At 43.3% G+C, this 115,343-nt stretch carries 85 protein-coding genes and 1 tRNA gene (2 of these 86 running past the window's edge); 39 read left to right on the top strand and 47 right to left on the bottom strand.

The genetic code is table 11. The features are described from left to right. The 4 genes from B0I21_RS09615 to B0I21_RS09600 form a co-directional block, all read right to left on the bottom strand. On the bottom strand, positions 1-1,121 hold the 5' portion of the coding sequence (locus B0I21_RS09615; protein ID WP_133640256.1) for a RagB/SusD family nutrient uptake outer membrane protein. It extends 289 nt beyond the left edge of the window; the window shows 1,121 of its 1,410 coding nt (coding positions 1-1,121); it begins with the start codon at positions 1,119-1,121; its stop codon lies beyond the left edge, outside the window. 12 nt (positions 1,122-1,133) lie between these two features. After that, the gene (locus tag B0I21_RS09610; RefSeq protein WP_133640255.1) at positions 1,134-4,202 is read right to left on the bottom strand and encodes a SusC/RagA family TonB-linked outer membrane protein; all 3,069 of its coding nucleotides are present in this window, start codon (positions 4,200-4,202) and stop codon (positions 1,134-1,136) included. Between the two features lie 1,063 nt (positions 4,203-5,265). Continuing rightward, positions 5,266-6,762, bottom strand: a complete 1,497-nt coding sequence (locus B0I21_RS09605) for a RagB/SusD family nutrient uptake outer membrane protein (RefSeq protein WP_208292313.1) — start codon at positions 6,760-6,762, stop codon at positions 5,266-5,268. 3 nt (positions 6,763-6,765) lie between these two features. Continuing rightward, positions 6,766-10,038 (bottom strand): SusC/RagA family TonB-linked outer membrane protein, encoded by a 3,273-nt coding sequence (locus B0I21_RS09600; protein ID WP_133640254.1) that lies wholly within the window; start codon positions 10,036-10,038, stop codon positions 6,766-6,768. Positions 10,039-10,855: 817 nt separating this feature from the next. On the opposite strand from B0I21_RS09600, the gene B0I21_RS09595 reads away from it, so the two are divergent. Then, the gene (locus B0I21_RS09595; RefSeq protein ID WP_133640253.1) at positions 10,856-11,737 is read left to right on the top strand and encodes an alpha/beta hydrolase; all 882 of its coding nucleotides are present in this window, start codon (positions 10,856-10,858) and stop codon (positions 11,735-11,737) included. Positions 11,738-12,060: 323 nt separating this feature from the next. On the opposite strand, the gene B0I21_RS09590 is transcribed toward B0I21_RS09595, so the two are convergent. Next, complete coding sequence (locus tag B0I21_RS09590; RefSeq protein ID WP_133640252.1) at positions 12,061-13,557, bottom strand: RagB/SusD family nutrient uptake outer membrane protein; 1,497 nt, start codon at positions 13,555-13,557, stop codon at positions 12,061-12,063. A 3-nt stretch (positions 13,558-13,560) separates the two neighbouring features. Then, positions 13,561-16,833 (bottom strand): SusC/RagA family TonB-linked outer membrane protein, encoded by a 3,273-nt coding sequence (locus B0I21_RS09585; protein ID WP_133640251.1) that lies wholly within the window; start codon positions 16,831-16,833, stop codon positions 13,561-13,563. Between the two features lie 735 nt (positions 16,834-17,568). Here B0I21_RS09585 and B0I21_RS09580 point away from each other — a divergent pair. After that, positions 17,569-17,856: a hypothetical protein gene (locus B0I21_RS09580; RefSeq protein ID WP_133640250.1), complete on the top strand. Its 288-nt coding sequence runs from the start codon at positions 17,569-17,571 to the stop codon at positions 17,854-17,856. Further along, positions 17,853-18,881: a hypothetical protein gene (locus B0I21_RS09575; protein WP_133640249.1), complete on the top strand. Its 1,029-nt coding sequence runs from the start codon at positions 17,853-17,855 to the stop codon at positions 18,879-18,881. The genes B0I21_RS09580 and B0I21_RS09575 overlap by 4 nt, the downstream gene beginning before the upstream one ends. Before the next feature lie 404 nt (positions 18,882-19,285). Here the strand turns inward: B0I21_RS09575 and B0I21_RS09570 are convergent, their stop codons facing one another. From B0I21_RS09570 to B0I21_RS09555, 4 genes are all read right to left on the bottom strand, one after another. Further along, positions 19,286-20,665 (bottom strand): RagB/SusD family nutrient uptake outer membrane protein, encoded by a 1,380-nt coding sequence (locus B0I21_RS09570; RefSeq protein WP_166637828.1) that lies wholly within the window; start codon positions 20,663-20,665, stop codon positions 19,286-19,288. 10 nt (positions 20,666-20,675) lie between these two features. Next, positions 20,676-23,654 carry a SusC/RagA family TonB-linked outer membrane protein gene (locus B0I21_RS09565; protein ID WP_133640247.1) on the bottom strand — a complete coding sequence of 993 codons (2,979 nt, stop codon included), beginning with the start codon at positions 23,652-23,654 and terminating at the stop codon, positions 20,676-20,678. A 559-nt stretch (positions 23,655-24,213) separates the two neighbouring features. After that, a complete protein-coding gene (locus B0I21_RS09560) occupies positions 24,214-25,716 on the bottom strand; it encodes a RagB/SusD family nutrient uptake outer membrane protein (RefSeq protein WP_133640246.1) in 1,503 nt (500 codons plus the stop codon). 11 nt (positions 25,717-25,727) lie between these two features. After that, the gene (locus B0I21_RS09555) at positions 25,728-28,946 is read right to left on the bottom strand and encodes a SusC/RagA family TonB-linked outer membrane protein (RefSeq protein WP_166637827.1); all 3,219 of its coding nucleotides are present in this window, start codon (positions 28,944-28,946) and stop codon (positions 25,728-25,730) included. Positions 28,947-29,508: 562 nt separating this feature from the next. Between B0I21_RS09555 and trmD the strand changes: the two genes are divergently transcribed. The 5 genes from trmD to trpC all read left to right on the top strand — a co-directional run bounded on the left by trmD (position 29,509) and on the right by trpC (position 33,618). Then, entirely contained in the window at positions 29,509-30,186 is a 678-nt protein-coding gene (gene trmD, locus B0I21_RS09550) for a tRNA (guanosine(37)-N1)-methyltransferase TrmD (protein WP_133640244.1), read from the top strand. 288 nt (positions 30,187-30,474) lie between these two features. Further along, positions 30,475-31,878, top strand: coding sequence for an anthranilate synthase component I family protein (locus tag B0I21_RS09545; protein ID WP_133640243.1), 1,404 nt, complete (start codon positions 30,475-30,477; stop codon positions 31,876-31,878). After that, complete coding sequence (locus B0I21_RS09540; protein ID WP_133640242.1) at positions 31,875-32,096, top strand: hypothetical protein; 222 nt, start codon at positions 31,875-31,877, stop codon at positions 32,094-32,096. Before B0I21_RS09545 ends, B0I21_RS09540 begins: the two co-directional genes overlap by 4 nt. A 29-nt stretch (positions 32,097-32,125) precedes the next feature. Then, a complete protein-coding gene (locus B0I21_RS09535; protein WP_133640241.1) occupies positions 32,126-32,701 on the top strand; it encodes an anthranilate synthase component II in 576 nt (191 codons plus the stop codon). Between the two features lie 131 nt (positions 32,702-32,832). After that, positions 32,833-33,618: an indole-3-glycerol phosphate synthase TrpC gene (gene trpC, locus B0I21_RS09530; protein WP_133640240.1), complete on the top strand. Its 786-nt coding sequence runs from the start codon at positions 32,833-32,835 to the stop codon at positions 33,616-33,618. A gap of 111 nt (positions 33,619-33,729) precedes the next feature. On the opposite strand, the gene B0I21_RS09525 is transcribed toward trpC, so the two are convergent. The 3 genes from B0I21_RS09525 to B0I21_RS09515 all read right to left on the bottom strand — a co-directional run bounded on the left by B0I21_RS09525 (position 33,730) and on the right by B0I21_RS09515 (position 36,884). After that, entirely contained in the window at positions 33,730-34,599 is an 870-nt protein-coding gene (locus B0I21_RS09525; protein WP_133640239.1) for a cupin-like domain-containing protein, read from the bottom strand. Positions 34,600-35,184: 585 nt separating this feature from the next. Beyond that, complete coding sequence (locus tag B0I21_RS09520; protein ID WP_037498738.1) at positions 35,185-35,952, bottom strand: uroporphyrinogen-III synthase; 768 nt, start codon at positions 35,950-35,952, stop codon at positions 35,185-35,187. Positions 35,953-35,963: 11 nt separating this feature from the next. Next, entirely contained in the window at positions 35,964-36,884 is a 921-nt protein-coding gene (locus B0I21_RS09515; RefSeq protein WP_133640238.1) for a DUF4271 domain-containing protein, read from the bottom strand. Positions 36,885-36,945: 61 nt separating this feature from the next. On the opposite strand from B0I21_RS09515, the gene B0I21_RS09510 reads away from it, so the two are divergent. Both B0I21_RS09510 and dusB read left to right on the top strand, forming a co-directional pair. Continuing rightward, positions 36,946-37,518 (top strand): DNA-3-methyladenine glycosylase I, encoded by a 573-nt coding sequence (locus B0I21_RS09510; RefSeq protein ID WP_133640237.1) that lies wholly within the window; start codon positions 36,946-36,948, stop codon positions 37,516-37,518. A gap of 54 nt (positions 37,519-37,572) precedes the next feature. Beyond that, a complete protein-coding gene (gene dusB / locus B0I21_RS09505; protein WP_133640236.1) occupies positions 37,573-38,568 on the top strand; it encodes a tRNA dihydrouridine synthase DusB in 996 nt (331 codons plus the stop codon). A gap of 47 nt (positions 38,569-38,615) precedes the next feature. Here the strand turns inward: dusB and B0I21_RS09500 are convergent, their stop codons facing one another. From B0I21_RS09500 to B0I21_RS09490, 3 genes are read right to left on the bottom strand one after another with little or no spacing between them, the layout of a single operon-like run. After that, complete coding sequence (locus tag B0I21_RS09500) at positions 38,616-40,118, bottom strand: lipopolysaccharide biosynthesis protein (protein ID WP_133640235.1); 1,503 nt, start codon at positions 40,116-40,118, stop codon at positions 38,616-38,618. Positions 40,119-40,125: 7 nt separating this feature from the next. Then, on the bottom strand, positions 40,126-40,404 hold the full coding sequence (locus tag B0I21_RS09495; RefSeq protein ID WP_133640234.1) for an acylphosphatase: 279 nt from the start codon (positions 40,402-40,404) through the stop codon (positions 40,126-40,128). A 33-nt stretch (positions 40,405-40,437) separates the two neighbouring features. Further along, complete coding sequence (locus B0I21_RS09490; protein ID WP_133640233.1) at positions 40,438-41,607, bottom strand: amidohydrolase family protein; 1,170 nt, start codon at positions 41,605-41,607, stop codon at positions 40,438-40,440. A 393-nt stretch (positions 41,608-42,000) separates the two neighbouring features. Here B0I21_RS09490 and B0I21_RS09485 point away from each other — a divergent pair, with 393 nt between their 5' ends. The 3 genes from B0I21_RS09485 to B0I21_RS09475 all read left to right on the top strand — a co-directional run bounded on the left by B0I21_RS09485 (position 42,001) and on the right by B0I21_RS09475 (position 45,475). After that, entirely contained in the window at positions 42,001-44,385 is a 2,385-nt protein-coding gene (locus tag B0I21_RS09485; RefSeq protein WP_133640232.1) for a TonB-dependent receptor, read from the top strand. A 283-nt stretch (positions 44,386-44,668) separates the two neighbouring features. Beyond that, positions 44,669-45,127, top strand: coding sequence for a D-aminoacyl-tRNA deacylase (gene dtd / locus B0I21_RS09480; protein ID WP_133640231.1), 459 nt, complete (start codon positions 44,669-44,671; stop codon positions 45,125-45,127). 18 nt (positions 45,128-45,145) lie between these two features. Then, a complete protein-coding gene (locus B0I21_RS09475) occupies positions 45,146-45,475 on the top strand; it encodes a nucleotide pyrophosphohydrolase (RefSeq protein ID WP_133640230.1) in 330 nt (109 codons plus the stop codon). 30 nt (positions 45,476-45,505) lie between these two features. On the opposite strand, the gene B0I21_RS09470 is transcribed toward B0I21_RS09475, so the two are convergent. Continuing rightward, positions 45,506-46,264, bottom strand: a complete 759-nt coding sequence (locus tag B0I21_RS09470; RefSeq protein WP_133640229.1) for an endonuclease/exonuclease/phosphatase family protein — start codon at positions 46,262-46,264, stop codon at positions 45,506-45,508. Positions 46,265-46,587: 323 nt separating this feature from the next. On the opposite strand from B0I21_RS09470, the gene ggt reads away from it, so the two are divergent. Next, positions 46,588-48,279 carry a gamma-glutamyltransferase gene (ggt, locus tag B0I21_RS09465; RefSeq protein WP_133640228.1) on the top strand — a complete coding sequence of 564 codons (1,692 nt, stop codon included), beginning with the start codon at positions 46,588-46,590 and terminating at the stop codon, positions 48,277-48,279. Between the two features lie 55 nt (positions 48,280-48,334). On the opposite strand, the gene B0I21_RS09460 is transcribed toward ggt, so the two are convergent. The 3 genes from B0I21_RS09460 to B0I21_RS09450 all read right to left on the bottom strand — a co-directional run bounded on the left by B0I21_RS09460 (position 48,335) and on the right by B0I21_RS09450 (position 52,198). After that, positions 48,335-49,651, bottom strand: coding sequence for a DNA recombination protein RmuC (locus tag B0I21_RS09460; protein WP_133640227.1), 1,317 nt, complete (start codon positions 49,649-49,651; stop codon positions 48,335-48,337). 77 nt (positions 49,652-49,728) lie between these two features. Then, positions 49,729-50,916, bottom strand: a complete 1,188-nt coding sequence (locus B0I21_RS09455) for a formimidoylglutamase (protein ID WP_133640226.1) — start codon at positions 50,914-50,916, stop codon at positions 49,729-49,731. A gap of 115 nt (positions 50,917-51,031) precedes the next feature. Then, complete coding sequence (locus tag B0I21_RS09450) at positions 51,032-52,198, bottom strand: retropepsin-like aspartic protease (RefSeq protein WP_166637826.1); 1,167 nt, start codon at positions 52,196-52,198, stop codon at positions 51,032-51,034. 188 nt (positions 52,199-52,386) lie between these two features. On the opposite strand from B0I21_RS09450, the gene B0I21_RS09445 reads away from it, so the two are divergent. Both B0I21_RS09445 and B0I21_RS09440 read left to right on the top strand, forming a co-directional pair. Continuing rightward, entirely contained in the window at positions 52,387-53,367 is a 981-nt protein-coding gene (locus B0I21_RS09445) for an NAD-dependent epimerase/dehydratase family protein (RefSeq protein ID WP_133640224.1), read from the top strand. Between the two features lie 12 nt (positions 53,368-53,379). Then, a complete protein-coding gene (locus B0I21_RS09440) occupies positions 53,380-54,675 on the top strand; it encodes an HAD-IB family phosphatase (protein WP_133640223.1) in 1,296 nt (431 codons plus the stop codon). Between the two features lie 612 nt (positions 54,676-55,287). On the opposite strand, the gene B0I21_RS09435 is transcribed toward B0I21_RS09440, so the two are convergent. From B0I21_RS09435 to B0I21_RS09405, 7 genes are all read right to left on the bottom strand, one after another. Next, positions 55,288-55,860, bottom strand: a complete 573-nt coding sequence (locus tag B0I21_RS09435; RefSeq protein ID WP_133640222.1) for a 5-formyltetrahydrofolate cyclo-ligase — start codon at positions 55,858-55,860, stop codon at positions 55,288-55,290. Between the two features lie 72 nt (positions 55,861-55,932). Continuing rightward, entirely contained in the window at positions 55,933-56,493 is a 561-nt protein-coding gene (gene efp / locus B0I21_RS09430; RefSeq protein ID WP_133640221.1) for an elongation factor P, read from the bottom strand. 63 nt (positions 56,494-56,556) lie between these two features. Next, positions 56,557-57,180, bottom strand: coding sequence for an ABC transporter ATP-binding protein (locus B0I21_RS09425; RefSeq protein ID WP_133640220.1), 624 nt, complete (start codon positions 57,178-57,180; stop codon positions 56,557-56,559). A 13-nt stretch (positions 57,181-57,193) separates the two neighbouring features. After that, positions 57,194-57,991, bottom strand: a complete 798-nt coding sequence (gene lpxA, locus B0I21_RS09420) for an acyl-ACP--UDP-N-acetylglucosamine O-acyltransferase (RefSeq protein ID WP_133640219.1) — start codon at positions 57,989-57,991, stop codon at positions 57,194-57,196. A 1-nt stretch (position 57,992) separates the two neighbouring features. Further along, on the bottom strand, positions 57,993-59,390 hold the full coding sequence (locus tag B0I21_RS09415; RefSeq protein ID WP_208292312.1) for a bifunctional UDP-3-O-[3-hydroxymyristoyl] N-acetylglucosamine deacetylase/3-hydroxyacyl-ACP dehydratase: 1,398 nt from the start codon (positions 59,388-59,390) through the stop codon (positions 57,993-57,995). A 12-nt stretch (positions 59,391-59,402) separates the two neighbouring features. Continuing rightward, positions 59,403-60,455, bottom strand: coding sequence for a UDP-3-O-(3-hydroxymyristoyl)glucosamine N-acyltransferase (gene lpxD, locus B0I21_RS09410; RefSeq protein ID WP_133640217.1), 1,053 nt, complete (start codon positions 60,453-60,455; stop codon positions 59,403-59,405). 43 nt (positions 60,456-60,498) lie between these two features. Further along, positions 60,499-61,743, bottom strand: coding sequence for an HD domain-containing protein (locus tag B0I21_RS09405; protein ID WP_133640216.1), 1,245 nt, complete (start codon positions 61,741-61,743; stop codon positions 60,499-60,501). 214 nt (positions 61,744-61,957) lie between these two features. Between B0I21_RS09405 and porX the strand changes: the two genes are divergently transcribed. The 6 genes from porX (at position 61,958) to B0I21_RS09375 (ending at position 67,583) form a co-directional block, all read left to right on the top strand. After that, positions 61,958-63,514 carry a T9SS response regulator signal transducer PorX gene (gene porX / locus B0I21_RS09400; protein WP_394346350.1) on the top strand — a complete coding sequence of 519 codons (1,557 nt, stop codon included), beginning with the start codon at positions 61,958-61,960 and terminating at the stop codon, positions 63,512-63,514. A gap of 353 nt (positions 63,515-63,867) precedes the next feature. After that, positions 63,868-64,278 (top strand): tRNA (adenosine(37)-N6)-threonylcarbamoyltransferase complex ATPase subunit type 1 TsaE, encoded by a 411-nt coding sequence (tsaE, locus tag B0I21_RS09395; RefSeq protein ID WP_133640215.1) that lies wholly within the window; start codon positions 63,868-63,870, stop codon positions 64,276-64,278. A gap of 67 nt (positions 64,279-64,345) precedes the next feature. Continuing rightward, positions 64,346-64,891 carry an RNA polymerase sigma factor gene (locus B0I21_RS09390; RefSeq protein WP_133640214.1) on the top strand — a complete coding sequence of 182 codons (546 nt, stop codon included), beginning with the start codon at positions 64,346-64,348 and terminating at the stop codon, positions 64,889-64,891. Then, positions 64,888-65,658: a hypothetical protein gene (locus B0I21_RS09385; protein ID WP_133640213.1), complete on the top strand. Its 771-nt coding sequence runs from the start codon at positions 64,888-64,890 to the stop codon at positions 65,656-65,658. The genes B0I21_RS09390 and B0I21_RS09385 overlap by 4 nt, the downstream gene beginning before the upstream one ends. A 5-nt stretch (positions 65,659-65,663) precedes the next feature. After that, positions 65,664-66,455: an outer membrane beta-barrel protein gene (locus B0I21_RS09380; protein ID WP_243836007.1), complete on the top strand. Its 792-nt coding sequence runs from the start codon at positions 65,664-65,666 to the stop codon at positions 66,453-66,455. A gap of 81 nt (positions 66,456-66,536) precedes the next feature. Beyond that, complete coding sequence (locus B0I21_RS09375) at positions 66,537-67,583, top strand: ABC transporter ATP-binding protein (RefSeq protein WP_133640212.1); 1,047 nt, start codon at positions 66,537-66,539, stop codon at positions 67,581-67,583. A 722-nt stretch (positions 67,584-68,305) separates the two neighbouring features. Here B0I21_RS09375 and B0I21_RS09370 read toward each other — a convergent pair. Both B0I21_RS09370 and B0I21_RS09365 read right to left on the bottom strand, forming a co-directional pair. Beyond that, positions 68,306-69,151: an alpha/beta hydrolase gene (locus tag B0I21_RS09370; RefSeq protein ID WP_133640211.1), complete on the bottom strand. Its 846-nt coding sequence runs from the start codon at positions 69,149-69,151 to the stop codon at positions 68,306-68,308. Positions 69,152-69,154: 3 nt separating this feature from the next. Then, on the bottom strand, positions 69,155-70,366 hold the full coding sequence (locus B0I21_RS09365; protein ID WP_133640210.1) for an alanine dehydrogenase: 1,212 nt from the start codon (positions 70,364-70,366) through the stop codon (positions 69,155-69,157). Between the two features lie 119 nt (positions 70,367-70,485). Here B0I21_RS09365 and B0I21_RS09360 point away from each other — a divergent pair, with 119 nt between their 5' ends. The 5 genes from B0I21_RS09360 to ytxJ all read left to right on the top strand — a co-directional run bounded on the left by B0I21_RS09360 (position 70,486) and on the right by ytxJ (position 74,996). Beyond that, entirely contained in the window at positions 70,486-72,408 is a 1,923-nt protein-coding gene (locus tag B0I21_RS09360) for a polysaccharide biosynthesis protein (protein WP_133640209.1), read from the top strand. An 87-nt stretch (positions 72,409-72,495) separates the two neighbouring features. Beyond that, complete coding sequence (locus B0I21_RS09355) at positions 72,496-73,164, top strand: tetratricopeptide repeat protein (protein WP_133640208.1); 669 nt, start codon at positions 72,496-72,498, stop codon at positions 73,162-73,164. Positions 73,165-73,233: 69 nt separating this feature from the next. Next, complete coding sequence (gene ribH / locus B0I21_RS09350; protein WP_133640207.1) at positions 73,234-73,725, top strand: 6,7-dimethyl-8-ribityllumazine synthase; 492 nt, start codon at positions 73,234-73,236, stop codon at positions 73,723-73,725. Between the two features lie 217 nt (positions 73,726-73,942). Further along, complete coding sequence (locus B0I21_RS09345) at positions 73,943-74,659, top strand: hypothetical protein (protein ID WP_133640206.1); 717 nt, start codon at positions 73,943-73,945, stop codon at positions 74,657-74,659. A gap of 4 nt (positions 74,660-74,663) precedes the next feature. Continuing rightward, positions 74,664-74,996, top strand: a complete 333-nt coding sequence (gene ytxJ, locus B0I21_RS09340) for a bacillithiol system redox-active protein YtxJ (RefSeq protein ID WP_133640205.1) — start codon at positions 74,664-74,666, stop codon at positions 74,994-74,996. Here the strand turns inward: ytxJ and B0I21_RS09335 are convergent. Continuing rightward, a complete protein-coding gene (locus B0I21_RS09335; RefSeq protein ID WP_133640204.1) occupies positions 74,983-77,469 on the bottom strand; it encodes a beta-N-acetylhexosaminidase in 2,487 nt (828 codons plus the stop codon). The genes ytxJ and B0I21_RS09335 overlap by 14 nt on opposite strands. 126 nt (positions 77,470-77,595) lie before the next feature. Between B0I21_RS09335 and B0I21_RS09330 the strand changes: the two genes are divergently transcribed. The 5 genes from B0I21_RS09330 (at position 77,596) to B0I21_RS09310 (ending at position 80,818) form a co-directional block, all read left to right on the top strand. Next, positions 77,596-77,667 (top strand) — tRNA-Glu (locus B0I21_RS09330). Between the two features lie 139 nt (positions 77,668-77,806). Further along, complete coding sequence (locus B0I21_RS09325) at positions 77,807-78,001, top strand: hypothetical protein (RefSeq protein ID WP_133640203.1); 195 nt, start codon at positions 77,807-77,809, stop codon at positions 77,999-78,001. Continuing rightward, on the top strand, positions 78,001-78,273 hold the full coding sequence (locus B0I21_RS09320; protein WP_133640202.1) for a type II toxin-antitoxin system YafQ family toxin: 273 nt from the start codon (positions 78,001-78,003) through the stop codon (positions 78,271-78,273). The genes B0I21_RS09325 and B0I21_RS09320 overlap by 1 nt, the downstream gene beginning before the upstream one ends. 387 nt (positions 78,274-78,660) lie before the next feature. Beyond that, on the top strand, positions 78,661-79,401 hold the full coding sequence (locus B0I21_RS09315) for a hypothetical protein (protein WP_133640201.1): 741 nt from the start codon (positions 78,661-78,663) through the stop codon (positions 79,399-79,401). A gap of 229 nt (positions 79,402-79,630) precedes the next feature. Beyond that, complete coding sequence (locus B0I21_RS09310) at positions 79,631-80,818, top strand: carboxypeptidase-like regulatory domain-containing protein (protein ID WP_133640200.1); 1,188 nt, start codon at positions 79,631-79,633, stop codon at positions 80,816-80,818. A 487-nt stretch (positions 80,819-81,305) separates the two neighbouring features. Here B0I21_RS09310 and B0I21_RS09305 read toward each other — a convergent pair whose 3' ends face one another. The 5 genes from B0I21_RS09305 to B0I21_RS09285 form a co-directional block, all read right to left on the bottom strand. After that, entirely contained in the window at positions 81,306-81,962 is a 657-nt protein-coding gene (locus B0I21_RS09305; protein WP_133640199.1) for a hypothetical protein, read from the bottom strand. A 241-nt stretch (positions 81,963-82,203) separates the two neighbouring features. Then, positions 82,204-83,289, bottom strand: coding sequence for a uracil-DNA glycosylase family protein (locus B0I21_RS09300; protein ID WP_133640198.1), 1,086 nt, complete (start codon positions 83,287-83,289; stop codon positions 82,204-82,206). Between the two features lie 221 nt (positions 83,290-83,510). Further along, a complete protein-coding gene (locus B0I21_RS09295) occupies positions 83,511-85,319 on the bottom strand; it encodes a RagB/SusD family nutrient uptake outer membrane protein (RefSeq protein ID WP_133640197.1) in 1,809 nt (602 codons plus the stop codon). Positions 85,320-85,340: 21 nt separating this feature from the next. Then, complete coding sequence (locus B0I21_RS09290) at positions 85,341-88,439, bottom strand: SusC/RagA family TonB-linked outer membrane protein (RefSeq protein WP_243836006.1); 3,099 nt, start codon at positions 88,437-88,439, stop codon at positions 85,341-85,343. Between the two features lie 27 nt (positions 88,440-88,466). Continuing rightward, positions 88,467-89,039 carry a discoidin domain-containing protein gene (locus B0I21_RS09285; protein WP_133640196.1) on the bottom strand — a complete coding sequence of 191 codons (573 nt, stop codon included), beginning with the start codon at positions 89,037-89,039 and terminating at the stop codon, positions 88,467-88,469. Between the two features lie 421 nt (positions 89,040-89,460). On the opposite strand from B0I21_RS09285, the gene B0I21_RS09280 reads away from it, so the two are divergent. From B0I21_RS09280 to B0I21_RS09270, 3 genes are all read left to right on the top strand, one after another. Then, a complete protein-coding gene (locus B0I21_RS09280; RefSeq protein WP_243836004.1) occupies positions 89,461-92,760 on the top strand; it encodes a SusC/RagA family TonB-linked outer membrane protein in 3,300 nt (1,099 codons plus the stop codon). A 167-nt stretch (positions 92,761-92,927) separates the two neighbouring features. Next, positions 92,928-94,700 carry a RagB/SusD family nutrient uptake outer membrane protein gene (locus tag B0I21_RS09275; protein WP_133640195.1) on the top strand — a complete coding sequence of 591 codons (1,773 nt, stop codon included), beginning with the start codon at positions 92,928-92,930 and terminating at the stop codon, positions 94,698-94,700. 27 nt (positions 94,701-94,727) lie between these two features. Continuing rightward, on the top strand, positions 94,728-95,567 hold the full coding sequence (locus B0I21_RS09270; protein WP_133640194.1) for an endonuclease/exonuclease/phosphatase family protein: 840 nt from the start codon (positions 94,728-94,730) through the stop codon (positions 95,565-95,567). A 285-nt stretch (positions 95,568-95,852) separates the two neighbouring features. Here the strand turns inward: B0I21_RS09270 and B0I21_RS09265 are convergent, their stop codons facing one another. Together B0I21_RS09265 and B0I21_RS09260 are read right to left on the bottom strand one after the other, a co-directional pair. Continuing rightward, a complete protein-coding gene (locus B0I21_RS09265; RefSeq protein ID WP_133640193.1) occupies positions 95,853-96,968 on the bottom strand; it encodes a glycosyltransferase family 4 protein in 1,116 nt (371 codons plus the stop codon). A 25-nt stretch (positions 96,969-96,993) separates the two neighbouring features. Beyond that, positions 96,994-97,260 (bottom strand): acyl carrier protein, encoded by a 267-nt coding sequence (locus B0I21_RS09260; protein WP_133640192.1) that lies wholly within the window; start codon positions 97,258-97,260, stop codon positions 96,994-96,996. 260 nt (positions 97,261-97,520) lie between these two features. On the opposite strand from B0I21_RS09260, the gene B0I21_RS09255 reads away from it, so the two are divergent. From B0I21_RS09255 to B0I21_RS09245, 3 genes are read left to right on the top strand one after another with little or no spacing between them, the layout of a single operon-like run. Next, positions 97,521-99,221 (top strand): Coenzyme F420 hydrogenase/dehydrogenase, beta subunit C-terminal domain, encoded by a 1,701-nt coding sequence (locus tag B0I21_RS09255; RefSeq protein WP_133640191.1) that lies wholly within the window; start codon positions 97,521-97,523, stop codon positions 99,219-99,221. A gap of 39 nt (positions 99,222-99,260) precedes the next feature. Then, a complete protein-coding gene (locus B0I21_RS09250; RefSeq protein ID WP_133640190.1) occupies positions 99,261-100,289 on the top strand; it encodes an SGNH/GDSL hydrolase family protein in 1,029 nt (342 codons plus the stop codon). 9 nt (positions 100,290-100,298) lie between these two features. After that, positions 100,299-101,039 carry a sugar-binding protein gene (locus tag B0I21_RS09245; RefSeq protein ID WP_133640189.1) on the top strand — a complete coding sequence of 247 codons (741 nt, stop codon included), beginning with the start codon at positions 100,299-100,301 and terminating at the stop codon, positions 101,037-101,039. 5 nt (positions 101,040-101,044) lie between these two features. Here the strand turns inward: B0I21_RS09245 and B0I21_RS09240 are convergent, their stop codons facing one another. From B0I21_RS09240 to B0I21_RS09225, 4 genes are all read right to left on the bottom strand, one after another. Beyond that, positions 101,045-103,480 (bottom strand): outer membrane beta-barrel protein, encoded by a 2,436-nt coding sequence (locus B0I21_RS09240; RefSeq protein ID WP_133640188.1) that lies wholly within the window; start codon positions 103,478-103,480, stop codon positions 101,045-101,047. A 104-nt stretch (positions 103,481-103,584) separates the two neighbouring features. After that, complete coding sequence (locus B0I21_RS09235; protein ID WP_133640187.1) at positions 103,585-104,775, bottom strand: exo-beta-N-acetylmuramidase NamZ family protein; 1,191 nt, start codon at positions 104,773-104,775, stop codon at positions 103,585-103,587. Positions 104,776-105,040: 265 nt separating this feature from the next. Then, complete coding sequence (locus B0I21_RS09230; RefSeq protein ID WP_133640186.1) at positions 105,041-106,114, bottom strand: polysaccharide pyruvyl transferase family protein; 1,074 nt, start codon at positions 106,112-106,114, stop codon at positions 105,041-105,043. Positions 106,115-106,167: 53 nt separating this feature from the next. Continuing rightward, positions 106,168-107,577, bottom strand: coding sequence for a class I adenylate-forming enzyme family protein (locus B0I21_RS09225; protein WP_133640185.1), 1,410 nt, complete (start codon positions 107,575-107,577; stop codon positions 106,168-106,170). A gap of 307 nt (positions 107,578-107,884) precedes the next feature. On the opposite strand from B0I21_RS09225, the gene B0I21_RS09220 reads away from it, so the two are divergent. Then, a complete protein-coding gene (locus B0I21_RS09220; protein WP_133640184.1) occupies positions 107,885-108,970 on the top strand; it encodes a glycosyltransferase family protein in 1,086 nt (361 codons plus the stop codon). Positions 108,971-109,013: 43 nt separating this feature from the next. Here B0I21_RS09220 and B0I21_RS09215 read toward each other — a convergent pair whose 3' ends face one another. From B0I21_RS09215 to B0I21_RS09190, 6 genes are all read right to left on the bottom strand, one after another. Beyond that, positions 109,014-110,153 (bottom strand): glycosyltransferase, encoded by a 1,140-nt coding sequence (locus B0I21_RS09215; RefSeq protein WP_133640183.1) that lies wholly within the window; start codon positions 110,151-110,153, stop codon positions 109,014-109,016. Further along, the gene (locus tag B0I21_RS09210; RefSeq protein ID WP_166637825.1) at positions 110,153-111,349 is read right to left on the bottom strand and encodes a glycosyltransferase family 4 protein; all 1,197 of its coding nucleotides are present in this window, start codon (positions 111,347-111,349) and stop codon (positions 110,153-110,155) included. The genes B0I21_RS09215 and B0I21_RS09210 overlap by 1 nt, the downstream gene beginning before the upstream one ends. 10 nt (positions 111,350-111,359) lie before the next feature. Further along, positions 111,360-112,880 (bottom strand): murein biosynthesis integral membrane protein MurJ, encoded by a 1,521-nt coding sequence (gene murJ / locus B0I21_RS09205; RefSeq protein WP_133640181.1) that lies wholly within the window; start codon positions 112,878-112,880, stop codon positions 111,360-111,362. A 57-nt stretch (positions 112,881-112,937) separates the two neighbouring features. Continuing rightward, the gene (locus tag B0I21_RS09200) at positions 112,938-113,744 is read right to left on the bottom strand and encodes an ABC transporter permease (RefSeq protein WP_133640180.1); all 807 of its coding nucleotides are present in this window, start codon (positions 113,742-113,744) and stop codon (positions 112,938-112,940) included. Next, positions 113,729-114,496 carry an ABC transporter ATP-binding protein gene (locus B0I21_RS09195; RefSeq protein ID WP_166637824.1) on the bottom strand — a complete coding sequence of 256 codons (768 nt, stop codon included), beginning with the start codon at positions 114,494-114,496 and terminating at the stop codon, positions 113,729-113,731. Before B0I21_RS09195 ends, B0I21_RS09200 begins: the two co-directional genes overlap by 16 nt. Positions 114,497-114,765: 269 nt before the next feature. Then, a protein-coding gene (locus B0I21_RS09190) for a sugar transferase (protein ID WP_133640178.1) crosses the window boundary here: on the bottom strand, positions 114,766-115,343 show its 3' portion. The gene runs 91 nt beyond the window's last position; only the last 578 of its 669 coding nucleotides appear in the window; its start codon lies off the right edge, out of view; it ends in the stop codon at positions 114,766-114,768.

The raw sequence follows: 115,343 nt of genomic DNA, 5'->3' as shown, positions 1-115,343 counted from the left end.
CTAGCCTCCTGCTGCATTCGGTAAGCCGCTTCTGCTGCGATCAAGTATACGTCTGAAATTCTTAATATTTTTTTTGTGCCGTAATTAACCAAATCGGGATATTTATTAACAATGTAAGCGGGGTTCTCGGCATTAGAACGCGTTCCGACGAGAACCAAATTTTTTCTGACATCAGTCTCAGAATAAGAATCATATAATGCTCGTTGCGCTAGACCATCCCCGTAACCTTGTTGGTTAAAAAAATAAGGCAACTCGTCAAACCCGCCGTTGTCAATTTGATCGGATACAATTTCTAAAAGAGTCTCATTTCCGAGTGTTTGAGACCCTACGGCCTGCCAATATGCTCCGTAATTTGCAATTGTCACAAGATTTACACCACTATTATCAATAACCTCATGCGCGTAATCAAAAGCCAACTGATAAGATTCTTGTGTACCTCTGTGTAAATTCACTTTGGCAGCCAGCGCCCTCGCTGCGTATTTTGAGAATCGACCGCTATTTGTCGTTTGGTTCATTAAATTATACGCTTGTTCAAGATCGGATAAAATCTGATTGTAAATATCGGCGACAGATGCGCGCGTGGGCCGCGCGTCGATATCAAAGGTTAGTACTAAAGGAACACCCAAGCCATTCGGATCATCGGTATACGGACGGGCAAAGAATCGTACCAACTCAAAGTAAAGCAAGGCGCGAATGGCATATGCTTCACCTTTGTATTGATTGATGTTTTCTTCATCTCCCGAAGGTGTAGCTGCAATAATATTGTTTACCCTATTGATGACTCTGTATGCATTCTGCCACAACCCCGTAAACCATTGATTGTTTTCTACAAAATTATTATTAAAGATTTCGGTATATCGCCCTGCGTTTCTTGATGAAATCAATACGTTATCAGCCCATAAATCGCCCATCAATGGAATTGTTCTTCCATATAAATGAAAAGAACGCAAACCAGCGTAAGAGCCATTCACAGCCGACAGCGCATCTACCTCGGTGAGCAGAGCCTCATCTGCAGGAATAGAGGTGTACGGAGGGAGGTCTAGAAAATCGGAATTGCAAGCGTTTTGAAAAAGGATGCACCATACCGATAAAAATAAGATATATTTAAATTTACGTTTCATAATGTTCGTTATTTAAAAGCCTACGTTAATACCGAAAGTAAAGGTTTTCGGAATGAATACATCGAAGTTAGTCACGCCTTGCGTCCCCCCGGCGACATCCGAACTACCAGCCTCAGGGTCGAAGGGCAATTTATCATCTTTTACCCATGTCCAAAGGTTTGAACCTCGGAAATATAGCCTTACGCTTGAAAGCTTGGTATATTCTATCCATTGTGGAGATAAGGTATAGCTAAGCGTTAGGTCACGAAGTCGAATGAAATCTCCTTCACGCAAAAGTCTATCGGAAGCGCCAAATGAATTTCTATTCCCCCCGAAGACAGGCCGAGGAACATCTGTGATATCACCTGGATTTTGCCAGCGATCCAGCTCCAAAGCATTTTGATTGAAGCTACCATAGTAAGCCCCTCCGCTATTTTGGTATTGATAAAAATTTTGATAAATATGATTGCCGAAGTTATAATAGAACATGGCATCTAAACCGATCCCCTTGTAGGTTAATGTTGTTCCAAAACTTCCAAATGCTTTTGGCAATGCAGATTTACCCAATAGAACACGTTGCGCATTTCCATATACGTTTGTTGTTTCGGTCCTTGTTTCATCAACATACCACAATGGATCGCCATTTTCTGGATCAGCACCCGCCCACTGAGGCAAATAATACGAAAAATAATCTTCTCCAACTTTTCTAATATATGGGTTTTCAACTTGTTCATCGGCTAACAATCTTGTCGTTGTATTCCTATTCAAAGCAATATTGAAATTTAGATTCCACTGGAAGTTATCTGTTCGCAGCGGTGTTCCGCTTAAGGAGAATTCTACCCCGCGATTTCTGAGACCGGCAAAGTTAGCCGTGTAGTCATCAAAGCCTGTAGAGTATGGAACGGGCACCTCATATAGTAGGCCTTCCGATTGTCTGTTATAGTAATCTACCGTGGCATTCAGACGGTTATCAAAAAGTGAAACGTCCAAACCGAGATCAAAAGCATTTGTTCTTTCCCATGTTAAATTGCGAAGACCATATTGCGTTGGACCACTACCTATCGCTCCATCGTAAACAAAGTTGTATTCAGTTCGTGTGTAACCATAAAGTGTGCGCCAAGCATTATTACCAATCCCGGCATTACCAGTCACGCCGTAAGAAGCACGCAACTTTAAACTGCTGATTGAGGATATATCCTTGATGAAATCTTCCTGCTCCATGTTCCAACTTCCTGCAACAGACCAAAAATTCCCAAACCGATTGTCAACGCCAAATCGAGATGATCCGTCGTTCCTGTAACTTCCTGACACGACGTATTTATTTCTATAGGAAATATCTCCCAATGCTAAAAATGATGCAAACGCGTAATCATCTTGTGTCCCCTCCGCTGTGACAGGAGTAGCACCCACAGATGGAACAGTATAGAAAGTATTTAAGGGAACATTTTGCACGGCGACGGAAGAGGTATAGGACTGCGATTTCTGAGCCTCGTAACCAGCTTTGATATTTGCAATCCAATCCTTATTTGAATCAATATCCCATTTGTATTCTATCAAATTTGTCCACACCCAATTGAAGTACCGCGTATAATCCCTGTAACTTCGGCCACCAACATTACGTCCATCACCATAAGTTGGACTATTATAATAATCTTCCTCGATGTTAGTGTAGTCTATTCCATACTTTGATGACAACTTTAGATTGGGAAGTATTTTGTATTCTGCATACACTGTCGTCAGTGCCTTTTGTGTATTATTACTCCTTCGATCCCTTTCCAAAATCTCCAACGGATTGTATAATCCGGATCCTGGACTTAACGCACCCTCGATATAGTTGCTCCCGTCTGGATTCCGAGCAGGTAAATTTGGCATCAAGAAAAAACTGGATAGTACGGGGTTGCCGAAAGCTCCGCCATTGAGAAGCCCTCTAAGGTTTGCTGTTGAGAGAATTGCACTTGTCCCAACAGTCAACCTATCATTCACATCATGCTTTAAACTGACTTTACCACTATATCGTGTAAAATCAGAGTTGGGTATTGTCCCTTGCTGTTTAAAGTAGCCTCCTCCTATGTTAAATATCGTTTTTTCATTCCCCCCATCGACAGATAGATTATATTGCTGCTGATTCCCCGTTCGGGTAACTTCATCATACCAATTGGTGTTAATATTGGGATCAATGCCAAAGTTATTAATAGCGTACTCCCGAATATTTTCGGGAGATAAACTATTATTCATAACCACGGTTGGATTATTTAACAATGCTTCCCCTAACAATAAAATGTTCTCCTCCGTTGTTAGTGGCCGTGTCCTATCATTGTAAACGCCCGGACGAACCGATCCAAAATCAGCATCTAGACGAATTTTTGTCTTTCCTGCTTTACCTGATTTCGTCGTTATCAGGATTACGCCATTAGCACCGCGAGAACCGTAGATAGCTGTAGAAGCCGCATCTTTCAGGACAGTCATGTTTTCAATGTCGTTTGGATTTAAGGATGCTAATACGTTTGCTGTAGGTGTTGCTCGAGATAGATCGCCAGCATTTATAGGTATTCCGTCAATTACATACAATGGCGACGAGGAGCCGGAAATTGATCCAACACCACGAATTCGCACTTGCTGCATGGAACCGGGTTGGCCTGAACTTCCTGTGGATTGCAACCCTGGTACTTTGCCTTGCAAAGCACGGTCGACAGAAGGAAATGGCGTTTGCTCAACATCTTTCGCCTCAACAACGCTTGCTGAACCCGTTGAGCGGAGCCGCGTGGTTGTTCCATATCCCGTCACTAGCACCTCTTCCAACGAAGCCTGATCATCAACCAATTCAACATTCACAACCGTCTGCTCTGCAATGGCAATCCGTTGCGCAATATAGCCGATGTAGGAGAACGACAGGGTTCCCCGAGGTGGAGCTGAAATAGAATACTGCCCATCCGGTCCAGTCTGCGTTGCAGAACTGGTACCAGCTACGGTGATCGAAACACCACTTATTGGCGTCCCGTCTTTCGCGGAAGTCACCTTTCCGGTCACCTCGCGATTCTGCGCGAACGACACCCCGAGCAGGCTAGTCAGCACGAAAAGAATACTAAATAATTTTTGTTTCATTTTGTTTATCGTTGTTTAGTTAGTTATCGCACGAAGGGTCACAGCGATCAGTACCCTATAAAATGAATATGGGTTTATTTCATTCCCTAAAGCTTAAAGAAGCAAGGTTACACTGCCCAAGTTAAGTAAACCCTCAGTAGGTTTCACATAGACTAATAGCGGGAATATGCACAAATCCCAAAGGCTAGCGACACTCAAAATCTAGCAGCTGATTATAAAATACGGGGCTGGGCTAAAAATGAATAACTGCATCGTGTATGTGGTTCTGTTGTTGCATAATTATGTTTGTTTAGTTTATTGTTGTTTTTCGCAATAGGGAGCTACGTAATTTAATTGAAATAAGCACCAGCTCAATTACATATCTACAAGAGCCAATATACTTGTAAAAAAATTAATATTAAAAACAAAAAAGACACAATAAAACACAAGAACAGATAAAAATAAATATTATTTCAATTTTTATTAATTTATATAAACTTTTAAAACACGCGTTAACATTAATTACAACATTGTGTCACAACCTTCTATATAAGTACTATATATTTTAATTACATAAAGTGCTAAATCACTCTTTTTTTTATGGAATAGAGGTTATATGTCACAAAGAGCGAGAAGCTAAGTCATAAAATTGCGAGCCTTAAAAGTGAAAAAGCTATACCCGAGAGAAACTTGAGATTTAGCAGGGCAATAATGCATCCACCTCGGCAATAAGAAAAACACAGCGCACTATTAATAAGCTAAAAATTCTCTTAGCAAAACGTGCAAGTGAAATAAACATTCGTAAAAGCAAGTAAAACAAATGAGAACGCTAATGCTCACAATCCTCCTTACGCTCCCCTTTACCGTATCAAGAGGTCAGGATACGCAAAACCTGATTCATCTTTATAATTTAATGTCACTAAACATCTTTTAAGAAGATAAGATATCATACTACAAAACTCGATAACCGTAAAAATAGGAATCCATCGTAACAACATGGGACACAAGCGATAGTGGTATGAACAAAAAAGGGGCTGCCTACGTATAGACAACCCCTTTCTTACTTTCAAAGATAGACACTTTGCTATAATGGATTTTGTTTTACGACACCGAGTGTTCTATCGATCTCGCCACGAGGAATTAAGAATTCCCAATCTGTCCCTCCTGCTGGTACGCTCATGGTCACCGCGAGCGATGTATTATGATTCGCACCATTTCTATCCAACGGAAGGTTCAATCGTTTTAGATCGTAAAAACGAAATCCTTCTCCCCAAAGTTCAATACGTCGCTGTGTTAAGATTTCATCAACTAATGTGGTGCCCGAATTTGTAGAAACCGCATAACTGGCATCTCTAGTCCGCACTAATTCAAATAGTACTTGTCTTGCTTCCGCTTCTCTTCCACCTAATTTAGCTAATGATTCTGCTTCAATCAAATACATCTCTGCTGCACGCATAAACATCAAGTCGCCGTTACTATTTGCCGGGTTCGGTAAAGTAAACTTCCGTGTCATATACGGGCGTCTCACACCACTTGCAGCCACAGGAAATCCTGCTGTGGCTCCTGACGGATCCCACAATCGCTTGCGCACATCCGTCGTTGGGATCTTCGCGTATAAGGCCGAGTTGATCGCTTTCGGATTTCCACGGGTATTGGTTGAACTAAAGTTACCGACGTATGCGTAGAAGGAAGAGAAATAATTGGGTTGATCTTCCCGGTGTTCGATCCCCCATATCCATTCCGGATTGGCAAAACTGACAAAGGAATTGAAATACTGATCGGATGTCATCAGCGTAAAACCGGCTCTAGCCGCTCTTGCTTCGGTAATAGCGATATCGTAGTTTTGCTGCGTTAATGCAACGCGCGCTTTTACGCCATGTGCTACATTCACATTTAAGTGAGAAATATTTGGCCGAGCCACAGCAGTAGCAAACAAGCCTATTGCCGCATCCAAATCCGTATTGATCTGTGTATACACTTCTTCTACCGTATTTCGAGGCACGGCGCCCACTGTCCTTTCCAAAATTAGCGACATCCCCATCGACGAGTTGTCGCCACCCTTTACGTAGCGCTTACCATACAGCTGCACCATTTGGTAATACGACCAGGCACGATAGGTCAGGGCCTGTGCTTTTAAGAAGTCCTTATCTGCCTGCGGGCCTTCAGCACCATCAATGTTGCCTATAATTTCATTCGCATTCGCGATCAGCGCATAGTAAAATCCATAATTGAACGTAAGGATGCTTGCCGCCTCGTTACGATGCGAAAGCCAGCGGTACTCGCTATTGAACCAGCCGTTGGCGGCCCCGGTCATCACGAAGTCTTCACCCAGCACCTCCATGTAGAGCATATTTCCACTCTGCCCGCCGGCAGCCTGGTTGCTGTACCAAGCCGAGTACATATAGCGGTGCATACCATTGATCGCCGCATACGCATTCTGCGTTGTCGCGAAGACAATTGAAGGAGCGATTCGATTAGTAGGCTCCAATTGCAATTTTTTGTTACATCCTGATAAAAGTAGTACCCACAGCGCTACTGTAGCGAGGGTAAATTTTATTGATAGTTTATTGAAAATTCTCATGTTTTAAAATCCGACGTTAATACCAAAGTTAATTGTTCTTGCGTGGTTGTAACCCGATGCTGCAGACGGTCTGTATATATCGCCAATCGGATTGAAGCCTTTCCGTGCGGACCAGAAATAAAGGTTTTCTGCACTAGCAAATACGCGAGCACGTTGCACCCCAATTTGGCTAGTCAGACTTTTCGGCAAGGTGTAGCTTGTTGTGATGGCTGATAGATTCAAATAAGAGGCTTTCTCAAGAAATCGTGTTGACGTGGCATTATTTTGCGCTGTTCTGTTTAAGTCCATCAATGGAATATCGGTTTGGTCTCCTGGGTTTTTCCACGCACCAAACAAATCGCGGTGCAGGTTGGCACCATTTGCTGGTCCAGAGCTCATCAAACTTGCGTACTGACCATTGTAAAAATAACCGCCTAAGCTATACGTTACGACAAAACCAAAGTCAAATCCTTTATAAGAGAAGCTGTTTACGATACTTCCATACACCGGCGGCAAGGCAGACTTATTGATCCAGTCTTGCTTAGCCGAATTATGGTTAAACGTCACCGTATCCACAACGCCATTACCTTTATCGATTAATTTGTGATCTGCATTGTTTGGATCGTAAGCAACGCCATCCATCAATCCCAAATACATCGCACGCCCCGTTTCTGGGTCTACACCATAATAGGTTCTGGTGAAGAAGTCATACCGAGACCTTCCCTCGACTTGCTTAAATGGCACATCCACAATTTCAGGGGTTTCCAACGGCATTTTGGTAATCTTGTTTTTGATGGTCGTTAGATTCAATGTCAAGTTCCAATTGAAATCCTCCTTACGGATAATATTACCCGTCAACGAAAGTTCGACACCTTTATTCGTCATCGACCCGACATTGCGTGGTATAGAAAAAGAACCCGACGTTGATCCGCCATTGTGGTAAGGTTGCGGTACATCGAATAGTAAACCGTCGGAATATCTAATATAATACTCCAATGAACCTGTGATTCTTCCGTTCATAAAGGAGAAGTCTACACCAGCATCCCATGGCCTTTGCGATTCCCATGTTATTCGATCTGATCCCAATGATGTAAATGCCGCACCCGATGCGGATGCATTATTAAATCCAACGCTATAGCCCGGTTGGTATGGATAGTAGTTTTGTGCTCCAGAGCTTAATAATAGCTGCGAGTTACCCAGTCTACCCACGGACGCACGTAACTTCAACAAATCGGTAAAATCATTCTTAAAGAATGGCTCCTGATCCAAACGCCAAGCGGCGCCAACAGACCAAAAATTCTCCCATCTCAAATGTGCAGGAAACCTCGAGTTACCATCACGCCTTACCATTACATCCAAGTAGTAACGACTATCGTAGTTGTAGTTTACACGCCCGAAATAACTTTCAATAGCCTCTTCATTCAAGCCGGATGTAAGCGAGCTGATGTCCGTAAAATTGGAAAACACATACAGGCCGTCAAAACCTTGTCCGGTCCGCATACCATCGATGTCTTCGATCTTGAATTTATAGTACTCATGTCCGAGCAATGATTCCAAGCTATGCTTACCAAAAGCATTATTTGCACGTAAAAGTTGGTTAAACGTGTAGCTTTCCTGTCTGTACCAGTTTTGGCTGTAACGACCGGCCGGAGCACCATCCCCTACCTCGGTATTTTCATAGCCTTCTTCTCGTGCGCTTTGAATGTCAGGATTAAATGTAGTCGAAAATGTCAACCAAGGCAAGATATTGACATCAATATACGCTCGTGCCGATACAAAATCACGATCCGCTTTGCTCGTATTCATCAGGGTTTCCGCTATGGCATGGCGCCCGCCATTGTACGGACGCGACAGGCCGAACTCCGAAACTAGGTTACCATAGTCATAACGCTTGTTTCCTTGCAAATCCCTTAGAATTTCGCCTGTTGCTGGATCATGTACATAAACCGGGTAGATTGGCGCAATACCTCTGGAAAACCCGAAAGGATTATTGATCGCACTTGCTCCGGTATAAGCGTAGTCATATTTATTGCTTGTACCGCTAATATTTAGACCTGCTTTCAACCAGTCCGTAATTTTGCTATTTACATTTAAACGGCCCTGAAAACGATCCATGGAGGAACGCAATCCCCACCCATCTTCGCTTAGGTAGTTCATTGAGGCATACACATCTGTATTTTTAATCCCAGTTGAATAGTTGACGCTGTACTCATCACGCTTACCGTTACGCGTTGCTTCATCTTCCCATGACCGAAAACCCTTGTACTTAATCTGTGCATTCGGGTTTAGCTTCCCTGTTGCATCAATAAGCTCGTTGTTAGCGACATTATAGGAGTTGTATCCACCCAGGTATTGAACGATGTCCTGAAATGTTTGACCGTTATATATCTGTTGCCCTGCTGCATTTCTTGTAAGCAGACCTGAACCAATCTGACGCGCGATATCCAATGGAACACGATTTGTTGTACGATAAGCTAAACTATTGGTATAGGCTTGCCACATCAACTCGTAGTACTCACCAGCCGATACGGTATTATAGTTAGGTACCGCATTTTGGTTGATACCTTTTTGAACCTTTGCATCGAATGTGCTTTTTCCTTCTTTACCGCGCTTTGTGGTCACCGTCACTACACCATTGGCACCACGAGAACCATACATAGCAATTGTGGCCGCATCTTTAAGCACCGTAATCGTCTCTACGTCATCCGGGTTAATATTTGACATCCCACCATCAAACGGAACACCGTCCACGACGATTAGTGGATTGTTGCCCGCAGAAAAGGATCCTACTCCGCGGATACGGATTGTCGGTGAAGAGCCTGGCGCTCCTCCTGGAGCAGCTGTCTGAACACCTGGACCAGCACCTTGAAGCGCCCCCAATGGGTTGGACAACGGACGTTTGTCGAGCTCTTTGGCACCGATCTGCGTTGCTGAACCCGTGAAGTCAGATTTCTTTACCGTTCCGTAGGCTACGACAATGACCTCATCCAAATCGCTAGAGGCTTCGCCCAACGCGACATCAATAGATGTGCGTCCGCCGATAGCTTGTGTGTTTTCTGCATAACCGATCAAGGTAAAGACAAGCTTGGACGTAGAGGCGTTCACAGACAGGCTGTACCGGCCATCACCGTCTGTCTGCGTAGCGCGGTTGGTGCCGCCCTCGCGAACAGTAACCCCTGTTAGCGTTTCACCCGTTACCGCCGACGTTACCCGTCCAGTCACCTGTCGGCTTTGCGCGAACGAAACGCCGATTAGGCAGGTCAGCACAAAAAGAATACTGAGTAATTTTTGTTTCATTTTATTTATTGTTGTTAGTTAGATATTGTAAAAAAATGTCTTTTACGATCTGTTGTGTATCTGGGATTCCGACACGTATCCATTGAGCTTTAACGCATTATTGACGGGGTTATAGCCTAAAATTTTGGCATACACTACCCGCTGAGAGCCGGCTTGGCTTCCATGGGAGATCTCCTCCTTTTTTGCTTAGCTAAATACGATAGATAGGCTTTCGCTCCTATGGAGCAGCACGGCAGTGCTTGTGTGATCCTTTTGTTGCATAATTACATTTGTTTAGTTAATAACCACTCCCTCCTGGTTTGTAAAAAGAAGCGATCCCATTACAAGCGACATAAACATAGACGAATATGTAGCCCTTCTGCAGGCAAATATAATCGCAAAAAGAACAATAAGCAAAATAAAAAAGAAAGCTAAAATACTTTAAAACAATATTATTAATTTTATTTCTATTTTTATAAACTAATTATAATATCAAAAACCTCATTAGAAATAAAGTCAAATCAGTACAGCTATAAGTCCTTTATTTTTTAAATATGATGTTGAAAAATAGCTGAAGTTTGGCACAAAAAAATGGTATGCCGCTGCTCTTATTTACATTTAGCGGCTTTGATATGTATTAAAAAGGTGGAAATCTGTTTTAGCCAGCTCATTTAGGTTGGCATATACCGACAATTGAAGGAATATGAATGGTTTTACAAGGTCAGGAGAAGATATTGATGAACAAGCAAAACAATTTTATATGGAAATTTATGTCACTAAATTTAATGACATGTCACCTTTAAACTATAATTTAGTTAAGAAATGTAAATAAATAGTCATGAACACAAAAACAAAAGCTTACAAATTATTATTATTTCTAATAATAATTTGTGTACAAAATGGATTACAGGCGCAGCAAAGGATTGTTATTCCTGTTAAGGGAGGCTCGACGAGTGATGTCAAGCCTCAGGAAAAATCTTTTACCTTCGAACCTATATCAACAAGCCGGATGTTGTACAACGTAACGGCTCCGAGCTTGGAAATTTTTGAACCTACAGGCTCGGAGATTAAAGACATTGCCGTATTGGTCATACCCGGGGGCGCTTTTCAAATACTGGCTTATGAAGACGAGGGGGTGAAGATAGCGAAAACTTTCGCAGAAAGAGGCTATACCGCAGCAGCACTGAAATACCGATTGGTACAATTGGAAGATGAAAACCCGATGGAGCAATTGATGCGAAACATAAAGGATTTTGCTACCCTCGAAGAAATTATGGCCCCGATGGTACCGCTGGCAATTGCAGACGGCAAGGAAGCCATGAAATACCTTAAAGCAAACGCGTCCGTCCTGGGTTTCGATGCCGATAAGGTTGGGGTTATTGGTTTTTCCGCAGGCGGTACTATTTCCGCGGCCATCGCACTTGATAAAGAAGTAGACCCCCTGTTCAGTGCACTTATTTATCCCTATTTGAACCCTGTTCTCGAAGCTGAGGTACCCGCATCCCCTTCACCACTTTTCATAGCAGTGACACAGGATGACGAGTATAGCTTTGACATCAATTCCTTGAAACTATATGAAAGATGGAAATCGAAAAACGGACTTGTGGATTTGCGTGTCTTTTCTAGGGGGCAACACGGGTTTGCCAGCAAAAAACAGGATCTCCCGGTTGATCATTGGCTGGATAGTGTTTTCGAATGGCTTTCATTTTTACGTTACTGATTTATATGATCTTTTTGTGGTAGACGTAGCTCTGAGCAGGAACTCAACATAAAAATCCGCTCCATTGATAATGCTTCAGAAATATGAATAATGTCATATATATAACCGGCAACGAAATGCATACGAAGATTCATGTATTGAACAGAAATAAGTATCCTATTAACGTCTCTTCAGGGCTTAAGGGACAGAAGGCAAAAGGTGACTATCTTTGCGCGAACTGAGAATCCACAGCAACAAAAATGCGACACAGGTGATAGTGGTATGGACGAAAAAAAGGGGCTGCCTATGACAACCCCTTTCTATTTTCAAAGGTAGATGGTTTGTTATAATGGATTTTGTTGTACGACACCGAGGGTTCTATCGATCTCGCCACGAGGAATTAAGAATTCCCAATCTTTGCTGCCTGCAGGCACATCCATCGTAACAGCAAGTGATGTATTGTGGTTTGCACCATTTCTGTTCAACGGAAGGTTCAATCGTTTTAGATCGTAAAAACGGAATCCTTCACCCCAAAGTTCAATACGACGCTGTGTTAAGATTTCATCAACCAATGCGGTGCCCGAGTTTGTAGAAACCGCGTAACTGGCATCTCTGGTCCGTACTAATTCAAATAGTACTTGTCTTGCTTCCGCTTCTCTTCCGCCTAGTTTAGCCAAAGATTCCGCTTCGATCAAGTACATCTCCGCTGCACGCATAAACATCAAGTCACCGTTACTGTTCGCCGGATTTGGCATGGTAAACTTCCGTGTCATATACGGGCGTCTCACGCCACTTGCAGCCACAGGAAACCCCGCTGTGGTTCCTGTTGGATCCCACAATCCCTTGCGCACATCCGTCGTCGGGATTTTGGCATATAAGGCCGAGTTGATCGCTTTCGGATTTCCGCGGGTATTGGTTGAGCTAAAGTTACCGACATACGCGTAGAACGAATAGAAATACGTAGGTTGATCTTCGCGGTGTTCGATTCCCCAGATCCATTCTGGATTGGCAAAACTAACAAAAGAATTGAAATACTGATCTCGGTTCATCAACGTAAAACCGGCTCTAGCCGCTCTGGCTTCGGCAACTGCGATATCGTAGTTTTGCTGGGTTAATGCAACGCGCGCCTTTACACCATGCGCTACATTCGCATTTAGGTGAGAAATATTCGGCCGAGCCACAGCAGTAGCAAACAAACCTATTGCCGCATCCAAATCCGTGTTGATCTGCGAATAGACCTCTTCTACCGTATTCCGAGGCACCGCCCCCACTGTTCTTTCCAAGACTAGAGAGAGTCCTAGGGAAGAGTTGTCTCCGCCTTTCACATACCGTTTGCCAAACAGCTGTACCATTTGGTAATATGACCAGGCACGATAGGTCAAGGCCTGTGCTTTTAAGAAGTCTTTATCTGCCTGCGGGCCTTCCGCGCCATCGATGTTGGCTATAATTTCATTCGCATTCGCGATCAGCGCATAGTAAAAGCCATAGTTGAACGTAAGGATGCCTGCCGTCTCGTTACGATGAGAAAGCCAGCGGTGCTCACTGTTGAACCAGCCGTTGGCGGCTCCGGTCATCACGAAATCTTCACCCAGCACCTCCATATAGAGCATATTTCCACTCTGCCCGCCGGCAGCCTGGTTGCTATACCATTGCGAGTACATATACCGGTGCATACCATTGATCGCCGCATACGCATTCTGTGTTGTCGCGAAGACAATTGAAGGAGCAATACGACCAGTTGGTTCCAATTGCAAATCCTTATTACATCCCGACAAAAGCAAGGCTGATAGCGCTAGCGTAGCGAGGGTAGATTTTATAGATAGTTTATTAAAAATTCTCATGTTTTAAAAGCCGAAGTTAATACCAAAGTTAATTGTTCTTGCGTGGTTGTAACCCGATGCACCTGTTGCGCTGGAGATACCGCCAATTGGATTGAAGCCTTTCCGTGCGGACCAGAAATAAAGGTTTTCTGCACTAGCAAATACACGCGCACGTTGCACCCCAATTTGGTTGGTCAAACTTCTTGGCAAGGTGTAGCTTGTCGTGATCGCCGATAGATTTAGCGAAGAAGCCTTTTCCAAGAAACGCGTTGACGTGGCACCATTTTGCGCTGTTCTGTTTAAGTCCATCAATGGGATATCGGTTTGGTCACCTGGGTTTTTCCACGCACCAAACAAATCGCGGTGTAGGTTGGCACCATTGGCTGGTCCAGAGCTCATTAAACTTGCGTATTGACCGTTGTAGAAGTAACCACCCAAGCTGTACGTTACGACAAAACCAAAGTCAAATCCTTTGTACGAGAAACTGTTTACGATACTTCCATACACCGGCGGCAAGGCAGACTTATTGATCCAGTCTTGCTTAGCCGAGTTATGGTTAAACGTTACCGTATCCACGATGCCATTGCCTTTATCGATTAATTTATGATCTGCATTGTTTGGATCGTAAGCAACACCATCCGCCAATCCTAAATACATCGCACGACCTGTTTCTGAGTCTACACCATAATAGGTTCTGGTGAAGAAGTCATACATCGACCGACCTTCAACGTACTTATAAGGGATATCGACAATTTCAGGGGTTTCCACCGGCATTTTCGTTATTTTGTTTTTGATCGTCGTCATATTCAATGTCAGGTTCCAATTGAAATCTTGCTTACGGATAATATTACCTGTCAACGAGAGCTCGACACCTTTATTTGTCATCGCCCCAACATTCCGTGGAATGGAAAAAGAACCCGAGGTTGAACCTCCATTGTGGTAAGGTTGCTGAACATCAAATAACAAACCATCTGACACCCTATTGTAGTACTCAAATGTACCACTAATTCTTCCGTTCATAAACGAGAAGTCTACACCTAGATCCAAAGGTTTTTGGGATTCCCATGTGATATCGTTTGACCCCAATGATGTAAATACAGCTCCCGATGCGGATCCATTGTTAAAGCCAATGCTATAACCTGGCTGATATGGATAACGGTTTTGAGCGCCTGTACTTGTTAATAAACTTGAGTTCCCTAGCCTACCGTATGATGCGCGTAGCTTAAACAAGTCGGTAAAATCATTCTTAAAGAATGGTTCCTGATCCAAACGCCATGCCGCACCCACCGACCAAAATTCTTCCCATCTCAAATGCGCAGGGAATCTGGAGTTGCCATCGTAACGGACCATTGCACTTAAATAATAGCGGCTGTCGTAGTTATAGTTTGCGCGTCCGAAATAACTCTCAATAGCCTCTTCACCTAGGCCAGATGTAAGTGAGCTGATGTCTGCAAAGTTGGAAAACACATACAAACCGTCGAAACCTTGTCCAGTCCGCATCCCATCAATTGTTTCAAGCTTAAACTTGTAATACTCATGTCCTAATAAAGACTCTAAATTATGCTTACCAAACGAATTATTCGCACGCAAGATCTGGTTGAATGTATAAGTTTCCTGTCTGTACCAGTTTTGGCTGTAACGACCGGCTGGCGCACCGTCCCCAACTTCGGTATTTTCGTACCCTTCTTCCCTTAAGCTTTGGATGTCAGGATTAAATGTAGTCGAGAATGTCAACCAAGGCAAGATATTGACATCAATATACGCTCGTGCGGATACAAAATCACGGTCCGCTTTGCTGGTATTCATCAGCGTTTCCGCTATGGCGTGACGACCGCTGTTGTACGGACGGGACAAACCAAACTCTGATACCAGGTTACCGTAATCGTAACGCTTGTTTCCTTGCAAATCTCTTATAATCTCACCCGTTGCTGGGTCATGTACATAAACCGGGTAGATCGGCGCAATACCTCTGGAAAAACCAAAAGGGTTGTTTATCGCTCCTGATCCTGTGTATGCGTAATCATATTTATTACTTGAAGCATTGATATTTATTCCTGTTTTTAACCAGTCTGTAATTTTGCTATTCACATTTAAACGGCCCTGGAAACGATCCATCGATGAACGCAATCCCCACCCCTCTTCGCTCAAATAGTTCATTGAGGCATACACATCTGTATTCTTGATACCCGTCGAATAGTTGATGCTGTACTCGTCACGTTTCCCGTTACGCGTTGCCTCGTCTTCCCATGAGCTGAAATCTTTGTATTTGATCTGCGCATTCGGGTTTAGCTTCCCTGTGGCATCAATAAGCTCGTTGTTAGCGACATTATATGAGTTGTATCCACCCAGGTATTGAACAATATCTTGGAATGTTTGTCCGTTATAAATCTGTTGCCCTGCTGCATTTCTTGTAAGCAGGCCTGAACCGATCTGACGTGCAATATCCAATGGAACCGGATTTGCTGTACGATAAGCCAAACTATTGGTATAGGCTTGCCACATTAATTCGTAGTATTCTCCAGCCGATACCGTGTTATAATTTGGCACCGCATTTTGGTTGATAGCTTTTTGAACCTTCGCATCGAATGTGCTTTTTCCTTCTTTACCACGTTTCGTGGTCACCATCACCACGCCGTTTGCACCACGAGAACCATACATAGCGATCGTCGCCGCATCTTTGAGTACCGTAATCGTCTCTACATCGTCCGGGTTGATGTTTGACATCCCTCCATCAAATGGCACCCCATCTACAACAAATAGCGGATCATTTCCGGCGGAGTAAGAACCCACCCCGCGAATACGGATGGTTGGAGAGGAACCGGGTGCTCCGCCTGGGGTCGCAGTCTGAATACCCGGGCCAGCTCCTTGAAGCGCGCCCAATGGGTTGGACAACGGGCGTTTATCGAGCTCTTTGGCACCGATCTGCGTTGCAGACCCCGTGAAGTCAGATTTCTTTACCGTTCCGTAGGCTACGACAATGACCTCATCCAAATCGCTGGACGCTTCGCCCAAAGCGACATTAATAGATGCGCGGGAGCCGATGGCTTGTGTGCTTTCTGCATAGCCGATCAAGGTAAAGACAAGCTCGGACGTAGAGGCGTTCACAGACAGGCTATACCGGCCATCACCATCTGTCTGCGTAGCGCGGTTGGTGCCGCCCTCGCGAACAGTAACGCCTGCCAGCGTCTCACCTGTAGCTGCTGAGGTTACCCGTCCACTCACTTGCCGATTCTGTGCGAACGAAACACCGACTAGGCAGGTCAGCACAAAAAGAATACTGAGTAATTTTTGTTTCATGTGTTTATTGTTGTTTAGTTAATTAATTCCCGAGTGGGGATCTGTTAGTTTTTGATTTGGGTAGGTACAGCCGATCTAGGCACTACAGTTTTGCTTTAACGTAGGCGCAAGAAATAGCTGGCCTATTTAAAGGATATAGAAAGAGTAGGACAATAGTGATTGATGCATAAGGAAAACCCCTATCAAGCAATAAATTCTATTGTGAAATCAGAAATCGGACTTGAAAACCAAGTATGTACCTAGTGCAGAAATGCACAGATTTGAGTTAGTAAAATTTGTTTCATCGTTGTTTGTTGTTTAGTTAATAAATACTTCTACCTATAGAAGCACACGTCAATTTCTAGTTAGTAATCAGGAAATGTTAACATATGTTAACACTTACTTTTGCTAATATAAATGCAAAAACAACAACATCAAAATAAAAAGCAAAAAATGACCTATTTTTTTGAAAAATAATTTTCATTTATCACTCAAAATAGTTTGAAAAAGCGGTAAATAAGGTATTTCAACCCTCATTTTGTCAAAAAAAAGGAATTTATAGATGCATCAAAAAATAATCGGAGAAATTAGTTGTTTGTAATATGCAATATAACGTTTGACTGGCTGAATTTTCAACAGGATGAAACAAAAGTTAAGATGTAGTGACCCATTTGGAAATAAATTTTGAATTCAAAAATATTTGCAAATAAAAAAGCCGTTTGTTATCTTTAAGTACTAATTTAATTAAACGATGTTATGAAGAAGAACCTGTTATTGACGCTTGCCATAGGCATGGCTTTCGTCGCTTGCAAAAAAGCTCCAGAAATTTCTACAGATCCAGTATTTGACAAAGAAAAATATGTTGTAGTAAATGATTCGACATATGATGTAAGCATTTTGAAGGCAAAATTTGCAAAATTTTTTAGCCGACCAGTTAATGAAATTGGATATAATTCAGCGTTACAATATCTCTATATTATCGATCACACCGGAGAATTCCCCGTTGACAAGATGATATCAACATTAAATACCATCGACTTATGAGATCCAAAGTAATTGTTAATTTGATGGTTGTCATTACGTTTCTTTCGTTGCAAGTAGCGAATGCTCAATCCAACCACATTTCAGTATTTGGGGTTGTCTTTCCTAATTCTGCGTTAGAAGGAGGCAAAATCAAATATACTAATCTAGATCAAGTTACTGCTGTAAGTGGAAGCTTAACTTTTATTAAAAACATACCAGACTCATTGGAGTGCAACGTGCAAGCTATATTTATGCTTAGAAATCCAGCCGGCGTAGAAAGTGCTATATCTGACTCTATCAAAGTAAACAATCTAGAGTTTCGATCACAGGTTAGCATCCCAAAAAATTACACATTTCGCCTACAGCCTAATAATAAAGCAGGAACAGTTTATCTACGATTCAGATATTATAGAAAAAACTACCCGGCTTCGTCGAATGGTTGGACCGGGATGAACAGTGGAGGATCATGGGAGACAGTAGATGCAAATATACCACCTCCCACTACCTTTTCCGGTCCTGATCAAATTTGCGCAGAAGGCATTTACACGCTTACAAATCCTGGTACAATTACATTAGAAAATGCAAACGGAATAGCTACTTTAACTGCATTAGGGAATAACCAATGGAAGGTTACTCGGATAGGGACGGCCAATGGGCTTGTTACATTAAAGTCTACTAATCAACAAAATACAGTAACATCTAAACCTATCGAAATAGGTATTTTAGCACCCACTACAATCTTTGGACCAAATTCTGTTACTTATAACAGTACATATACCTTCAGTTCAGGAGATTTAGATCCGAATATTACATATTATTGGACAGTGACCAACGCTCCAGCAGGAACTAATGTTATTGGAGGAACAAGTAATAAATCATTTACTATTAGTTTACCTCCTAAAACAAGTTCTTTACCGGAAAACGGAACCTTACTAATTAGTGTTAGGCGTAGCGGGGCATGCTCAGGCTCTTCAGATTCTTTTGTAAAACAAATTCCATATACTACGTCCTCAGGGGGAGGCAAGCCACCAATCCAGATCCCTTAAAGGAATTTTATTAATGATATATAAAAACAAAAGTGTATTTACTTGAAAGAGGCTGTCTAAAAAAAATAGACACCTCCTTCTTGTTTTACCTTTGCGCATAATAATCGACAAGTCGAAAGCCACCTTTGGTTGGAAAAAGCTTGCTTGATGAAATCCTTTCGATTCCTATTTCACGCAGCATATAAAAAGCATCTAAATTGCCAGGAATTCGGGATGAAGAAAACATAAAAAAGGCACACTCGAAGCACTAAAACACGCTACTGAAAATAATTAGCCATTAGTGAAATCGACAAATTTTAAAATGAGTTGTAATACCATAGAAAATATTGAGTGTTGCTGTCAAAATAAAAGGAGCCGTACCAACTATTTTGATACAGCTCCTTCAGCTATTGAATATTTATAATTTAATAACCTTCATTCTGTTGTCCTCTCAATCCAGAATTGTTGTCAATTTCGCGTTGGGGAATTGGAAGGATCGTTTTCGGTGCTCCGAAAGCAGCATTAGCTTGGTTCGATCGCAAATTTCTTCTGTTGCGCAATAAATCCATACGACTATGACCTTCAAACGCTAACTCTTTATTTCTTTCAACTAAAATAAGATCTATAAGTTCATTTTTCGAAGTTACTGATTTAGCTGCCAAAGACGATTTGGATCGTATAGCATTCAAAATAGTTACTGCCTCGTCACTTATTCCCGATGAAGCTTTGGCAAGTGCTTCTGCTTTATTAAGGTAAAGTTCCGCTGTTCTCAGTACCGGGGAATTATCGGAGTTGGTTACCGCATCTGGATACTTAGTAGTAAAAAAATGTGATAAGCCATCTGCAGCAACTCCTGTGATCTTCGCAGCAAACCTTGTATCCGTCGGTTCTTGTTGAAACAGAGCTAATAGTTCAGCTGAAAAAGGAGCATCGCCACGCCCTCCGAGTGCTGCCGGATTATAATAGGCCGCCCAACCGCCAGATCCTGTCCGACCATTATCGATAGCGCTATTTACAATCGTAAATACATCTACAGATGAAGTCAATGGATATCCTAGATCTATCGCAGATTGCGCCGCGGAAGTAGCTAAATCATTTTGATCACGGTAGAGATGAAGTCTAGATAATAAGCCGAAGGCAGCACCTTTTGTTGCTCGCCCTATATTGTCCTCTGGGCTCGAATATCCTTCTGGCAGCAGATTAGTGGCATCATTTAGATCGGACTCGATCGCTGCATGCACATCATTTAACGTTGCACGAGATGGGTAAGTCACTTCTCCACTAAATTCTTCTAATACCAATGGAACACATAAGTTGCTTCCATTGCTCACTTGAAATGGTTGAGAAAAAAGGTTAGCAAGCTGGAAATATGCTAATGCACGCATAAACTTGGCTTCTCCTGTAAATTGATCTATTTGCTCTTGTGTAATACCAGGAACACCGGGCGCCTTAGCGATCATCCTATTTGCTTGCAATATTACTTCATAATGCACTTGCCAAATCGTTTGAACATTCGAATTAATAGAAACCGCAGAAAAATTATTTAGATCTTGTAGCGTAGGAAATGTACCTACAAAATCTACAGTATTCCCCATATAGTCATTTATCAACTGCGGTAAGGAACCGTAAAAATCTAACTCTTGAGCCGTACTATATATTCCTCTAAGAGCACTTTCCGTGGTACCCACGTTATTGAATACAATTTCGTCAGATAAATCTTGTTCAGGTAATAGTTCCAACTTATTACCACATGCAGCTAGCGCGAGCGATAGCACAGAAACATAAAATATATTTTTAAATCTCATCTCGTTATTTTTAAAAACCAAAATTAACACCAAATGTAAAAGTCTTAGGCTGCGGCAGCGCAAAAAACGTTTGTCCGATAATAAGATTGCTAGCACCATTCGCCGAAATCTCCGGATCACCTCTAAAATCTTTAGCTTTTACCGTCCATATATTTTGTGCTAAGAAGTACACTCTTGCAGACGAGAAAAAATTCGTTCTTGACAGCAACTCAGTAGGGAATGTATAACCAAATTGAACTGTCTTAAGGCGTAGGTAAGAACCGTCGAAAAGATTTTTTGTAGATGTTTGCGCAAAGGTAGCCCGTGTGTCACTATTCAGAGCGGGAGCATAAGCGTTGTCTCCCGGTTGCCTCCAGTAATCCAATAGCATCCTGCTTTTGTTATATGAACCTGAAGCAAAATTATCGGTAAACTCAATACCATCTAGATACACGTCATTGCCGTAAGAAAAATTGAAAAAGGCAGAAAAATCTAAATTTTTATATCGAAGTGTATTCGTTATACCCCCTTGAAAATTAGGATCTGCTTTACCAACGATTACTCTGTCTGCCGCAGTTGGCGCAGTTGTAGTGCTTCCATCTTTAGCGAACCATTCGGCTTCACCGGTCTGTTGATTTATTCCTTTGTATCGGATTAAATAAAAACTGTTTCTGGAATACCCTTCAATAGCACGCTGTTCAGTATTGCCTGCTAAAAAGTTTCTCCCATCCTCATCCGGGTTAACAGGGAGCGATAATACAGTATTTTTATTGAAACCTATGTTAAAACTGGTAGTCCATGAGAAATTTTCCCTTTTAATATTCTCAGAATTTATCGCAAATTCGAAGCCGCGGTTTCTCATTTCGCCCACATTTTGGGATGCCGAAGGAAATCCAGTTGTGTATGGATAGGGAACATCTGACAGAAGACCGGTTGTGTTTTTATTATAGAAATTGAATTGGAAGTCTATTCTATTAAACAATCTTGCAGATAGCCCGAGATCGAATTGTGCCGTTTCTTCCCAACTCAAATTGCGATTAGCTACTCTAAATGGAACTAAACCTGCGCCCCCCATGTAATCATTACCTCCTGCAAAAGTACCATAGTAATTATAAAAGCCTATACCATCGTTGCCCGACGTACCGTAGCTCGCAGTTAGCTTTAGACTTTGGATATATGCATTATCCTTATTAAAGAAGTTTTCATTGGAAATTACCCAGCCTCCGGACACAGCAAAAAAGTTTCCATATTTCCTATTCGGTCCAAATCGTGAGGAGCCATCCCTACGAAAACTACCTTCAACGAGATATTTATCTGCATATCCATAATTTGCCCGAGCGAACATAGATTGTAAAGCCCATTCGTAAACTTCTTCGCTCGTTGTAATTGGTGTTGAGGCTGATCCAACATTAGGTAAATCATCACTGGCAAAACCCGATCCTTCCAACAAAAGCTGTGTCAACTTTGCAGTTTCGTAGCTATAACCTAAAAGCGCCCCTACATTATGTAAGTCGTTAATTCTTTTGTTATAGTTTAAAGTCGATGTATTTAACCATTTATTATCGGTATTATGCGTACGATATGCATATCCGCCCGGTGTTAAAATATCTGCCTCACGGTACTTTTCATCAATACCGTAGTTATCAATTCCAAAATCTGTTTTTGCTTTAAGACCTTCAAAAATTTCCCATTCTGCATAGGCATTCCCAATCTGTCTATTGGAATAATTCTTATTAATACCTGTCGCATCAATAGCAAGGAAGTTACCAATAAATCCTGTATTCACAAATTCACCATTTTCATCATAGGGCGTAACATAGGGAAGAAACAGATAAGCCGCCGTTAATGGTGCGTATGTTGAATTTTCAGAGTTGATACGATCCATGTCAACTCTGGATAGATTGTAGTTAACACCTACTTTAAATTTATCAGATACGTTGTGATCCAAACTAATTTTCCCGGCAAGTCTATCCATAGCGTTACTTATGGTAAAACCTGTTTCTTTAGAATAGTTACCTCCTAAATAAAATCTCGTTTTTTCATCTCCACCTTGTGCGTTCACCGCAATATTATTGACTTTCCCTGTACGGACAGCTGCATCCAGCCAATCAAAGCTTGTTGTCGGAAAATTAGGAACTGTTGCACCATTTGCACGTAAGTAGTCCGACCGAAATTGGATCCACTCTTGTGCATTCATCATGTCATCAATATCTGCGGTAGGATGGGAGAAACCGTTGAAATAATCTACATTAATCTTGGTCTTTCCAGAAGCGCCAGACTTTGTTTTAATTAAAATAACACCATTAGATCCCCTTGAGCCATAAATTGCAACAGCGGCAGCATCCTTCAGTACTGTAACAGACTCTATATCGCTGGAATTAATATTCAGTAATGGATTCAGTCCCGAAGAACCACCTTGCGTTTGCGTGTATTCGGCGCCTGCAGAATTTAACGGGACCCCATCGATGACATACAAAGGTCTTCCTCCTGCACTCAAAGACGAACCACCTCTGACTGTAATTTGCGCTTCAGCACCTAATACACCGGACGAATTAACCATATTCACACCTGCTGCCTGCCCTTGCAGGATCTGCTGAGGGGTCTGAATAGGCGTATTTTTAAAGGATTCGGCCTTAATTGTGGATACAGACTGCGTCGAAAGTGTACGATTTTGCTCGCCATATCCTACTACAATGACCTCGTCCAGCGTTGATTGATCAGGCACCAATTGAGCATTAACAATGTTTCGATTAAATGTCTCAATATTTTGAGAAACAAACCCGATAGAGGTGAAAGACAAAGTTACTTGGCCAGAGATCGATAAGGAGTAATTACCTTCTTGATCGGTCTGCGTAGCCGAGGATGTACCTTGTATAGCAACGGAAACACCACTAATTGGAGAACCATCTGTAGCGGAGGTGACCTTACCAGTCACTTGCCGATTTTGCGCGTACGTTACCCCTATCAGGCAAGTCAACACAAAAATAAAACTGAGTAATTTTTGTTTCATATGTAGATTTGTTAGTAAAAAATTCAAAACTAGGGTATTCGTATTTTATTGATTTCAACAGTTACTTATGGAAAAATTCAAATTAAGTTGGTGGTAGTACTTTTTTGTTAAATAATGTTAAATCACAATATCGACGCTAATGTAGATCATTTAATGCTTACTTACAACACATTTAACAAAAAAGTTGCAAAAACATATTCCGCTAATTAAGCGACATTATTAAAGTGTATTGGTTGAAATATGGAGTGGTCTATAAAACAAAAAACACAAAATATTGAATTTCAATAAAAAGTGAAATTACAGGTCGGCACTCATTGGTTTGAGTTGCCTCCCTATTTTGTACCTATCAAATCTTTTTGAGCGGGGCGGCGAAATGTCAAAAAACCTTAACTTGTCCCCAGAGGAAACTAAAAACGTCGAAAAATTAAAGATGCTAGTCATCATGCAGCGCAATAGTGCGTCTAAAAGGAGGTTCAGTTGCTGATGCAACAAAGAAAAGGGGCTGATGCCAAATAGCATCAACCCCTTTTTGAGAAACTTGAAATATTTATTTCACCGACTAGTCTGACGGGTTTTGGTCAGCGACAGTCAATGCTTTGTTTGCATTCAGCTCATCTTGCGGAATAGCGAACAACCATTTGTTCGATGTTGCAGGCAACGTGGTGAAGCCCGGTGAGAAATTACTTCCGCCATCACCGTTAAGATTCGCGCCGCCGTGGTTACCATCACCTGTAGGACGGTTCAGCCCTTTTCCAAGGCGTTTGATATCCAAAATGCTGAAGCCTTCACCCCACAATTCGATTTTGCGTTGCAATAAGATCTCGTTTAACAAAGCGTCTCCAGCTAAACCTGTCGCAGCATATGCCGGATAGCGTGTGCTCACAAGGCTTGTCAACGTCTGCACAGCTGCAGCAGCTTGTCCTAAGCGAGCCTCAGACTCCGCTTTCACAAGGTAAAGCTCCGCTACGCGCATAAATAAATAGTCAGAAGCCCAGTTACCCGATTGTCTCAACTGAAATTTCAGCTGCGAATAGATTGGAATATCTTCGTTTTGCTCGGCTTGGAAAAGCGTCTTTCTAACATCTCCAGCAGGAATCTTATCGTATAAAAACTTTGTGATTTTCTTTTGTCCACCAAGTGCAGCATAACCGCCAGTAGCAGGTCTGTTATCCATGTGTGAGTAGAAAGAAGCGAATATCGTAGCCTGCTCGACATTAACTTCACCACCCCAAAGCCATTCCGACGCGCTTAAGGTATTAAAACCAGAAGCTGTATATTCCGACGTCGTGAATAAGGATGCGCCGCTGTTTTGGATCGCTTTATCAGCCATCTCCACAGCCTTCGCATAGTCACCATGCTGCAACGCAACACGCGCGTAGATACCTTGAGCCGTAGCAAGATCCACGTGTGAAAGATGCGCACGTGATTTTCCTGCTAACAATGTTTCCGCTTGTGTAAGATCGGCATAGATTTGATCATACACCTCTTTCACTGTACCACGCGCCTTTCCTTCCGTTGTTGGTTCTGTGTAAAGTGGCACGCCTGGATTTTGATCGCCGTACTTCGCGAAGAAATTTACCAAGTAAAAATAGGAGTGCGCTCGCAACGCTAAAGATTGACCCATAATAAGATCCTTCTCTTCCTGCGATCCCGTAGCATTCGGCACCTGCGCAATAATTCTATTCGCATTGTTAATAATGCGGTAATAGTAAAACCAAGTACGGTCAGGTCTTTGGCTTGGATTTGCATTACTAAACGCCGCGTAATTATATTCGCCCGTGAAATAATTATATCCTTGCGTATGTAAGATCATATCCTCACCCATCATATCCGATGTCAAATCGTATGATTTCTGTCCGAAATTACTATGGTTAGTTAAAGAGCTGTACATGGTACGGATAGTACCGTTCAATGCCACCATTGCTCCATCCGTAGTCGTGAAAACTAAATCCGCGCTCACTTCATCCGTCGGATTTGTTTCCAGATAATCCTTTTTACAACTTGTAGCTAAGACCGATAAGGCTAACGCAGCTACAGCTAATTGTCTATATATTCTATTCATCGTATTTTCTATTATAAACCTATCGTTACACCAAAAGTGAAGTTACGCATAGTTGGGTATGTATAATCCGCCGTACCAGTGAAAGCACGTTGTGGATCCATCCCTTTTCTGCTGGTAAAGATCACCGCATTGTCTACGTTCGCAAATACACGTAATCCTGACAAACCTGCTCTCGAAATCCATGTTTTATCGAAATTGTACCCTAAGGTGATGTTTTTGACATTCAAGTAAGAAGCATCAAACAAGAAGCGTGACGACGCTGCATTTGGTGCACCGGCACCTGGGATATTATTTTGTAAACGTGGAACGTCAGTTTGATCACCCGGTTGCTTCCAAGCATTTAAGATATCCGTATGCCAGTGTGTACCATAATTTCCAGCATGCATCAACGATGCGTAGTTTCCGTCATAAAATTTACCACCTAATTGGTAAGTCAACAACACGGAAAGATCGAATTGCTTGTAGCGGAACGAGTTCGTCATACCACCTACTAGATCAGGAATAGCAGACCCGTGGTAGTAGTAAGTAGCTTGGTTTACGTTGTTTGTCGTGGTACGACCTGTAACATTACCTTGCGCATCCACCTCATCTCTATACCAAAGCGCGTCTCCGTTATTTGCATCTACACCCGCGTAGTCTCTCAACCAGAACTGATACAGATCCTCACCTTCCATCAACTTCTTCGTACCACTGATGATACCGTTTTCGCGGCTTTCTGCCGGCAACTTGGTAATTCTGTTTTTGTAATGACTGAAATTCAGATCGATTCTCCAGTCAAAATTTGTATTCCGAATGGCGTTGTAACCGATTTGTACATCAATACCACGGTTATACATGGTTCCTACGTTTCTCCAGATTGAAGTAATACCTGTAGACATTGGAAGTGGAACTTGGAACAACAAGTTAGTCGATTCACGGTTATACCACTCGATAGTACCATCGATTTTTCTATCGAACAATGTAAAATCTAAACCAACGTTAACCGCTTTGTTTTTCTCCCAGCTCAAGCCTTCGTTCGGCAGTGATCCGATGATTGCACCTGGCATGTTCACGTTGTTCCAGCCATAGCCGTATAAACTCTGCCAGCCGTAAAAATTATCAATATTGGTGTTTGTTGGATCTTCCTGATCGGTTTCGTCGGTTCCGCGCGCCTGTACAACGCCCTCGTTACCTTGCTCACCATAACTAGCACGCAATTTCAACTCATTCACCCAACTTACATCTTTCAAGAAGCTTTCTTCGCTTATACGCCAGCCTGCACCTAGGGAGTAGAAATTACCCCATTGGTTGCCATCTTGACCATCTCTTCCTGGGAAGAAACGTGATGTACCATCGCGACGGAAACTACCCGATAACAAGTACTTATCTTCGTAGCTATAGTTTACACGGCTAAAGTAACCCTCAATGCGGTGGAAATTAGCATAAGATGTCGCATCTTCCAACGTAGCACCAGGTGCTAACTCCGAGTTGCCCGGGAACGGAAAACCAGAACGTGTAGCCGATAGGAAATTACGCTCTAGACGGTAGTTCTCATGCCCCACCAATGCATTGATATTGTGCACTTCGTTAAAGGTCTTATCCCATGACAATACTTGGTTGAACGTAAATGACAACTGTCTATTTTGAATTTTTGTTGAACGTCCACGAACATTCTGCGCATCCCCGAATTCAGGGTTTTGGAATGTTGTGGTGTATCTGTTGTAATAGTTACCACCTAAAGTTGTGCGGAATGTGAAGTCTTTAAGGAACTTCGCCTCTAAATAGGTATTAAAGTTCACGTTACCGATTTTACCAGAGCGCTCATCTAAATCTAATGAACCCAACAGGTTGGAGTTACCAGCGTAAGGTCTAGCACCCATCTGCGAGTTTACACCCCAATCCAAAACACGACCACCAGTCAACGGATCAACGGTGAATGCACCTTCTCTATCACGTTGCCAAACAGGATAAATAGGTCCCATCATACGTGTGTAATAGAATGGATTCGTTGTTGCCGTTCCACCGCTGGATGAAACGTTATCTTGATAAGCCAAAGCACCATCTAAATTAATACCTGATGATAACCAGTCTTTGATTTTCGTATCTACGTTTACACGTGCATTGAAGCGCTCATAGCCAGAAAATTTAACATAACCCGGCTCGTTAAGGTATCCAAATGAAACATAGCTTGTGGATTTATTCGATCCGCCAGAGTAGTTTAGGTTGTAATCTTGTCTAAAAGGCGTGCGGAATAAAACATCCTGCCAGTCATCCGCATATAAAATTTCTGCCTCTGGGTTGAATTGACCATTGGGCAAAACAACCTGATTGTTCGCTGCATTCGTCACATTGTAACGCAAGCCGGTAATCAACTGATTTGATGCGTTTTGGTTAATAGCATCAGTAATGTTAGCGGGGTTACCACCTGCTAATCTGTTTCTCGTTGCGTGCCACATTCCTTCGTAATAATCAGGTATGCTTACGCGGTCGTACTCTGGAATAGCACGGTTTAAAAAGCCTAATCTAGCCGTAAAATTCAACCGTGGTTCGCTAGAACGACCTTTTTTCGTGGTGATCATGATCACACCATTCGCCGCACGTGAACCGTAAAGCGCTGTTGCCGCTGCATCTTTCAATACGGTCGTGCTTTCGATATCATCTGTGGAAATTGCTACGTTAGATCCTGAATAAGGAACACCATCGATAACATACAATGGTGATGAGCTCGCATTAACAGAACCAATACCACGGATGCGGATATCGGCGCTCGTACCCGGCGCACCGCCACCGCTGCTCGCTTGGATACCCGATACGGTTCCTTCTAATGCTTTCGTAAACGAAGCAACCTGCTGCTTTTCAAACGTTTTAGCCGTAATGGTTGACTCTGATCCTGTAAAAGCTGTTTTCTTTACCGTACCGTAAGGAACCTGCACGACAACTTCTTCCAACATTTCTTGATCGCTAACAAGTTGTACATTAACCGTAGATTGATTTCCAACGGTCACCCGTTGTGATTGGTACCCTACATACGTAAATGTAAGTACGGCATTGGAAGATACGGTCAACGAATAGTTACCGGTTCCATCGGTTTGCGTGGCGTTGGAGGTGCCTACAACGGCAACCGAAACCCCTCCAAGAGCTGATCCATCCGTTGAGGATGTTACTCGACCACTCACTTGACGATTTTGTGCGAACGCTAAGCCGATTAAGCTCGTCCACACAAAAATAAAACTGAGTAATTTTTGTTTCATATAAATTTGTTGTTTAATTATTTTGCTTATCAAGATGCTCCTTCTCAAAAGAAGGTATTTACCATGCCCCAACAAATAAATGTTAAAACATGTTAAGAAAGCGGAGGGCAAATATAGAGGCATAAAGTTGTTATTGCAAGTTTTGAAACAAAAAATAGTTATTTCAATAAAAACACCAATAAGAGTCTCACTTGATTGTAAAAATTACAAAGTTATTTGATAACAAATCTTTTAGCATAGGTTTTAAAAACAGAATATAATTCGGATTAAAGCAATAACTATAAAACAAAAGACATATCTAGCGAATATGCAACGTCATATATTGTATCACCAATATTACAATTCAACGAAAAATGAACGTAACAACAAGCCTCAATCGGTTATCGAGATTAGGTGTGCGTTTTTGAAATTTATAAAAATAAAAAAGATAATCAACACATTTTCATAAGCTAAACAACTGATTATGAAAGTTTGCAATCCTGCTGTCGGATGCCTCTTTTGCTTGGTATCGTTCCTGTGAAATACCTACGCGAGGTAATGATTAACTTCTTATCTTTGCACTATGCGTTTTGATATTATCACTGTATTACCGGGGTTGTTGGAAAGTCCATTTGCCCACTCGATCTTGCAACGGGCACAAAAGAAAGATCTTGTAGAGATCCATGTGCACAACTTGCGAGAATACGCAAACAACAAACACAAGTCTGTTGATGACTATCCCTATGGTGGTGGTTCTGGGATGGTGATGCAGATCGAGCCATTCGCTGCTTGTATTGAGAAGCTACAACGTGAACGCCAATATGATGATATCATTTACATGACACCAGATGGCGTCACGCTTAATCAGCAATTGGCCAACGAACTTTCCAGCGTGCAGCACATCATGATCCTATGTGGGCATTATAAAGGAATAGATCAACGCATCCGGGATATTTATGTAACCAAGGAGATATCCGTGGGCGATTATGTTTTGTCTGGCGGGGAACTGCCTGCAGCGATTGTTGTCGATGCCATAGCCCGGTTAATCCCCGGTGTGCTGTCCGATGAGACTTCCGCTTTGTCCGACTCTTTCCAAGATGGTCTTCTGGATGCGCCGCTTTACACACGGCCCGCTGATTGGCGAGGGCACAAAGTCCCCGAGATTTTACTCAGTGGGCATGAAGGAAAAATTGCAGCCTGGCGGGATGAGCAGCAGCTGCTACGTACGAAGGAACGTCGACCTGATTTATTGAATGACTAATATTAAGTAACGTTTATTGTTTTTTTGTTAAAAAAAATTTGATAAACAAAAAATAATGATAAATTTGCGCTATACAATGAAGACGATAACATTACATACGAATTGGTGGTGGCCCAAAGCAAATAGCGCGGGGACAGCATTTGGTATGGTATAAATATTCATAATCAACCAAAACTATTGTGAAGATCAGCCCGACGCTTAAAATGTCGGGCTTTTTGTATTTTGGTAGATTGCGAAACAGCGCTACAACATTTTTAACGATAAAACATTTATTTTTGATCGCTCCATATGGAATACAAACTCAATACCAACCATAGAAAGATACTGGCAGACACCACGACGCCGGTTAGCATCTATTTGCGTATGCGGGACATCTTCCCGAATAGCCTTTTGCTGGAAAGCTCGGAATACCATAGCCGATACAATAACGTCAGCTATATTTGTTGTGATCCTATAGCGGGAATTGTTTTGACCGATGAACAGCTCCGAATCGCCTATCCGAATAAAGAGCCGATTTATAAAGCAGCGTCACAAATAAAGCTTCGCGAAGAGGTATCTCATTTCCGGCAGCAATTTACCCAGCCGGAACTTCCGGAAGTAAATGTGCTCTCTTCAGGATTGTTCGGTTATTTCACTTTCGATGCTGTTGCCCATTTTGAGGACATTACACTAACACGAGAAGCTGCTATAGGCCGCAATATTCCTTACATGCAATACCATGTTTACCGTTATGTCATTGCCATTGATCATTTCAGAAACCAACTCTATATTTTCGAAAATCTTTTGGAAGATGAACCCTCCGAGCTCGATCGCATGGAATACCTCATTCAAAACAAAAACTTCCCCGAATATCAGTTTTCCCGCGTAGGTGACGAGACTTCCAATATGGCCGACGATGACTTTAAACAGCTCGTCGAAAAAATGAAACAACATATTCAACGGGGCGATGTATTTCAGATCGTACCGTCACGAGCCTTTGCAACCCCCTTTTCCGGCGATGAGTTTAATGTTTACCGCGCGTTACGCTCGGTAAACCCATCCCCTTACCTATTTTACTTTGATTATGGCGATTTCAAACTCTTCGGTTCCTCGCCGGAAGCGCAGCTGACGATCAAGAAAAAAGAGGCTACGATCTATCCGATAGCGGGCACCTTTAAGCGTACCGGCGATATGGAGAAAGATGAAAAGATCGCCGAAGAGTTAAAGAATGACCCGAAAGAGTCGGCCGAGCACGTTATGCTGGTTGATCTTGCACGCAATGATCTGAGCAGACACTGCACCAATGTGCAGGTAAAATCTTACAAAGAGGCGCAATACTATTCACATATCATCCACTTGGTTTCCAAGGTGTCTGGAACGCTCAATCCAGAAGCAAACCCTTTCGATGTGGTGGGCGATACGTATCCGGCAGGAACCCTTTCCGGTGCGCCTAAGCATATGGCGCTCACGCTAATCGACCGGTATGAGGGTTTGCAACGCTCCTTTTACTCCGGCGCATTGGGTTACATGGGATTCAACGGAGATTTTAACCACGCCATTATGATCCGTTCGTTCTTGAGTAAAGAAAATACCTTGCATTACCAGGCTGGCGCCGGCATCGTACTCGACTCCGACCCAGAAAAAGAACTTCAAGAAGTAAACAACAAAATTGCGGCTCTTCGCCGTGCACTAGAAATCGCTGAAACGTTATGATTAGACCGTTAGCCTATTGCGAAAGCATCCAACATTTCGAGCTTTCGATCGACAGCATTGATAACCGCATCCAAGAGCTATTGGAGCTACGCAAGCAGTATGTCGCGGGATGTAAAGCTTTAGAAGAAGACAAAGCAGCCGAGAACCGCTTATCAATGCAGGAAACTGGCGATGCGCTGCGTATTGACATCATGAATAAGATATTTTTGCAACAATAGCCATCACTTACAACGTACAAAACACTGCCATGAGCAACAATAAAATATTGGTAATTGATAATTACGATTCGTTCACTTACAATTTGGTGCATTTGCTCCAAGAACTCCAGCAGAGCTACACCGTCTTGAGAAATGATAAATTCACACTGGATGAAGTAGCCAGCTATGACAAAATTTTGCTATCGCCGGGTCCCGGAATTCCAGAAGAGGCGGGTTTGTTACTAGACGTTATACGCACGTATGGAGCATCGAAAAGCATTTTGGGCATATGTCTGGGTCAGCAGGCCATTGCTGAAGTGTATGGTGGCGTGCTTTATAATATGCCGAAGCCATTGCACGGCGTAGCTACAGGCATCGTCATTACAGACGACAGTGAAAAATTGTTTCAAGACTTTCCGAAAGACTCCCTCATTGGGCGATACCATTCTTGGGCGGTAGAACGAGATTCTTTACCGGCATGCCTGAAGGTAACAGCGCTGGACAACGACGGTGTAATTATGGCACTGGCCCATACGGAGTATGACGTGCGAGGGATGCAGTTTCACCCGGAATCTATCTTGACTACAAACGGCAAAAAACTGATTGCTAACTGGTTAAAAAAATAAAAAAATGGTTTTTATCTACGTTGCACTGCGCAAACGTTACAGCAGAAGAGGGAAAACGACCCATTTTCACGTCTGCTATGACATTCTTGGGCACGCTTAGAGAACCTCGTATTTTACTACACAATTTAAACATGACAATTCTTGACACTATAGTTGAAAAAAAGAAGCTTGAAGTAGCCGATGCGAAGGCAAAGGTGACTATCGAGACACTACAGTCGTACCCCATGTTCGCGCGAACCTGTTATTCCTTAAAAGAATCGGTGCGCGAGCGAGGAACGAATGGCATAATTGCCGAATTCAAACGTGCATCACCATCCAAAGGATTAATTAATGGCGAAGCAAGCGTAGAAGAGGTCGTGCGGGGCTACCAGCAAGCTGGTGCGTCCGCGGTGTCTGTATTGACAGATGGCGATTTTTTTCAGGGCAGTCTGGACGATCTTGTTATCGCGCGTCAGCACCTCAGCATACCGCTGCTACGCAAAGAATTTATCGTCGATACCTACCAGATCGCCGAAGCTAAAGCCTATGGTGCCGATATCATCTTACTCATAGCGGCTTGTTTGACGCCCAAAGAGGTTAACGATTTCGCCGACTATGCCAAAACGCTCGGATTAAATGTCCTATTGGAAGTACACCATGAAGAAGAGCTTCAGCAAAACTTGATTGAAAGTGTAGACGCTATTGGTGTAAACAATAGAAATTTGAAAGACTTCACGGTAGACTTACAACATTCGTATGATTTGGTCAATAAAATTCCGGATCGTTACATCAAGGTATCGGAAAGCGGCATCGCTGATCCTCACACCATCAATGCATTGAAAGCGGCAGGATTTAACGGTTTCCTCATCGGTGAGAACTTTATGAAAACCAACGACCCCGCTGCGGCAATCAAAGAATTTGCGGAAACGATGGGATAAACGAGAAGCGAAGAATGCGTAATGCGTTGGCGCAGGCCAAGCCTATCGCGCACGCCATACACGATTCTCCCTATCATTCATAAAAAAAGGAATCGCATTGGATTCCTTTTTTTATGAACTTCTTCTACGGATGCCGCGCTGCGCTCGTTTCTTTGCGACATCGATCTTATAATCCAACCATTTCTGCTTAAAAAGCTTACGCATGGTATCATCGAAATGTCTTGTGATAAACAAATTTCGCGCACCCTTTATTTTCTCGCTAAGCGAATTGGCAAGCGCTCGAACCGAAATGGAGTAACCTTCCGTTTCGTACTGTATATAATGCCACCAGCCCGCAGGCATATACAAAGTATCGCCGGGATGAATAAGAGCCTCATACCCATCTAACAATTTTAGCCCCGGATATTTTTCCGGATCACTGGTTTTGAGGTTTGCTATGCTGTGGAAATTATACGGCAACTTGTACATCAAGTCTGACTGATCATTAGGGAAAACCCAGATTCTTTTCGTGCCCTGAAATTGCGATATAAAGACATGCGACATGTCGATATCGAAATGGTTGCGTGTCGCAGAACCTTCGCCCCCAAAAAACATGTAGGGCAACCATTGTAATACCTTTCCGCCGGTCACGTCATTATATATGACGTCTTTTTTTAATTCCGGTCGAATCTTCAGAAGATTGAAAAGAAACAATCGAAGTTCGGTAGGTTCAGCACTAATCTTATCAAGGTATTCACCAAAGCTCATGCGACCTATCGGCGGACTGGCAGCATGATTTTGTGACTCTTCCTCGCGGCCATATATATCCACTTGCTCGTTACCAGCTATTTCCTTGAAATAGTCGTAACTCCATTTTTGCCAACACGCACTATCTTTGCTTATAAAATCTTTGATAATGACGGGTTGACCTTTGCTGAGATAATCCCTAACAAAGTCTTTCGGAGCAACTCCTGATATACTATCTACTGGTTTTAGTTTCACTCGTTATTTTACTTATCGTCTACGCACAAACTTAAAAAAAAAAAGTTCTTTTGGAAGCACAATACAAGACTATTTTTAATGCTTCTAAATAAGCTGCTTCACACGGCTTTTTACTCTTGCCATACGCTCGTATTGCTCTCCCTGAGCTTGCCTATGTTACGGATAGCTCAGGACCAAACTCCTATCCAAAAAGCATTCCCATAGGCTTTTGCAGCGCATTGTCAAACATAAGTCTTCTGGATAGAAAGCCTTTATCCTGTAGCGGGCAAATATTTATTTACTAGCCCTCTTTCATCTGCTTGACCAACGATGTTTCGGCAGCATACAAAGGCCAATACGATCTACCATTGGCTTGACAATATACAGGTTAAATTTCAATATTTTATATTTAGCGTCAAACTTGAGCGGGGAAAGAAAAATGGATAACAATGTAGGTATACTATCTTCTGGCTCATCGCTATCTAAATAATAGGATGCGCAGTAGGAAGCCGAAACGTGTATCACGCAGCGAGAGGACAAGTTGTGTACAACAAGAAAGAGAGCTACCTCTGTAACTCTCTTTCCTTATCGTTCTTTATAGAAACTCTATTTATTGACTTGTTTTATGTATTGCTCTACGGCCATAGTCATACTGGGTGCTTCAGGCGTAGGTGCTGGAATGTCTAATATCAGATCATGCTTCAACAACTCCTGTTGTGTCGTCGCACCAAAGGCGGCTACGCGAGTATTATTTTGTTTAAAGTCTGGAAAATTCTCGTAAAGCGATTGCACGCTAGATGGACTAAAAAACACGATGACATCATAAAAGACATTTTCAAGATCTTGGATGTCACTGATCACGGTACGAAAAAGAACGGCCGGTGTAAAGTCGTAGCCGTTGTCCTGCAACCATTTTTGTGTTTCTTCATTTGCCACATCCGAACAAGGGAACAAGAACTTCTCCTTGCTGTGCTTTTTCAGCACCTCTTCAAGATCTTTTGCGGTCTGTTTGCCAAAGAAGATCTTACGCTTGCGGTATTGAATATATTTTTGAAGATAAAGGGCAATGGTTTCCGATATACAGAAATACTTCATTTCGGATGATACCTCGTAACGCATCTCTTCGCAAACACGGAAAAAATGGTCTACGGCATTTTTACTCGTAAAGATAACGGCAGAGAAATCAGCAAAATTTACCTTCTCCTTGCGGACATCTTTCGCTGGTACACCTTCTACATGGATAAAACCTCTAAAATCGAGCTTTAGGTTGTATTTTTCAGCCAATGTGAAATATGGAGACTTATCATTTTCGGGTTTTGGCAACGTAACTAAAATGCTTTTTACCTTCTTGGCTCTTGCTACATCTACTTGCATATTCAATTTTTTTAATTGCTCAGTGTTTTAACCAATATCAAAATCGGTGCTACTTCGAGTGCGCAAAGATACAGAATTAAATAAAAAATCGAAAACTTAAGATTTCCAAAAAGACGAAGCGCCGTTCTCAAGAACCTGTAAACAAATAAGATAGACGCCACAACACTAAACAAAATTAACACAAATTTAAAATAGTTTGCGGGAATAAGCGTTACCGCCAAGAGTATGGGCATTAAAAATAACATGCTATTGAAATATACCAAGTACAAGACCGTGACATATTCTCTTACTAAACGACCGATTTCAAATACAAAGGATATAAAGCGAATCAATACGATCTTCAAGACGAACAAGACAGCCACGACAGCGGTGGTTCGGAGGTAATTCGACCAATTTAACGCATCATGGTGCAAAAAGGAAGATTCAACAAGCAAAATAAACAACCCTAGGGCCAAGCTAAAGATTAAATACAGCAGGATATAAGGCCAAGAAGTCAGCATATTATCTTCCTTGCTGATTTGTTGCAGGGTACGTTCATTGTAATAGGCTTGCACAATCATTGCGAAATCTCCGGGGAAGAGGATTCTAACCAGCCCTACGGCAAGAAAAAGGACAAAGACACTTCCCAGAATCCAGGTAGGTCGGCTGATTTTTCGCGTTCCCATCGCAGTTGGCACGTCGTTATTTTCGCCCCGCATATAGGCCAAACTTTTTTCAAGATTAGTACTACGCTCCTCAATACCAGCCAAGAGTTGCTCCAAAAGCTGATGCGGCCGATCGGCAGGTGGATAGATATAATTAAAGGCATCTACTTCCTGAACCTCTACGCTGTCTGCGCCGCTGGTTGAACGTAGCGAATCCACCTGACAAATGCCCGGCAAAACGGACAGCAAAAATAGACCAGTGATTAAAATGCGATTCAACCAATACATGCAGAAAAATTACTTACTTTGGCGTAAAGTTAGGATAATATTGTTAAGCAAAAAAGAAAACATGAAGCAGGCCGATGTAACACGCTGTCCTTGGTGCGGCACCGATGATCTCTATGTCAAATACCACGATGAAGAATGGGGTAAACCCATTACTTCCGATCAGCTGTTATTTGAATTTCTGGTGCTAGAATCTGCACAGGCAGGCTTAAGTTGGATTACCATCTTGCGGAGAAGAGAGGGCTACAGAAACGCTTTTAGCCATTTCGACTATAAAAAAGTGGCACAATACGACCAGAAAAAAATAGATGAATTGGTACAGGATGCTAGCATCATTCGGCATCGCGGTAAAATTGAGGCCACGGTAAAAAACGCGCAGGTCTTTATGTCCATTCAAGAGGAATTCGGATCATTTTATCAATACCTTTACAGCTTTATGCCCAACAATAAACGGGTAGTGAATAGCCTCCCTGACATGAAATCAGCCGCCACCCACAGCGCAGAGTCAGATGCCATAGCCAAAGATCTTAAAAAACGTGGAATCAAATTTTTCGGAACGACCATATGTTACGCTTATATGCAAGCAGTAGGCATGGTCGATGATCACCTAAACGACTGTAGCTTCAAACAAGGATAATCCCCACCTCCACTCGTTTTCAATTTTTTAGTACCTTTGTAAAAAATGAATGAGATGGCTGTTAAGATTGGTGAACATATTGATTTAGGTGAGTTTCCACTGTTATTGGCTCCTATGGAGGATGTAAGTGATCCGCCATTCCGTTACGTATGTAAGCAAAACGGAGTCGATATGATGTACACAGAATTCATTTCTTCTGAAGGGCTTATCCGTGATGCCGCAAAATCTCGACAAAAGTTGGATATCTTCGAGTACGAGCGTCCTATCGGTATCCAGATCTTTGGTTCTGATATTGAACATATGCGACAGTCTGCCGAAATATGCACGCTAGCTAATCCGGATCTCATCGATATTAACTATGGCTGCCCTGTTAAGAATGTGGTCTGTAAAGGGGCTGGCTCTTCCTTATTGCAAGATATTGACAAGATGGTCGCTATGACCAAGGCTGTCGTGGAAGCCACACACCTGCCCGTAACGGTAAAAACCCGACTGGGCTGGGATGACAACACCAAGAATATATATGAAGTTGCAGAGCGGCTACAAGATATCGGCATTCAGGCACTCGCTATTCATGGGCGAACACGCGCACAAATGTACAAAGGGCAAGCCGACTGGAGCATGATTCGGGACGTCAAACAGAACCCGCGTGTGAAAATACCCATATTTGGCAATGGCGATGTCGATTCGGTAGAGAAAGCGGCTGCGTGGCGACAAGAGTTTGAAGTGGATGGTATCATGATCGGACGTGCTTCAATCGGGTATCCATGGATATTTCGGGAGATCAAACATTTCTTCCAAACAGGTGAACGTCTGGAAGGTCCAACCATAGCGGAACGTGTGGATGTTTGTAAAACACACCTTAACAAATCTATCGAATGGAAGGGCGATAAGACCGGAATCTTTGAAATGCGCAGGCACTATGCTAATTATTTCAAGGGTATCCCGAACTTTAAAGAGTACCGCATGCAGCTCGTTGGTCTACAAAACCAGCAAGATATTTTAGCGGTGCTGGAAGAGATCGGCGATAAATTCGCGGAAGAGGTCGTATAATAAAACCCAGTATACTTTTCATAGCGCCGCAGCGCACTGTGCTCCCCCTAGGATCGAATAACGCGACGGATAAATTTTTGTTCAGTAAAAAGGATAAGTACCAGGTACAGCCCCAACAGTGCATTACCCCACCATACACTTCGATCTAGCCATGTATAATGTATGGTAACCAATGTCGCACCAACGACCAAGTGTGTTAAAATCTTCCGGACATTGTATGGAATGACATAGTTTTTTTGCCCCCAGAAATAAGACAGCGCAACCATAAGGATATAGGTTACGGTGGTGACGAGAATAGCGCCTATATAACTCCAGCGAGGTATGGCATAGTAACAGAGCACCATCGTCGTCACAGCCCCTATTCCAGAGATGTAGAGTCCGTAGCGTGTTTGATCCGATAGCTTGTACCATACCGAGAGATTCATGTATATGCCCAATAGCACATAATTAAAAAGAATGATAGGGATATACGTTAGCCCCGACCAGTATTGGGCAATTGCGGCTTCACTCCCGCCCTTGATAAAATATTTCAGCCATTCTATGTTTATGGATAAAGCCACCATGACGAACATCATCGCGATCACGAAATATTCCATAATAAGTGCATAGGTTTTACGGGCGTTTTCATGTTTCGCGTAGGAGAAGAAAAATGGCTCGGCACCTAAACGGAACGCCTGCACAAAGATGCTCAGAAAAACCGCTATTTTAGCAATAGCACCATAAATACCCAGATCCCGCTCGCCTATCTGCTCAGGCAGCAATGTGGGCATCAGGATTTTATCGAGATGTTCGTTGATAATGAACGAAATATTGGCAACAAAAATAGGAAAGCTATACGACAACATGGATTTCAACATCGGACGATCGCACTGCAGTCGAAATCCTTTCATCTCCGGAATAAGCATGATTAAGGTGACCGCACTCGCTATCAAATTTGAAAGAAAGACGTAGCCCAACCAACTTTCGCGAAACCAAGCTAACCGTACTTGTGGTATGCTATTGCCCTGCAGAAGTTCAGGGATAATCACCAAAAACAAGAGATTGAAGAAAACGAATACCAGAATATTGCACAGCTTAAGCACAGCATACCGAATTGGTCGATTCTGCGATCGCAACTTGGCAAAGGGAACGACGGCCAAAGCATCCGCGGCGAGCGTGAGCCCCATAAGCAAAATGTATACCTTGTAGTCTGCAATGGACTGTAAGCCTTTCCTTCCAAACCAAGCGGCAATGGCCCCACTGGAAAAAATAAGGCACCCTATAAACACAAATGCGGTAACAAGGGTGACAAGAAACGTATTGTTGAACACTTTAGGACGATCTTCGGGCTCGACCTTCTGCAAGTAGCGGAAATAGGTAGTTTCCATGCCGAAGGCCAAAAACGTGTTTAGCAAGGCCGCCCAGGAATAGACATTCGTAAAAATTCCGTACACGGATGCAGGAAATTTTTTGATAAGTAACGGAGTTAATACAAAGTTGAGTAAACGCGAGACGATTGTCGACAGGCCGTAGATAGCGGTATCACCCAAAAATCTTTTTACTACTGACACCCTAACGTTATTTGATTTTTTTTAGAACCTCAAAATTTTTGAATCCGCGAAGAGGCCCCTCTTCCTGCGTCAGCGATTTTACTTCCGCACGATCTGGTCCCTCCTGACAAAATTCCAGCAACTCCTCTAATGTCGATGAATCACCTTCGGCTTCGATATAGACGCTTCCATCAGGCCGGTTCACAACAAATCCTTTAATACCCAACTGATCGGCAACAGCTTTGCAAGTCAAGCGATAATAAACGCCCTGCACCTCACCGTAAACTTCTATATTTAAATGCTTCATCAAGCACAAATGTACAGAAGAAAATCCAACAAATTAAGCGATTCTTTGCATTGTAACGCGATCATGGATGCGTAAATTGTTCATTCCTTTTAAAAGCAGCAGCCCTGGTCGTTTATTTAATTCTATAGAGCCTATGGTGTCCTCCAACCCGAGGGCTTTCGCACCATTGATTGTCGCCCATTGCAAAAGTTGTAGAAAGTCCAGGTGATCAAAATGCGTAGCCAATACTTTGATTTCATCCAAAATGCTTAAGGTATCGTTGGATGCCAAGCTATCGGTCCCTAAAATCATCTTCGTCTTATCCGGGATAAAATTCAATATCTTAGGCAATTTGCCTTCGATGTAGAGGTTAGCTTTCGGACAGATGCAGTAATACACATCCCTATCTTGTCGATTGATAAAGTCGATATCCTTTAATGAAGTAAAGGTGTTATGCACTAAAATGAGGCGGTTATTTTTCGGTAAGTGTGGCAAATAAGACTGCACAGAGTTTCTCGCTTGTGCTTTAAATCCTTCAGCATCAAAACCCATCTCTTTATAGAAGTCGAGAAATTCACCTTCTCGATACCGAAACAACTTATTTTCCTCGTCACTCTCCTGATTATGCACACTGAAAATGTTGTCTTCGTTTACGGTGCGTTTAAACGCCTTAAAAAGTTCCTTAGAACAAGAGTAAGGTGCGTGCGGGGTTATCGAAGCATGGTTTGCATCAAAGTAAAACTCCGTATCTCGTGCACTGTCTATCCGCGGCTGCAACTCATCCTTATTCAAGCCCATCACTTCAACAAAGGTGTGATATCTTATTCTGCTATGCGCTTTGACTTCTGCAGAATGGGATGTATTGACATGATCGCCAACAGCCTGGATACCATTTTTCCACATCAATTCATCAGCAAATGTAATTTTCTCTAAAATCTCGCGCTCATCAGCTGCCCTCCTTTTCATCACGGCAGAAAGAAACCGAGGTAATCCTACGCCCTTCTCCGTCTTATCGAGCATATGCGATAGCTCAATATGGCAATGTGCATTGACAAAAGCAGGAATCAAAACACCATCATAGAGCTCTTTCTCTTTATCGAGAATCGCGACATCATTGTTTTCGTAAATTCCTTTAACGATCCCGGACTCATCTATCGCGACCACGCCATTCTTCAAAAAGTTCCCAACTACCGGAACAACAATACTCGCTGAAATATACCTCATCGATTTACAAAACTTAATTTTTGTGTATAAAAAGAAATCATTGATGCGTACCAATGTCTTTTCTTACCATTCATAAAGAAAATACATTTGCTAATTTATAAATTTTATTCGAAAAACAACATGTTGAGATAATTAAAAATTACAATTAGCCCCTTTGAAAAAAAAGATTAACAATTTGTGTTTCTAAAATTAATGTTTACTTTTGTTGCCATCGAAAGGGGTGCCTTGTTTTTTCAACACGAATAAAGGCTGAGATTATACCCAGTTTTGCATGATAGCGAAACGCACCTGATCCAGGTAATGCTGGCGGAGGGAAAAGGTTAGTTAAATGATAACAGCTATTAATAGCCCCTGATAATAGTCCGTTTAACTTTTTTATTAATATCACTTTTTATGGTAAAGAATGGATTGGTCACCCTTGCACTACTTGTGTGCACAGTGATAACTTTTGCACAAACACAGTTGCGTGTTATCGTCCAAACGCTCGAGCAAGAACCTCTTCGCGGTGCATCCGTGGAGTTTCAGGGCATCACAAAATCTGCCGATCAACACGGAATTGTTACATTTACCGAAATTAAATCACAAGCGGCCATCTTGCAGGTTCGACACATAGGCTTTGGTTCGTTTTCAAAGCACCTTAATCCCTCGCAGGAAAGTACTATCCGTGTGTTGCTGCAACCCGACCAACGATTGACCGGCGAAGTGCAGGTCATGGCCACACGCGCCGCAGAAAATTCCGCCACGACCTACAAGAACATTTCTAAGGAAGAGCTCAAGCGATTAAATCTTGGACAAGATATTCCTTATTTACTTGATCAAACACCTTCTGTCGTTGTCGGATCGGATGCTGGTGCGGGTATTGGCTACACAAACATGACCATCCGCGGATCGAACAGCCAGCGTATAAACGTGACATTAAACGGGATTCCGTTGAACGATGCGGAAAGCATGGGTTCATTTTTCGTCAACCTACCCGATTTTGCTTCAAGCACGCAGAGCATTCAGATCCAACGAGGCATTGGCACATCGACGAATGGTGCTGGCGCCTTTGGCGCATCGCTAAACATGCAGTCTGACGCGCTAGAGACAGCACCTTATGCCGAACTGAACAATACCTTTGGCTCTTACAATACCTGGAAAAACACGGTTAAGCTGGGGTCAGGACTAATACGTGATAAGTTTGCTTTCAATGCCCGTCTATCCCGAATAAGCTCCGATGGCTATATCGATAGAGCAACCTCCGACCTAAAATCGTTTTACGTAGATGCCGGCTATTACGGGGCCAAACACCAGCTCAAGGCAACCATCTTCTCCGGAAAAGAAAAAACCTTCCAGGCCTGGGACGGGGTGCCCGAAGAATTACTAGAAACTAATCGCCGCTATAATGGATTCGATTACGAAAATCAAACCGATAATTATACACAGACGCATCATCATCTTCATTATAATTATTTCGCATCGACTAACACAACGCTGAATGTTGCGCTACACTACACGCGTGGCCGAGGGTATTATGAAGAATATCGAAGGGATGACAACTTCAGCACATACAACTTAAAGCCTATTATCCATAGCGACACCGTCATCAATACGACCGATCTGATCCGCCAACGCTGGTTGGATAACTACTTCTACGGAACGGTTTTTTCGATAAACCATAAGCTGAATGAAAACCACAGCTTTATTTTTGGAGGTGGTGCCAATCAATACCGCGGCGACCATTATGGTAAAGTGATCTGGGCGCAGTATGCATCGGATAGTCAATTGGGTGATAAGTATTATTTCAACGACGCTGAGAAAAACGACGTCAATTTTTACGGGAAGTGGAATGGCAAGTTTGGCGCATTCAATCTGTACGCGGATTTACAATACCGGTTTGTGGATTACACCTTCGAAGGATTCGACCATAACAGAATATTGTCGGACGTGAACGTGAAACATCACTTTTTCAACCCGAAGCTAGGAGCCACTTATATGCTTTCGCCCAGTGCCTCCTTGTATAGCTCCTATGCTTATGGCAGTAAAGAACCGGTTCGCGACGACTACGTCGCGTCTTCAGCAAATGCACGACCACGAGCGGAAAAGATGCATAACATCGAAGCGGGCTATCGCCTGAGAAAAGAAAACATCAATATTGGCGCCAACCTGTACGGTATGTTTTACAACGATCAACTTGTGCTGACTGGAGAAATCAACGACGTGGGTGGATCGATTCGCGAAAATGTTCCTGATAGCTACCGCATAGGCTTTGAATTTGACGGCGCCTGGAGAATTTCAAAGCAATTTCAATGGAAAGCGACTGCCGGTATCAGCGAAAATAAAATCAAAAACTATACGGAGTACCTAAGCATACTTGATGAAAATTGGGATCCTACGGATGCACCACAAGTGACCAATGCATATCGGTCAACGAACATCTCCTTCTCCCCTGCCGTCATTCTATCCAATGAATTGTCTTACACGCCCATCGCGCCAGTGGAGTTTAGCTTAGCCAGCAAGTATGTATCGCGCCAATATCTTGATAACACGAGCAGCAGAGCACGCAGCGTAGATCCGTTTTTCGTAAACAACCTACGGTTACGGTATAGCTTTTCGTTGTGGAATATTGAAAACATTGACGCCAACCTCGCGGTAAACAATCTGTTTAATGAGAAATATGAATCGCACGGATATACCTACGGCGGCATAGCGCAAGCAGATGGAGCCAGAATCTTTGGTAACGCGTACTACCCGCAAGCAGAAACAAATTTCCTCTTCGGCTTAAATGTTAGGTTTTAAATATTTGTTTTGACGTATCACGTGTAGATTTTGGTTTATCAATTTTTACTTTTTAACTTGTTACTTTTGAACCGAGCGTAGCGAGCTCATCGAAGATAATTATCACTTTTGAATTTTGACTTGTCACTTTTGACTTTTTAATTTTTACTTTTGAATTTTGACTTCTAACTTGTCACTTTTGATTTATCACTTTTAACTTTTCAATTTTGACTTGTCACTTGTCACTTTTTACTTTTTACTTTTGACTTATCACTTTTTACTTTTTACTTTTTAATTTGCCAAAATGAGAGCAGTAGTACAGAGGGTCACGCAAGCAAGTTGTACGGTAGACGGTGTCTGCACCGGCAACATTGGCAATGGGCTATTGGTATTATTGGGCGTTGAAGAAGATGATAGCCAAGATGATTTGGAATGGCTTGGGCAAAAGTTAGTTAACCTTCGCATTTTTTCGGACGAAAACGGCCTGATGAATCGATCTGTTAAAGACATTCATGGACAAATTCTGCTGATTTCACAATTTACGCTGTTCGCACAGACGAAAAAGGGAAATCGCCCATCCTTTATCCGCGCTGCCCGCCCTGATCAAGCACAGCCACTATACCAGCAGATGGGTGCGTATTTGAAAGGATTACTGGGCAAAGAAACGCAGATGGGGGTTTTTGGCACAGATATGAAAATCGACCTCCGAAACGATGGTCCCGTTACGATTATCATGAATACAAAAGACAAAGAGAATTTTTAACAAAAATAGAAGCATATCATGACCATCAAGGAAGCGCAGGAAATAGTCGACAAATGGATCAATAGTACCGGTATTCGTTATTTCAACGAACTAACCAATACAGCTATATTGATGGAAGAAGTAGGCGAAGTAGCGCGTATTATGGCGCGTCAGTATGGTGAGCAATCGTTTAAAAAGTCAGATGAAGCCGTGAACCTGGCCGATGAGATGGCCGATGTTTTTTTCGTCCTGATTTGCTTAGCCAACCAGACAGGCATTGATCTTAACGAAGCCCTCATTAAAAATTTGGAAAAGAAATCTATTCGGGATGCTGACCGGCATAAAAACAACGAAAAATTAAATCCATAAATCGCCGCAACAGGCAGGTGATCGGTCGTGCTATTTGAATTCTACTTCTGCGCAAACCGGAAGATGATCAGATGCATCTGTCGCTATGGTTTTATAGCTTTTCCAAGAAAAGTTACCATGCTTACCAACCATAATATAATCGATTTCCGTTGTGGGATTTTGGTTGGGATGGGTAGCAGCATTCGCTGTTGTATTGCGTGAGAAATACGTCTCCAAAACATTCATAGGCTCACTGCCAGGTTCGGTATTAAAATCGCCCACCAAGATTAGCGGCCTGTCGTACCAATCGCCAACCTCCGTGATATGAGCCGCCTGTGCAAGCTTGTTCTCCGCTTTTAAATCCAAATGCGTATTCGCGAAAGAAAGTACCTGCCCGCTGGGCAACAGCACATCCACAATCGCTAAAGATCTTTGCTCACTGGGAACCGGCATCGGAAGTTCGTAGCGCCTATTGCCTATAATTTTATACTTCGACAATATCAGTGTCCCGTATTCGCCTCCATCTAGGTCTATTCCTTTCGAGAAGAAATAGTACATTCCGGTGAGTTCCGCGAGCTCAAGCGCTTGATCGATACCTTGCGAGCGTGGCACCCGCACATCCACTTCCTGAAGCCCGACCAGCTCCGCTCCTGAGTCATTGATAACCTTGGCTATCTGTTCAAGATCGATAACACCATCTTTGCCCGGTGGGTTGCCATGGTGTATATTATAAGACATGATCTGCACACGTTGCGCAAAACTGGCAGTAAAGCTTAATAAGAGGGTAATGGTCAAGAGTATGCTTCTCATATCACGTCGTTTAATTTTACCTGTCCATAATGCCTCTGTGAGCAAGACACATGGTTTACGCTGTCAAATGTCTTCTGCCATGCGGCGATGGTTTTCACGCGTATTTTTTGAAGCCGATCGCTCATCATTTACCATAAGACAAGTTAAAGGTAATAAACTTCTGCCGAGAAACCATTGTTTTAAACGATACAGCGCAATTTGTGTGTGCCATATGGCAAAACAGTTTACGACCGATTTTCAAGAACAACAGTTTTAGGCTATATTTACGTGACAACGCACCGATGTTTGCCAATAACACATAAAACAACCACATGTATATACATATGAAGCTATTTTACCCATTTCTATTTATTCTTTTTGTAAGCTCCTGCCAGGTTCGGCAAAGCAATCAGCATACAAAAAAAAGCCAAGAGTTTTCGCAGGGAGCTGTTGTTACAGCCCATCCTCTAGCTTCGCAAATTGGGGTGGACATCTTACAACAAAATGGAAATGTCGTTGATGCGGCCGTAGCTGTTCAGTTTGCGTTAGCTGTTGTCTATCCCAATGCTGGAAACATTGGGGGAGGCGGCTTTATGGTGTATCGTGACCACAGCGGTGAAACGACTTCATTAGATTTTCGGGAAAAAGCGCCAGGCAAAGCCCATCGCGACATGTATCTGGATAAAGCGGGTGAGCCGATCACAGACTTGAGCCTTGATGGACAGCTTGCGGCGGGTGTTCCGGGTTCCGTGGCGGGTATGGAAGAAGCGCACAAAAAGTTTGGCTCGCTAGCTTGGACCACACTGCTTGCTCCTGCCATAGCGCTTGCCGAGCAAGGCTTCGCGTTGACTGCACGACAAGCGAAAGAATTTAACGCGCATCAAGAGCGTTTTAAAAGGCTCAACAAAAATGGAGCAGAAATCATTCGCGAGCGGCCCTGGAGAGCGGGTGATATATTCATCCAAAAGCAACTGGCCAACACCCTGAAAAGAATTGCGGAAAAAGGAAGTGCTGGATTTTACACCGGTGAAACCGCCGATCTGATCGTTGCGGAAATGAAAAGGGGTAACGGTATCATCTCTCACGCTGACCTCAAAAACTACCGTGCAGTTTGGAGGCAGCCCATCGTAGGCAGCTACAAAAATTATAGCATTATATCCATGCCTCCGCCATCGAGCGGTGGCATTGCGCTACTTGCTCTTTTGCAATCTGTAGAGAAATATCCTTTACAAGAGTGGGGATTTCAATCAGATAGTACGGTCCGCGCGATGGTCGAAGCCGAACGACGCGTCTACGCCGATCGAGCAACACACCTTGGAGATCCGGATTTTTATAATGTACCCGTAGCATACCTTACCAATAAAGCGTTTAACCAGGAACGCATGAAGCAGGTAAGCCTGAAGAAAGCTACCCCAAGTGATCAGGTAAAGGCGGCAAAATTTCCAGGCTATGAGTCGGAAGAAACTACCCATTTTTGTATTGTAGACAACAAAGGGAACGCGGTATCCCTCACAACAACGTTAAACGGATCGTACGGCGCCGGCGTCTGGGTAGATGGAGCTGGCTTCCTATTAAACAACGAGATGGATGATTTCTCCGTAAAGCCGGGAACACCAAATTTGTATGGATTGTTAGGGGGTAAAGCCAATGCTATCCAGCCAGAAAAACGGATGCTCAGCGCCATGTCTCCGACAATTGTAGAAGAAAATGGTAAACTTAAAATGGTCATTGGCACACCCGGCGGATCAACCATTATTACCTCCGTTTTTCAAGGGATCTTAAACGTTCTCGAATTTGATATGGATGCACAGGCCTCGGTGTCTGCACCGCGGTTTCACCATCAATGGAAGCCTGATAGGATTGATGTCGAAGAGGGCGCCATTGCAACCGACATTCGGCAGCGTTTGGAGAAGGACGGGTATACACAGTATAAACGCGGAAACATCGGTAGAATGGAAAATATTATTGTTTTACCGAACGGCAAGTTGCAAGTTGGCGCTGATCCGCGAGGCGACGACTTTGCCGCCGGCTATTAATGCTACGCCACAGCCTGATACTAAACTAGGTTTTGGGCCATTGACAATTGCTTTCCTAATCCAGAAAGCGATTGTCAATTTGCTTATTTGCCTTTGCGCCGAGCACTTTCAAATTTTCTATTTTCCGGACTACGTTGCCGGGCCCCGTCGAGAGTTTTTTCATAGCTTCCAAATGTTTTTCGCTGGCGCGTTGCAAGTGCACATCAATTTGCTGCATATCGCCTAGAAAGCCCACAAATTTATCATACAGCGCACCGGCCTCTTTCGCAATCTCTAACACGTTTCTAGTTTGGCGTTCCTGCACCCAAATGCTCGCTATGGTGCGCAACGTAGCCAATAAGGTAGAAGGACTCACAATAACGACCCTGCGATCCCACGCTTCGGAAAACAGATCAGGCTTTTCGCGTACCGCAACACTCAACGCTGATTCAATAGGCATAAACAACAGCACAAAGTCCGGCGAATGTATACCGTAGAGATCTTGGTAGTTTTTGGCCGACAAATCCCGTACATGGCTCTCAATAGACTGCACATGTTGTTTCAAAGATTTTGCTTGCTCCACCTCATCTTCTGTATTGATCCATCGCTCGTAGGCAACCAGCGAAATTTTCGAATCTACGACTAAATGCTTTTCGTCAGGCAGCATAATAATGGCATCTGGGATCTTACGGATCTCTTCGGCTTTAAACACCGACTGTAAGACATACTCCTGATCTTTGACGAGTCCGGAACGCTCCAAGACACGTTCCAAAATGATCTCACCCCAGTTTCCCTGTTTCTTGGTATCTCCTTTTAAGGCTCTTGTTAAGTTGTTCGCCTCATTTTTTATAAGCAAACTTTGCTGCATCAATTGCTCAACAACACCTTTTAGGACATTTCTTTCCGCCGCTTCTTGTTGATAGGTTCGTTCGACCTTCTCTTCGAAGGTTTTTATTTTCTCTTTCAGCGGCGTGAGAATCTGGTCCATTTGCTGTTGGTTCACTGCGGTAAATTTCTGCGTTTTTTCTTCCAGAATGGCGTTTGCCATGTGCTGGAATTGCAGATTAAATTCTTCCCGTAAGCTTGTCATCTCTGCTTGCTGCGCCTGAAACTTTTCTTGCTGGGCCTGCAGGTAGGCATTTGTCGCCTCCAATGTTCTTTCCAAAGCTGCCCGCTCATTTCGCTCACGCTGCAGCGCATCATCTTGCTGTGTGCTGCGCTCAGCCAGCATGCGTTCTCTTTCCTGCAGTTTGGCGAAATCTAAGCGCGTAACATTGTGGGTTTCAACCAGTCTTTCATACTCGCTTTTGCTGACGTTGCGGGCATTTGCACGCACCAAAGCGAGCATGAAAATCACTAAAACGCAGATAACCACAATCAATAATATTTCCATAAAAAATAGCTAAAGAAAATGATAAGCTCTGGGCAAGCTTCACATGCCCGAAAGTTTAAATATCAATGGACGCGAGTTTACTGTAATTTCTGGTGAGTTTTCCACCAAAGGTCGGGCATATCCCCCGCGACGGCCTGCTGATAATCTTCATATCGACAAGGAACCCAATAGTAGCGTTCGTTAACGGATTTCGACCCGAAATAAGGAACTTGCATCCACCAACGGTCAGATTTTTTGCTTTTTACAAAGACTAATTCATAGTCATCATTCTCCAATGTTGTGCGGTAAACGATATATGCGGACTTCGGGATCAGTGGGGCGTCGTTTTTGCGGTTATAGAATCCATCGATAAAACACCAGATCATTTGCGCGACTAGACTCCCGGTATGCCCCATAGGGTCGAATGTGGGGTTGTATTCATAAAACCCAATGGACGAGCATTTATCCGACATTCCCGCATAACGCGTTAACTGGCAGGCTTCGTCGCCATATAAACCGTTGGGCATGGCATTTGCATTTCCCGGTGCCTCGGATGCGCGTATGGCGCCGATGTCAAAACTCAATATGTCTGCCGCACGTATCAGCGGCTCCGCCTGATCCAGCTTCCCGGTGATCATGCCCATACGCATGGTGCTAAAAAACAATTTATCATACATATTCAGCGATTCTTTACTAACCAAATAGGTTTGATAAGCCAAGTTACTAAGGTTAAAAAGATAGTCCGGCTGATGTAGGATAATATGATTCAGGTAGGTATTGGAATTTAAGGACGTGTTTTCTGCATTATCCTGATCAAGATCAAACTTCGCATCAATGATTGCTAATTCTACACGTTGCTCCAAGCCTTCGTAGGCCGTATATTGGGCATATGTCAAATCTTGTCCACCCCCGATAATAATCGGTAAGATATTGTGTTTAACAAGTTCTTCCACCACGGTCTTTAGGGCGACATAGGTGTCGCGAATAGTCGCGCCAGCCTGGATATTACCCAGATCGGCTATGCGTACATTATAATCGCCCTGATACAAATTGTAAAAGTGCTTCCGGATAGCATCCGCTGATTTCTTCGTCCCCGCGTTATTGACAGCGCCCCGTTCTTCTTCGACACCAATGATCACGATATGTGGCTTACTCTCTAGAGCTTCAAGATCTGGAAAGCTGTGTTCATAAGCTTGGATAATCTTCCCAAACTGCGAATTATAAAAATCAGCCCCTGCACAAAATTCACGTGTAGAGATTGGCGAAAAGAAATCAGCTAAAGACATAGAATATGTTGGTATTAATTTTATCGTAATGGTGAGGGATAAAGATAGGAATAATTATTTCCGTGAAAATTCCTATTTTTACGATAGTTCACATCCGCTGCAAAAAACGTTACACTTAACTTTTCAGGTATACCTTTTTTGTTAATTTCACATCCAGAACTTCTCCACTTCTCCTTATTTTTATATCAATAACATCCGCATCTTGCTCTGCCCTGTTAAAAAAATAATGACACGCAGCGTCTTTATCAAGATGTTCTAGATCAACATTATTGATACTGATAATGGAGTCTCCTACTTGTAAAGGAAGACTTTCGTCTTGAAAGATGTAAACAACTACAGGCTTGTTCTCTACAAAGCGGTATCCAAAACCAAAGGAACTAAATTCATAGGAAGCATTTCTGATTTGCTTCATATAAATTTTACGATTCGTCCAATCTAAAACCATTACAAAATTTTGAAAGAATCCATTTCCAATAAGATTCGAACCTCCCGTCGTCACCATTTCGTCGGTAAAGCTTTTATTTCCCAGTGATAGGTTTGGAGCCTTAAAAAGATATCCAGATGCAGGATTTCCTGCACCAAAAGCGCCGATACTGCTGTTTCCAAAGATTGCCACTTTCTCCACTATTTCTTTTGGATTATAATTTCTGTCCGTAATTTTCAGATTTCTTGAAAACCCGGTATCGAACGTAAAGTCTATCTTTTTACCAATTATCTGCGCTTCCACAATAGGCGTCTTTTGATTCTTCGTGGTGAATGGAATCACGAAATCAAATTCGTTCAGATCAAATTGGGACAGATCCTGCGTAACCTCCATTGTGTTTTCAGCATAGTTTACTTTCCAGAACAACTTAGCCATTTGGTTAGCGCCCAGAATGCCATCGACTTGCAGGCATTCAAATTCAGTTGCCTTAAGGTCCATAACGACAACACCGATGTTCTTAAAAGTCACTTGGTCTACAATCATTTCAGGTAATATGGAGAAAATCTGACTTTGCTTATTTCTTTGCGAATCCTTTGCCTTACTCTTATGCTTTTTTTCAAGTCCTAATTCCGTATAGATCGCTGTAGAAATAACGGTAGGAGCTCCAGTATCAAACAGGAAGTTGTAGGTCTTCCCGTTAATATTAACGTTTACAAAAGGCAAATCGGCTACATATTGTAAATTAAGTTTTTCGACCGTTGACTGTAGCTGAACGCTCCCCCCATCAAAGAATTTCTTCCCTTGGGCAATAAGACTAAAATTAGAGAAAAGGAAAATAATGTAAAGAATGGCTTTCATAAGTTCGTTTTTTATAAAAATAGGAATTTTGCGAGTTGAAGCAAAGCGTCCGTTGATGTGAAACAAAAGACTATCCGCTATCCGGACGGGTTGCTCAAACAGCCGGCTTCGTAAGACCGAAACGATTTGGATAGCAGATGACAATAATCTATCTTTGGGAATAACAACGTTCAACAATTTAGTCAGCAGTGGTATTTGTAACAGGCGGAACTGGTTTTCTGGGATCAACATTGATCAAATTATTAACCGATCAAGGGGTAGCTGTTTTGGCAATAAAACGGGAAAATTCGGTGATCCCTGAAACGTTAATTTCCTCGTCTTTGATACAGTGGGTAGATGCTGATATTACGGATTATTTTGCCCTATCCGATATCTTCGGGGGAATCACACAGGTGTATCATTGTTCAGCCATGATATCCTACCAGCCGCAAGACTATGCCGCTATGCTGCATACCAATATCGAAGGCACCAAGCACATTGTCAACCTTTGCTTGGAACACAACGCTCGCCTTGTGCACGTAAGCTCCATTGCGACGCTAGGTGTCAGTAAAAAAGGAGAACTGCTGACCGAAGATAGCAAATGGGACGATGGGGCAGATAATTCCAAGTACGCGGTCTCCAAATACGAAAGTGAAATGGAGGTTTGGCGCGGCATCGTGGAGGGGCTAGACGCTGTTATTGTGAATCCATCGGTGATCATGGGGATCGGAGCAGGCACGAAAGGGTCCGGCGTTATCTTCAAGATGGTGCAGCAGGGATTGAAAATTTATCCGCCTGGCACGGTCGGCATTGTGGACGTAGACGATGTAGCCAAAATCATGATCGTGCTGATGAACTTGGTCGATATCTCGGGTGAACGCTTTATTTTGAACAGTGAAAACCTTACGAACAAAGACCTTTTAGAACGCATTGCTACGCTTTTAAACAAACCATTTCCCACGGTCGAGGCAAAACCTTTTATGCTGAGCGTTGCCTGGCGTGCTGCTAAGCTTGTCGCGTTGATAAAACGCGAACGCCCGTCCTTAACCCGCGATGCAGCAAAAGCTGCCGCTTCAAAGCTGGCCTATTCAAATAAAAAAGTAACCGACACCACAGGATACACGTTTAAAGCTGTTGACGTAACTTTGCAGGAAATCAGCCTTAAACTTAATCCTAAAACCATACATTAAAACTGGAACACTGTGAAAAATTACTATATCATCGATTTCGATAGCACTTTTACACAAGTCGAAGCGCTGGATGAACTCGCTCGTATATCGTTAAAAAATCATCCCGATAGAGAGGCAATCTATCAAAAGATCGAAGATTATACAAACCTCGCCATGGAAGGCAAAATCTCCTTTCGGGAAAGCCTAACCGGTCGCGTGCAATTGCTCAATGCAAACCGATCACACCTCAATAAATTAGTTTCACATTTAAAAAGGAAGGTATCACTGTCCTTCGGCCGGAACAAAGAATTCTTCAAAAAAAATGAAGACACGGCATGGATTGTTTCTGGCGGATTCAAAGAGTTTATCACGCCTGTCGTCACACCCTACCACATAAAAAAAGAAAACATCTATGCCAATACCTTTCTGTTTGATGCAGACGATAATATCATTGGCTACGATGAGAGCAATCCGCTCTCTGACGAGGGCGGTAAGGTAAAGCTGCTTAGGGAACTCCGTATCGATGGTCGTATCTTCGGAATTGGTGATGGTTACTCCGATTTCCAGTTGAAGGAGTCTGGTCTTATCGAGAAATTCTTCGCCTTTACGGAAAACATCTCCAGACAAAGCGTAACCGAGAAAGCGGACCATATCACGCCGAGCTTTGATGAATTTCTGTACGTAAACGATTTGCCACGGGCCATTTCCTATCCAAAAAACCGTATACTCTGTTTGATTATTGGCAATGTACCAGAGATAGCTGTACATATCCTTAAACGGGATGGTTTTTCTGTGCGCACAAAAGATAGCTTTGAAGAGAAATATGTCAAAGATGTAGGCATGCTACTCGTTGCAGAGGGCGTGAAGATAGAGGACGAGCAGCTTGCACGAGCAGACAAGCTCAAGACAATTGGCTATCTGGGCGATGTAAAAGGAAACATCAGTAAAGAAATTTGCACCGAAAAAGGCATTGTGGTATTTGATGATAAAAAGAACAAAAAGCGTAACTCGGAATTTATTCCACGCCGGATGGCTGACTTTATCAATAACGGAGACACCTACATGAGTCGTAACTTCCCGAATTTAACGTTACCACGCCTTATGCAAGCGCACCGCCTTCTCCACATCCATCAAAATGTACCCGGCATTATGGCGCAGATCAATAATGTCTATGCCGAAAATGATATCAATATTATTTCACAATTTTTGATGACAAAGGGCGACATTGGCTATGCCGTGACTGATATCCATGCTGCGTATGATAAGAATTTGCTCAAGCAGCTGAAGCAGATTGATAATACCATAAAGTTTAGAATTTTATATAAGTAGTTTAAAATCCCTTTTGAAAAAAAGGGATTTTATGTTTTTAAACGGATTGCCCCTCGCTTAAATCCTACCGCCACATGCCGCGGCAGGGCACTACTTTTGATGACCAAAAGGTAGCAAAAGTCAGTCGCTTGAAACCTTTGCAGGGATGGTTTGTGCATTACCAAATGTATACATATTGCAAAGCTTTCGATGCGACATATCGTCTAAGAAAGGGAAGAAGCAATAAAGCAAAGAATAACCTAACTCTTCTCATTACCCACTCACTACGCATTACCCAATACCCAATCTACATACTAAATACTATCTACTAAAGTCTAATTCGCATTACTCAATACTCGCAATCCGAAAGATTGCCGCGCCATCGTTCCGCTGGCTCGCAATGACGCTCATTTTCGCACTACACATTACCCACTACGCACTACTCGATACCCCCGATCCGAAAGATTGCCGCGCCATCGTTCCGCTGGCTCGCAAGGACGCTCATTTTCGCACTACACATTACCCACTACACACTACTCGATACCCCCGATCCGAAAGATTGCCGCGCCATCGTTCCGCTGGCTCGCAAGGACGCTCATTTTCGCACTACGCATTACCCACTACGCATTACCGTTAAAAAAACGGATAGGTGTTGTCCGGCGTAAGCAGTATATCTAAAGGAACATCGAAAGGGCCTACATCAGTAATTTCTGGAATGGGTTCGAAATAGGAAAGCCCGATTTTAACACAGTCTGGACGGCACTTGGCAAGAAACCGATCGTAAAAACCTTTGCCATATCCTACCCTATTACCCTTCATATCGGCCACCAGCAAAGGAATAATAACGGCGTCCAACAAGCTTTCGTCTACCGATTCCCCGGAGATAGGCTCTATTATACCCCAAGCACTTTCTTCCATCAACATTTTATCCGTAAACAGAAAATTCTCCATGCTGTAGTTGGCTATATTGGCTCTGCTAACCACGATGTTGTTGTCTGGAAATTGCTGTTGCAGATAATCGATAAAACGCCACATATCAGGTTCCCGCTGTTGGGCGATAGGTAGGAATGTATGGACGTATCTCTTGTTTGACCACGATAGGGTTTGCAGACGCAGCAGCAGCGCATCGTTGAAGCTATTGATAGCATCGTTCGAAAGATGTTTCCTACGCTCCTTATACGTTTGTCGCAATGTAGCTTTTATCATCCGCTATAAACAAAAACGGTCTTGCGCTGAAGCAGCAAACAAGACCGAATAGTAAATCTAGTATCTCAATCCTTACTTTACACGCTCGATATAGTCACCGGTACGTGTATCCACTTTAACCTTATCACCTTGGTTGATAAATAAAGGCACGCGAATCTCTACGCCAGTTTCTACCGTTGCGCTTTTAAGGGCATTGGTCGACGTATCACCTTTTACGGCCGGTTCAGTGTAGGTGATTTCGAGCTCCACAGTAGCCGGTGCCTGCGCCATAATAGGCTCATCACTTTCGAAAGCAATGATAACGTTCATTCCTTCTTTTAGAAAGCGGGCTGTATCCCCGAAAAGATTCTTAGGAATATTGAATTGCTCATACGTGTTATTATCCATCACCACAAAAAAGTCGCCTTCGTCATACAGATATTGATAATCATTGGTTTCCACGCGTGCGATTTCAACGTCTTCGTCGGTTCTGAAACGATATTCCACTAATTTACCGCTCCGGATGTTACGCATACGCGCTTGGTAAAACGCGCGTAGGTTTCCTGGTGTGCGGTGAATAAACTCCTCGACAGCTACTAACTCGCCGTTAAAACGTAGTATATTTCCTGATTTTACTTCAGATGCTTTTGACATAACAATATCTTTGAATTTTGATTACAAAACTACAAAATATAAGGTTTAAAAAAAATCTGCTGACTATTTATACGCGAGGATGTTAAGCGATTCATCACAAAAGGCATACTCCCGTTCCTGATTGGAACCGATAATCAACATTCTTTCCGACCCCATAGTTTCCTGTATAAGATTTAGATACCACGCTTCGCCGGCAGCATCCAAGTTGCTGGTTGGTTCATCGAGAAGAACAAGGGGGTTGCCGGCACAGCAAGCTAATGCCAGCTTGACACGTTGCTTCATGCCTGAGGAAAAATAACGAATTTCTTTATCTATAGCCTTCCCTAGTTGTAGGAAGTCGATGACGCGATCTGCCGTAAAGCCCTGCAGAAACGGTTTGAATTTGAAATGAAAAGCAATCATTTCACGTAGGGTAAACTCCTCGAGCAGCTCTACATAGGGCGCAGCTATCGTAATGTCTTGAAAAACCTTATCGATCTCTATGGCTGCTCCATCCCTGTTTTTGTATAGGATTTGGCCTTCACTTGGCGAGAGGCTTGACGCTATAATTTTCAACAGGGTTGATTTCCCAGAGCCATTTGGCCCAAGGACAGCATATTTCTTCCCAAATGATAAGGTATAATCAATATGGCGGAATATCCACTCCCTGTTATACCGTCTGCCTAAGTCTTGTAAAGTTATACTCAATAAACGTGAAGTATTAAAGTGTGGATATACGACCTTGATTAAATCCTTTGATCACCCCGCGGTTGGAATTTCGCACAAACGACAAAATTTCATCGCGTAGCTCTGTTGGCGCAAACTCCGCTTCGATAAGATCTAACGCCTTCGTGAGGTTACGGTTCTGTACGAAAAGAACCCGATAGATATCTTGAATTTCGGTTATCTGCTCGGCCGTGAAGCCCCGTCGGCGAAGTCCAACCGAGTTGATCCCCGCGTAAGAGATGGGCTCACGTGCTGCCTTGATAAAAGGCGGAACATCTTTTCGAACCAATGTACCTCCGGTTACAAAGGCATGAGAGCCTATCTGACAAAACTGGTGAACGGCAACCATGCCCGCCAACACCACATAATCACCTACCGTAATATGGCCCGCCAGCGTGCTGGAGTTAGAGAAAATACAATTGTCACCCACAAAACAGTCATGCGCGATATGGCTGTAGGCCTGTATCAGGCAATTTTTTCCGATCACGGTTTTATACCGGTCTTTGGTTCCTCTGTTGATCGTGACACACTCACGAATGGTTGTATTATCGCCAATTTCCACGGTCGTCACTTCCCCCTCGAACTTCAGATCTTGCGGTTCACCGGAAATCACTGCTCCTGGGAATATGCGGCAATTTTTCCCTATTCGCGCACCATTCATTATCGTTACATTGGACCCTATCCACGTACCTTCTCCAATCTCAACGTCCTTGTAGATGGTTGTGAATGGTTCGACAACCACATTCTGAGCTATTTTAGCTTCAGGATGTATATATGATAACGGTTGTATCATGTTAATTACCTTTTACTTTTACAATTTGAGCCATCAGTTCGGCCTCACTCACTACCTTATCGCCCACCATACTGACAGTTTTCATACGGGCTATACCCCGGCGGATGGGTTCCAACAATTCACAGTTGAAAATGATCGTATCGCCCGGTGTCACCTGATTTTTAAAACGAGCGTTTTCTATTTTTAGGAACAATGTCAACCAATTTTCTGGATCAGGAACGGTGTTTAGCACTAAGATCCCGCCTGTTTGGGCCATCGCTTCAATCTGCAGCACGCCCGGAAAAACGGGAGAACCAGGAAAGTGACCGGTAAAGAAATCCTCATTCATGGTCACATTCTTCAAGCCCACAACATGGGTGTCCGACAGTTCCAATATCTTATCGATCATTAGGAATGGCGGACGGTGTGGCAAAATATTCATAATCTGTACCGTATCGTACACCGGCGTCGTATTCGGATCGTACACCTTCATATTTTTGCGGTTCTTATCTCTCCTCATTTGCGCTTTGATCTTTTTCGCAAAAGCAGCATTTGCTGCGTGACCTGGCCGTGCAGCCATAATATGCCCCTTCAATGGACGACCGACTAAGGCTAAATCGCCGATCATGTCTAGCAATTTATGTCGTGCCGGCTCGTTTTGATAGCGTAATTGGATGTTGTTCAGAATACCTTCATTCGCCACTTCAACTGTCTTATTGAATAAACCAGATAGCTTATCCAGCTCATCCTTGCTTACCTCTTTATCCACGATCACAATGGCATTGGATAGATCGCCACCCTTTATCAAGTTGTGATTCAGCAAGCTTTCCAACTCGTGCAGAAAACAAAATGTGCGTGAGGAAGCAATTTCCGCGCGAAACTCGGAAATATTACTGATCGATGCGTGCTGACTTCCTAAGACCGATGAGTTGAAGTCGATCATACACGTTAATCTATACCCATCCAAGGGCATGGCAATGATCTCGACCTTACGGTCTTTCTCCACGTAAGCTACATTATCTTTGATCTCATAATAATCGCGGTCAGCTTCCTGATCGACGAAGCCAATCTCCAGCAGCTTCTCCACATAGATCCTCGAGCTGCCATCCAATATAGGAACCTCAGGACCATCGATTTCGATAAGCACATTATCGATTTGCAAGCCCACAAACGCGGCCATCAAATGTTCTATGGTGCTTACAGTAGCTCCATTTTGTGAAATGGTGGTACCTCTGGAGGTATCTGATACGTTATCCGCATCGACCGCCACAACAGGTTGCCCATCCAAATCCACCCTTTTAAACTTATACCAATGGAATTCTGCAGCAGGTTTGATAGTCATATTCACGATTTCACCCGTGTGTAGTCCTATTCCTGATATAGCTATTTCGGACTGAATTGTCCTTTGTTTCACATTCATATCTAACATAAACTATTTAGCAAAATTATCGCCGTCGTCCAGCGTCTTTAGTCTTGCCTCCAACTCCGCTAAGCGGCGTTCCAGCGCGGGTAATTTACTGTACAAAACTTGCGAGCGTAAATTACTGTTGTAGGGCATAGCTGGTGAACCGCCCCATTTTTTATTTTCTTGATCAATGGATCGATTGATTCCCGATTGTGCTTGTACTTGAGAGCCTGCTGCAATGTGTATATGCCCGACAATGCCAACTTGCCCGCCTAGCACCACTTTTTCGCCCACCTTTGTACTGCCGGAAATACCAGTTTGCGCTGCCACTACTGTATTCGTTCCGATCTCTACGTTATGTGCCACCTGTATTAAATTATCAAGCTTAACTCCTTGCCGAATGACCGTAGATCCTAGCGTCGCTCGGTCGATAACCGTGTTGGCACCGATTTCCACATCATCGTGGATAATCACGTTGCCTATCTGCGGCACTTTATTATACGTACCATCTTTTTGAGGAGCAAAACCAAAGCCGTCGCTGCCGACCACCACACCGCTGTGTAGCACTACGTTTTGCCCTATCCGACAATCGTAATAGATTTTTACGCCCGGAAATATCACGGTATAATCACCAATGGTAACACCATCACCGATATAAACCTGTGGATAGATCTTCACACCATCGCCAATCTTTACATCACGCCCTATGTAGGAAAATGCACCCAGATAAAAATCAGCACCGGTAGTAACCGTTTCATGCACGTAAGATGGTTCTTCTACGCCGTTTCGTTCGTTGCGAAGTTTATGATAGATTTTCAATAACTCGGAAAAAGCTAAGTAAGCATCTTTCACGCGAATCAACGTCGTGTTTACATCCTTTTGAAGTTGCAAGTCTTCATTAACGATCACCGCTGAGGCGCTCGTCTCGTACAGAAATTGCTCGTATTTCGGATTGGATAGAAAAGCTAAGGAACCAACAGTGCCTTCCTCGATCTTAGCCAACTGATTTACAGTAACATCAGGATTCCCTTCTACGTACCCGCCTAGTAATGTTGCTATTTGATTTGCAGTAAATTGCATCTTACAAATGTATACTTTTTCTTAATTAATTTTTACCCTTTTGTTAACCTTCATACCCTGGGAAACCTATTTCCTTCGGATACGAAATGGCATATTTCTCCACGCGCTTTGCCAACGCTTCTAAATTGGAAAGGTCAGATGCTTCAGTAATATCCTGAACACTACCCATTTTGTTCAGAATTTTTATGTTATTGTAACGCGCATCGTAGGCGCTATTCTGAATGGTTTGTTCGTAAACGAAGTAATCCACCTCTGTGTCATTTAATTCAAAATGGGCTTTGACTTTTTCTTTCAACAGTGAAATTTCCTCCCGAGAATAGGGCATGCTTCGCAATTCGGTGCGCAGGAGGTCTCTGTTCATTAGCTTTCGGCAAAGCGTTTGCAGTATTTTATCATCCGCATACACCCAATCTTTCACTGCAGACATAATATCGGTATCGTCCAGCCGCGTAAACCAGATCAAATGATCCGGTATATCCAAAAAGTTATGGATATCAATTTTATTTTGCAGAAAATGCCGAAGGGCCTTTGTTGCAAACAAAGGCTCGCCCTGCATGCTAAGTTCTTTGGCCCGATACAGAATCTTAATGAGCATCTGCTCGGCGCCGATTACTGTTTTATGCAGATAGACCTGCCAGTACATCAACCTCCGCGCAATCAAGAACTTCTCCACGGAATAGATCCCCTTCACTTCGACCACCAAATTTTCATCCTTGACGTTCAACATTTTGATGATTCGATCAAAAGAAATCACGCCTTCCGAAACACCTGTAAAGAAACTATCCCGATTGAGGTAATCCATTCTATCGGTATCCAGCTGGCTGGATATCAATTGGTGAAAGAACTGTCGTGGATATTCGTTGTTGAAAATCGTAATGGCCAAGCTCAAGCGACCTTTAAATTGGTCGTTAAGTTTGTCCATCAGCAGTGCAGAAATCATTTCGTGGGAAACACCTTCGATAAGTGTATGTTCCAGCGAGTGTGAAAACGGGCCGTGGCCAACGTCGTGCAGCAGAATCGCTGCTAACGTAGCTTCCTCCTCCTCGGCACTGATATAAACATCTTTGGTACGAAGCGTATCGATAGCCAAACAGGTTAGGTGCATGGCACCGACGACATGTTGGAAGCGCGTGTGCAGCGCACCTGGATAGACCAAATGCGTCATGCTGACTTGTTTAATATAACGTAATCGCTGTAAAAAAGGATGTTGAATAAGATCGAAAATAAACGCCGACGGAATTGAAACAAATCCGTAGACTGGGTCGTTAATTATTTTTTTCTTATTCAATTTTATGCAACTTTTTACTATAATTACTGTTGATAGCGCTAAATTCCTCTTTATTCTTCGCCTAAATTAGCGCAAAGATAAGCAGAATGAAGTTAATTAATGTTAAAATAAAAGCTGTGGTGCCATATTTGGCTATTTTGTGAACGGTTCATTAAACAGGTTGTGGGCGCATCGCCATCGGCAAATTCCTCCTTTACATTTTAAAAAGACATACATGATCAATAAAATACATATACTCTGGGCTGATGATGAAATCGAGTTCTTAAGACCGCACGTCATGCTTTTGGAAGCAAAGGGTTACCGGGTCAGAACGGTAAACAATGGGAATGATGCCGTGGAAGCCTTCCAAAGCGAGCCTTTTGATCTTGTGTTTTTAGATGAGAATATGCCCGGAAAGACGGGTCTCGAGACCCTAGCGATTCTCAAAACCATCAATCCGACCATCCCCACGGTGCTGGTTACGAAAAACGAAGAAGAACATTTGATGGAAGATGCTATCGGATCTAAGATTGACGACTACTTGATCAAGCCGGTGAATCCAAAACAAATCCTCCTGACAATTAAAAAGTTCACAGAAATCAAAAGGCTAGTCAGCGAGAAAACATCCATGGCTTACCAACAAGAGTTCAGAAATTTAGGGATGACCATAAACGATGACCTCGATCATAGACAATGGACGGACGCTTATCGGAAACTGATCTACTGGGAGCTATCGCTACAAAAGCTGGAAGACGCCGGCATGCACGAAATACTCACCATGCAAAAGTCGGATGCGAATAGCTTGTTTTCGAAATTTGTAGAGAAAAACTACCTCAATTGGATCCAAAATAAAGAAGATGGACCTATCCAATCGCATCAGCTATTTAAAAAGAAGGTCTTTCCTGCATTGGAAGCAGATAAGCCTACGTTTTTCTTCTTGATCGACAACCTTCGCTATGATCAGTGGAAGATTATAAATGATGTCATTACCGACTATTACAGGCTCGAAGAGGAGGACGCCTATTTCAGCATCCTTCCTACTGCCACGCAGTATGCGCGAAATGCGATCTTCAGCGGACTAACGCCTTTGGAGATGGAGCGCCGTTTTCCGGACCTTTGGCAAAATGACGATGAAGAAGGCGGAAAAAACCTTAACGAGGATAAATTTTTAGCGGATCAGATCACGCGCCTCTATCGCCGGGAAATTAAGCATTCCTACCACAAAATCTTAACGCTCGACCAAGGGCGGGATATTGTGGACTCGCTAAACAATCTGATGCAGAATGACTTGAATGTCTTGGTTTATAACTTTGTCGATATGTTATCTCATGCACGCACCGACATGGCCATGATACGAGAACTGGCCAACGATGAAAGCGCTTATCGCTCACTAACGCTTTCTTGGTTTGAACATTCTCCCCTACTGGACACCCTTAAATGGCTTGCCCAACGCAATGTTAAAGTTATTATCACCACCGATCATGGGACGATCCGCGTGAAACGCCCAAGCAAAATAATTGGCGACAGGAATACCAACACAAATCTGCGTTATAAGCAGGGAAAAAACCTCAATTACAATAACAAAGAAGTGTTTGTCATCAAAAATCCGAATGATGCGCAACTCCCAAAATTACACGTCAGCTCTTCATTTGTCTTTTCAAAGGATGACTACTTCTTCGTGTATCCCAATAATTACAATCATTTTTCGAACTATTATAACGGCACCTTTCAACATGGCGGCATATCCATGGAAGAAATGATTATCCCCTATGCGGTCTATACGCCAAAATAAAGTACTGCGTAATGCGAATAGATTTTAGTAGATAGTACTTAGTAGATAGTACTTAGTAGATAGTACTTAGTAGATAGTACTTAGTAGATAGTACTTAGTAGATAGATATTAGTATATAGTAGGACGTATTGGGTAATGCATAGTGAGATATTACATGTGATAAAGTGGGCGTCATTGCGAGCCGGAGGAACGATGGCGCGGCAATCTTTCGGATTGGGGGTATTGAGGAATGCGTATGGCGTAGTGAGATATATGTGTCAAATAGATTTTAGTAGATAGTACTTAGTATATAGATAGTATAGCATCGAAACGAAAGTATTCGCTTAATAAATGATATAATCCTACATTTGGTTATGGAAATCCTTGTACATAGCTTAGCCGAATTACGTACCGTTGCCGAAAAGATCCTATCATCTTTCCCCGATGACAGAATTTTCCTCTTTCACGGCGAGATGGGTGCCGGCAAAACAACGTTAATCAATGCGTTATGTAAATCCTTGGGTGTGCAGGAAGCCACGTCAAGCCCTACTTTTTCGATTGTCAATGAGTACCGGTTTGCCTCCGGCACTGTTTTCCATTTTGATTTTTATAGACTGAAGAATGAAGAGGAAGCTTTAGATTTAGGCTATGAAGAATATTTCTATTCCGGCAACTATTGTTTTGTAGAGTGGCCGGAAAAAATTGCAAATCTCCTTCCCTCGGATGCCGTAAATATATACATCGAAACGCTCTCGCCTGAGCAGCGAAAAATTAGTATCGCATAATTTTTTTTGCGGCCATGCAACCATCCCATCTTTTTTCCCGTCTTCCCTATAAAGACTAATCAAAAACTTGGAAAAGCAACCGTTGGATATACTGTGGGCCAAATGCCTAAAAGGCGAACGCAAGGCGCAATTTGAGCTTTACCAACTCTTTTCCGAGAAAATGTTAGCCGTCTGCCTCCGCTATGCTTCGGACGAACAGCTGGCTAAAGACATTTTACAGGTTGGATTTATCAAGGTATTTCAGAAGGCCGAGCATTTTGAAAGCAAAGGTTCATTAGAAGGGTGGATTAGAAAGATTATGGTACATACGGCAATAGAACATTACAGAAGGAACAGCATCGCCATGGTCGAGTCTGTTGACGAACGGCATGAAGAGATTGCTGGGCCAATAGAAAGCGGCGACGCGATGCAATACAAGGATTTGCTGGCTTTGATACAGCTGCTGCCGGCAGGATACCGAACAGTATTCAATCTCTATGCTATTGACGGTTATTCGCATCGTGAAATAGCCGAGAAGCTTTCCATCAGCGAAGGCAATTCAAAATCGCAATTATCTCGGGCCAGACAATGGCTTAAAGAACGACTACTTAACATGGAGGGACAGGCATCATGAAAGACGATCAATTAGATAAGCTTTTCCGTGATCGGTTAAACGATCTGAAAGTACCGCCGAGCGAAGATATCTGGGCGCGTATCGATGCCGAGTTAGGAACGACGCACCAAGCGCTACCATTCTGGAAGCAAAGCTGGCTTCGCTACGCTGCCGCTGCTGTCTTGGCTCTTAGTTTCGCAGCACTTTTCTACAACAGCTCGGACAATGAGATTGAAAACACGGTAGCGACACCCATTGCGGAAATGCAGCAACCAAACTCCGTTCAACCGATAGAAAAGCAGACTCCTAAGCAGCCATTAACACAACAGGACGATAAATTGGCGTATATGGAAAAAGCCGATACAGCGCCTGAAACGGCAGTGAAAAAGAAACCATCGCGTTTGACAGAAGTGGCATTAGCAAAGGCGGATGAATCGAGAGAATCGGAAAAACTCGCGGTGGAATTACCCAATGTCAAAGTAGCTATGGTGGAGGTTGCTCCAATCGACAGTTTAAAGAGCGCTACGCTGATGAGCCATAAAGTGGTGGAAATAGAACCTATACAGCCGCTTATCGACAATCCGGAGGAAGAGGAGTCGATGTTTGCCAGCGCGCCGGCTACCCCCGTAGCACAGAAGGGACTAGTAGCAGGACTGCTCAATAAAATATCAGAGGTGGTAAACCCGGATGATAGCAAAACTATACACTTCAGCAACGACGAAGAAGGATCCCTTCGCGTTGACATCTTCAATTCACTGGTAAAAACCCGAAAAAAACATAGAAAATAACCATTATGAAAAATACATTCACACGCTACATGCTATCCAGCTTTATGGTAGCTTTACTCTCTATCACCTTGGTATCGGCACAAGAAGATACAAGCGACAGCACAGAAAATAGACACATGGACTTTGAGCCGACGATCGGAAAAAAAGACTATGACGATCGTGGAAAAGTGATTCAATACCCAAGGTTTTTCGGCGGGCTTACTTTCACGCGTATTGACTGGGGATTTTCTAGACTTATCGACAATGGTAGCTTTACCTTATCTCCAGAAAACCAACCGCTAGATTATGGAAGAGCCTCTAATTTTGGCTTTGATGTTGCACAGGTAGGGCTTCGATTCACCGATATGTTCAAGGTGTATGTGTCGACGGGTTTTGAGTGGAACTACCTCCGACTAAAGAACGACGTTATTCTAGATACTGATGCCGTGCCGTTGACTTTCGTGGAGTCGGAAACGGACTACAAGAGAAACGTATTCACGTCGACGTACCTACGTCTACCGCTGACATTTGAGTTTAGAAGCCGCAAAAACCGCCATGGCGATCGAGCAAAAATAGCGGTAGGCGCAATGACGGGCATATTGCTAAAAGGCACGCAACGGTTGCGAAGTGATGAATTCGGAAAACAGAAGTTTCGTGACAACTACAATTTAGCGAGCTTTCAATATGGTGCGTTTGCGCGAGTGGGTTACGGATCGATGGGGCTTTTTGCCAAGTACTACCTAAACGACATGTTTGAAAACAGCCCCAATCAACAATCGCTAAATAATTTCACATTTGGATTAACCCTTGGTTTTTAAAAGGAGAGCTATCCTTTGACAGGCTTTATATTTAAATGCTTACTTTTGTGCCGGACGAAATAGTTTCCGGCACTTTTGTTTATGGCTCAAAAATCCTCTTCTTGTCAATACATTCCGAATGACGTACAACGGCTTGATGTTCCGCTTATTTTCGGGCAGCAACTATCGCATACCTTTTTTGCTAAAGAGCCTGTCACGGCTGTAAACCAGGTAGACTTTAGCATCGCTGAAGGCAAGATAACGGCGATCATTGGCGAGTCTGGAAGTGGAAAAAGCACCTTATTAAAACTGATCTACGGCCTTTTGGAACCATCTACGGGCGAAGTACGCTACAAGGGATGGCTCGTCCCGACCAGAAAGGACAAGCTTATCCCGGGGCATGATGCTATGCGGTTGGTGTCACAGGGTTTTGAGGACCTTAATCTGTATGCGAAAGTATGGGATAATATCGCTTCCCAACTGCCCAATACCAACCTTGCCCGCAAGGAGTCGAAAACACGTGAAACCTTGCACCGATTGAAAATTGATCATCTTGCACAGCAGCGCGTGGCCGATCTTAGCGGCGGTGAAAAGCAACGTGTCGCGATCGCTCGTGCGCTCATCAACGAACCGGAGGTTTTGTTGATGGACGAGCCTTTTAATCAGGTGGATGCCGCCTTTCGGGACGCCTTGCAGCAGGATATTCGTAATATCGTAGAAGAAAGCGGACTGACCATCATATTGGTTTCCCATGATCCTACAGAAGTTCTTGCTATGGCAGACGAACTTATCGTGATGAAGAACGCCAAGATCCTGGAACAGGGCAATCCAGAGATGCTATATTACAACCCTCGCCATGCCTACACGGCACAACTCCTGGCAAAGAGTAATATTTTAGCCCCCGAAGAGGCCTCCATATTGCATATCAACACAGATACACGGGTCGGTATACATCAAGAAGATATCCGCTACACAGCAGATCCTGACGGAACGTTTATGATCAAAGACATTCGCTTTCGCGGATTTTTTAAAGAGCTTATTCTTAGCAACGGCTCGCTGACATTGCACGCTATATACTACCCGACGACGGATCTTTCCATAGGTGCATCCGTTAATGTAGAGATTGTAAGGTTTGTGGTATTTGAATAAGGGTTAGTTCGGCAGGACAGGGGGATCCTTTTGTAAGGTGCACCTGCTTTTTAAACGAAGTGTCCGTCGCTCAGACCCTTCCGCCGCATGCCGCGGCAGGGCACTACTTTTGATGACCAAAAGCAAAAGTCTGTCGCTGATTTTTGTTGCAGCCCTGTTAGATCGTGCAGAAGCAAATGACTACAGACGCAACAAAAATGATGCGACATATTGTTTAATTATATAAGCTGCATTTGAAAAATTAAAAAGTAAAAAAATGCACCCCTTACCAAACCCTACATACGACGTATTAAAATCTATATACTGACTACTATCTACTAAAGTCCAATTCGCATTACCCAATCTAAATACTAAGTACTATATACTAACATCTATCCTCATTACGCACTACCTCAAATCCGAAAGATTGCCGCGCCATCGTTCCTCTGGCTCGCAATGACGTACACTTTATCACATCTCATATCGCACTACGCATTACCCGTTACCCAATAACCCCTACTATCTACAAAAATCTATGTACTAAGTACTATCTACTAAAGTCTATATACCCATTACGCACTACCTCAAATCCGAAAGATTGCCGCGCCCTCGTTCCTCTGGCTCGCAATGACGTACACTTCATCACATCTCATATCGCACTACACATTACCCAATAACCCCTACTATCTACAAAAATCTATGTACTAAGTACTATCTACTAAAGTCTATATACCCATTACACATTACTGACCTCCATCTTTCAACCACAAAAACAGGCTATCTGACCAGCTACGCGCATCTGTTTTGTTATGTAGGCCAAAGCCGTGCCCGCCCGTTTTGTAGAAAAACAGGCTGTTGGGTATGCCTTCGCGATCAAGCGCCTGTTTATAGTTATTTGAATTTTGGATAACCACGACCTTATCATCTTCGGCATGCACCAGAAATGTGGGTGGTGTATTTTTTGTGACCCGTTCGTCCATCGAAAAATAAGCAACGTCCTTCTCGCCTGCATCCGCGCCAATCAGACTTTTTTTCGATCCTTTATGTGTTATGCTATCCCGCATGGAAATAACCGGATAGACAAGTACGGAAAAGTCTGGCCGCAAATTTTGCGCTTGCGGATTATCGATTTTTGCATCCTTAAAGTGATTGGAGAGCGAGGCGGCAAGGTGTCCGCCAGCCGAAAACCCCAGCACGCCCACTTTTTTAAATGCATAATGTTCCCGGATGTATTGCATACCGCGCTGTGCATCCTGCAGCGGGCCAATTTTCCGTTGTTGCATATTTTCGTCTTTGGGCAGTCGATAGTATAATACAAACGCACTGTATCCCTGTTTATTGAATTCTTGCGCGACCTGATGGCCTTCGTGGTCAATGGCTACATGCGAGTAGCCACCTCCAGGAATAATAAGTACCGCTTGATCGGCTCCCTCTACCTCATAGCGGTATAAAACAGGAATATTTTCCTCGCCCAGCATCACCTCACTTTTGGCCGTGTTCGGGATTACATCATAAAGCTTTGCTTTTTCTTGCGCCAGGGTAAAGTAGTTTAATAATACCACAAAAAGAACCGTATATAAAAATTTCATGTTTTATTGATTAGCAACAATAAGTAGGTCCAAATCTTTCGAAGGAAGGTTGAATTTCTCCGCGATATCTTTGTTGGTCAGCATACCTTGATAGAGGTAGATGGCACTTCGAATGCATTTATCCGACCAGATCATGTTGTTCATCCCGCCGTTTTCACCAATCTGTAACAGCAGCGGCGTAAAAATATTGGTAAGCGCATACGTTGCTGTACGGGCCACCCGGGAAGCGATATTCGGAACGCAGTAGTGGATGACATCATACTTACGGAAAACGGGCTTATCGTGTGTAGTAACTTCGGATGTTTCGAAACAGCCGCCTTGATCGATACTGATATCGATTAACACGGAGTTGGGTTTCATTCTGGATACGGTCTCTTCGGTAATAATACAGGGCGAACGACCGTTGTTTGCGCGAACGGCGCCGATGACCACATCACAGGATTTTACGGCTTTATTCAATACCATTGGTTGGATAACCGATGTAAACACCCGGCTGCCCACATTGTTTTGCAGTCGCCGTAAACGATAGATGGAGCTGTCAAAAACTTTTACCTGTGCCCCCAGCGCAATTGCTGTACGCGCGGCATATTCGCCTACGGTACCGGCCCCAATGATAACCATCTCGGTAGGTGGCACGCCCGTCACGCCGCCCAACATCAAGCCTTTCCCATCGAAAATATTGCTTAAATATTCAGCAGCTATCAATACGGATGTGGCGCCCACGATCTCGCTCATGGCACGAACCACCGTCAAATGCCCGCCTTCATCTTTCAGGTATTCGTAAGAGAGCGCCGTGATTTGTTTCCGCATTAACCCTTGCAGTACCTTTATATCCATCAAAGAAGGTTGATGCGAAGAGAGCAATACCTGTTTGTTTCGCATCATTCCAACTTCCTCTGGCGTTGGACTCGCTATTTTAATGATAATATCGCACTGAAAAACCTCTTGCTTATCATGGCTGATACGTGCTCCCTGCTCGCTGTAATGTTGGTCTAGAAAGTTCGAAGCATCGCCCGCGCCCGATTCGATAATCACCTCATGGCCATACTCCACCAGCAACGCTACGGACAATGGGGTCAACGGTATTCGTTTCTCCTGAAATGATATCTCTTTGGGAACACCTATTTTCAATGAGTTACGGCTCCTTCCCACACTGGCGAACGCTTCTTGCGTTTGGAATATAGCTTTTTGGGCAATTTTTGACATATCATTCATAAGAGCAATTGCTTCTTTTTTTACAACTAGTGAAATTAAATATTATTATTCATAATCAGCAGCAAAGAATATTAAATCCATTTTTTTTTCTACTTTTACCGTGGTGTAACATCATGTTAATGCAAAAACTACCTATTTTCAATCAAATCGGCATTGTCCCGAGGTGGACCATATTTCTATTCGATTTGTTCATAGCGGCTATCGCTTTTATTTTCGCGTATGCGCTTTATTATTCCTTTAATCTAAATGCCTACGCTCGCGCGCAATTTGCTGTCGACATCATCTATTGTTTAGCTACGACCTCGTTTTCCTTTCTGGTGTTTAAGCTCTATTCTGGGATCGTTCGTTACACCAGTGCGGTAGATTCCATACGTATCCTATCCACCCTTTTATTCAATATTATCATTCTGTTCGCCATAAAATTGGTGTTGATCGCGCTTCGTATACCCTCTTTGCTGCCGACCAATATTATTATAATCTACAGTTTGTTTGCATTCACGGGGCTTACGACATACAGAACGCTTATCAAAATTGTTTTTCAATACAATAAGACCAAAACCTCGGAAAAGAAGAATATTGTGGTCTATGGAGCGGGTGATTTGGGTATTGCGGTTAAGCGCACCTTTGATCACGATTTAAAATCAAATAAGTTTATTGTTGCTTATATTGATGACAATGACACCAAGATTGGGAAATATATTGACGGTGTTAAAATTTTCAATTCCAAAGATCTGGCTAGGTTGATAGAAAAGCTGGGCATTGAGGAACTCATCTTTGCTTCGCACAAGGTTGATCCAGAGAAAAAAGACGCGGTTACCGATATTTGTCTAGAAAACAATGTAAACGTGCTAACGCTGCCGCCGGTGAGCGAGATCATCAATGGCACATTGTCGCCCAACCAGATTAAAAAAGTAAAGATTGAAGACTTGCTCGAGCGGGCGCCGATCATCTTATCGCACGAGAACATCCGTGATCAACTGGCTGGAAAACGTATTTTGGTTACGGGAGCAGCGGGTTCTATTGGGAGTGAAATAGCAAAACAGCTAGGCCGTTTCAATCCACAGCTCATCATCCTCTGTGATCAAGCAGAGTCTCCATTACATAATTTACATTTGGATCTGCAGGAACGTTTTAAAAACCAAGCCTACCAGTCGTTCATCGCCGATGTGAAAAATGAAGAGCGGATGCGCACCTTATTCGAAACGTTCAAACCGCAATATGTATACCACGCGGCGGCTTACAAGCATGTGCCGATGATGGAGAACCACCCCATAGAAGGCGTGCGCACGAACGTATTGGGGACCTACACGGTAGCAAATCTGGCCGTAGAATTTAATGTCTCGAAATTCGTCTTTGTCTCCACAGATAAGGCCGTAAACCCCACCAACGTGATGGGCGCCACGAAACGCATCGCGGAAATGTATGTCCAGGCGCTAAACAACAACATCTTGGAGAAGCATGAGCACATTAACACTAGATTTATTACGACTCGATTCGGTAATGTATTGGGTTCTAACGGATCGGTTATCCCGCGCTTTAAGGAGCAAATTGAGAAGGGTGGTCCGCTAACAGTCACTCACCCCGACATCACCCGTTACTTTATGACCATTCCCGAAGCTTGCCAATTGGTTATTGAAGCAGGATGCATGGGTAACGGCGGCGAAATATTTGTTTTCGACATGGGTAAATCTGTGAAGATCGTAGACCTTGCCGAGAAAATGATAAAGCTGTCCGGCTTCGTTCCGTATAAGGAAATTGACATCAAGTTTACTGGCCTCAGACCGGGAGAAAAGTTATACGAAGAGCTGCTGAACGATTTAGAAAACACACTCCCCACCCACCACCAAAAAATTATGATCGCAAAAGTGCGTGAGAATAATTACGATTTTGTGGATGCGCAGATCGCTATGCTGTTTAGCCAAACGAAAACAAACGATAACCTAAACGTGGTGCGACAAATGAAAGTAATCGTTCCGGAATTCAAGAGCCAGAATTCGATCTACGAACAACTGGATAAAGAGACTTCACGCTCAACTAATTGATATAAAGCCGAGATTTTATATTAATACTTGCAATAAACTTTTAAAAGTGTAATTTTGCGTTCCATATTTATTATACGATACTAGCAGATGTCAAACACAAATGTAAATCCAATAGAGCCTAAAAAGTCAACAGGTTCTTTTTTTCAGGACAACCAAAAAAGTATAGCCTTTATTGTCGGCGGTATCATCGTTTTGATATTGTTGTATTTGGGTTACCAAAAGTTATATCTGGCTCCTCGTGCAGAAAAAGCCGCCAATCAAATTTATAAAGCAGAAGAATATGCTATGATTGACTCGCTACAGGCAAAAGCTATTAATGGAGATGGGTCGTTCTTGGGGTTCAAGGAAATTGCTGATGAATATTCTAACACAAAGTCTGCTAACATCGCCAATGCCTATCTAGGAGGCTTGTACCTTCGTCAAGGTAATTTTCAGGATGCCATAAAGTATCTACAAAAATATTCAGATACGGGTAGTGAAGTTTTAGATCCGTTGGTAACGGGTTTAATTGGTGATGCCTATTCAGAATCCAAAGACTACAAATCTGCAGCAGACTACTATAAAAAAGCAGCAGATAAAGCAAGCAATACATACACCACACCTTTGTTCCTTAAAAAGCTGGGTTTGGTTTACGAGGCGTTGGAAGATTTCAAAAATGCGGAAAAAGCATATCAGTCGATCAAATCAGACTATCCGGAAAGCCCGGAAGCCAATATGATCGATGGACCACTCGCTCGCGTACAAGCGAAACAGTAGTGTAACATATAAAGAGACGAAGAGGCTGCTTATTTTATTAAGTAGCCTTTTTTATTTACCTTTGCGTCTATGTCAAGCAGCTTGAAAAATCTCTCAGACTTCTCACACCTAGAAGTTGGAAATGCAGATGGGTTAAAATTTGCGATCGTGGTATCGCAGTGGAATGCCCAAGTTACGGGCGCTCTATTGGACGGTGCCGTGAGCGGTCTATTGAAACATGGTGCTCTCGAAAGAGACATTGAAGTCGTTCAGGTACCGGGAAGCTATGAATTGATATCCGGTGCAGATATCGTGCTGCGCAACCAAGCGATCGACGCTGTCATTTGTCTGGGTTGTGTGATACAGGGCGAAACGAGGCATTTTGATTTCATCTGCGACGCCGTAGGACACGGTGTTGCGCATGTTGCGCTTAAATACAACAAGCCCGTAATTTTCGGCGTATTGACAACCGACAACTTGCAACAGGCACTGGATCGCTCTGGTGGCATACATGGCAATAAAGGCGAAGAAGCGGCAATTACGGCTATTCAAATGGCTCGCCTTAGCAAGCAATATAGCTAAACTTCAATCCAAGCTTTTCAGATATGAAGCGCTATTTTATCCTCCTCATCAACTTACTCTTCTCCTGCTTAGGCATCTATTCTTCAGGTCATGCGTCAGGTACGTGCATTGCTTATGGCACTTATCCAATGACAAGGCGCAAGCTAAGATAACAGGTAACAGCAGTTCCTTGCTTAAAATTGGCATGTCTGCTATCTCTTTAATAAAAAACAACGCAATGAAAACATTTTTAAAGGCTGCAATTATTGGTCTTCTCGTGTACACAGGAGGACAGCTCATGGCCCAAGCTAGCCAAGAATCTGTTTCGCTATTATGGAAAGGCATTGGCGGCAAAGCCAAATGGGATAATACCAACTACATCCTCTTCACGGCACATGGAAATGAATCGAGGTATTTACAGAGTGGAAGGAAGTTTTTGATCAACAAACAATCTGGTCAGGTGCGTTTTGAAGGCAAATCTAGCGAAGGTGATACCTGGATCGCACTGTTCAATTTCAAAACCGATAAGCTTGCTAAGCTAGCGCACAATGGCGTCGAAAGCAAGTCGATATCCGCGGAAGGCGAAGAAATTTTTTCAAAAATTAATGAGCAATTCAATAAGGATGCTTCTTTGCTTTTCTTACCGACCTTGGTTGATAAAACAGGGAAAGCTGCTTCAAAAATTGTAAACGCGGAGAAGCTCCTTTACATTCCCTTTCAGCTAAAAGAGAACAATCTATCCGGCGAGCTCTATTTTAATAGCGAGAATGGCATCATCAAACAGATTGTGGATAAAGATGGCAATGAGTTTTACGTGGACGGATACAAAGATATCGGTGGCGGCTTAATGTTGCCTACATCCTTTAAAAGCATGAATAATCAAGATAGAAGTACGTCATTCACCACCGTAGCCGCATTTACGGAAATGGAAGATACAAAATTTTCAAATCTTTAATTAAATGAGCTGGAAACCACTTACATCAATAGCGCAACTGGAAGAATTAAGTACGACAGGTAGCGCATTTATAGTCTTTAAACATAGCACACGCTGCTCGGTAAGTAGCATGGCTAAACGCAATTTGGAATACGATTTCAAACAGTTACCGGCAGATATGCCTATTTATTATTTGGACTTGATCGCTCAACGGGATGTATCCAATTACATTGCGGAGAAATGGTCGATAAGACACGAATCTCCTCAGCTATTGGTGCTAAAAGGAGACTCTTGTCTTTACCATGCATCACACCAGGATATAGAACTTCCTGATGCCCTTAGCGCTATTTCCGAATAACGGAAACTGTACCCTGCCTGCCCTGCTCGTCGATAACCACAAAGCGGGCTGTTTGTCCAGCTTTGATAGCTATTGGCGCACGATAATGATCGCTTGTTGCCGTAGGTGCTGTTCCATCTACGGTGTAATATATGCTGTAGCCAGGATATTCTGTATTGGCGTGCAACTTGCCAGCGATTTCTTTTACACCAACAGCGGGCAGCCTATAAGCCACCTGCGAAGACAGTTTAGGTAGTTCGTCTTTACTCACCTTATTCAAAAATTCACTGTAATCTTTGTTAAAATTTTTGATAGCAAACTTGGTATCGTCTTCATAGGCTCTACGCGGCGCCCAAGCGCGCTCCGCTAGGGAAAACAACCTGGGGAATATCATATAATCCAATCGGTCAGCTGACGCTACCGTCTCGGCCCATAGCCCACCTTTTATGCCTATCAAGTTCGATCGGCCTTTTTCATTTAGCCTTTTCTTGTCGTTGAAATGCCCAGCCTTAAACTTTGCTCCATTCACACTATGGTCAATGGATGCAAAAAAGTTTTCCGGCAAGAAGGTGTACGATTGATAGAGATCGGCATAGGAGGCCCATTTTAAGCCTGGCTCCTCGAAGTTTGTATCCCAAGCCATATCAAAATAGTTATTATTCGCGCTGATGTATACCGTGGGGTAGCCTGCATTTGCCAGACGGTAAGCCAGATCCTCTTGCCCGCCGCCAATCAGATTGTTCCACACATCCAATTGTATGTTGGCAGACGCCAGCTCTTGGTTTACTTCCATTCCCTGACCTTTGTTTACCATCCCCATTTCTTCCCATCCAGCAAGCTGAAGACCTTTATCCTGACACAGTTTATTGATATTTTTAATGTAGTAGGGCCACACCTCGTAGACAGATTTCATACCGCTGCTATCCATCAGCTGCTTAATTTTTGGCGATTTTTCCCATGCACCATTTGGCACCTCGTCACCACCTAAGGACACTTTTTTCAGTTCTACACCAGCTTCGCTATACATGGCTTTGAATTCATCCAGCACAACAGATATAAACGAATAGACGGACGGTAAAGCCACATTCATCACATTATCATTCCAGTATTGCGCCGAACTATAAACCGACTTATCCTCGAAATCATGCAGTAGGTACCGCTCTGCTTCCACGCGGTTTCCAGCTTTCAAATATTTGTGGTAACGCGCTTCCATGGCCTTGATAGAGGCACGCGCGTGCCCAGGTGTTTCAATCTCCGGCACTACGGTAATATGCCGCTGCTTGGCATAACGCAGGATTTCTATAAAATCTTCCCGGCTTAGGAAATCAGCAGGTGTGGATTGCGCGCCTGAGCCATAAGCTGGCTGAATACCCTTCTGCTCCGCATACGCCGGTGATCTGTTCGCTCCAATTTCCGTGAGCTCCGGTAACGCCGCAATCGCGATTCGCCATCCTTCATCATCAATAAAGTGTAGATGAAACGTGTTGAGCTTATAATACGAGAGCAGGTCAATGTATTTCAACAATGTCGCCTTATCTTTAAAATTACGCGCGATGTCCATCATAAAGCCGCGGTAAGCGAATCGGGGTTCATCCTGAATGTCGACAAGTGGCAGTGTAAGCTTGCCGCTATCCCATGCGCTAGCGTCCGATAGCGAGCGTAGCGATTGTATCGCGTAGAAGACACCGGCTTCGGTGCTCGCTTCGATTTGAATACCGCGTTTAGTGATCTTCAAGGCGTAGGCCTCGGGGCCATACCCTGCCTTCTTGTGAATCGTCACGGCGGCATCTTTTTCTGTTTTCTCCACGAAAGTTAACGACGCAAACGTAGCCGAAAAAAGCGCTAAATTCGGCATCTCAGACTGGAAAGCCGGATCTACCCAATAGGAAACCTCTTTGTCAAAAACAAGCGTACCGTTTTGTTTTTTTAGCGACTTGGGGCTCGGCAACATTGGCTTTGCCGCAGCAGACACCTGTCTCGCCTTGTTCTTCTCATAAAGAGCTGCCCAGTAGCTGGTCTGATCGGCGGGGCTAGCCTGTATGGGTTGCACGGTTAGCGAGACGGGATTGACAACCGTCGGGTTGGCCCTGCTTTGTAGGTAAAATCCATTCGGGATGTTGGAGGTATTTAGAATCGGATATTTTGAGGTGTACTGTAGCAGTAAAGAATCCTGAGGAGCTATACGAAGGTCGTCAGCAAAGCGAATCTTAAACAGGTTACCATTTTTACCCGAAATCTCGTAGTTCGACTTTTTGGCTTCTTCAATGGGGTAGATCGCATTGAACCAAAGGTCTGCATCGGCTAAGGCATAGTCGCTGGAACTGGTATTCTTGACCACAAGTGTCAATTCGAGGTTGTCCTTTCCATTATAGGCATCTGCCGTGCGCCAGTGTAGCGAGATCGGTGCTCCATTAACCTGTGCAAAAGCAGGTGAGCATAAGCTTGCCAGGCACGCTGATGTTAGTATAGTTAATATTCCTTTTTTAAGTTTCATGCTTTACCGTGTGTCAAGGTCGTGAAAGAGCCTAAAAATAACGCATTTTTTCAAATTATACTTTTTTAAAAAAATATTTTGGATAATTAATAATCCTTTCTATATTTGCACACCGAAACACAAAAAGGCCCGTTCGTCTAGGGGTTAGGACGCAAGATTTTCATTCTTGAAACAGGGGTTCGATTCCCCTACGGGCTACAAAAAAAGCGATTCCATTGGAGTCGCTTTTTGTTTTTACGGAGTGTCGGTTTTTTAGAAATCTTCTTTCGTTCCCTACCCAACAGCGAACAATCTTATTTTTTTGTAATTTTGAGAAGTATCATTAAAATTTGCGAATATGGAAATCACAATAAAGATAGATAAGCGAAGCAAGCAGGCTAAAGCATTCTATGAATACCTTAAAACACTACCTTTTGTAGAGCTTGAAGAAACCCGTTATAATAAAGATACTGAGAAAGCAATAAAAGAAGCTAAATCGGGCAAGGCGACCAAAACAACTCTTGAAGATTTCAGAAAAGAACTCTACTCGTAATGTATCAGCTTGAACAGACCGGGAGGTTCAAAAAAGATATTAAACTTGCCAAAAAGCGTGGTTTGGATATGCGACTACTCGATGAAGTCGTTACCCAATTGGTTGAAAAAGGCTCGCTCCCATTAAAAAACAAACCGCATAAGTTGACGGGTAATTATAAAAGATTTTGGGAGTGCCATATCCAACCCGATTGGCTGTTGGTTTGGGAACAGGACGACACAATAAAACTTGTTACTTTAATAAGAACAGGTACACACAGCGACTTATTTTAGGATTCGCTTTGATTGCCTTTAAAGAATTCCCGGAATTTAAAGATCGCCTGTTTGAACACGTTAAAGCAATATTCTAATATCCCTACGGGCTACAAAAAAAAGCGATTCCATTGGAGTCGCTTTTTGTTTTTACGGAGTGTCGGTTTTTTAGAAATCTTCTTTCGTTCTCCGCCCAACAGCCAACAATCTTTATTTTTAATAAATTAGGGGGAGTATTATTAAAATTTGCGGATATGGAAATCACAATAAAGATAGATAACCAAAGCAGACTAAAGAATTCTACGAATATCTTAAAACACCAGCTTTTCTATTAGACTTTTGCACCAAAAATCCCGTCTTCGGGAAGCTCGGGACCGCTATAGCTTGCACCCAAAACTGACACAGCGAATGACACCACGACTAATAACAATATTGACGCTCCTAATCGGACTTGGACTTTTTTCATACTCCTTGACTTTACCGTATTACAAAGGCCAAAGATCGGCAGACGATTTAGTTGGTAAATATTACGATATAGAGAAGTCTGACTATAACAAAAAAGAAGCGGAACGCAGAACAAGCAAAGTGATATTAATGGATTTAGGTTCAGGACTCGCGATTGCTTCAGCTACAATTTTGTTGTTTTTAATTTTTACAAAAGTCAAGACATTTAACGACTTTAAAAACAACAGGACACCCACTAAAACCGCAATTTTCATTTCTGCAAACATTGTTTGGCTTCTACTTTTGCCAGGCACATATTGGTATTACGTATTTCGTGGCGTACGCGGTGACTATCCTCCATTTGGAAACAGTATAGGAATTCCGTTAATGACACAAATACCATTCTATTTACTTTTACTTGTTCCGCTAAACATATTCATTCTCTTGACCACTATAAAAACAAATTTGCCGACCAAACTTTTCATTACACCAGACCAATACAGCAGGACAAAAATTTTTTGGGAAATATTCTTTTGGTTTTGGCTTTTAATAAACCTATTATTCTTGGTCGGTTTTGTGGCAGACGGTGATCATTTTTCAATTCCTGTAAGTTTGTTTTTTACCTATATACTGTTGGCTTTGCGAGCGGGACAAATGAGTAGAGATGAACAGACGATTTTGGCAGAGAAGGTGCAACATCCATAAAAATAAATCTTTTAAAATTGATATATTTGCAAGCGATTCGTCGTGCAAAAACGAATCTCCAGCCTGATACGATGTAAGCTGATTATGCTTGATCGTCTGCGATAATACGTGAAACCGTCTATCTACTATATGAACGTCGCCGCAGAGCGACGGCGTTTTTGCTACTTCACCAGTCAATGGATCGGCAGTGGAAAGCGCAGGCTATACAAACTATATGTACCTATAAGCAATGAAAAAAATAAAGTTTACCGTACTCCACCTATTTGCTCTTGTGTTGACCTCGCCTACTCTCTTTGCGCAGTCGTTTAAATTATCGGGTACCCTCATAGATTCGGTTAGCAATAGACCTTTGGAATACGTTACTATTTCGCTCTGTAACCGTTCAATAGGAACTGCTAGTAATCCAGATGGCAAGTTTACACTGATTGTTGATGCGCCTCATATTAGTGATAGTATTCGCTTTAGTCACGTGGGTTTCGAAACAAAAACTATTGCTTTATCGAAGTCCCTATATTCCCAAGGCGACGTTATTTTCACGCTGCATCCACTTTCTAGGGTACTCGAGGAGGTGACAGTACGTCCGCGTTCTATCGCAGATATTTTAAATTCGGCTATTCAAACAACAAATTCAAGCATCGCGCACAGCAGCATCCTAGATGTCTATTTCAGAGAGTTTGCTTACCTAGACGACGACCTCTTTAAGTTTGCCGATGCGGCCATTTTTTACAAGATCGATGCTGCGAATAAGAAAGTAAAGGTGGAAACGTTTGTGGCAGAATCGAGGATTGTGAAGGATTCTGTTTCGAGTGATCAAAAATGGAAGTCTGATGTAGAAAGCCTGATCGACGCGGACAAGTCTGCAAAAGAATTCTATACGATGGATTACTTACAGAAGTTCACCGGTAAAAATCGGGATATATATTTTGACTTTTCACTGCAAGACTTGGGCCAGGTGACGAAAATCGAAATTAACCCGAAGAGTACCATCCGGAAGTATCTCCCGTCTGCGATTGTATACATTGATCAGCTGACCAACCAAATACAACGCGTAGACTACGGCTATGACTCTCACCTGCAATATATGCCGTCGATCAATCTATTCGTTTTGAAATATGCGGTAAAAAAAGACTGGTCTACCAACATATATCATACAGGAGATCAGGTTTTCTTAAGATATAGCAAAGTCATGCAGGACATCGATTTCAAACTCGGCAAGAAAAGTGGTGTATTACGCTCTAATGTTGAAGTTCTCGTCACGGATGTAGCTGTAGAAGCAGACAAGCTAAAAGACATGTCTCTATTTAAAAATTCCTCTATAACAAAAAATGGAAACAGCTATACATCGCGGTTTTGGGAAGATCGCACGGCGATTATTCCTACGACGGAGGAATTGGAAGAGATAAAGCAGGGATTATAGCAGGGAATTCGAGTGCCATGAAATCTTTCCTTATGACGTAATCAATTTGCATAGAGACTCTCTTTTGTAAGTTTATGGGCAGTCTAAGGAGAAAAATCCACACCATGAAGGAGTTGTTTTGCATGCCGCAATTTGACAAAATTGGAAAGTTTACAAATACCTTAAGTTGGCAAGAGCACGCAAACTGTTCACACATGTATCTAACTCTTAAATAATTTCTCACATGCTGTGTAGAAAACCTGTCTACTATAATAGAAAGAATGAATTCTCCACCGGTAGCCTGTGCAGAGAAATCCTAGAAATCGACCTAAAGAACAAACGTTAAATGGAATTGCTTTTGGGGTAATAAGAAAAAACACGGTGTAAACAGCAAATGTGATTAGGAATGAAGAAGAAAGATCTCTACTTAAGAGAAGCCATTGGTACAGTTTAACTAGATCGGCTATACAAGCTATAGAAAAATCACTTATAGGACATCAAGCTAAAATCATTTAATAAGCTCCATAGTAGCTCTTACCTGATCCATATCGGGCTGCTTATCTTGGCACTGTTGCACGCCGTCTGGGTATACATCCGTCATAAACTCGTTATAATCCTTGCAATGCCGAAAAATGTTGAATTGCTCTTTCTTAAAATCCCACACCAGTCCCTTGCCCTTGATGGCATTGGCTGCTATAACACCTCCGGCAGCTCCACCAAGGCCGTACCCTAACCCCTGTTTCCATGAATTGGCCAGATCGAGTTCGGCATAGAGATAATTTGAGCCACCAATAAGCACCCTACAAAATGAACGTAGCGCATGTGTAGTTTCCGTTTTATCCTTTTTGTTGCAGTTCGTCAATACCGAAAGCGCTTGGAAATAAAGATCCCCTTTATGGGAAATGGCAAATATCTTCTTCACTTTCTTGTCGGAATCTTTGTAGTAGAACAAGCAGTGATCTGGAATAGAATCGTTTATAATCTTCGGTTTCATTGCTATGGTCTTCATGACAAGCTCATCGTTGTTATTTGGCACCTTTTTCAAAAAATCCTCTTTTGTCAAATAGATTCCCTCAGGGAAATTGGTCTCCATAGGTATGGCTACTTGTCCATGACAGAATATACCTACAGACAGTAGGAAGCCAATAATTAATGCTTTGATCATAATTTTCAAATTCAATTTAGACGACTAAATTATAAAATAATTTCTATACATTTAACCTAAAACATCTCAAAAAAATATTTTTGTTATTTCGAGTAATTTTATTTCAAAAAAATATTGTAAAAATTCTGACTACAGACTGGAAGTAGGATAGTATATAACGGCACAACAGCCCGAGGCGACTCGTATGATAAGGATCTTCAATAAGAATTATTGATCACCACTTATGTTCGTGATTTTTTCCTTAAATACGAGTCAGGTTTTGGGTATCAACCAATATCGCGTTATATAAATCTGCTAACGATGCTGCTTCATACGCATCGAAATACTTCTTTATTAACCAAGCTCCGTCTTTAACAATTTTTGGGCCTGCTACTTTTGAACAGTAGTGATCAGAAGAAAGAATATCCTTATAAAACCGATCTGCATTACCTTTATTTCCTGCATTCGCATCCCGAACGCCTAAGTATTTTTCGTTGGGTTTGATGACAATTTTAATTAACAGATTATCTCCATTTATTTTAACTGTTTTACAGCATTCAGCTTTTCGATCATTGGTAATGAATTGTTCGAAAGAAATATTTCGTAAGGAAGCTGCCATCAGGAATGCCGCTACCGAGAATTGCTCTGCAACTTTTCGGTCGAAAGCGAACGGCGTTAAACTTCTGTTCTCTATAAGTTCGATTAAGTTTGTGTTCAACGCTTTTATCTCGTCTCTTGAAATCGCTAAGGTAGACGGGTGGGGAATGGCAAAAACTTGTATTCCCTCAAATTCAGCGGACATTAGCAACCGTTTCTTGACACCATGCAATACCGCTTTTTTATTGCTAAACGGCAGTTTGTCAATACCGTTTGAAGTCCCTAAAACAAGTATTGTTTTGGGCTGTACTAGGCGGATCAGTTCTAGCGTTAATTCTTTGCATTGCTGTATAGCTTGGGTTTGATTGGGATCACTTAAAGCTTCATTGAATGATTTTGTGCTGATGTAATAGTAGTTTGTATAGGCATAATTATCCTTTTGCAGGATATCATTGATATAGGGTATTTGCTTTAATCCTCTGAATAGCGGCCAGCTTTCAAGCCCTTTAGAAAAAGTGGGATTACCTTTTAACAATCTTTCAACTGTCATTCTGCCGTTACGGAATTCCCAAGAGGGGTTGTCCTTTTGACAAGAATAGGTATATCCACCTCCTGGATTTAGTCCTATAAACAAAATATCTACATCCTTTTTGATCGGAGACTGCAGCGGGTAGAAATCTCTATTCAATTTTTCCGCAAATGGCGTTATGGTATCGATTACCTTGTCTGCCCAATTCTTTAACTGTTCCATTTAAATTGATCGCTAGTATTCATCGGCAATATAAAATTTAAACGTCACCGTGAAAAGCGGTCTTTAAAAAAGCGCTGTTACGTTCGCGACGACGCATTCAGCAAGTTGATAAAAATAGGCCGGAAGTATGACTTTCGGCCTAATTTTTATCAACTCTTTAATCCTGATGATTTACTTCATTAAAGATAGATTTGCTACGCAGAAAATGCCATAGAAATCTATTACCAGCCTGGATTTTGTACCAGGTTTTCATTTTTAAGTACTTCGTTATTTGGAATTGGGAATAGATAATCCCTTTCCGGGCGGAAGATGCGCGTTTCGATCAACGTTTTTTGATAGAAAGCATCCCCATCTGCTTGAAGATTTAATCCATATACCGGACCGCTATCGGTCGTAGCTGCAATTTTCCAGCGACGCGTATCGAAGTATCGCACACTTTCAAAAGCGAGCTCCACGCGACGTTCACGGCGGATGGCTTCACGCATGCCTTCTTGCGAGGTAGGCGCCGCAATATCTGCCGATCCGTAAAGCGGAACTCCTGCCCGGCTTCGAATTAAATTGACATAGCGTAAAATATCGGCATTGCCCGGGCTTGACTCATTTAAAGCTTCTGCATAGTCCAAATACACATTAGCTAAACGAAGTAATAGCGCACCACGAGAGTTACCATTTGCCGCCACGTTCTTGCGCACCGTATAACCGGTAGGCGTCACATCAGACGTACTCTGCACACGCCCCGAATTACCATTGTAATTAAAATTAGAGATGACGGCGGTGCTACTGTTCGCTTGATTCAGCCAGTAGCTGCCATTATAGGTTATGCCTACATAGAAGCGTGGTTCGCGGTTCGCATACATGGCAAAGGTAGTACGGTTAGCTACATCAAAAGGTGCGCGAAAACTGACAAATCCACTAGACATATATCCTGAAGCAGGGTTTTCGATAGGTAAACCATTGCGCATGAAGTACGCATCAACAATAGACTGTGTAGCGCCATGAGCGCCGCCGCCCTGCGCTGCAGAGGGAAAGCCCACGTGTTTCGGCGTGCGGTCGTACTGCATATTGTTGCCGCTGTTAGCACGAGCAAATATCCATTCTTTATTCCAATCTACAGTCATTACGTTTCTGCAGGCTAGATAGGCCGCCTGAAATGGATCCGCATTGGCTACCGTATATAGATCATAATAGTTAGGCACAAACTCATCAAGAAACTCCTTTGCCGCTGTTGCTGCTGTAGCCCATCTACCAGCATCAACACTTTGGTTATAGAGTGCTGTGCCATCTTTGTTGACGACCGAAGCGTAGTCCGGATTTCCGTTAAATAAAGGGCTCGCTTGTAATAACAGGGCTTGGGCCTTGTATGCCTTTACAACCCCTTTGGTAATGCGCCCAAATTCATCATTTACCGGCAAATACGGCAGGTTGGCATAAGCGATATCCAACTCCGAAACAATAAACGCGATACACTCATCGAACGGTGTACGGCTCAGTTTCAAGTCTTCAATAGGGGCGTTTAGGTCCAGTACCTCTTCGCCAAGGATAGGCACTGCGCCATACATACGCACCAAAAAGAAGTAATATAGAGCGCGCAAAGCGCGAGCTTCAGCTTTGTAGGTGGACTTCATTAAATCCGTCACTTCGGCTGAATTGGCAGCATCGATGTTGGCCATAAAGTAAGATGCATTCCGTATTCCTCGATAATAGTTCGTCCAAAAACCACTTACCGTTCCATCCGTATTTGCCCACACACTGCGATTCATATTGTTAGCATAGTTAAAATCCCAAGTATACTTGGAGTCGTCAGATGCCGCATTCCAAGGGCCTGCGTTGGTGGTTCCTACAAAACGCTGTGCGTGCTCATTCGGAAGTGTATTGTAAATGTTGGCCAAGAATCGATCCGTATTAACCTTTGATTGGAAAATCTTATCGATCGTAATGACATCATCTGGTACCTGATCCAAATAGTTTTTGCAACTAGATGCTATGCTGATCGTGAAAAGGATGAGGCAGATATTGATTATATTTTTCATGTCTTTTATATTAATCCGATATTAGAAAGAAGCTTGAACGCCTAATGTAAGTGTACGGATGTTTGGATACCGCGATCCATTCGAAGTATTCAATTCTGGATCCCATAATTTAAAACTGCTCCAGGTTAGTAGGTTGTAGCCTTGCAAGTAAACGCGTGCATTGCGCAACAGAAAACGCTCCGCAGTAGATTTTGGCAAGTTGTAGCCTAAATCCACGGTCTTCAAGCGAATGAAGTCGATATCTTTAATCCACCAGCTAGAGGCAACAGCGTTATTTCTATTCGCCGTATTACCATAAGCCAGACGTGGATAAAAGGGATTTGCTACCGGATTTTCTTCGGTCCAGCGATCTTCGGCAATGGCAAATAAGTTACTACGCTCAGCGCCCGTGCTATTGTTAAACGGGATGATACCATCTCCGGAAATCAGCCGCTCCGCACCAGACACGCCCTGGAAAAAGCCCCCAATGTAAAACTGTTTGTAGGTGAAATTTACGCCGAAGCCAAATATATGGTTAGGCACGTCGCCGTTGCCAATCCGGGTTATATCGTTGGCATCGATGATACCATCGCCATTGAGATCTTTATAACGGATGTCACCCAAACGCTGCTGCCCTAGCGCGGATTGATTGGCATGCGCGTCAATTTCGGCTTGAGATTGGAACAGCCCGTCGGCTACGTAGCCAAAATTAGACAGATAGTTTACCCCACGGCGCTCCATGTAAGGAAAGGGTTGGCGTGGCATATCATTTTCAATGACCTTGTCGCGGTTGAAAGTATATGTTCCGCGCATATCGACAAATACATTTCCAATCGGGAAAGGATTCAATTCTAAGGTCGCATCAAACCCTTTGTTTTCGATAATGCCCAGGTTACCCCAAGGAGCACTATTTAGACCCACAAAATTAGGCAATGATTCGCGCTGCAAAAACACACCACTACGGCGCTCCTTAAAGAAATCAACGACTAACGATAGCTTATTTTTTAGCGTATTGATTTCGATACCTAAATTCTGTTTATGAGCCTCGGCCCAGCGCACGTCGGTTCCGTAATCGGTAATGGCACCACCAGCGTATCCGACATTATTGGTGCCGTTTCCGAATGTATAGCCCCCCCCGTCAACATTGGTATTTACAAGTGTTAAGTAGCCAAACCGTCGGCCTCCATTTCCGCCATCACCCACAATACCGTTGGAATAACGCAATTTCAAGAAGTTGATGCTCTCTGCCAAAGGCTCGAAAAACTTCTCATTAGATACAACCCAACCTAGACCAAAAGAAGGGAAAAAGCCATATTTAAACCCTGGCGCAAAGTTCTCAGAACCGTTGTAGCCAAAGTTTCCTTCGAAGAAGTACTTGTCTTTGTATCCATACGTCAATCGACCAACAATACCTTGGTTACGGTAGGGCAGCGAGGATGTTACGTTGTCGGCAAACGCCCGCACCTCTTCGCGCTGATTGTACAGCAACATCGCTGTGATGCTGTGGTCGTCTGCAATCGTGGTGTTGTAGTTTAACGATGCTTCCGTATAAAACTGGCGATTGGAATCATTCGCCCTGGAAAAACCAAGGTCGTCAGAGCCCTGCGAAATAATGTTTAAGATAGGATTTCCGTCTGCATCGTATGGGAATAAACGGTTGATGAGGTACGTACTTCGCGTACGCGTTCTATTGATTCGGTGTGAGTTCCAAATGTCGAAAGAATACAGGGCGTTGAAGGTCAATCCCGGCACCCAAAAACTCAGATCCTGAATCAATCGTGCGTTAGACATGATTTGATTTCTAAATGTGTTTTGCGTTCCGGTTTGCGTAACTTGCCCGTATGGGTTTGGCTGTGCGCCGGCAGAACTTACGCCCGGCACAAAATTTCCGGGGTACATCACGGGATACAAAACAGGGTTGGTTTGCATAACATTGGCAAATGCATCCTGCGGGTTTACCCCCGGATAGTTCAAATTCGAGATATACCCTTGAATCCCTAACTCAAACTTCGTCGTCTTCGTCCAGTTCATACCCACGTTGGAGGTAAAATTGTAGCGCTTGAAACGTGTGGAAGCATTATAGCTTTGCAACGCATCCGTATTGAGCAAGGCCGTTTCATCGTAATACGCACCTGATATATAGTAGTTGGCAAAATCTGATCCGCCCCGGGCGCTAAAATTTGCACGCTTGTTATCAGACATGTCATTAAACAAAGCATCCATCCAATTCACATTAGGATATAGGTACGGATCGGTGCCTAGTATGGTATTGTTAATATAATTGTTGGAGTATTCAGGTGTCATGCCCGAAGCACGCTGCGCCTCGTTGCGCAGCAGCATGTACGTAACGCCGTCTGTAAGTTCTGGCCGCTGCGTGAAAGCCGTAATACCTTGGTTGTAATTGAACATCAAGGTAGGTTTTCCGCTATTGCCTTTTTTCGTAGTAATCAAGATCACACCGTTTGCTCCTGCTACACCGTACACGGACGTAGCCGCGGCATCTTTCAGTATAGAAAATGAGGCAATATCTTCGGGATCGAAGCTGTTGATGTCCCGACCTTGAACGCCGTCAACGACAACCAGTGGACCAGCATTATTCCCGGAACGATTAAATGTGGATATACCACGGATCCATAGGTCAGCGCCATCGCCGCCAGGCAAACCTGTCCGTTGCACACCGACTAAGCCGGCGATACGCCCCGCAAGGGTCGCACTAAGATTGGCTACGGGCTGTTTCAGGTCATCAATGTTGACGCTGGATTGCGCACCCACGACAGATATTTTCTTTTGCGCGCCAAATCCGACCACGACAACCTCATTGATACTTTGATTATCTGCCTCTAATGTGATGTTTAGGTTGGTGATATTGCCAATGCGGGTGATGTAGGTCTTGTAACCTACAAAGTTGAAGGTGATGGAGTCTCCACGTAAGGCGCGAATTCGAAAATCCCCCTGGTTGCCGGTAACCAAGGTTTCGCCGGTCGTTTTGTTTTGTACAGTGACACCACTTAGGGCGACTTCCAATTCGTCTCGTACAATACCAGAGACTGTTGATTGCAGGTTTTCTTGCCCATTGGCCTTGGTAGCCAATAGCATAGCAGCAAAACAGGCAATCATGAATAGTAATTTGCTATTATTCATAATTGTTTTTAATTGAAGGTAAATTTGTTAGTTAGCTTGACGATTTGGGTCGTATATCAATCGCCATTCTGCCATTTGGAACAGGCCGGTTCCTCCCCGGATTGCGGTTACATTCAATCTGTAATACCGGTATTTTGTAGCGTTCTCGATATCGAAACGAACTTTTTGCAGGCGAGAGGTAAACATGTAATCCGTTTTGCTGTCTAATACCGTCCAGTTTTCCATGTCGTTAGACCCTACCAGCTGCCAATTCTTTGGATCGCGATCCTGCGCATCGTTCGCTGATGCTAGCACGTAAGCAGATACCGCAATACCTCCTGGAAATGCTAACTGCATATACAGGTTTTCGCGATAAGGGTTGATCAGAAATTTAGAATTGTAGTCGTTATCGACCAGTTTCAGAGATCCTTCATTGCCGCCAGCGCCGCTAGCATTGTCGAAATTGACGGAGATTGTACCGGAAGAAGTAATATCCATCTCTGGTTCTTCCTGTTCGGGCAGCAGATCATATTGCCGAACGTTTTCCTTTTCACAACCACCGGTTCCGATGAGTATGCACCCCGCCAAGAGGGCATAAATAAGCTTGGTCCGCTTTTTCATAACAGGTAATTTAGTTTAAAACGATTTAGTTAATACCCAAATATAAGAACCTATATTCCCCGGCATTGTTAATGGATTGCTAATGAGTTGTTAACACATTGTTAACAAAAGAATTATAGAGGTTTTTAACTGAAAATTCACCTTGACGAATTTCTAGGTAAATAGGCTGGGGTGGCATTTAGAGGCCTCCTACTTTTTCGGCATCTGGCGGTAGATTATTTATACAAGATTTTTTAAACATGTTAATAGTTCAGAGCGCTAGGCGTATGTTATTGGACGTTCATACTAACTTAATATGACAGGATAATTCAAAAGAATAAACTCACTAATTAGTAATGTATCCTTAATATTCTATTCATTTCCCAGCTGTAGTTTTGGCCATTCGATATCCGTATCGATAGTAATCTAAACCCAATTTCTAATGAAACAAGCAGAAAACTTTTTTCTGAAGGTTGCGCTCATTGCCCTCGCGGCCAACCTTACAGATCAAGGCATGATGACGCCCAGCAAAGCAGCAGACAAGCGTATCGTCGAACACATCTACCCCATGCGGCAAAATGCATCGCTTCGCGGCAAAGTCGTTGATCAGAACGGGATGCCGTTGGCAGGAGCAAACATCCTCATCAAAGAACTCAATCTGACAACCCAGAGTGATGAAGAGGGATCGTTTCGTATCAACCTCCCCGAGGGAACATATAGTATCGTCGTTAGCTTTGTATCCTACACCACCGCTACGTATGATAAAACGGTTATCAAGAGTGGGGACAATACGCTGAACGTTCAGCTTACCGGAGAGTCCGGAACGCTAAACGAAGTGATTGTCGTAGGATACGGCACGCAGAAAAGGGAAAACGCGACCGGCGCCGTTGACCAAATCACGTCCAAAGTATTGGAGAACCGGCCAATTACAAACCTCACGCAAGGGTTGCAAGGCCTGCTCCCCAACTTAAATCTCCGCATGGCCGATGGCAAGCCGACACAATCGCCATCTTACAACATCCGCGGAACCACGTCGATCGGACAAGGCGGAAGCGCCTTGGTATTAATCGATGGATTTGAAGGCGATCCTAGCTTGCTCAACCCGAATGATGTCGAAAGCGTCTCGATACTGAAAGATGCTGCATCGGCAGCTATCTACGGTGCACGCGGTGTTTTCGGTGTGGTATTGATCACCACGAAACAAGCAAAAAAAGGTCAGGTACAATTGAATTACGCAGGAAATTACGCGATCAAAAACCCATTGCAGGTTCCCGATTTCGTGACCGACGGCTATACCTGGTCAAAAATGTTTGCAGAGGCCTTTATCAATGGTGACGGATCTTTCCCGCAGAACGCCAATAAAACACAGAAATTTTCTCAAGCTTACCTCGACGAATTTAAACGCCGCGTAGAATCCGGACAACCTTACAACGAAGTAGAGATTGATCCGGTAACGGGCGAATACACGTATTATGGGAGCGTAGATTACTACAAAGAGCTTTACAAGCCCAATACGGCAGCGATGGAAAATAATTTGTCTATCACGGGCGGTAACGACAAAGTATCCTACTTAGTTTCAGGCCGCCTGCTAAAGCAAGATGGTCTGTTTCGTCATAATAGCGACGATTATGCCATGAAAAACATCCGAGCGCGCGGGTCAATACAGGTATTCCCCTGGTTGAAAATTGAGAACAATTCGGATTACTCGGTGATGAATTACCACAACCCGATCAATGTGGGCGAGGGCGGCGGCATCTGGCGTAATATTGCCGATGAGGGGCACCCCACCATGCCCATGTTCAATCCTGATGGCAGCCTTACTTTTTCAGCAGCCTATACTGTTGGTGATTTTATCTATGGAAAAAACGGAAGAGATACGAGAAGACAGGTATTCCGAAACATCACCGGAATTCGGAGTAATTTCTTCGAGAACAAATTACGTGTCAATGCCGATTTTACGTTCAGAAATACCAATAACGATATCCGGCAAAAACGTGTGCAGGTGCCCTACAGCAATTCGGTGGGCGTCACGTCATTTATCGGCACCACGACCAACGATTTGATGGTCGACCTACGTGAAACACAGTATCTAGCCACCAATATATTCGCTGAGTTTGAAGATCGCTTTGCTGAAGATCATTACTTAAAAGCCATGGTGGGCTACAACTACGAGCAGTCTACCTACAATCGCAACTTTGTTCAGCGAAACGGGATTATTTTCGAGGATGCTACCGATTTAAACCTTGCCCTTGGGCAATCTATTGGAACAGGTGGTGGCTATGAGAAATGGGCCATTTTAGGTGGTTTCTCCCGATTAAACTATTCCTTTAAAGACCGCTATTTGCTAGAGGTCAACGCACGATATGATGGCTCTTCTAAATTTCCAAGCGACCAGCGTTACGGTTTCTTCCCATCGGTTTCCGGGGGCTGGAGAATCAATAAAGAAAACTTTTGGACCGTCTCGGAAAATCTGGTTTCTGATTTCAAGGTGCGTGCTTCGTATGGCTCGCTTGGAAATGGTAACATCGCGTCGTATGCTTTCCAAGAGATCTTCAATATTGCGCAGTCTAATGTGATCTTAAACGGTGTGCGCCCTCAAACAACGGGGATGCCTGCGGTACTGCCCGCTGGGTTGACTTGGGAAACCTCCACAACCACCAATATAGGACTGGATCTGACGATGCTTTCCAATAGGTTAAGCTTCACCGCAGATGCCTATGTACGTAAAACCACGGATATGTTTACCAACGCGCTGACACCCCCTGCCCTGTTTGGTACCGCCGTACCCAAAGGAAACTATGCCGATCTGACCACGCGCGGTTGGGAAGCAAGCTTGTCGTGGAATGATCAATTTGGCGATGCCAGCAAACCATTCCGGTACAATGTACGCGTTACGATGTCGGATAATAAATCGACAATCGACCGGTACAACAACCCCGATAAGCTTTTATCAGATTATTATGAAGGGCAGGTATTGGGCGAAATTTGGGGATATGAAACGGAGGGCTTCTTCATCGACCAGGCCGATATCGATGCACATGCTAAACAGAGTCCGCAAATGCGTGCCTCGCCCACCAATATCTGGGCTCCGGGGGATATCAAACTGCGCGATCTTAACGGTGATGGATTTATCAACGTAGGCGAAAACCGTGTAGGCAATTCGGGCGATAGACGCATTATCGGAAACTCTGCCCCTCGCTATATGTATGGATTAAATCTCGGTGCTGAGTACCACAACTTCTCCTTTGCCGCATTCTTCCAAGGCGTGGGCAAACAGCAATGGTACCCCTCTACGGAGAGCGAAATGTTCTGGGGACAGTACAACAGACCTTATAACAACATTCCAACCTTTCACGTCGGCAATATGTGGACACCTGAGAATACAAATGCTTACTTTCCACGCACCATGTCCAGAGCCGCATCCAACAACACCAACCGGACACTTGGTGTCGCGCAGACGCGGTATCTACAAAATGTCGCTTATCTACGTTTAAAAAATATACAGATCGGCTATACGCTTCCGGCCCAGGTCAGCCGGAAAATTGGTGCTCGGAGTTTAAAGGTATTTTTCTCTGGCGAAAACCTATTTACCTATTCGCCGATGTATAAAATCGTGAAAACCATCGATGTGGAAAATGCTGTTCCTTCTGATCAGGATTTGAATCCGAATAGCACAAATGGCGACGGCTATAACTATCCGTTGATGAAGAGCTATGCATTGGGATTAAACTTCGGGTTTTAGCGTATCGCCTTTAAGCAATGTCAGGAATGAAAGCGCCACGATTGCCAAACTCCCACAAGAGTATAAGCGCGTGTAGCGAATTTATCGAAGATAATCTGGACATTCCATTTGCCCATACAAGACCGAGCTTAGCGAGCTCATGAAATAATTATTTACACATGAAAACTATGAGAAACTATATATGGATTTTGTTAGCCTGTTTGAGTGCAGCAGCCTGTAAACAGCTAGACCAAGAACCACAGTCCACAGCCACGAAATCCGCTGTTTTTGGAACCGAGAACGGCTTGAAATTGTACACGAATGGCTTTTATAACATGGGCTTCCTTCCCCGCAATTCGACCAGCCAAGATGCCATGTCTGATTACCTGGCCGTCAGGGAAGTGCAAAACTTCCTTCGTCCGGGTGCTTTCGCTGCCAACAACAGCTCCGGGTGGACCTGGACAGATCTCCGGAACATCAACTACTTTATCGAAAACTGTAACGATCCGGCTGTGCCCGAGCAGGTGCGTAACAACTACCTGGGTATCGCCCGCTATTACCGTGCTTACTTTTATATGGAGAAAGTAAAGCGCTTCGGCAATGTGCCTTGGATCGGTGAACCGCTCGACTTAGAAGATCCTCGGCTTAATGGTGCAAGAGATTCGCGAGCCTTGGTGATGGATTCTGTTCTCGCTGATCTAAACTTTGCCTGCGAGCATATCCTCGCCACGAACGATCCGAGCAGAACCACGGTTACCAAGTGGGTTGCGCATGCTTACAAAGCGCGGGTATGTCTTTTCGAAGGAACGTTTAGAAAATACCATCCTTCGCTAGACTTAGCCGCCAGCGCAAATAGTTGGCTGAGCGAGGCGGAGCGCGCAGCAAGTGCTATCATGGCAAACGGCGGCTATACGATCAATACCGCTGGCGGCACAAATTTAGCTTATCGCCAAGTATTTACCAGCACGGCTCCCGTTGCAACAGAAGTGTTGCAAGCTGCGGTAGCCGATGTTAATCTAGGCATCTTGAACGAAGCCAATTGGTGGTGGACAAGCGGTACTTACGGCGCCAAAGCGAGCTTTACACGAACCTTTATCAACACTTACCTAAAGCTCGATGGCACGCCGTTTACAAATGAGCAAAACTACCAGACGATGCTCTTTAAGGACGAAGTTAAAAATCGGGATCTGCGCTTAAAACAAACCATCCGCTCTGGCGATTACAAGCGCATCAACAACGGGCAACAGGTGCCTGCCCCGCCCGTATTTTCGTACACATTTACCGGTTACCAACCTATCAAATGGACGTTGGACGATATGTACTATGATGCAGGTGCGCTAAACAATAACGCTATTCCGTTATTCCGCTACGCGGAGGTACTGCTGAACTATGCCGAAGCCAAGGCAGAGCTTGGCACATTGAGCGATGCCGACTGGGCAAACACGATAGGTGTCTTGCGTGCACGAGCGGGTATTACCGGCGGTTTATCCAGTAAACCGACCACGGCAGACCCCTATTTAATAGCTCATTACTTCCCGGAAATCAGCGATCCTACCCTACTAGAAATTCGCAGAGAGCGCGGCATCGAACTCAGCCTGGAAGGCTTGCGTTTCTCGGATATATTACGGTGGAGAAGAGGTGAACTTATGGAGCAGCAGTGGAATGGTTTCTACGTACCGGCATTAAACACGCCGTTGGATCTCAATGAGGACGGTATACTTGATGTCGCCTTTTACCAAGGTACACGCCCCAATCCAGTACCCGGGGTCACTTATGTGAACGTATCTGCCACGATTGGGGCTATTACAAACTCACAGCTTTTGAAGAACGGCAGCAGTGGCGAGCTGCTCTGGATGAACGAAATTCCAAGAGACTGGAAAGAGCATATGTACTACTACCCTATTCCGCTCAATGATTTACAACGAAATCCAAATTTGGGTCAAAACCCAGGTTGGGAATAATGATCAAGCATACGATAAGAAAAAGATATGAACTTAAAAACATTAATGACCATAGCCCTATTCGCATTCCTCGCGTTCGGGTTGAAAGCGCAGCAGATTACAGTAGGGAGTTTTAACATCCGGTACGATAACCCTGCCGACACGGGTAACCTGTGGGTGGATCGTGCTCCCATCGTATCGAGTCTTATTCGATTTCACGAATTTGACATACTCGGTACGCAGGAAGGCTTTAAAAATCAGTTGGACGATATCAGTGCTGCGCTGCCCGAATACAGCCGCTATGGCAAGGGGCGCGACGATGGTCAGGAAGCTGGAGAACATTCAGCTATCTTCTACAAAAAGGATAGATTTACGTTACTGAAAAGTGGCGATTTCTGGCTAGCAGAAAATCCTTCCAAGCCTGGCCTTGGCTGGGACGCTACCTGCTGCAACCGCATCTGCTCCTGGGTATATCTTAAGGATGTACGCAGCGGCAAAAGCCTGTATGTTTTTAACGTCCACTTCGATCATCAAGGCGTTGTAGCACGGGAAGAGAGTGCTAAGCTAATCCTTGCGCACATTAGGAAAATTGCAGGAGACGCCCCCGTCGTGCTTACTGGAGATTTTAATGGCGACCGCGAATCATCTTGGTACAAAACCATTGCCAGTTCGGGTACACTTGTGGATGTACACGCCAACGTAAACCATCCTTATCAGAATAATTCATCTGCAAACGGATTCCGTAAGCCCAGAAGCAACAGGATCATCGATCATGTGTTCATAAGTACGCATTTTAATGCGATTAAATGGGGCGTATTGACTGACACGTATTTTGGTAAATTTCCTTCGGATCACTTCCCGATTCTAACCGTACTGGAACTGAAATAAGATCTGGTAAAGCCTCTACAAACCCCCACAAGATAGCGTATTGCCGACTTGTGGGGTTATTCATAAATGATCAAGACCTCTCCCTTTTATCGATAATGCAGTGCATCTTTCGAGCACCGTCAAGATGGGAGGTACTCCCAAAAAATAAAAGGATATTCAGGCGGTGGCCGTGGGCAGGAAATGATCTGTTACGCATCTTGATCATGACACGAAAGACTATGATCGGAAGAACGTTAAGCTAGAGCTGAGCCGCTTCCATATGTCGCATGAGCGGGCTTGATTCTATTACTCCACCACACGCGTGATCTGCTCAGCTAGCAAACGCGCATTAAATTTCTGCGCTACTTTCGCCCTTGCGCTTTTTTGTACGGAATATTGAAATTCCGGGCTTTGCTCGATAAACCAAAGCAGTTTTTTTGCCAAAGCCTCATAGTCGTTTGCCGGAACAAGGAAACCATCTTTTCCATTGTCAATGATTTCGGCGACCCCACCGCTCGCATAAGAAAAGACAATCTTTTGCATGGCCATTGCTTCCAATATAACCCGCCCCAATGGTTCATTTATTGCCGTATGGATGAGCATATCCAAACCGGCCATTACAGCTTTTATATCATCGTTATACCCTAGAAACGTGATGCGATCGACCATATCAGCGTCCATAATCTCCCTTTTAAGCTCTTGCCGGTAGTCGGGATAATCAGCGAACAGATCATCCCCAATAATAAAAAAATGGGCGTTGGGAATGGCATTACTGATGATGCGCGCGATGCGGATAAAATGCAATTGATTTTTCCAAGGGATTAATTGGCCGATATTTCCGATGCAGACTGTGGGCGCCTCTTCGGATTTTAAACGGTACATTGCCCCGCCAACCTTGTCAGGACTCCATACATCCAAATCGACCCCATTATAGATTACCTTACTTTTTTTGCTGGCTGGCAACTGCCTGCTGATAAATTCCGAAATGCAGATAACCTGCGTAGCGAAGATGGAGAACAGGAATCCATGCCATCTCGTTGAAATGGCATCTCTGACGGTCCATATGACCTTCGCGCGTGTGCAAAAACGTACGGAGAAGGTATAGAGTAAGCTCTGCACAGAATTTGCCCAGACAATATCGATATCTTCTCGAAAGACTATGCGCGATAAATGAGCGGATTGTTTCAACATGTGAACGAGATGACGGAGCTGTTCGCCAAATGCTCGCCGCTTCGCAAAACGAACCATGTCCATGGCTATAACACGATAGCCATATCCCTCAAATTGCTGGATAAGCACGCTGCCAGCCGGAACGACCACAACCAACTCATTACAGGTTCGCAAGAACTTCATTTGGGTGATCATGCTTAGCTCAGCACCACTAAGTCTTGAAGAGTTTATGACAATCAGTATCCTCCTCATTCTTGAAAGCTATCGTTTTCGGCAACTAAAGCGCAGTACCTTGAGCTTCAGCAATGAAACTTTTGAGGTCACGCATTTTTTTGAAGTAGCGCAATTCGAGCTTCTCAATATCTATCTCCACATCAAATTCATTTTCAAGCTTGAGAATAAATTGCAAAAAATCTAATGAATTTAATCCGACGCCATCAATTAAGTCGGTATCATCATTTAGCGAATCGGCATGCACTTCTCTTCCTAATATTGCGCTAAGCACCTTAGCTATTTTTTCATTGAACTCTGTATTTGTATCCATAATTTTAGCTTTATTCTACTAAAGTTAATGATATTTATTTATTATCCATAACAGTTTTTTAGATAGATTTTTATGGATAAAATAACACAATAAATACTTACCTTAGTATGAATTAAAGTGTGCAAATTTCATATTTTTTCGCTCAAAACAGCATGAATTATATGTTGATAAGTCCATAAAGTAGCGTGAGTGGGGAACGCATCACAGGCTTAAATTGCTAGGTAACCAAGATTGATTAAAACCACAGGAGAATCGAATGTATGGAAAAATTGATTAGCCCCAATGATATCATAGGCTCTGGTCTCTGCATTGGCTGTGGCAGTTGTGCTGCCCAGTACAGCGCAAATGGTGTAACGATGCAATTTGATAAATATGGTGAGCTTAAGCCGCAAGGTCAATCGGAGTGGTTCGACACCCCATCTCAAGCGCTCAGCGCAACCTGCCCCTTCTCCCCATTGGCAATCAACGAAGACCAGATCGCGTTGCAGAATTTTCCCAATGCAGCAGAAGTTAGCACCACTATTGGCCGATATGAACAGGCCTACGTAGGCTTTAGTAAAAAAGATTCCTTCAGAAAAAATGGAAGCTCCGGCGGAATGGTGAGCTGGGTAGCATCTGCTTTATTAGAGCGAGGACTGATTGATGGTTTAGTGCACGTTGTTGCCGCGCCAACAACAGACAGTCAATCGCCCCTGTTTTCATATCGCATTTCAAGCAGTTTGGACGAGATTGCCCAAGGGGCAAAATCCAGGTACTACCCCACAGAAATGGCTGATGTCTTAAAGCTGATTGCGGATAGCCCAGGGAGATATGCCGTTGTCGGGATACCTTGTTTTATCAAAGCAGTACATTTATTACGTGCCACCTATCCTGTGTTTAAAGAACGTATACCGTATACATTGGGCTTGTTCTGCGGTCATATGAAAAGCAGCAAAATGGTGGAGAGTTTCGCTATGCAAGCTCAGCTCGATTTTAAATCGGTGTCTTCTATCGATTTCAGATCAAAGAAAGAAGGTAGACCCGCTAATCTTTATTTTGCAAAGTTCTTCCGCTCGGCAGAAAAACCGATAGAAAAGAATTGGGAGTTAATGGCCGATGGCGATTGGGGCGCCGGCTTTTTTATGAATCAAGCCTGCAACTTTTGTGATGATGTGGTTTCTGAAACAGCAGATATCTCATTTGGGGATGCTTGGATAGAACCCTACTCTTCCGATTACAGGGGTACCAACGTCGTCATTGTGCGCAATAGAAAGCTGCAAGATTTAATAGAGGCAGGTCTTGCTGCGGATGAGTTGAGCCTTACCGTAGTGGACGCTGCATTTATTGAAAAAACCCAAGCTGCAGGCATCCGGCATCGCCGCGAGGGGCTTTCGTTTCGATTGGCAAAAAGGTCGCCTAAAACCGCGTTAAAAAAGCGTGTTGCCCCAAGATATCGAGACATTCCGCTCTCGAGACGTATCGGCTACGGGTTGCGGTATTCGATATCCTTTTGGAGCCACAAAATGTATCTTGCTTCCACCAACATGAAGCAACCCCGTTTCTACCTAGTGTGGGCAAAGGTAATTGGCGCAGTGTACCAGAAAATAATCTATCATCGGGTAATGTTGGCCACTGTATTGATGGGATTGAAAGGGCTGTTTCTGGCCCTAATGACAAACGTTGCCATAAGCCTATTTCTTGTATCTCCAGTTATCTCCAGCATGGAATACCATAGCGATGTAGGGTATCACGCTGTCGGATATCCCATCATGCTATCACTTTTTCTTATTCCTGCTTTTATAGCCACGACAAAGAAACGTTTAAAAAGCGTATACTTTGATCTCTTTGGCATTTCGTTAACCTCCGCCATGATTCTTTTAGCCATTTACAAATCTGCCTCGCCCTACGCTGGTTTATATTCTATATTTGTTGTAACCAATGTGATCCTTATCAGCCGGTTTTTAAAACAGCCGGTAAGCTAGATATACCGAGATGACGCATAGCACCCATACCATGTCATGATGAAAAAAACCATTAAATTTTCCTTGATTACTGTGTTAGTGATACTCGTAGTCGCCGAAGTTTTCTTTAGAATGTATTACCGGGAAGAGTTAAAAGATCAAGCTTCACCCCTTATCTTCCAACCGGATAGTACAATCGCTTATCGACATATTCCCTCAAGCGAGGGTTTCCTCAGTAAGCCTGGAATTGCAAAAAGACATGTAAAGATCAATACACATGGCCTTTACAATACGGAAGTAAGGCAAGAGAAAGAACCTGGCACCACACGTATAGCCGTGGTTGGTGCATCGTTCGCAACGGGGATCTACATGGATGGCGAGAAAAATTATTCCGTTCAACTCCAAGATCTATTCAATAAAACAGCGACGAAGGTTGAGGTCATTAATTTCAGTATGGATGGATTAGGAAGAGGACTTGCTAATCTAAAAATTCTGGAGTCGGACATGCTGGCTTATCAGCCAGATCTCATACTCTTTGAAATGAGTTTTCCGTTAAGTATCGGTGCTATGGAAAGAGATGTTTACAAAGACTATTTGATAACCTACACGAATGATTCGACAAGAACGATCGCTAAAGGTATGGTCGACGAGTTAGAGGATATGGAAATGTTCAAGTTTTTCTACAACTGCTCTTACATATACCGTGCATTTTGCCGAGCGGAAATCAATGATTTTTGGAAATCACACCGCGCTACGCTCATGCGGGTGTATCGAGACAAGATAGCGCGCGGTAACGAGATGGAAGAACATTATATGAGTACCGCAACGACGATGGAGCTATTGAAGACCGCGCAGGATCTGGCACAGCAGCATGGAGCTAAGCTGATACACGTTTCCTACTATTTGGAAAAAAATAATCTGTCTGATTATTTTAATCAGCACGGCGTACACAGTTTGTTTTTGAATTTAAAGTTTGAACCTAAGAACATTTCTCATCCTGATAGCCACATCAACGAAAGCGGACATGCCATGATCGCGAATGCCTTATTTGACTCGCTAACCCGAAACAACTTCTTCCTAGAACCTTAAACGCACCTTATGAAAACAAGATTAATTACCTTTTGTGCCACTGCAGGTTTACTAGCACTTTGCTGCTGCGGCAAAGGAAATATGAAAACGCTCGCGCTGAAGGAGACTGATCAACAAATCATCATTGACGCCGATATGGATCCCTATTGGGAGAATTGCGATTGGGAACCTCTGCCCAACAGGAGATTTCCGTTGACTGGCGTCATGGATCCAAAAGACTTGGAAGCAAGTTTTAAAGGCCTGTGGGATTCGGAATACCTGTATTTCTTAGTTAAAATCCGAGATGACAAACCCTTTGTCATGTATGCGACGACGGCGGTCGAAAAAATGTACGACCTTCGCATCAAAGAGCTTGATGGCATCGAGTTTTATTTCAATAATGGCTTAAAAGATAAGAAGGAAAACACCCTCAACTACTTTCGGCTAACCTATGGAGCAGACACGATTAGCTTGAGTGGGCAAGAAAGGACCGCAACAGGACCATTTTCAGCAATCAAGTCTTCTTATAAAAAATATGAAGATGGCTATCTCTATGAATGTAGCATCCCGTGGGGCTTACTAGGCATTCACCCCTCAAAAGACGAAAGTATTCGGTTCGAATTAAACGTTATTGATAATGATGGCGACCCCATGATGCCAGGAGCAATATCGCGAAGGAAAAGCATCATCACCTGGGCCGATGAAACCAAAACGAATCCAGCCTGGGATAATTCAATCTATGGAACGATACAATTTGATAAGGGGGACTGATATAGCTATTGAATTCTTCCGCTCTCGCTTTCTAAAGCCGATTTTCGCGTACGCTGGGCGCTGGATTGGCCTTTGCTAAAATTGTAACTGAAGCTGAGGCGCACCTGCTGCGACTCGAAGTATCCGTAGTTGCTTGATTGAAAACCAGGAAAACTTTGGTTGCTTCTGCTTTGGTTGCCCTTGTATATGTCTGTAACGGCAATCCTTAATGACGCTTTATCTTTCAACAAAGACTTTTGAACGCCGACGTCGACCTGGCTGATGGCTTTGGCAAAAATGTTTGCTCCACTTAACCTATTCGAATTATAGGTGGCCGCGATTTCCGCTTTCATAGCAAAAGGAAGACGAAAGGTTTGTAACAGGCTCACGCGACCAGCGACCTGCCGTAAGTTTAGGTTTCTGTAATCATCAAAAGACACATCATTTTGGATATAGTACAGCAAACCATTGAATGACAGCTCCCACCATGGCTTGGGCGAATAATTTTGGGTTAGTGCTAACGACCAATGCTTTTGCGTGCCAACGTTTCTACTGATCATCACAATCTTTTCCGTCTCTAGCGTGTCTGTCACTTTCGCATTAAACTGGTCAGAATAAGCAACGTTGAACGTGACAACTGTTGCATTTTTTAAGGAGTAAAGCAACGTAAGCCGATGCGTCAATTGGGGATTTAGAAAGGGATTGCCTTGCCAAAACGAAAGCTCGTCCAGCATGTAAATAAATGGATTCAAATCTGGGTAAGCGGGCCGCTCAATACGTTTGGCGTAAGACAACGACAAGTTCTGATTAGCGCCAAGTGGTTTCGTTACCGAGAGAAAGGGGAAAAGGTTCGTGAATTTTCGGTTGATAACGTTGTTCATGTCTTTCCCATCTTCCCTATACGACAGAAGACCCTCCGAATTCGCGAGTTCTAAGCGCAGACCTCCCTGGAAAGACCAATTATTCATCGTTCGTTTGTAATCTACATAGGCGCTGGAAATCTTTTCCGTAAAGTTGAAATCATTCGAGCGTCGGTTATCCAAACTGTCTATGGTAGGCATAACATGAAAAAAACGCGAGTCATTTGCAGAACCAACCTGCGAATATTTAAGTCCGGCTTCCAAAACACCTTCCCAAAGTTTTGTGCTGTAGTCGATCTGAACACCCATCATATCGATATCGATGTCATTCAATGTTCGGTACAGATTGTCTTCCGTAATGAGGCCCTGCCTGTTTCTGTACGTATTTGATTGCAGGTTTTTGTTCCATTTGTCAAATAAGCCGTAATCGGCATTTACCTGTAACGTGCGTCCCAGGGTATCCTCATAGCGGTAGTTCAAATTAAAGTTATAACGACTGGTACCTTGCCCATAGTAATCGTTCACCGCATCCAACGTTTCCTCAATAACCGTAGATGGTAATGTCCTGATTTCCGTTCGCGTATCGGTTATACCACCACCGAAGATAAAATTACCATTTGCCAAAAAACCGATTGTGTTCTTCTCGTTCAGAAAATAATCTATGCCCATTCTCGTCGACATTTTTTGACGCTTATCAATGTCATCCGTATCGCTCGTATAGTTTTTTCCATTCTGGGTTCGATCAGACCCGTAAATATAATTGTAGTTTCCTAGCGTATGGTTATAGCTTCCAAATACATTTATTTTATCTACCCTGTAATTTACGGACATATTTTGGAGCTGTTTCGGACTAATTCCATAGGCCACGGCACTGGTTATATTTCCGTTTAAGCCTGTGATCTGATTCTTTTTTGTTTTGATATTGATAATGCCCGCTGCACCCGATGCATCAAACTTTGCCGTGGGGCTATTGATAACTTCTATAGACTTGAGGTCATTGGATGAAATGGATTTAAGTAAATCAGTAAGCTCGCTACCCGATAGATACGTTTGCCTTCCATCGATCAATATCTGAACACCGCCTTTCCCATTTAAGGTAATAGCACTTTCATTCTCAACATATACCCCTGGCGCGCGTTTTAACGCTTCCAGCGCAGAAACATCTTTACCGCCGATTGAGTTTTCCACGTTGTAGATAATGGTCCCCCCACTCACTTCAATTAGTTTTGGCTTTGCCTTGACTTCAACTGCGCTTAGCACATTTTTTAAAGCGATGAGCTGAATTGTCCCTAGGTCTTTGGTGTGCCCCTCCCGCATAGCATACGTATATTCCTGATATCCGAGATGGCGCACCGTGATGCGATGATCCGCGTCGGTTTCGTGGAAACGAAGCGTGAATGCGCCCAAACTATCAGTCACGGCAGTGGCGATAATGTTCCGCGCACCGTCCGTTAGCGTCACCGTCGCTGCGGAGATCGGCGCCAAATCTTGAGCCACAACCTTTCCGATAACCTGATGCTTGAAATCTTGCCCGAATGTGCCAATGCTTATGAAAAAACAAAGCACCAGCAATAAATATCGAAATGTTTGAGTGAACGTCATGTACCCCGTTGAATTAGAGAAATGTTGGTGCCGCAGATAGTTGGAGCAAACAGTATGCTCCGCGCTACGCTCATGAGCCGCGAAGGATCTGATCCTGCAAATAGTTATTGATATAATAGGTATTTGTTACGAATCAGCTTATACTTCTCAAGCCCTGGTTTCCAGCTTTCACGTATTTCTTCTTCGCTCATACCATCCATTATCTGTTGTTTCAGCAGAGGCCCTCCAGCCAATTTATCAAAGACCACAATTTCCTTGCTCTGCTTGTTATCAAAAAAGATCTGTTTATTAGGATATTTGTTATACGTCTCGATAAGCCATGACAGGTTTATTGCCTTTGCTTCTCTGACGCTCTTCAAGTCTACATTTCTCAAGTCTAAACCATAGCATTTCTTTCCCAAATGAATTGGCGTAGCACTCATGTTTTTTATACTTTTAGGGGTGAATGAAAAGTCATAAACATTTTTAAATTCGGGAGCGCCAATCACGGTAAATGGAAACATGGTGCCCCTACCTTCGCTTAATACAGTGCCTTCAAAAAGACAGGTTGCCGGATATAAGACAACAGCTTGGTACGTGTTGATATTCGGCGACATATTCACCGGAGGTATGTATTCCATATCGTGCGAATAATTTGCGACAGGAATAACCTTTATTTTGCATGTAATACCGTTAGCTAACCACCCTTCACCATTGATCATATGCGCATATTCGCCCACAGTCATTCCATGTGTGATAGGAACCGGATGCATACCTATGCCAGATTTATAAGCCATATCCAATATCGGACCATCCACAAAATATCCATTTGGATTCGGCCTATCTAGGATGAGTAGCTCCTTTCCATGCTCCGCACAAGCTTCCATTACCCGGTGCATCGTGGCAAGATAGGTGAAATAGCGAACGCCAATATCTTGGATATCGAAAATCATTAAGTCAACATCTTCCAGCATTTCCTTTGTTGGCTTGTTGGTCTTCCCATACAGCGACACAACCTTCACGCCCGTGATCGGATCAACAGCATCCTTTACTTTAACGCCGGCTCCGACATCTCCACGAAACCCGTGCTCCGGACCAAACACCTTAACAATATTGACACCTAAGGCGAGTAGGCTATCCACGCTAGGCTTGTCGCCTATCCGGGAAGTTGGGTTCACCACCATTCCGATCCGCTTCCCTTTGAGGTAGTCGAGGTATTCGGTTATCCGATCTGCACCCGGGATAATTTGCGAAATGGAGGGCTTCGAAACCAATAAGAATAAACAGATAAATAAACTGATTTTTTGAATTTTCATAACAAATAAGTTGTCGGCCTTTTACGTTTCCATTACGATATGGCCTATTAGTTTATAGATGGTCAGAAGCTCCCATATTGGGATAGCCAACAGACTTTTTCTAATTCTCATGTAAGAATATAAATAAAAAACCAAATACGCAAAAAAACGCAAAAAATATCATCGGAATTCGGTTAATGTCATGAAAAACAGAGCGAACATGTATATATTTGGGGTAAAAATTGCATAAAAATGCATTCCCATCGACACGTAACAATTAAGCTGTCTACCCCTCCGCATGCTCAACAACCGTAATGTCTGCTACATTTTGGATCAGGAATGTGGTTGATAGGGCCTGCTGCTCTTGCAGAAAGCTATTTACTGGCAAATAGTCTATTTTAGTATCTACTAACGCAAAAAGTTGATCCGCTTCTTTAACCACCCGATTCGCTAAGCCGCATCGCTTCAGAAAGTCCAAACATTTGTTCTCTCGCTCTGGGATGAGAAACATAGCAAATTGTCTATTGAATTTTATCGAAAAGAGCAAACCATGGTACATACAGGTAAAGACAAAGTCCGCATTCTTGATATACCCCATCCAACGAAATGGGGATGGACAAACTACATTCACATCGGCCCATTCAAAATGCTTACCGATGGAAACGATTTGTAGTCCCTTTTTCTTGGCCACTTTTTTAAGGGTAATCAGCGTCTTTTCATCTGGAAGCAAGCCGTCTGAATAAAACAAAATATACTTTTTACGGTTGACAGGTTTGACTTCCTTTTCAAAGGAATAGATTAGGGTGGGGTCCAAGACCAGCGTAGGCGTTGTAGGATTCAGTTGTTGCGCAAATTTATAGGAATTGGTATCGCGCACCCCTAAAGCATGAAAATTTTTCATCAGCCGCACAATGCTTCGCGGATGCTGCTGGTCATACTTATCAGGCCCCATGCTCGCTGCGTAGGAAATGATGCTATCTGCGGAAAGCTGATCCGAAAAGTATGGAGTATCAACGCCGCCCCATTCCTTCGTATAACACCATATCTGGTCACTCCCCACGATGGCCAAATCGTAATGTTTCTGTGCCAGCTCTTCTCTGTTGAAATAGTGCTTCGTTTTCTTAAACTTACTGTGGTAAAGTCTAAACTTCAAAATTTTTAATCCTATCCTTATCTTCAACCCTATGTTCCCTTTACCCTCCGCCCACAACGCGTTTAATTCATTATCGATGCTCTTCTGGCTCCTGTAATCAATAAGTTCATTATCGTATCCCTGTTCCAGCAAAAATCGATGTAAGGCGTACGCTTGAAGAAAAGCACCGTAATTATAGCATCGGGAAAAAGTCAATATTCCAATCATAAAAAAATAGTTAAAGCCGTATCTATATCCTGTAATCCAAGCGCCTCATGAGACTAGGTTATCCTCTCGCGTTTTATCTTGCCTGTTCGTGTTCGATCGATTGCCGCTACCGCGACAAAAGCTTCCGGAATCAAATAGCTTGGCAAATGATGGCCCAAAAATGCCTTTAGCGCTATGCCATCCAGTGCGCCGGTTGCTGTAACAATATCCGCTAACAACGTATTGTTGTGCGGGTAAACTTTGGACTCGCGTACGTCGTCATGCTTATTTATAAAACTTTCAATATCCACCGGATTAATCTTATAGCCTCGGTGCTTAATGTAGGTCGTCCGTCCTTTAAAAAGAAAGCTGTCACCTATCCTTTCCACGATGTCATTCGTAGCGACCCGTATTGTTTTTTTAGGGGCCACCTCACATTCAATAATCAGTTCGCCAAACGAATGTGCAGCATCCATTCCCGCTTGTTCGTCGTTTACCAATACGTTATATAGCGGAACGACTCGCCCTAAAGACAAAGGGCTGGGGACTGCTGTAGATGCGAAAAAATTTAAGGCGATGACCGATGGAATTTCGGTCACGCCATATCGAACAGAAAACGAACTGTTTCCCAAGGCTTCATACAGGTCCTGTAGCAACTCCGGCGCGACAGTATCTCCACCAAACCCGATATGGGCGATCTTCGGCAGCTCCACGCGTGTTAAAAGTAGCGCAAGCTGTTTGTAAAAATAGGGTACGCCTTCTATAGCTGTAAGGGTAGTACTTACCTTTTTGTCAAGCAGCGCTTGAAGCGGAGCAATATTGTCCTTCGCTTTTGGCAACAGTAGGCAGCTTCCCCCCTGTGTGTACTCTATAACTGCACTTATCCCATAAGAATGAAATAAGGGGACGCTGATTAAAACCTGTTGACGGTAGGTGTAGGGCATCATCGCATGCTCGGCAATACTGGCCATGGCATTTATCAACTGAAAGTATGTTGTTTTGATAAGCTTCGCATTCCCCGTCGTGCCACTTGTAAAAAAATAAATATTCGGCACGGCTACAGCAAGGCGACCATCGAATTGCCAGTCCGCGGATTCAGCTACCCCATCAATATCAAAATCCAAGGTAGCGCTTGATGTTAAATAATCGGACAACAGCAAGACTGCTTCCCGTCCACCAATCTCAGCAGGATAATGCAGCTCGTTATGATCATGGTCTGGCATCAGTACGACGTGCACCTGTAGGGCTGTGCAGGCCCAAAAGGCAAACAAAAGTTTTTTTTGATCCTTGAAGTTTAGAATAATAGTTGTAGTGCCTGCGGAACAAGCGCTCTTAATCCGCTCACTAACACCATAGATAACGTTGTTTGCTTCGGTATAAGACCAACGCCCATCTAGGGTATGGAGATAACATGCCTGTGGTGAATCAAAGACATGTTGATGAAAAACTTGAAACAACTGTTCATTGAAATTAGGTAGGCTCATTTGCGATTAGTTGCTAGCTAAAGCTACAAAAAGTTTTTTATGTTGCGTAATAAAAACATATAAAGGGCGCTTACTGTCAGTGGTTTTACGCGCTCCCTTGCGTGGATGATGCGGACATCGCGATTTTTTTATCCGCTTTCGAGAGGCCATGCTGCCTGATAAATACACGATGTTCTGAATTAGCGAAACGAAACAGGAAAAACATGTGGAATGTGGTAACTTCTGTACGATTATCACATTTAAATATTACTTTTAAAATAAGTTAAACAGTGTTCCATCAGGAGATAAAAAAGGATTGACCATACACATGATACCTTCGATTAAAATTTTGACATCGGCCATAGGCTATGGCACCTATTTTCCGGCGTTACTTGTTAAAAAGAATTTTGAACGCATGGGAATGGCGGCTGAAATCCTACTTTTCGAAAGGTTATACAATACAGAGAAGAAAAAGCTATTCCGCGACACCGCGGAAGCCTTCGCTACAAATTTTAAGCTAGCGCAGTTAGCCAATAAAGTTCCGGTAGACTATCGAGCCAGCACAGATGAAAGTCAAGTAAACGCACGGTATGCAGATTGGTCGAAAGAGACCTCCATTCACTTCGTATGTTTTTCTGGTTTGTGGTTTGAAATTCTGAAAGATTTCAGACCTGCTTCCACACAGATCAAGATATCCTGTTGTAGAATGGATGCAGGGCATGCACATACCTGGGTCAACCACTCCAGTCTAGCCATAGATGATGTATACTATTTTTACGACATGGCCAAGCAGCAGATCAACTACCGGTTTGAAATCCCGGCTTTTAGTTGCCGGCCGTATATGGAAAGAGATAATAGCATATTGATACACGGCGGAGGATGGGCACTTGGCGATTTTATCGCATCCACAACCGGTTTGGTCGCGAAAGGTTACCATAGAAATATTATCATCCGCAATAGTGAAGATTTCGATGCCGAAGAGGCTGGCACCACGTTTTTCATGAATGATCCTCTGTGGGATATGGTCGGCGATGCCAACCAAAAGGACTCTTTTCCAGCTATCGGAAAAATGACTACAGCGAATATGATCGACTACGCTAACCAGGATCACTATCACCCAATTCTGGACCTGGTTAATACCGGTAAGGCTATGGTTTCGAAGCCTGGGGGCATGACGTTTGCCGATGCGCTAATAACCTGCACCCCCATATTCTATCTGGAGCCGCTAGGAGAAAACGAAATGGGAAACAGCGTGCTCATCGAAACATTAAAGATAGGAATGTCGTTTAAAAAATGGGAGCGTGAAGGATTTGACCCGCGCTACTTAACGCTATTTCATGAAAACCTGAAACGATTGAAACGAGAAACTCCGGATTTTGTAGCAGCCTATATTGAAAAGAATAGTTTTTCATAAACGGTAACGACTTGACCACTTGCCTAGCCCCACTATACAAGAATTAATTCGATAGTGATAGATAAAGTTTTTCATGCGCTTCGATAAAACGGGAAAATTCAAAATCACATCGGCTTGCATAAGCATGTTCTGCTAAACGTTCCCGATATGATGGATTTTCAATAAGCGTCATAATCATTTCTGCAAGTTGCATATGATCTTTTGGTCGATAGAGCAATGCATTGTATTGATCGACGAGTATATCGGCGTAGCCAATGTCGGAGGCAATGACGGGCAATTTGAAGTGCATAGCTTCCAACAGGCTATACGGCAATCCTTCCCAAAGAGAAGAACTGACAAAGATATCAAACAACGGATAGACGTTACGCATTTCTTCCACGTGGCCCAACAGCATAACGCGTTGCTTTAAAGCCAGGTCCGTAATCAAGCTTTCTAGTTGCTTGAACAATTCACCATCGCCAGCGATCACAAAAACAAGGTCTTTATGCTGCAAAAGTACTTCGCGGGCTGCACAAATAAAGGTTTTCCAATCTTTTTGCTTGCTGAGCCTTCCCACTCCTCCAACGACGAGACAATGCGCCGGTATCTCGAATTTTTCCTTGATTTCTTCTCGGGTGATCGCCGGCCGGTATTCATCGGGCTGGATCGCATTTTGGATAACGGTAAGTTTCTCCGACGAGACTATATGCTGTTTGCGCGCCCAGAGCTCCTCATTGCTGGAGACAATGAGCTTTGTCGTAAACCTACCCAAAACTCGTTCTGCTAGGCTAAAAACCCACAGTCTGAAGCCTGTTTTACCCTGAAAGTAAAAGCAATGGGGGGTATAGATAATGTTGTCAATCTTCGCCAGTCGAGCTGCTATTCTAAAAGTTAATCCCGCCTTTGAGCTGTGGGCATGAACGATATCGTAACGGTTTTCCTGCAAATGGGATGTTAACTTTCTGATCAGCCTGATGTCCTTAACCATAGCGACCTTGCTCGCCATAGAAAAGAGAAGCACATTGATCCCCGCACTGGTCATTTTGTCGATTTCCTTAAAAACACGAGATGATCGCGCAGGTGATAAAATGACCGTGATCGAAAATCGCTCGCTATTCAAGCCACAAGCCAAGGAGACCAAGTGCTTCAACGCCCCCGCATCCCCCGCTTCCAGCCCAAATAGTATCTTGACTTTACTAGCCATTAATTTCCATTGAAAAGGTGAAGAAGCTTGTTGGTGCTTTCCTGTATGTCAAACGTTTCGATATGCTGCTTTCCTGCTTCCGATAAATTCCTGCACAGTTGATAATCCTCTATCATCCGGATTACGGCTCTGGCGATGGCCTGGGGATCACGCTGATGGATAAGTAAACCCGTACGCTCGTCTTGAATCAACTCTCCAATTGCCGAGACATCCGTAGCAATGATCGGGACACCGACGGCCATCGCCTCGAGCAATACATTGGGCAAGCCATCTCGATCTCCATCGGCCGCAATCAAGCTGGGCAATACAAATATATCTGCTTCCAAGTAGTATTTCTGAAGATGATCTTGTGGCATCGACGTTTGTATAGTAACAAGATCGCGCAGTTTATGTTGCTTTATGAACTGTGTTAAGGACGGATGTTGCGGGCCGTCGCCAATTATTGTGCAAGCAATGGAATAGTCGGATTGTCTAAGTAGCAGCATAGCTTCCAACAAATAGTCGATACCCTTTTTCGCAACAAGCCTTCCGACCAAAAGAAGGTTTATTTTGTCCTTTTTCGTTAGCTCTTCCAAACCTTTTTTTCTGATCCATTTTGATACGTGAATGCCATGATAAATATGGTGAATCTTACCTTGCTGCGCGTGAGCTATACAACGTGTTAAATAGGCTTTGTTAAATGCCGTGCATGTTACTACAAATTTTGAATAGGCCATTTTCTCTTTTAGGTCTTTTTCCGACGCGGTATAGATATCGTTTGCATGTCCGGTGCAGCTGAGTGGAATGTTCAACAACATCGATAAAATCATGGCAACATCAGTAGGTGTAGACATAAAATGCGCATGAACATGTTTAATATCCAGCGCTTTTATTCGCTCGACCAAATAGACTGCAGAAGAAAAATTCTTCATGTATTTCAACAGTATTCGCAGGTTGAAGCCGCATTTTATAATACAGTTGAGGAGGATCCTAAAATAGTGTACCCGTAGCCGAGTGATCAGGGAAAGGTGCGCGCGGAACTTAGCTCCATCAAAAAAGTCGCGGTCGTACACGACGTCGGTATTGGCGGCCAAGGAGCCTTTGTTCAAGGAAAGGATACAGATGTTGAGGCCTGCCGCGTGTAGCTCATCGATTTCGTTAGCGATAAAAGTCTCCGTGTAACTGGGGAATTGACCTAAAACGTACGCGATATGCATTCGATCCATATTAAAATAGGTCCTCCCTCAATTTAAATACATACAGGCACAGCGCATAACATACGGTGCTAACCGAGAAGATACACATCAGAAAAAGTAAAGTAGATGTATGTGCTACATCGGCAAAGACATCTTTTAGCAGAAACATGCCTAACGCGGTCAACACAAAAGCTGCCCCTACTTTCCCTAGAAAGACGAATACACTCCTGAAATCGATACTCATCATCTTCTTGAGCAACAGTAATAGCACGATGTTCTTTGTCGCTTTTGCTACGACCAAGGACAGCGCAATTCCAGCATATCCAAAAATCCTTAAAAATATTACCGTCAGCAGGATATTTTCCAACACGGTGAGGATACCAATAAAAATCGGCGTCTTGGTATCTGCGTTAGCGAAATAGAAAATAACCAATATCGTTTCGATAGCGAAAAACACCATGCCCAATGCATAATATTTTAAGGGGACGGATGTCAGTGTCGTAGAATCCGCAGTAAACGCCCCACGCTGCAACGCTACAGCTGTCAATTCGTATGAAAACATATAGAAAAAAAGCGCCAACGGCAAAAAGACGACCAAGATCCATGCGAGGCTTTTGGAAAAAAGGTCTGCCAGCTTTTTATGCTCCTTTATAATCGAAAGCTGGGAAAAGTAAGGAAACACCACGACACTCAGTATATACGGAAAGACCAATACGGGCAGATCAACAAGCTTCTTGGCGTAGTTAAGCGCGGATATAGCACCTTCTTGCTGGTAGGACGCGAAGATATTATCCACCAATGTGCTCACTTGAGAAAAGGCAACCCCAACCAGCAGTGGCCAGGTCAATCGCCAAACCTCGCGTAAGTGTTTGCCTATATGCTCGCTCCTCGCGATAACGATAGGCTTGTACAACAGAAAGAGATGAAAGGCGAGTTTGACAAAAGCGCCAACCAAAAAACCGATAGCGATTGAAAATATACCTGACGTATGATAAAACGCGAAGAGGCAAGCTAGAACGACAAGTTTAAACAAGACCTCTCCAAGCATGGGCATAGCGAAACTTTTCAAGGCATTTAACGTGATGTTTGTTAACGCACTTAGCGATAAGAAGATGGCTGCCGGAATAACAATCTGCAACATGGATGCGGCAAGCTCAGCTTTCTCCGCAGAAAAACCTGGAGCAAAAATGTGCATGACTTCCCCCGAAAACAACATACATATTACGGAGAAGGCAACCGTTAAAAGCATGATCAACAGAAAAAAGAAGCGAAATAACTGCCAAGAGCTCGCCTTGTCTTCATGGTGAAAAGCGCGCAGAAAGACATGGAGAAAGCCCGGTTCAATAAGCTCTCGAAACAGTATAAATACACTAATTGCCATGGCAATTACTACGTTATAAACATCCACTTCGTAACTCGTCCCGAAGTAATAGGCCAACACCAGCTTTTCGCCATAGCCCAGTATTTTACACAGGATCGTTAGGACGCCAAGTGCCAAGGATGATTTGACAATGGGGCTAAGCGTGCTATGGGGTAAGAGCCTTCCGATCATAACTTTTTAGCGGTATATGTGCCTTGTTATCGTCTTCATCATATGGTGTATACGCTCCTAGTAACTCATTAACGTGCCGTCTCGCTTACCCTGTTCAACAGCCCAATGGAATGTCCGTAAACTCAACGGGAAAAGAACACAAGACATCATACCCAAAATAGACAACTGCTCCCACATCATCGGCATAGAATACCCTTTTAGGATGGCCAAGCGTATCACATCCAACGCGTAGGTTATAGGAAAGATCTTCGAAAGAAATTGCAGCCATTCAGGCATAACACTTATCGGAAACATGGCCCCGCCCAACAGCGCGCTTATTGCCCCAAAGAGCCAGCCTACGGGCTCGCCCTGTTTAAAAATAACCGTTCCAGCAGCAGAAAAAATCCCTAGGCTGATAAAGGCTATAAACGATAATAGCAAGGAAAACACCAACGCCAAGACATTCGTATTGGAGAAATCGAACCCAAGAAATAGCACGCCTACGGCAAACATTAAGAGCAATTGTACACCGGCCGCCACAAAACTGTATATCGATGATAAAAGAACCACAGTTTTGGAATCGGTCTGGGAGCTCAAAATAGCTTCTAGACAGCCTGCCATTTGCGCCCTCTTAATATTTCCAGAAAACGTATCCACCGCTAATTGAAAAAAGCGGGTAAAGGATATTCCGATAAGCGCAAAGGAAAAGTAATCTCCGCCATATTTATCCAGACTATCGGTGCCAGTGCCTTCCACCAATTTCGCGACAAAGAAAAAGGACAATACGGGTAAAATAGAACTCACAAAACTCAATATAAAGTTTAATTTATACCGAGACTCTATCAGGTAATCCCTCTTTATAAACCCTACTATCTTGAAATACATAACGAGCTATTGTTTTCGTTCATAACGTTGTGGTAAAAGCTTTCAATGGTACTATGCTTACTTTTTATACTTTCTACCGTGTCACACACCAAAACCTGCCCTTTATTCATAATACATACTTTATTGCAAAGCTCTTCGGCTTCATCAAAACGATGCGTTGCTATAAGTAGGGTCCGTTTAGTGCTACTGTGTATTTTACTTGATATAAGCGACTTAATTTCAATGACGGCTTTGGGGTCTAAGGTTCGGGTAGGTTCATCCAAGATCAAAATTTTGGGATCTCGCAAAAGCCCTCTCGCCAAGGCCAACCGCTGTTTCATGCCGGAAGAATAGGTAGCTACCTGTTTATTTTCTGCACCGTCCAAACCAACAAGACGAATGAGTTCCCTTATTTTGTCGCGCAGTAGGTCTCCGTGGAGATTATCTAAAATGCCGAAGAATTCTAAATTCTCAAAACCGCTTAGCCTCCAATAGAAGCTTCGCTCTTCGTTCAAAACAAATCCGACACTATTTCTTGAATTAATATTGTCTTTTACCGTATCATAACGATTCACCTCGATCATGCCCAAGCTGGGATAAAGCAATCCTCCGATGAGTTTAAGTAGCGTCGTCTTCCCTGCGCCATTCACACCGAGAAAAGCAACCCTATCCCCGTCTTCTATGGTTAAATTAACATTGGTCAAGGCTTGGAAGTAACGTGAACGTCTAAAAAACAAATAATCAATGTATTTTTTAGGTATTGGAAAGGTCATTGAAACATCTTGGATACAAATCATCTTACGCTAAAATCTTGTAAATATCATTCGGTTAGTTTACTATTTATACAATCATCAATGAAAAAATCGGCTTTTATAAATATAGGAAATATCTAGGACTGCCAAACAAAACTGCGGGAAAAATAATCCTAACCCGCTCTAAGACACCAAAAAACCAAAAACACAATTTGGGAACCTGACCACACTACCTAAACTGCTCCTGAAACAGAACAACGCCAAGGATTCCAATGAATATATGGCTTCGCTCACGGACGCTTAAAAATGTTGACCAGTAAAACAAACATGGTTTCTAATAGAATAGCACAATCGTAGCCAAAGGATTGTTCAGCAGCATAGCGATTATCCAAGGCAATGCGCTGCGCTGCACTTATCTTCTCTTTTCGATGCTGGCGAATTTGCCATAGTCCCGTAATCCCAGCCGGAGCCAAAAATCGCTTAAACTCCTTTCTAGCAACCAATTTTTCAGCTTCATAAGTCGCCAATGGTCTATTCCCGATGATGGACATTTCACCCTTTAATACATTGAATAGTTGTGGTAGCTCATCTAAATGAGTTCTCCTTAAAAATCGACCAGTCCTCGTCACGCGCCAATCATTATCAAACTTGACGAATACAGCAAGACTATCCAGCTCATATGCTGTTCTGTACATATTTAAATGTAACATATCCTTCAAGAGCAATTCAGAACCTTGATACATGGTACGAAACTTATACAATGTAAAAATTTGCTGGTTGGCACCAACCCGTCTAGCCCTGTAAATTATCGCCCCCTTACCTTCCGTCTTTATAGCGATCGCTATAACAAGGAGAAGAGGAGCAGCCA

Source organism: Sphingobacterium paludis, from assembly GCF_004364125.1.
GTDB classification, from domain to species: domain Bacteria; phylum Bacteroidota; class Bacteroidia; order Sphingobacteriales; family Sphingobacteriaceae; genus Sphingobacterium; species Sphingobacterium paludis.
This window is presented reverse-complemented; position numbering and strand designations above follow the sequence as displayed.

What these genes read in the sequence shown, in the direction of transcription:
- B0I21_RS09610 (WP_133640255.1), bottom strand. Translation starts at nt 4,202, where the DNA reads ATGAAACAAAAATTATTTAGTATTCTTTTCGTGCTGACTAGCCTGCTC.
- B0I21_RS09605 (WP_208292313.1), bottom strand. Translation starts at nt 6,762, where the DNA reads ATGAGAATTTTCAATAAACTATCAATAAAATTTACCCTCGCTACAGTA.
- B0I21_RS09600 (WP_133640254.1), bottom strand. Translation starts at nt 10,038, where the DNA reads ATGAAACAAAAATTACTCAGTATTCTTTTTGTGCTGACCTGCCTAATC.
- B0I21_RS09595 (WP_133640253.1), top strand. Translation starts at nt 10,856, where the DNA reads ATGAACACAAAAACAAAAGCTTACAAATTATTATTATTTCTAATAATA.
- B0I21_RS09590 (WP_133640252.1), bottom strand. Translation starts at nt 13,557, where the DNA reads ATGAGAATTTTTAATAAACTATCTATAAAATCTACCCTCGCTACGCTA.
- B0I21_RS09585 (WP_133640251.1), bottom strand. Translation starts at nt 16,833, where the DNA reads ATGAAACAAAAATTACTCAGTATTCTTTTTGTGCTGACCTGCCTAGTC.
- B0I21_RS09580 (WP_133640250.1), top strand. Translation starts at nt 17,569, where the DNA reads ATGAAGAAGAACCTGTTATTGACGCTTGCCATAGGCATGGCTTTCGTC.
- B0I21_RS09575 (WP_133640249.1), top strand. Translation starts at nt 17,853, where the DNA reads ATGAGATCCAAAGTAATTGTTAATTTGATGGTTGTCATTACGTTTCTT.
- B0I21_RS09570 (WP_166637828.1), bottom strand. Translation starts at nt 20,665, where the DNA reads ATGAGATTTAAAAATATATTTTATGTTTCTGTGCTATCGCTCGCGCTA.
- B0I21_RS09565 (WP_133640247.1), bottom strand. Translation starts at nt 23,654, where the DNA reads ATGAAACAAAAATTACTCAGTTTTATTTTTGTGTTGACTTGCCTGATA.
- B0I21_RS09560 (WP_133640246.1), bottom strand. Translation starts at nt 25,716, where the DNA reads ATGAATAGAATATATAGACAATTAGCTGTAGCTGCGTTAGCCTTATCG.
- B0I21_RS09555 (WP_166637827.1), bottom strand. Translation starts at nt 28,946, where the DNA reads ATGAAACAAAAATTACTCAGTTTTATTTTTGTGTGGACGAGCTTAATC.
- trmD (WP_133640244.1), top strand. Translation starts at nt 29,509, where the DNA reads ATGCGTTTTGATATTATCACTGTATTACCGGGGTTGTTGGAAAGTCCA.
- B0I21_RS09545 (WP_133640243.1), top strand. Translation starts at nt 30,475, where the DNA reads ATGGAATACAAACTCAATACCAACCATAGAAAGATACTGGCAGACACC.
- B0I21_RS09540 (WP_133640242.1), top strand. Translation starts at nt 31,875, where the DNA reads ATGATTAGACCGTTAGCCTATTGCGAAAGCATCCAACATTTCGAGCTT.
- B0I21_RS09535 (WP_133640241.1), top strand. Translation starts at nt 32,126, where the DNA reads ATGAGCAACAATAAAATATTGGTAATTGATAATTACGATTCGTTCACT.
- trpC (WP_133640240.1), top strand. Translation starts at nt 32,833, where the DNA reads ATGACAATTCTTGACACTATAGTTGAAAAAAAGAAGCTTGAAGTAGCC.
- B0I21_RS09520 (WP_037498738.1), bottom strand. Translation starts at nt 35,952, where the DNA reads ATGCAAGTAGATGTAGCAAGAGCCAAGAAGGTAAAAAGCATTTTAGTT.
- B0I21_RS09515 (WP_133640238.1), bottom strand. Translation starts at nt 36,884, where the DNA reads ATGTATTGGTTGAATCGCATTTTAATCACTGGTCTATTTTTGCTGTCC.
- B0I21_RS09510 (WP_133640237.1), top strand. Translation starts at nt 36,946, where the DNA reads ATGAAGCAGGCCGATGTAACACGCTGTCCTTGGTGCGGCACCGATGAT.
- dusB (WP_133640236.1), top strand. Translation starts at nt 37,573, where the DNA reads ATGGCTGTTAAGATTGGTGAACATATTGATTTAGGTGAGTTTCCACTG.
- B0I21_RS09495 (WP_133640234.1), bottom strand. Translation starts at nt 40,404, where the DNA reads ATGAAGCATTTAAATATAGAAGTTTACGGTGAGGTGCAGGGCGTTTAT.
- B0I21_RS09490 (WP_133640233.1), bottom strand. Translation starts at nt 41,607, where the DNA reads ATGAGGTATATTTCAGCGAGTATTGTTGTTCCGGTAGTTGGGAACTTT.
- B0I21_RS09485 (WP_133640232.1), top strand. Translation starts at nt 42,001, where the DNA reads ATGGTAAAGAATGGATTGGTCACCCTTGCACTACTTGTGTGCACAGTG.
- dtd (WP_133640231.1), top strand. Translation starts at nt 44,669, where the DNA reads ATGAGAGCAGTAGTACAGAGGGTCACGCAAGCAAGTTGTACGGTAGAC.
- B0I21_RS09475 (WP_133640230.1), top strand. Translation starts at nt 45,146, where the DNA reads ATGACCATCAAGGAAGCGCAGGAAATAGTCGACAAATGGATCAATAGT.
- B0I21_RS09470 (WP_133640229.1), bottom strand. Translation starts at nt 46,264, where the DNA reads ATGAGAAGCATACTCTTGACCATTACCCTCTTATTAAGCTTTACTGCC.
- ggt (WP_133640228.1), top strand. Translation starts at nt 46,588, where the DNA reads ATGAAGCTATTTTACCCATTTCTATTTATTCTTTTTGTAAGCTCCTGC.
- B0I21_RS09460 (WP_133640227.1), bottom strand. Translation starts at nt 49,651, where the DNA reads ATGGAAATATTATTGATTGTGGTTATCTGCGTTTTAGTGATTTTCATG.
- B0I21_RS09455 (WP_133640226.1), bottom strand. Translation starts at nt 50,916, where the DNA reads ATGTCTTTAGCTGATTTCTTTTCGCCAATCTCTACACGTGAATTTTGT.
- B0I21_RS09450 (WP_166637826.1), bottom strand. Translation starts at nt 52,198, where the DNA reads ATGAAAGCCATTCTTTACATTATTTTCCTTTTCTCTAATTTTAGTCTT.
- B0I21_RS09435 (WP_133640222.1), bottom strand. Translation starts at nt 55,860, where the DNA reads ATGATAAAAGCTACATTGCGACAAACGTATAAGGAGCGTAGGAAACAT.
- efp (WP_133640221.1), bottom strand. Translation starts at nt 56,493, where the DNA reads ATGTCAAAAGCATCTGAAGTAAAATCAGGAAATATACTACGTTTTAAC.
- lpxA (WP_133640219.1), bottom strand. Translation starts at nt 57,991, where the DNA reads ATGATACAACCGTTATCATATATACATCCTGAAGCTAAAATAGCTCAG.
- B0I21_RS09415 (WP_208292312.1), bottom strand. Translation starts at nt 59,390, where the DNA reads ATGAATGTGAAACAAAGGACAATTCAGTCCGAAATAGCTATATCAGGA.
- lpxD (WP_133640217.1), bottom strand. Translation starts at nt 60,455, where the DNA reads ATGCAATTTACTGCAAATCAAATAGCAACATTACTAGGCGGGTACGTA.
- porX (WP_394346350.1), top strand. Translation starts at nt 61,958, where the DNA reads ATGATCAATAAAATACATATACTCTGGGCTGATGATGAAATCGAGTTC.
- tsaE (WP_133640215.1), top strand. Translation starts at nt 63,868, where the DNA reads ATGGAAATCCTTGTACATAGCTTAGCCGAATTACGTACCGTTGCCGAA.
- B0I21_RS09385 (WP_133640213.1), top strand. Translation starts at nt 64,888, where the DNA reads ATGAAAGACGATCAATTAGATAAGCTTTTCCGTGATCGGTTAAACGAT.
- B0I21_RS09380 (WP_243836007.1), top strand. Translation starts at nt 65,664, where the DNA reads ATGAAAAATACATTCACACGCTACATGCTATCCAGCTTTATGGTAGCT.
- B0I21_RS09375 (WP_133640212.1), top strand. Translation starts at nt 66,537, where the DNA reads ATGGCTCAAAAATCCTCTTCTTGTCAATACATTCCGAATGACGTACAA.
- B0I21_RS09370 (WP_133640211.1), bottom strand. Translation starts at nt 69,151, where the DNA reads ATGAAATTTTTATATACGGTTCTTTTTGTGGTATTATTAAACTACTTT.
- B0I21_RS09365 (WP_133640210.1), bottom strand. Translation starts at nt 70,366, where the DNA reads ATGAATGATATGTCAAAAATTGCCCAAAAAGCTATATTCCAAACGCAA.
- B0I21_RS09360 (WP_133640209.1), top strand. Translation starts at nt 70,486, where the DNA reads ATGCAAAAACTACCTATTTTCAATCAAATCGGCATTGTCCCGAGGTGG.
- B0I21_RS09355 (WP_133640208.1), top strand. Translation starts at nt 72,496, where the DNA reads ATGTCAAACACAAATGTAAATCCAATAGAGCCTAAAAAGTCAACAGGT.
- ribH (WP_133640207.1), top strand. Translation starts at nt 73,234, where the DNA reads ATGTCAAGCAGCTTGAAAAATCTCTCAGACTTCTCACACCTAGAAGTT.
- B0I21_RS09345 (WP_133640206.1), top strand. Translation starts at nt 73,943, where the DNA reads ATGAAAACATTTTTAAAGGCTGCAATTATTGGTCTTCTCGTGTACACA.
- ytxJ (WP_133640205.1), top strand. Translation starts at nt 74,664, where the DNA reads ATGAGCTGGAAACCACTTACATCAATAGCGCAACTGGAAGAATTAAGT.
- B0I21_RS09335 (WP_133640204.1), bottom strand. Translation starts at nt 77,469, where the DNA reads ATGAAACTTAAAAAAGGAATATTAACTATACTAACATCAGCGTGCCTG.
- B0I21_RS09325 (WP_133640203.1), top strand. Translation starts at nt 77,807, where the DNA reads ATGGAAATCACAATAAAGATAGATAAGCGAAGCAAGCAGGCTAAAGCA.
- B0I21_RS09320 (WP_133640202.1), top strand. Translation starts at nt 78,001, where the DNA reads ATGTATCAGCTTGAACAGACCGGGAGGTTCAAAAAAGATATTAAACTT.
- B0I21_RS09315 (WP_133640201.1), top strand. Translation starts at nt 78,661, where the DNA reads ATGACACCACGACTAATAACAATATTGACGCTCCTAATCGGACTTGGA.
- B0I21_RS09310 (WP_133640200.1), top strand. Translation starts at nt 79,631, where the DNA reads ATGAAAAAAATAAAGTTTACCGTACTCCACCTATTTGCTCTTGTGTTG.
- B0I21_RS09305 (WP_133640199.1), bottom strand. Translation starts at nt 81,962, where the DNA reads ATGATCAAAGCATTAATTATTGGCTTCCTACTGTCTGTAGGTATATTC.
- B0I21_RS09300 (WP_133640198.1), bottom strand. Translation starts at nt 83,289, where the DNA reads ATGGAACAGTTAAAGAATTGGGCAGACAAGGTAATCGATACCATAACG.
- B0I21_RS09295 (WP_133640197.1), bottom strand. Translation starts at nt 85,319, where the DNA reads ATGAAAAATATAATCAATATCTGCCTCATCCTTTTCACGATCAGCATA.
- B0I21_RS09290 (WP_243836006.1), bottom strand. Translation starts at nt 88,439, where the DNA reads ATGAATAATAGCAAATTACTATTCATGATTGCCTGTTTTGCTGCTATG.
- B0I21_RS09285 (WP_133640196.1), bottom strand. Translation starts at nt 89,039, where the DNA reads ATGAAAAAGCGGACCAAGCTTATTTATGCCCTCTTGGCGGGGTGCATA.
- B0I21_RS09280 (WP_243836004.1), top strand. Translation starts at nt 89,461, where the DNA reads ATGAAACAAGCAGAAAACTTTTTTCTGAAGGTTGCGCTCATTGCCCTC.
- B0I21_RS09275 (WP_133640195.1), top strand. Translation starts at nt 92,928, where the DNA reads ATGAGAAACTATATATGGATTTTGTTAGCCTGTTTGAGTGCAGCAGCC.
- B0I21_RS09270 (WP_133640194.1), top strand. Translation starts at nt 94,728, where the DNA reads ATGAACTTAAAAACATTAATGACCATAGCCCTATTCGCATTCCTCGCG.
- B0I21_RS09265 (WP_133640193.1), bottom strand. Translation starts at nt 96,968, where the DNA reads ATGAGGAGGATACTGATTGTCATAAACTCTTCAAGACTTAGTGGTGCT.
- B0I21_RS09260 (WP_133640192.1), bottom strand. Translation starts at nt 97,260, where the DNA reads ATGGATACAAATACAGAGTTCAATGAAAAAATAGCTAAGGTGCTTAGC.
- B0I21_RS09255 (WP_133640191.1), top strand. Translation starts at nt 97,521, where the DNA reads ATGGAAAAATTGATTAGCCCCAATGATATCATAGGCTCTGGTCTCTGC.
- B0I21_RS09250 (WP_133640190.1), top strand. Translation starts at nt 99,261, where the DNA reads ATGAAAAAAACCATTAAATTTTCCTTGATTACTGTGTTAGTGATACTC.
- B0I21_RS09245 (WP_133640189.1), top strand. Translation starts at nt 100,299, where the DNA reads ATGAAAACAAGATTAATTACCTTTTGTGCCACTGCAGGTTTACTAGCA.
- B0I21_RS09240 (WP_133640188.1), bottom strand. Translation starts at nt 103,480, where the DNA reads ATGACGTTCACTCAAACATTTCGATATTTATTGCTGGTGCTTTGTTTT.
- B0I21_RS09235 (WP_133640187.1), bottom strand. Translation starts at nt 104,775, where the DNA reads ATGAAAATTCAAAAAATCAGTTTATTTATCTGTTTATTCTTATTGGTT.
- B0I21_RS09230 (WP_133640186.1), bottom strand. Translation starts at nt 106,114, where the DNA reads ATGATTGGAATATTGACTTTTTCCCGATGCTATAATTACGGTGCTTTT.
- B0I21_RS09225 (WP_133640185.1), bottom strand. Translation starts at nt 107,577, where the DNA reads ATGAGCCTACCTAATTTCAATGAACAGTTGTTTCAAGTTTTTCATCAA.
- B0I21_RS09220 (WP_133640184.1), top strand. Translation starts at nt 107,885, where the DNA reads ATGATACCTTCGATTAAAATTTTGACATCGGCCATAGGCTATGGCACC.
- B0I21_RS09215 (WP_133640183.1), bottom strand. Translation starts at nt 110,153, where the DNA reads ATGGCTAGTAAAGTCAAGATACTATTTGGGCTGGAAGCGGGGGATGCG.
- B0I21_RS09210 (WP_166637825.1), bottom strand. Translation starts at nt 111,349, where the DNA reads ATGCATATCGCGTACGTTTTAGGTCAATTCCCCAGTTACACGGAGACT.
- murJ (WP_133640181.1), bottom strand. Translation starts at nt 112,880, where the DNA reads ATGATCGGAAGGCTCTTACCCCATAGCACGCTTAGCCCCATTGTCAAA.
- B0I21_RS09200 (WP_133640180.1), bottom strand. Translation starts at nt 113,744, where the DNA reads ATGTATTTCAAGATAGTAGGGTTTATAAAGAGGGATTACCTGATAGAG.
- B0I21_RS09195 (WP_166637824.1), bottom strand. Translation starts at nt 114,496, where the DNA reads ATGACCTTTCCAATACCTAAAAAATACATTGATTATTTGTTTTTTAGA.